The sequence below is a fragment of the Microbacterium sp. T32 genome (genome assembly GCF_001619615.1).
GTDB lineage: Bacteria > Actinomycetota > Actinomycetes > Actinomycetales > Microbacteriaceae > Microbacterium.
Genome location: NZ_LQQP01000077.1, coordinates 1 through 114,421 on the forward strand (window position 1 = coordinate 1; position 114,421 = coordinate 114,421).

Annotated in this window: 109 protein-coding genes and 1 pseudogene (1 of these 110 cut by a window edge); 78 read left to right on the forward strand and 32 right to left on the reverse strand. The window is 70.7% G+C overall.

The annotated features are described in order from the left end of the window. Positions 1-247: 247 nt before the first annotated feature. The 3 genes from AVW09_RS16015 to AVW09_RS16025 form a co-directional block, all read right to left on the reverse strand. A complete protein-coding gene (locus AVW09_RS16015; protein WP_063258996.1) occupies positions 248-874 on the reverse strand; it encodes a TIGR02453 family protein in 627 nt (208 codons plus the stop codon). A gap of 455 nt (positions 875-1,329) precedes the next feature. Continuing rightward, complete coding sequence (locus AVW09_RS16020; RefSeq protein ID WP_063258997.1) at positions 1,330-2,457, reverse strand: Gfo/Idh/MocA family protein; 1,128 nt, start codon at positions 2,455-2,457, stop codon at positions 1,330-1,332. Next, on the reverse strand, positions 2,454-3,284 hold the full coding sequence (locus AVW09_RS16025) for a sugar phosphate isomerase/epimerase family protein (protein WP_063258998.1): 831 nt from the start codon (positions 3,282-3,284) through the stop codon (positions 2,454-2,456). The genes AVW09_RS16020 and AVW09_RS16025 overlap by 4 nt, the downstream gene beginning before the upstream one ends. Positions 3,285-3,391: 107 nt before the next feature. Between AVW09_RS16025 and AVW09_RS16030 the strand changes: the two genes are divergently transcribed. From AVW09_RS16030 to AVW09_RS16045, 4 genes are all read left to right on the forward strand, one after another. Then, entirely contained in the window at positions 3,392-4,000 is a 609-nt protein-coding gene (locus tag AVW09_RS16030; protein WP_231901867.1) for a TetR/AcrR family transcriptional regulator, read from the forward strand. A 403-nt stretch (positions 4,001-4,403) separates the two neighbouring features. Further along, positions 4,404-5,570 carry an acyltransferase family protein gene (locus AVW09_RS16035; RefSeq protein WP_063259000.1) on the forward strand — a complete coding sequence of 389 codons (1,167 nt, stop codon included), beginning with the start codon at positions 4,404-4,406 and terminating at the stop codon, positions 5,568-5,570. 46 nt (positions 5,571-5,616) lie between these two features. Beyond that, a complete protein-coding gene (locus tag AVW09_RS16040; RefSeq protein WP_063259001.1) occupies positions 5,617-6,552 on the forward strand; it encodes an SDR family oxidoreductase in 936 nt (311 codons plus the stop codon). 53 nt (positions 6,553-6,605) lie between these two features. Then, positions 6,606-8,093: an SDR family oxidoreductase gene (locus AVW09_RS16045; protein WP_063259002.1), complete on the forward strand. Its 1,488-nt coding sequence runs from the start codon at positions 6,606-6,608 to the stop codon at positions 8,091-8,093. A gap of 127 nt (positions 8,094-8,220) precedes the next feature. Here the strand turns inward: AVW09_RS16045 and AVW09_RS16050 are convergent, their stop codons facing one another. The 5 genes from AVW09_RS16050 to AVW09_RS16070 all read right to left on the reverse strand — a co-directional run bounded on the left by AVW09_RS16050 (position 8,221) and on the right by AVW09_RS16070 (position 12,072). After that, on the reverse strand, positions 8,221-8,571 hold the full coding sequence (locus AVW09_RS16050; RefSeq protein WP_063259003.1) for a hypothetical protein: 351 nt from the start codon (positions 8,569-8,571) through the stop codon (positions 8,221-8,223). A 337-nt stretch (positions 8,572-8,908) separates the two neighbouring features. Next, entirely contained in the window at positions 8,909-9,316 is a 408-nt protein-coding gene (locus tag AVW09_RS16055) for an NUDIX hydrolase (RefSeq protein WP_063259004.1), read from the reverse strand. A 130-nt stretch (positions 9,317-9,446) separates the two neighbouring features. Next, entirely contained in the window at positions 9,447-10,763 is a 1,317-nt protein-coding gene (locus AVW09_RS16060; protein WP_063259005.1) for an FtsX-like permease family protein, read from the reverse strand. Further along, a complete protein-coding gene (locus tag AVW09_RS16065) occupies positions 10,760-11,497 on the reverse strand; it encodes an ABC transporter ATP-binding protein (RefSeq protein WP_063259006.1) in 738 nt (245 codons plus the stop codon). Before AVW09_RS16065 ends, AVW09_RS16060 begins: the two co-directional genes overlap by 4 nt. A gap of 80 nt (positions 11,498-11,577) precedes the next feature. Further along, positions 11,578-12,072 carry a MarR family winged helix-turn-helix transcriptional regulator gene (locus AVW09_RS16070; protein WP_063259007.1) on the reverse strand — a complete coding sequence of 165 codons (495 nt, stop codon included), beginning with the start codon at positions 12,070-12,072 and terminating at the stop codon, positions 11,578-11,580. A gap of 82 nt (positions 12,073-12,154) precedes the next feature. Between AVW09_RS16070 and AVW09_RS16075 the strand changes: the two genes are divergently transcribed. Then, on the forward strand, positions 12,155-14,284 hold the full coding sequence (locus tag AVW09_RS16075) for an MMPL family transporter (protein WP_063259008.1): 2,130 nt from the start codon (positions 12,155-12,157) through the stop codon (positions 14,282-14,284). A gap of 51 nt (positions 14,285-14,335) precedes the next feature. Here AVW09_RS16075 and AVW09_RS16080 read toward each other — a convergent pair whose 3' ends face one another. Continuing rightward, positions 14,336-14,995: a response regulator gene (locus tag AVW09_RS16080; RefSeq protein WP_063259009.1), complete on the reverse strand. Its 660-nt coding sequence runs from the start codon at positions 14,993-14,995 to the stop codon at positions 14,336-14,338. A gap of 244 nt (positions 14,996-15,239) precedes the next feature. Here AVW09_RS16080 and AVW09_RS16085 point away from each other — a divergent pair, with 244 nt between their 5' ends. Next, the gene (locus tag AVW09_RS16085; protein ID WP_063259010.1) at positions 15,240-16,385 is read left to right on the forward strand and encodes a sensor histidine kinase; all 1,146 of its coding nucleotides are present in this window, start codon (positions 15,240-15,242) and stop codon (positions 16,383-16,385) included. A gap of 127 nt (positions 16,386-16,512) precedes the next feature. After that, the gene (locus AVW09_RS16090) at positions 16,513-16,995 is read left to right on the forward strand and encodes a hypothetical protein (protein WP_063259011.1); all 483 of its coding nucleotides are present in this window, start codon (positions 16,513-16,515) and stop codon (positions 16,993-16,995) included. 26 nt (positions 16,996-17,021) lie between these two features. Here the strand turns inward: AVW09_RS16090 and ppsA are convergent, their stop codons facing one another. Both ppsA and AVW09_RS16100 read right to left on the reverse strand, forming a co-directional pair. Next, a complete protein-coding gene (gene ppsA, locus AVW09_RS16095; protein ID WP_063259012.1) occupies positions 17,022-19,439 on the reverse strand; it encodes a phosphoenolpyruvate synthase in 2,418 nt (805 codons plus the stop codon). Continuing rightward, positions 19,436-20,302 (reverse strand): pyruvate, water dikinase regulatory protein, encoded by an 867-nt coding sequence (locus AVW09_RS16100; RefSeq protein ID WP_063259013.1) that lies wholly within the window; start codon positions 20,300-20,302, stop codon positions 19,436-19,438. The genes ppsA and AVW09_RS16100 overlap by 4 nt, the downstream gene beginning before the upstream one ends. 181 nt (positions 20,303-20,483) lie before the next feature. On the opposite strand from AVW09_RS16100, the gene AVW09_RS16105 reads away from it, so the two are divergent. Further along, a complete protein-coding gene (locus AVW09_RS16105) occupies positions 20,484-20,795 on the forward strand; it encodes a hypothetical protein (RefSeq protein WP_156496144.1) in 312 nt (103 codons plus the stop codon). A 9-nt stretch (positions 20,796-20,804) separates the two neighbouring features. Here AVW09_RS16105 and AVW09_RS16110 read toward each other — a convergent pair whose 3' ends face one another. Further along, positions 20,805-21,782, reverse strand: a complete 978-nt coding sequence (locus AVW09_RS16110; protein ID WP_063259015.1) for a serine/threonine-protein kinase — start codon at positions 21,780-21,782, stop codon at positions 20,805-20,807. A gap of 285 nt (positions 21,783-22,067) precedes the next feature. Between AVW09_RS16110 and AVW09_RS16115 the strand changes: the two genes are divergently transcribed. The 3 genes from AVW09_RS16115 to AVW09_RS16125 all read left to right on the forward strand — a co-directional run bounded on the left by AVW09_RS16115 (position 22,068) and on the right by AVW09_RS16125 (position 24,263). Beyond that, the gene (locus AVW09_RS16115; RefSeq protein ID WP_063259016.1) at positions 22,068-22,922 is read left to right on the forward strand and encodes a hypothetical protein; all 855 of its coding nucleotides are present in this window, start codon (positions 22,068-22,070) and stop codon (positions 22,920-22,922) included. A gap of 373 nt (positions 22,923-23,295) precedes the next feature. After that, entirely contained in the window at positions 23,296-23,931 is a 636-nt protein-coding gene (locus AVW09_RS16120) for an acyl-CoA synthetase (protein ID WP_082823044.1), read from the forward strand. Further along, the gene (locus AVW09_RS16125; protein ID WP_063259017.1) at positions 23,928-24,263 is read left to right on the forward strand and encodes a hypothetical protein; all 336 of its coding nucleotides are present in this window, start codon (positions 23,928-23,930) and stop codon (positions 24,261-24,263) included. Before AVW09_RS16120 ends, AVW09_RS16125 begins: the two co-directional genes overlap by 4 nt. A 21-nt stretch (positions 24,264-24,284) precedes the next feature. On the opposite strand, the gene AVW09_RS16130 is transcribed toward AVW09_RS16125, so the two are convergent. The 4 genes from AVW09_RS16130 to AVW09_RS16145 form a co-directional block, all read right to left on the reverse strand. Continuing rightward, positions 24,285-25,325, reverse strand: a complete 1,041-nt coding sequence (locus AVW09_RS16130; RefSeq protein ID WP_063259136.1) for a zinc-dependent alcohol dehydrogenase family protein — start codon at positions 25,323-25,325, stop codon at positions 24,285-24,287. Positions 25,326-25,489: 164 nt separating this feature from the next. Next, complete coding sequence (gene purB, locus AVW09_RS16135) at positions 25,490-26,869, reverse strand: adenylosuccinate lyase (RefSeq protein WP_063259018.1); 1,380 nt, start codon at positions 26,867-26,869, stop codon at positions 25,490-25,492. Between the two features lie 27 nt (positions 26,870-26,896). Beyond that, the gene (locus AVW09_RS16140; protein WP_063259019.1) at positions 26,897-27,403 is read right to left on the reverse strand and encodes a low molecular weight protein-tyrosine-phosphatase; all 507 of its coding nucleotides are present in this window, start codon (positions 27,401-27,403) and stop codon (positions 26,897-26,899) included. A 34-nt stretch (positions 27,404-27,437) separates the two neighbouring features. Beyond that, positions 27,438-27,842 carry a phage holin family protein gene (locus AVW09_RS16145; protein WP_063259020.1) on the reverse strand — a complete coding sequence of 135 codons (405 nt, stop codon included), beginning with the start codon at positions 27,840-27,842 and terminating at the stop codon, positions 27,438-27,440. Positions 27,843-27,901: 59 nt separating this feature from the next. Between AVW09_RS16145 and AVW09_RS16150 the strand changes: the two genes are divergently transcribed. The 8 genes from AVW09_RS16150 (at position 27,902) to AVW09_RS16185 (ending at position 36,141) form a co-directional block, all read left to right on the forward strand. Then, a complete protein-coding gene (locus AVW09_RS16150; RefSeq protein WP_063259021.1) occupies positions 27,902-28,978 on the forward strand; it encodes a histidinol-phosphate transaminase in 1,077 nt (358 codons plus the stop codon). A 7-nt stretch (positions 28,979-28,985) separates the two neighbouring features. After that, entirely contained in the window at positions 28,986-30,440 is a 1,455-nt protein-coding gene (locus tag AVW09_RS16155) for a glycoside hydrolase family 43 protein (protein WP_063259022.1), read from the forward strand. Between the two features lie 96 nt (positions 30,441-30,536). Continuing rightward, entirely contained in the window at positions 30,537-31,667 is a 1,131-nt protein-coding gene (locus AVW09_RS16160; protein WP_063259023.1) for a thiamine pyrophosphate-dependent enzyme, read from the forward strand. Further along, the gene (locus AVW09_RS16165) at positions 31,664-32,641 is read left to right on the forward strand and encodes an alpha-ketoacid dehydrogenase subunit beta (protein WP_063259024.1); all 978 of its coding nucleotides are present in this window, start codon (positions 31,664-31,666) and stop codon (positions 32,639-32,641) included. The genes AVW09_RS16160 and AVW09_RS16165 overlap by 4 nt, the downstream gene beginning before the upstream one ends. Before the next feature lie 68 nt (positions 32,642-32,709). After that, the gene (locus AVW09_RS16170; RefSeq protein WP_063259025.1) at positions 32,710-34,023 is read left to right on the forward strand and encodes a dihydrolipoamide acetyltransferase family protein; all 1,314 of its coding nucleotides are present in this window, start codon (positions 32,710-32,712) and stop codon (positions 34,021-34,023) included. Positions 34,024-34,198: 175 nt separating this feature from the next. After that, the gene (locus AVW09_RS17800) at positions 34,199-34,879 is read left to right on the forward strand and encodes a hypothetical protein (protein WP_156496145.1); all 681 of its coding nucleotides are present in this window, start codon (positions 34,199-34,201) and stop codon (positions 34,877-34,879) included. Beyond that, a complete protein-coding gene (locus AVW09_RS16180) occupies positions 34,861-35,289 on the forward strand; it encodes a hypothetical protein (RefSeq protein ID WP_156496146.1) in 429 nt (142 codons plus the stop codon). The genes AVW09_RS17800 and AVW09_RS16180 overlap by 19 nt, the downstream gene beginning before the upstream one ends. Positions 35,290-35,520: 231 nt before the next feature. Next, entirely contained in the window at positions 35,521-36,141 is a 621-nt protein-coding gene (locus tag AVW09_RS16185; protein ID WP_063259028.1) for a hypothetical protein, read from the forward strand. Between the two features lie 60 nt (positions 36,142-36,201). Here AVW09_RS16185 and AVW09_RS16190 read toward each other — a convergent pair whose 3' ends face one another. Then, positions 36,202-37,212 (reverse strand): LacI family DNA-binding transcriptional regulator, encoded by a 1,011-nt coding sequence (locus AVW09_RS16190; RefSeq protein WP_082823046.1) that lies wholly within the window; start codon positions 37,210-37,212, stop codon positions 36,202-36,204. Between the two features lie 155 nt (positions 37,213-37,367). On the opposite strand from AVW09_RS16190, the gene AVW09_RS16195 reads away from it, so the two are divergent. From AVW09_RS16195 to AVW09_RS16205, 3 genes are all read left to right on the forward strand, one after another. Then, positions 37,368-38,834, forward strand: coding sequence for an APC family permease (locus AVW09_RS16195; RefSeq protein ID WP_063259030.1), 1,467 nt, complete (start codon positions 37,368-37,370; stop codon positions 38,832-38,834). After that, the gene (locus AVW09_RS16200) at positions 38,831-40,465 is read left to right on the forward strand and encodes an amidohydrolase (protein WP_063259031.1); all 1,635 of its coding nucleotides are present in this window, start codon (positions 38,831-38,833) and stop codon (positions 40,463-40,465) included. The genes AVW09_RS16195 and AVW09_RS16200 overlap by 4 nt, the downstream gene beginning before the upstream one ends. 102 nt (positions 40,466-40,567) lie before the next feature. After that, positions 40,568-42,001, forward strand: a complete 1,434-nt coding sequence (locus AVW09_RS16205; RefSeq protein ID WP_231901868.1) for an SIR2 family protein — start codon at positions 40,568-40,570, stop codon at positions 41,999-42,001. Between the two features lie 270 nt (positions 42,002-42,271). On the opposite strand, the gene AVW09_RS16210 is transcribed toward AVW09_RS16205, so the two are convergent. Further along, a complete protein-coding gene (locus tag AVW09_RS16210) occupies positions 42,272-43,714 on the reverse strand; it encodes an MFS transporter (RefSeq protein ID WP_063259032.1) in 1,443 nt (480 codons plus the stop codon). A gap of 80 nt (positions 43,715-43,794) precedes the next feature. Here AVW09_RS16210 and AVW09_RS16215 point away from each other — a divergent pair, with 80 nt between their 5' ends. The 14 genes from AVW09_RS16215 to AVW09_RS16280 all read left to right on the forward strand — a co-directional run bounded on the left by AVW09_RS16215 (position 43,795) and on the right by AVW09_RS16280 (position 55,463). Continuing rightward, positions 43,795-44,775, forward strand: a complete 981-nt coding sequence (locus tag AVW09_RS16215) for a metal ABC transporter solute-binding protein, Zn/Mn family (RefSeq protein WP_063259033.1) — start codon at positions 43,795-43,797, stop codon at positions 44,773-44,775. Beyond that, entirely contained in the window at positions 44,772-45,584 is an 813-nt protein-coding gene (locus tag AVW09_RS16220) for a metal ABC transporter ATP-binding protein (protein ID WP_063259034.1), read from the forward strand. Before AVW09_RS16215 ends, AVW09_RS16220 begins: the two co-directional genes overlap by 4 nt. Further along, positions 45,581-46,441, forward strand: coding sequence for a metal ABC transporter permease (locus tag AVW09_RS16225; protein ID WP_063259035.1), 861 nt, complete (start codon positions 45,581-45,583; stop codon positions 46,439-46,441). Before AVW09_RS16220 ends, AVW09_RS16225 begins: the two co-directional genes overlap by 4 nt. Positions 46,442-46,483: 42 nt before the next feature. Further along, a complete protein-coding gene (locus AVW09_RS16230; protein WP_063259036.1) occupies positions 46,484-46,897 on the forward strand; it encodes a Fur family transcriptional regulator in 414 nt (137 codons plus the stop codon). Beyond that, positions 46,878-47,912, forward strand: a complete 1,035-nt coding sequence (locus tag AVW09_RS16235) for a permease (RefSeq protein WP_063259037.1) — start codon at positions 46,878-46,880, stop codon at positions 47,910-47,912. The genes AVW09_RS16230 and AVW09_RS16235 overlap by 20 nt, the downstream gene beginning before the upstream one ends. Beyond that, the gene (locus tag AVW09_RS16240; RefSeq protein WP_082823047.1) at positions 47,905-48,762 is read left to right on the forward strand and encodes a TIGR03943 family putative permease subunit; all 858 of its coding nucleotides are present in this window, start codon (positions 47,905-47,907) and stop codon (positions 48,760-48,762) included. The genes AVW09_RS16235 and AVW09_RS16240 overlap by 8 nt, the downstream gene beginning before the upstream one ends. Beyond that, positions 48,752-50,158: a hypothetical protein gene (locus AVW09_RS16245; protein WP_063259038.1), complete on the forward strand. Its 1,407-nt coding sequence runs from the start codon at positions 48,752-48,754 to the stop codon at positions 50,156-50,158. Before AVW09_RS16240 ends, AVW09_RS16245 begins: the two co-directional genes overlap by 11 nt. Continuing rightward, positions 50,155-50,826 carry a DNA-3-methyladenine glycosylase gene (locus AVW09_RS16250; protein WP_063259039.1) on the forward strand — a complete coding sequence of 224 codons (672 nt, stop codon included), beginning with the start codon at positions 50,155-50,157 and terminating at the stop codon, positions 50,824-50,826. The genes AVW09_RS16245 and AVW09_RS16250 overlap by 4 nt, the downstream gene beginning before the upstream one ends. A gap of 327 nt (positions 50,827-51,153) precedes the next feature. Next, positions 51,154-51,390: a 50S ribosomal protein L28 gene (gene rpmB / locus AVW09_RS16255; RefSeq protein WP_013584774.1), complete on the forward strand. Its 237-nt coding sequence runs from the start codon at positions 51,154-51,156 to the stop codon at positions 51,388-51,390. Then, positions 51,390-51,560, forward strand: a complete 171-nt coding sequence (gene rpmG / locus AVW09_RS16260) for a 50S ribosomal protein L33 (RefSeq protein ID WP_022878197.1) — start codon at positions 51,390-51,392, stop codon at positions 51,558-51,560. Before rpmB ends, rpmG begins: the two co-directional genes overlap by 1 nt. A 4-nt stretch (positions 51,561-51,564) precedes the next feature. After that, positions 51,565-51,870 carry a 30S ribosomal protein S14 gene (gene rpsN, locus AVW09_RS16265; RefSeq protein ID WP_063259040.1) on the forward strand — a complete coding sequence of 102 codons (306 nt, stop codon included), beginning with the start codon at positions 51,565-51,567 and terminating at the stop codon, positions 51,868-51,870. Positions 51,871-52,003: 133 nt separating this feature from the next. Beyond that, positions 52,004-52,876 carry a hypothetical protein gene (locus tag AVW09_RS16270; protein ID WP_063259041.1) on the forward strand — a complete coding sequence of 291 codons (873 nt, stop codon included), beginning with the start codon at positions 52,004-52,006 and terminating at the stop codon, positions 52,874-52,876. 206 nt (positions 52,877-53,082) lie between these two features. Then, positions 53,083-53,370: an HU family DNA-binding protein gene (locus tag AVW09_RS16275; protein ID WP_022878194.1), complete on the forward strand. Its 288-nt coding sequence runs from the start codon at positions 53,083-53,085 to the stop codon at positions 53,368-53,370. 95 nt (positions 53,371-53,465) lie between these two features. Then, positions 53,466-55,463 carry a cytochrome c oxidase assembly protein gene (locus AVW09_RS16280; RefSeq protein WP_063259042.1) on the forward strand — a complete coding sequence of 666 codons (1,998 nt, stop codon included), beginning with the start codon at positions 53,466-53,468 and terminating at the stop codon, positions 55,461-55,463. A 32-nt stretch (positions 55,464-55,495) separates the two neighbouring features. On the opposite strand, the gene AVW09_RS16285 is transcribed toward AVW09_RS16280, so the two are convergent. Next, positions 55,496-56,578, reverse strand: coding sequence for a hypothetical protein (locus AVW09_RS16285; RefSeq protein ID WP_063259043.1), 1,083 nt, complete (start codon positions 56,576-56,578; stop codon positions 55,496-55,498). Between the two features lie 105 nt (positions 56,579-56,683). Between AVW09_RS16285 and AVW09_RS16290 the strand changes: the two genes are divergently transcribed. The 4 genes from AVW09_RS16290 to AVW09_RS16305 all read left to right on the forward strand — a co-directional run bounded on the left by AVW09_RS16290 (position 56,684) and on the right by AVW09_RS16305 (position 63,374). Beyond that, a complete protein-coding gene (locus tag AVW09_RS16290) occupies positions 56,684-57,808 on the forward strand; it encodes a serine hydrolase domain-containing protein (protein WP_063259044.1) in 1,125 nt (374 codons plus the stop codon). 216 nt (positions 57,809-58,024) lie between these two features. Continuing rightward, positions 58,025-60,361, forward strand: a complete 2,337-nt coding sequence (locus AVW09_RS16295) for a glycosyltransferase family 2 protein (RefSeq protein WP_082823048.1) — start codon at positions 58,025-58,027, stop codon at positions 60,359-60,361. Beyond that, entirely contained in the window at positions 60,358-61,935 is a 1,578-nt protein-coding gene (locus AVW09_RS16300) for a chitinase (RefSeq protein WP_063259045.1), read from the forward strand. The genes AVW09_RS16295 and AVW09_RS16300 overlap by 4 nt, the downstream gene beginning before the upstream one ends. A gap of 65 nt (positions 61,936-62,000) precedes the next feature. Then, a complete protein-coding gene (locus AVW09_RS16305) occupies positions 62,001-63,374 on the forward strand; it encodes an ATP-dependent DNA helicase (RefSeq protein ID WP_063259046.1) in 1,374 nt (457 codons plus the stop codon). A 9-nt stretch (positions 63,375-63,383) separates the two neighbouring features. On the opposite strand, the gene AVW09_RS16310 is transcribed toward AVW09_RS16305, so the two are convergent. Continuing rightward, positions 63,384-64,037, reverse strand: a complete 654-nt coding sequence (locus AVW09_RS16310; RefSeq protein WP_063259047.1) for a biliverdin-producing heme oxygenase — start codon at positions 64,035-64,037, stop codon at positions 63,384-63,386. A gap of 183 nt (positions 64,038-64,220) precedes the next feature. On the opposite strand from AVW09_RS16310, the gene AVW09_RS16315 reads away from it, so the two are divergent. The 4 genes from AVW09_RS16315 (at position 64,221) to AVW09_RS16330 (ending at position 69,060) form a co-directional block, all read left to right on the forward strand. Next, positions 64,221-65,489, forward strand: coding sequence for a serine hydrolase domain-containing protein (locus tag AVW09_RS16315; RefSeq protein WP_063259138.1), 1,269 nt, complete (start codon positions 64,221-64,223; stop codon positions 65,487-65,489). A 31-nt stretch (positions 65,490-65,520) separates the two neighbouring features. Next, positions 65,521-66,390 carry an EamA family transporter gene (locus AVW09_RS16320; protein ID WP_063259048.1) on the forward strand — a complete coding sequence of 290 codons (870 nt, stop codon included), beginning with the start codon at positions 65,521-65,523 and terminating at the stop codon, positions 66,388-66,390. Between the two features lie 72 nt (positions 66,391-66,462). Continuing rightward, complete coding sequence (corA, locus tag AVW09_RS16325) at positions 66,463-67,461, forward strand: magnesium/cobalt transporter CorA (protein ID WP_063259049.1); 999 nt, start codon at positions 66,463-66,465, stop codon at positions 67,459-67,461. A 147-nt stretch (positions 67,462-67,608) separates the two neighbouring features. Next, on the forward strand, positions 67,609-69,060 hold the full coding sequence (locus AVW09_RS16330) for an amino acid permease (RefSeq protein ID WP_063259139.1): 1,452 nt from the start codon (positions 67,609-67,611) through the stop codon (positions 69,058-69,060). A gap of 81 nt (positions 69,061-69,141) precedes the next feature. Here AVW09_RS16330 and AVW09_RS16335 read toward each other — a convergent pair whose 3' ends face one another. Then, positions 69,142-70,317, reverse strand: a complete 1,176-nt coding sequence (locus AVW09_RS16335; protein ID WP_063259050.1) for a 4-hydroxybenzoate 3-monooxygenase — start codon at positions 70,315-70,317, stop codon at positions 69,142-69,144. A gap of 178 nt (positions 70,318-70,495) precedes the next feature. After that, entirely contained in the window at positions 70,496-71,248 is a 753-nt protein-coding gene (locus AVW09_RS16340) for an IclR family transcriptional regulator (RefSeq protein WP_063259051.1), read from the reverse strand. A gap of 91 nt (positions 71,249-71,339) precedes the next feature. Between AVW09_RS16340 and pcaH the strand changes: the two genes are divergently transcribed. The 8 genes from pcaH (at position 71,340) to AVW09_RS16380 (ending at position 79,217) form a co-directional block, all read left to right on the forward strand. Continuing rightward, positions 71,340-72,152 (forward strand): protocatechuate 3,4-dioxygenase subunit beta, encoded by an 813-nt coding sequence (gene pcaH / locus AVW09_RS16345; RefSeq protein WP_063259052.1) that lies wholly within the window; start codon positions 71,340-71,342, stop codon positions 72,150-72,152. Beyond that, complete coding sequence (gene pcaG / locus AVW09_RS16350) at positions 72,149-72,697, forward strand: protocatechuate 3,4-dioxygenase subunit alpha (protein ID WP_197462677.1); 549 nt, start codon at positions 72,149-72,151, stop codon at positions 72,695-72,697. The genes pcaH and pcaG overlap by 4 nt, the downstream gene beginning before the upstream one ends. Next, positions 72,687-74,012 carry a lyase family protein gene (locus tag AVW09_RS16355; RefSeq protein WP_063259053.1) on the forward strand — a complete coding sequence of 442 codons (1,326 nt, stop codon included), beginning with the start codon at positions 72,687-72,689 and terminating at the stop codon, positions 74,010-74,012. Before pcaG ends, AVW09_RS16355 begins: the two co-directional genes overlap by 11 nt. Next, positions 74,009-74,776 (forward strand): alpha/beta fold hydrolase, encoded by a 768-nt coding sequence (locus AVW09_RS16360; RefSeq protein ID WP_063259054.1) that lies wholly within the window; start codon positions 74,009-74,011, stop codon positions 74,774-74,776. The genes AVW09_RS16355 and AVW09_RS16360 overlap by 4 nt, the downstream gene beginning before the upstream one ends. Then, positions 74,776-75,156 carry a 4-carboxymuconolactone decarboxylase gene (gene pcaC, locus AVW09_RS16365; protein ID WP_063259055.1) on the forward strand — a complete coding sequence of 127 codons (381 nt, stop codon included), beginning with the start codon at positions 74,776-74,778 and terminating at the stop codon, positions 75,154-75,156. The genes AVW09_RS16360 and pcaC overlap by 1 nt, the downstream gene beginning before the upstream one ends. 100 nt (positions 75,157-75,256) lie before the next feature. Continuing rightward, the gene (locus AVW09_RS16370) at positions 75,257-76,558 is read left to right on the forward strand and encodes a C-glycoside deglycosidase beta subunit domain-containing protein (RefSeq protein ID WP_063259056.1); all 1,302 of its coding nucleotides are present in this window, start codon (positions 75,257-75,259) and stop codon (positions 76,556-76,558) included. Between the two features lie 10 nt (positions 76,559-76,568). After that, positions 76,569-78,044 carry a C-glycoside deglycosidase beta subunit domain-containing protein gene (locus AVW09_RS16375; RefSeq protein ID WP_063259057.1) on the forward strand — a complete coding sequence of 492 codons (1,476 nt, stop codon included), beginning with the start codon at positions 76,569-76,571 and terminating at the stop codon, positions 78,042-78,044. Positions 78,045-78,164: 120 nt separating this feature from the next. Next, the gene (locus AVW09_RS16380) at positions 78,165-79,217 is read left to right on the forward strand and encodes a Fic family protein (RefSeq protein WP_063259058.1); all 1,053 of its coding nucleotides are present in this window, start codon (positions 78,165-78,167) and stop codon (positions 79,215-79,217) included. Between the two features lie 35 nt (positions 79,218-79,252). Here AVW09_RS16380 and AVW09_RS16385 read toward each other — a convergent pair whose 3' ends face one another. The 4 genes from AVW09_RS16385 to AVW09_RS16400 form a co-directional block, all read right to left on the reverse strand. Then, a complete protein-coding gene (locus tag AVW09_RS16385; protein WP_063259059.1) occupies positions 79,253-79,885 on the reverse strand; it encodes a TetR/AcrR family transcriptional regulator in 633 nt (210 codons plus the stop codon). Between the two features lie 14 nt (positions 79,886-79,899). Then, the gene (locus AVW09_RS16390) at positions 79,900-81,336 is read right to left on the reverse strand and encodes a GH39 family glycosyl hydrolase (RefSeq protein ID WP_063259060.1); all 1,437 of its coding nucleotides are present in this window, start codon (positions 81,334-81,336) and stop codon (positions 79,900-79,902) included. A 20-nt stretch (positions 81,337-81,356) separates the two neighbouring features. After that, a complete protein-coding gene (locus tag AVW09_RS16395; protein WP_063259061.1) occupies positions 81,357-82,520 on the reverse strand; it encodes an FAD-dependent monooxygenase in 1,164 nt (387 codons plus the stop codon). A 179-nt stretch (positions 82,521-82,699) separates the two neighbouring features. Continuing rightward, complete coding sequence (locus tag AVW09_RS16400; protein WP_063259141.1) at positions 82,700-83,638, reverse strand: LysR family transcriptional regulator; 939 nt, start codon at positions 83,636-83,638, stop codon at positions 82,700-82,702. A gap of 225 nt (positions 83,639-83,863) precedes the next feature. Between AVW09_RS16400 and AVW09_RS16405 the strand changes: the two genes are divergently transcribed. The 15 genes from AVW09_RS16405 to AVW09_RS16475 all read left to right on the forward strand — a co-directional run bounded on the left by AVW09_RS16405 (position 83,864) and on the right by AVW09_RS16475 (position 97,803). After that, on the forward strand, positions 83,864-85,156 hold the full coding sequence (locus tag AVW09_RS16405) for an extracellular solute-binding protein (RefSeq protein WP_063259062.1): 1,293 nt from the start codon (positions 83,864-83,866) through the stop codon (positions 85,154-85,156). 74 nt (positions 85,157-85,230) lie between these two features. Then, on the forward strand, positions 85,231-86,199 hold the full coding sequence (locus AVW09_RS16410; RefSeq protein ID WP_063259063.1) for a carbohydrate ABC transporter permease: 969 nt from the start codon (positions 85,231-85,233) through the stop codon (positions 86,197-86,199). 1 nt (position 86,200) lies between these two features. After that, positions 86,201-87,037, forward strand: coding sequence for a carbohydrate ABC transporter permease (locus AVW09_RS16415; protein WP_063259064.1), 837 nt, complete (start codon positions 86,201-86,203; stop codon positions 87,035-87,037). A gap of 71 nt (positions 87,038-87,108) precedes the next feature. Further along, positions 87,109-87,903 carry a TIM barrel protein gene (locus AVW09_RS16420; RefSeq protein ID WP_063259065.1) on the forward strand — a complete coding sequence of 265 codons (795 nt, stop codon included), beginning with the start codon at positions 87,109-87,111 and terminating at the stop codon, positions 87,901-87,903. After that, the gene (locus AVW09_RS16425) at positions 87,900-89,414 is read left to right on the forward strand and encodes a GMC oxidoreductase (RefSeq protein WP_063259066.1); all 1,515 of its coding nucleotides are present in this window, start codon (positions 87,900-87,902) and stop codon (positions 89,412-89,414) included. Before AVW09_RS16420 ends, AVW09_RS16425 begins: the two co-directional genes overlap by 4 nt. Before the next feature lie 89 nt (positions 89,415-89,503). Further along, the gene (locus AVW09_RS16430; protein ID WP_063259067.1) at positions 89,504-89,911 is read left to right on the forward strand and encodes a C-glycoside deglycosidase beta subunit domain-containing protein; all 408 of its coding nucleotides are present in this window, start codon (positions 89,504-89,506) and stop codon (positions 89,909-89,911) included. After that, positions 89,908-91,011 carry a sugar phosphate isomerase/epimerase family protein gene (locus tag AVW09_RS16435; RefSeq protein ID WP_063259068.1) on the forward strand — a complete coding sequence of 368 codons (1,104 nt, stop codon included), beginning with the start codon at positions 89,908-89,910 and terminating at the stop codon, positions 91,009-91,011. The genes AVW09_RS16430 and AVW09_RS16435 overlap by 4 nt, the downstream gene beginning before the upstream one ends. Before the next feature lie 19 nt (positions 91,012-91,030). Further along, positions 91,031-92,065 carry a sugar phosphate isomerase/epimerase family protein gene (locus AVW09_RS16440; protein ID WP_063259069.1) on the forward strand — a complete coding sequence of 345 codons (1,035 nt, stop codon included), beginning with the start codon at positions 91,031-91,033 and terminating at the stop codon, positions 92,063-92,065. A gap of 26 nt (positions 92,066-92,091) precedes the next feature. Further along, positions 92,092-92,874: a nuclear transport factor 2 family protein gene (locus AVW09_RS16445; RefSeq protein WP_022877585.1), complete on the forward strand. Its 783-nt coding sequence runs from the start codon at positions 92,092-92,094 to the stop codon at positions 92,872-92,874. 8 nt (positions 92,875-92,882) lie between these two features. Continuing rightward, entirely contained in the window at positions 92,883-93,299 is a 417-nt protein-coding gene (locus AVW09_RS16450) for a C-glycoside deglycosidase beta subunit domain-containing protein (protein ID WP_022877584.1), read from the forward strand. Next, positions 93,296-94,480, forward strand: a complete 1,185-nt coding sequence (locus tag AVW09_RS16455) for a Gfo/Idh/MocA family protein (protein WP_063259070.1) — start codon at positions 93,296-93,298, stop codon at positions 94,478-94,480. The genes AVW09_RS16450 and AVW09_RS16455 overlap by 4 nt, the downstream gene beginning before the upstream one ends. 13 nt (positions 94,481-94,493) lie before the next feature. Further along, positions 94,494-95,498: a sugar phosphate isomerase/epimerase family protein gene (locus tag AVW09_RS16460; protein ID WP_063259071.1), complete on the forward strand. Its 1,005-nt coding sequence runs from the start codon at positions 94,494-94,496 to the stop codon at positions 95,496-95,498. A gap of 1 nt (position 95,499) precedes the next feature. After that, complete coding sequence (locus AVW09_RS16465; RefSeq protein WP_231901869.1) at positions 95,500-96,363, forward strand: ThuA domain-containing protein; 864 nt, start codon at positions 95,500-95,502, stop codon at positions 96,361-96,363. Then, positions 96,363-97,349: a Gfo/Idh/MocA family protein gene (locus AVW09_RS16470; RefSeq protein ID WP_063259072.1), complete on the forward strand. Its 987-nt coding sequence runs from the start codon at positions 96,363-96,365 to the stop codon at positions 97,347-97,349. Before AVW09_RS16465 ends, AVW09_RS16470 begins: the two co-directional genes overlap by 1 nt. Before the next feature lie 25 nt (positions 97,350-97,374). Next, positions 97,375-97,803 (forward strand): GNAT family N-acetyltransferase, encoded by a 429-nt coding sequence (locus AVW09_RS16475; protein WP_063259073.1) that lies wholly within the window; start codon positions 97,375-97,377, stop codon positions 97,801-97,803. A 126-nt stretch (positions 97,804-97,929) separates the two neighbouring features. Here the strand turns inward: AVW09_RS16475 and AVW09_RS16480 are convergent, their stop codons facing one another. The 6 genes from AVW09_RS16480 to AVW09_RS16505 all read right to left on the reverse strand — a co-directional run bounded on the left by AVW09_RS16480 (position 97,930) and on the right by AVW09_RS16505 (position 103,615). Then, positions 97,930-98,736, reverse strand: coding sequence for a DUF3800 domain-containing protein (locus tag AVW09_RS16480; RefSeq protein ID WP_156496148.1), 807 nt, complete (start codon positions 98,734-98,736; stop codon positions 97,930-97,932). A gap of 195 nt (positions 98,737-98,931) precedes the next feature. Beyond that, complete coding sequence (locus AVW09_RS16485) at positions 98,932-99,921, reverse strand: sugar phosphate isomerase/epimerase family protein (protein ID WP_063259075.1); 990 nt, start codon at positions 99,919-99,921, stop codon at positions 98,932-98,934. Next, a complete protein-coding gene (locus AVW09_RS16490) occupies positions 99,921-100,877 on the reverse strand; it encodes a sugar phosphate isomerase/epimerase family protein (RefSeq protein WP_063259076.1) in 957 nt (318 codons plus the stop codon). Before AVW09_RS16490 ends, AVW09_RS16485 begins: the two co-directional genes overlap by 1 nt. After that, positions 100,874-101,887, reverse strand: a complete 1,014-nt coding sequence (locus tag AVW09_RS16495) for a hypothetical protein (RefSeq protein WP_063259077.1) — start codon at positions 101,885-101,887, stop codon at positions 100,874-100,876. The genes AVW09_RS16490 and AVW09_RS16495 overlap by 4 nt, the downstream gene beginning before the upstream one ends. Beyond that, on the reverse strand, positions 101,884-102,297 hold the full coding sequence (locus AVW09_RS16500) for a hypothetical protein (RefSeq protein WP_063259078.1): 414 nt from the start codon (positions 102,295-102,297) through the stop codon (positions 101,884-101,886). Before AVW09_RS16500 ends, AVW09_RS16495 begins: the two co-directional genes overlap by 4 nt. A gap of 43 nt (positions 102,298-102,340) precedes the next feature. Beyond that, entirely contained in the window at positions 102,341-103,615 is a 1,275-nt protein-coding gene (locus AVW09_RS16505) for an ROK family protein (RefSeq protein ID WP_063259079.1), read from the reverse strand. 110 nt (positions 103,616-103,725) lie between these two features. Here AVW09_RS16505 and AVW09_RS16510 point away from each other — a divergent pair, with 110 nt between their 5' ends. From AVW09_RS16510 to AVW09_RS16555, 11 genes and pseudogenes are all read left to right on the forward strand, one after another. Then, positions 103,726-104,772, forward strand: a complete 1,047-nt coding sequence (locus AVW09_RS16510) for a Gfo/Idh/MocA family protein (protein WP_063259080.1) — start codon at positions 103,726-103,728, stop codon at positions 104,770-104,772. Further along, on the forward strand, positions 104,769-105,509 hold the full coding sequence (locus tag AVW09_RS16515) for a hypothetical protein (RefSeq protein ID WP_063259081.1): 741 nt from the start codon (positions 104,769-104,771) through the stop codon (positions 105,507-105,509). The genes AVW09_RS16510 and AVW09_RS16515 overlap by 4 nt, the downstream gene beginning before the upstream one ends. A gap of 105 nt (positions 105,510-105,614) precedes the next feature. Continuing rightward, on the forward strand, positions 105,615-106,631 hold the full coding sequence (locus tag AVW09_RS16520; RefSeq protein WP_063259082.1) for a VOC family protein: 1,017 nt from the start codon (positions 105,615-105,617) through the stop codon (positions 106,629-106,631). 34 nt (positions 106,632-106,665) lie between these two features. Beyond that, positions 106,666-107,625, forward strand: a complete 960-nt coding sequence (locus AVW09_RS16525; RefSeq protein ID WP_063259083.1) for a fumarylacetoacetate hydrolase family protein — start codon at positions 106,666-106,668, stop codon at positions 107,623-107,625. Then, positions 107,622-108,614, forward strand: a complete 993-nt coding sequence (locus AVW09_RS16530; protein ID WP_063259084.1) for a cyclase family protein — start codon at positions 107,622-107,624, stop codon at positions 108,612-108,614. Before AVW09_RS16525 ends, AVW09_RS16530 begins: the two co-directional genes overlap by 4 nt. Positions 108,615-108,652: 38 nt before the next feature. Then, on the forward strand, positions 108,653-109,786 hold the full coding sequence (locus AVW09_RS16535) for an FAD-dependent monooxygenase (protein ID WP_063259085.1): 1,134 nt from the start codon (positions 108,653-108,655) through the stop codon (positions 109,784-109,786). Continuing rightward, entirely contained in the window at positions 109,783-110,808 is a 1,026-nt protein-coding gene (locus AVW09_RS16540; protein ID WP_063259086.1) for an amidohydrolase family protein, read from the forward strand. Before AVW09_RS16535 ends, AVW09_RS16540 begins: the two co-directional genes overlap by 4 nt. Continuing rightward, entirely contained in the window at positions 110,805-111,797 is a 993-nt protein-coding gene (locus AVW09_RS16545; protein WP_063259087.1) for a fumarylacetoacetate hydrolase family protein, read from the forward strand. The genes AVW09_RS16540 and AVW09_RS16545 overlap by 4 nt, the downstream gene beginning before the upstream one ends. Continuing rightward, complete coding sequence (locus AVW09_RS16550) at positions 111,794-112,588, forward strand: SDR family NAD(P)-dependent oxidoreductase (protein ID WP_063259088.1); 795 nt, start codon at positions 111,794-111,796, stop codon at positions 112,586-112,588. The genes AVW09_RS16545 and AVW09_RS16550 overlap by 4 nt, the downstream gene beginning before the upstream one ends. 74 nt (positions 112,589-112,662) lie before the next feature. Further along, positions 112,663-112,896, forward strand: a pseudogene (locus AVW09_RS18485) (DUF4259 domain-containing protein); the annotation flags it as partial. A gap of 201 nt (positions 112,897-113,097) precedes the next feature. Next, positions 113,098-114,421, forward strand: partial view of an MFS transporter gene (locus AVW09_RS16555; protein ID WP_063259089.1) — the 5' portion only. Its footprint extends 176 nt past the window's final position; 1,324 of the gene's 1,500 nt are visible here — the first part of the coding sequence; its start codon is at positions 113,098-113,100; its stop codon lies beyond the right edge, outside the window.

Genomic DNA, 114,421 nt, shown 5'->3' on the forward strand with positions numbered 1-114,421 from the left:
ACCTACTCGTCAGGTGTTTCCCCGCCGAGAAACGCCGCGGGTGAAGTTTCCCGAGTCCGCCCCCGCGCCCCTTCCTTAGCCCGGCGAGACCTCGCTCAGGACGCCGCAAGCGCCCCCACGCGACCTCGCTCAGGGCGCCGCGAGCGCTCACGACCACGCGCCCTCGCTGAGGACGCCGCAAGCGCCCACGACCACGCGACCTCGCGCCCCAGCTGCCCGGTCCAGCCGCCCCCGATGCGTATCCGCCTCACGGCCAGGACTCGGCCTTGCCCACGTAAGTGCCACCCCACTCGATGAGCGGCGCGACTGCGGTCCGGGCGGCGCGGATCGTCTCCGGCTCCGCATCGACGGGGAGCGTCGTCAGTGCGGCGTAATGCTTCAGCCGGAGCAACTCGATGCGAGGGTGGTCGCGGTCGTATCCGCGCGGAGCAGTCTTCAGCGGCGGGCCCGCCATCTCGAAACCTTCGGCTTCGAGCCCATCGACGATCTCCTGCAACCGCGCCGCCGCCTGCGGGGCCGCATCGATGGCCGTGCGGCCTCGGGCGAGCTGATCGCGGCTCGGGTCATAGATTCCCCCGCCGACCTGTAGGTGCTCGGCCGTGAGGCTCAGATAGACACCGCCGACGGTGCCGGCCCACATGCTCGCGCTCGTCTTGTATGGCGACTTATCGGCGCTGAAACGCACGTCGCGGTTCGGTCGCATCACCCGCCCGGGCCCGTGAATGCTTTCCGCTTCGGCCAGCAGATCTTCGAGCGGCTGCCGGACGAGTTCTTCGTACTCGCGTCGGTGGGCGTCGAAGAACTGCTTGGTGTTGTCGTCGGCGAGGGCGCTCAAGAACTCGCTCGCGCCGACCGTGAACCCGGTGAACGTCATGGAGATCTCCGTTTCGCCTGCGCGCCAAACTAGCGACCGCGCGGGCCGCCCTCAACCATCCGCTATGCGACGCGAGGTATTCCCTCTGCGCGCTGTGCGCCGAGGCATCCGGCGTCCCGCAATGCCACTGCGTACGCCCCGCGATGCGGCGGGAGGAGATTCCGGGAGCGGAGGATGGATGCCGGACCTCATGCCCTCCGCTCCCCGGATCTCCTCCGCTCGCCCGGCGCGCCGGCATCCGCCCGCACTGTCGAGCCCCGCGGACGCCTCAGCTCCCCGCACCCCCGCGAGCACACGCGCCGCCCGTGCCCGCGCGCGCCCCCGAAAACACCCCCGCCCCGTGGCATCCACACGACACCACGGGGCGGAAGCGGCCGCGTACGGGCTGCAGCGCCCGCGCGAAGAGACGCCCCGAACGGACTGCGGCACCCGCGCGACCAGACGCCGCGGACGGACTACAGCGTCCGGGCGAAGGGGTCGAAGCCCTCCTCGAGCAGCGGCACGGGTGCCACGGTGCTGCCGATCTCGAGCGTCTGTCCCGAAGCCGACGACTCCTCGGCCGACAGCATCACATCGAGCACGTGGAAGCCGAGTTCGCCCGTGGCGACGTGCGGGCGGTCGGCGGCGATCGCGCGGGCCATGTCGAGCACGCCGAGTCCGCGACCGACGACGACGCCCTCGTTGGGGATCTCGATCCACTCCTGCTCGGTCTTCATGCCGTCGCGGAAGACGCCGAGTGGCTTAACGTACGCGATGCGACCCTCGAAGCGGTTCGGGTCGGCGAGCAGGATCGTGCCCTCGGACCCGTGGATCTCGACGACGCCGTGACGCTCGAGCGCGGAGTCGAAGCTCAGCAGGTGCGTGCCGTGTTGCCCCGCGGCGAACGACGTGAGCACCTGCACCGTCGACGGCACCTCGACCGGGAACGTCTCGCCGGCGCGCGGGCCGGTCTGGATCGTCCGCTCGAGACGCGGGCGCGAGCCGCGCGCGGTGACCGCCGCGATGGGACCGAGCAGGCTCACGAGCGCCGAGAAGTAGTACGGCCCCATGTCGAGCAGGGGTCCCGCGCCGCGGGCGAAGAGGAACGCGGGATCCGGATGCCACAGGTCGGGGCCCTGCGTCTGGAACGACGTCTGCACGAACAGCGGTTCGCCGATCACCCCGCCCTGGATCGCGCGCTTGGCGGTCTGAAAGGCGGGTCCGAGCAGCGTGTCGGGTGCCGAGCCGATGCGGACGCCCGCGGCATCCGCCTGTGCGAGGAGGGCGCGCGTCGCGTCGCGGTCGAGGCCGATGGGCTTCTCGGTCCACACGTGCTTGCCCGCGGCGATCGCGGCGGACGACACCTCGACGTGCACCTGCGGGATCGTGAGGTTCACGACGAGGTCGACGTCGGGGTTCGACAGCACGTCGTCGGGCGTTCCCGCGACGGCGACGCCGTGCTCGTCGGCCTTCGCGCGGGCGCGGTCGGGCAGCAGGTCGCCGACCGCGACGACGTTTACGTCGGGGAAGGACGTGAGGTTCTCGAGGTACGTCTGGCTGATGACGCCGGCGCCGATGACGCCGACTCCGAGGGGACGGGTCATGCGACGAACCCGCCGTCCTTCAGGAACGCCAGGCTCGCGGCGATGTCGGCGAACACGTCGCCGGGCGCGCGGTCGTACTCGATGACGGCGAACTGGATGCCGGTTCCCGCGCGCAGCGCTGCGGCGAGGGGCACGTCCGCGGTGCCGGCGTGACGCTGGTCGAGGCTCTCGGACGTGAAGTCGGCACTGCCGGGTCCCCACGGGTTGGTCCTCGGGACGACGCCGTCCTTCACATGCACCGCGGTGAGGCGGTCGCCGAGCTTCGCGACGAGCGCGGGAACGTCCTGGCCGCCGGTCAGCGCCCAGAAGAGGTCGAGCTCGAGCTGCACGCGCTCGTCGGTGAGCTCCACGAACCGCTCGTACGCCGTCTGACCGGCGAAGTCGGCCACGAACTCCTGCGCGTGGTTGTGGTAGCCGACGCTCAGGCCGAAGGTCGCGGCGACGTCCGCGGCGCGGTTGAGACGCTCGGCGATGTCGGCCACGCCCTCCTCGGTGAGCCAGCGGTCGGGCGAGACGAACGGGTCGATGACCGTCCGGATGCCGATCGTCGCGGCCGCCTCGAACACCACCTCGGGCGCGGGCGTGGGGATCGAGCCGTCCGGCGTCCACAGCTCATCGCTGAGCAGCGGGGCGTGGCCGGTGGGAGAGGCCAGGCCGCTGGCATCCAGGGCCGCCCGGATCTCCGCGGGACGGTCGACGAACGCGAACGCCTCGACGTTGCGGAGGCCGAGGGCGGCGAGCTTGTCGAGCGAACCCGACATGTCGGCCGAGAACTCGGATGCCAGCGTGTACAGCTGCACCGAGGCTTCGGGGAGGGAGGTGGTCATCGTCGTCCTTCTACTGATCGTCGTCGAGGGGCCGAAGGGGCCGTGCCGCCACTCTAACCTCCACGTGGAGGTTACGCTAGCCCCGACGGATGCGAGAAGGTGGGCGGATGAGCGAGGATGCCACGATCGGCCGACCCGGCCAGCGACGCCGCGGAGTCGAGCGACGGCAGGAGATCCTCGACCGCGCCATCGAGGTGTTCCGCCGCCGCGGTGCGGACGGCACGTCGCTGCGCCGCATCGCCGAGTCGATCGGTGTCTCGCACGCCGCGCTCCTGCACTACTTCGACTCGCGCGAGCAGCTGCTCGTCGCGGTGTACGACCACGCCGCCGCGAAGCAGGGCGAGGAGGAGGCCGCGCACCCCGCCGAGCCCGGCGTCGAGGGCATGATCGCCGCGGCGACCGCCAACGTCGAGGTACCGGGGTTCGTGCAGCTCTATTCCACGCTCGTCGCCGCCGCGCTCGAGGTCGACAGCGGCGTCGGCAAGGACTACTTCACGTCCCGTTTCGAGCGGCTGCGCGCCGAGCTCGGTGAGACGTTTCGCGCGCAGCAGGCCGAGGGCCGTATCCGCGATGACGTGTCGGCCGACCACCTCGCGGCGCTGCTCATCGCGGCATCCGATGGTCTGCAGATTCAGTGGCTGCTCGACGCGTCGGTCGGTCTGAGCGACACCTTGCGGACGTTCGGGATGCTGCTGCAGGCGCCGCGCGACCGCTGAACCGCGGCGGGCGGCGTTCGGTGTCCCGTTTTGTGCAGGTTTTGGGGGCTGTGGCTGCACGAAGTGGGACATGCGGGCGGGGGGTGGGGTGCGGCGTTGGGTGGGCGGCGTTCGGTGTCCCGTTTTGTGCAGGTTTTGGGGGCTGTGGCTGCACGAAGTGGGACATGCGGCCGTGGGGTGAGGTGCGGCGTTGGGCGGGCGGCGTTCGGTGTCCCGTTTTGTGCAGGTTTTGGGGGCTGTGGCTGCACGAAGTGGGACATGCGGCCACCCTGAGGAAGCCTGGATGCCATCGCCCCCGCCCCGCGTCAAGCCCCGGCCTTCCCAGGCTTCTCCACATCACGAACGGGTAACGTTCCGGCGTCGGAGCGGGCCCGCGCCTCCGATGTGAGCGTTCCGGGAGGCGATGACCATCAGTACGACCACGACGGCCCCCGACGTCGGCGTCCGCTCCTCGGCATCCGATCGCCCGCTCGCGGCCCGGCACCTGCCCTCGCTCACCGGCCTCCGCTGGCTCACGGCGATGCTCATCTTCGGCCACCACCTCATGGCCGTGGAGTACTTCGGCGGCCGCGCCGGCGACCTGTGGGGCTTCGTCTTCGAGGCCGGGAAGACCGGCGTGACCCTGTTCTTCATCCTCTCGGGGTTCGTGCTGGCGTGGGGGTACAAGCCCGCGCAGAGCGCCCGGTCCTTCTGGCTCCACCGCGCGGCGCGCATCTATCCGCTGCACGTCGTCGGCGTGATGCTGGCGCTCGCCGTGGCCGCGACCCTCGTGCCCGAGATCCAGTCCCCGGGGGTCCTGCCCATCGGTGCGAATCTGCTGCTGATCAGCGGATGGTTTCCGGACTGGTGGCAGGCCGGCAACCCCGCGAGCTGGTCGCTGGTGTGCGAGGCGTTCTTCTATCTCACCTTCCCGCTCGTGATCCGGATGGTCGCGGGACGGTCCGCGCGCGTGCTCTGGAGCGTCGCCGCCGCCGCGCTCGTACTCGTGGCCCTTGCCCCCGCGATCGCCGCAGGCTCGCCCGTGCCGATGTCGGCGGCATCCACTCCTCTCCTCCGCCTGCCGGAGTTCGTGCTCGGCGTCGTGCTCGCGCTGCTGATGAAGCAGACCGCGTGGCGGCCGGCGCCGCTGCGCTTCGCGGTGCCGCTCGCGGTGCTCGGATACGCGATGTCGGAGGCGCCGACGCTGCCAGGAACGGACGTCCACCCCGGCCTCGCCCTCACGGTCGGGGGCTTCGCGCTGCTCGTGGCGTCGCTCGCGTCGGCGGACGCGCACCGCTCCTCGACCTTCCTCGCGGGGCCCGCCTGGCAGGAACTCGGCCGCCTCTCGTTCGCGTTCTACCTCGTGCACCTGCTCGTGATCGCGTCGGTGTCGTCGGCGTGGCCCGACGGGCATCCGGAGCTGGACTGGCCGCGCGCGTTCGCGCTCGCCGCCCTCGCGTTCGCGATCTCGCTCGGCCTCGCGTGGGTGCTGCACCGCGGCGTCGAGATCCGGATGCAGCGCGTGCTGCTGCGCTTCGACCCGGATCGGCAACGATCGACCCTCGCTGCACGCGGTCGCCCGATCCACTGATCGTCAGGTCCTGGATGCCGCGGAGCCACCGCCGCACAGTGGGAACATGCCTCGAAAGATCACTCTCGACCTCCCGAACCTCACCGGAAAGCGCGCCCTCCTCACCGGCGGCAGCGACGGCATGGGTCTGCACATCGCCACGCGCCTCGCCGCGGCCGGCGCGGAACTCCTCCTCCCGGTCCGCAACCGCAGGAAGGGCGAGGCCGCCGTCGCCACCATCCGTGCCGCCGCCCCGAACGCGACCATCACCCTGCACGATCTCGACCTCTCGTCGCTCGCGTCGGTCGCCGACCTCGGCGAGACGCTGAACGCGGCGGGCGCCCCGATCCACCTGCTCATCAACAACGCCGGCGTCATGACTCCGCCCGACCGGCAGACCACGGCCGACGGCTTCGAACTGCAGTGGGGCACCAACCACCTCGGCCACGTCGCCCTGACCGCCCGGCTGCTGCCGCTGCTGCGGGCCGGCCGTGCCCGGGTCACCTCGCAGCTGAGCATCGCCGCGGCGGGCGGGAAGATCAACTGGGACGACCTCAACTGGGAGCGCTCGTACGACGGGATGAGGGCCTACCGCCAGTCGAAGATCGCCTTCGGGCTCTGGGCGCTGGAGCTGCAGAAGCGCAGTGTCGCGGCAGGCTGGGGGATCACGAGCAACGTCTCCCACCCGGGCGTCGCCCCGACGAACCTGCTCGCCGCCCGTCCCGAGATCGGGCGCGCGGAAGCCGTGTCCGGCCGGCGCAGCATCGAACGGATGACGCGGCTCGGGTTGACGGGCACCGTCGAGTCCGCGGGGCTGCCGGCGCTGATGGCGGCGACCATGGGGCAGCCGGGGAAGCTGTACGGCCCGACCGGGCTGGGCCGTGTCGGCGGCAAGCCCGGGGAGCAGTCGATCTTCCGGCCGCTGCGCAACGCCGAGGAAGGCGTGCGGGTGTTCGACACCTCCGCTCGCCTCGTCGGGGTGTCCTTCTCGCTGGTGGAGTAGCGCCGCGGACCCGCCCGCGACGGCCTCCCAGCCGGGCCTCGGTACACTCTCCCGTGCCCGAAACACTTCCGAGACCCGATCGCGAGGCCGGCCGCGTGGCATCCATCGATCCCCATGAGCTCGAGATCGCGCTGCGCGTGCTCGACGCGGCCTCCGCTCTCGACCCCGAGGACCCGGCCTACATCGCGCTGCGCCGCCAGACCGGGAAGCTCTACAAGGACGTCAAGCGGCAGTCGCGCAGGGAGAAGCGCCAGCGCATCGCCGACGCCGACAAGGCCGTGGTCGCTGCCACAGCGACCGGCGCGCCCGACCGCATCGACGACGAGACCCGCGGCATCCCGCTCGCGACGCGCGTCGAGACGCCGTACGCCGGCGAGCTCCTCAAAGCCCGCAACTGCTACATCTGCAAAGAGCTGTACACGCTCGTCGACGCGTTCTACCACCAGCTGTGCCCCTCGTGCGCGGCGCTGAGCCACGCCAAGCGCGACGCCCGCACGGACCTCACCGGCAAGCGCGCGCTGCTCACCGGCGGGCGCGCCAAGATCGGCATGTACATCGCGCTCCGGCTGCTGCGCGACGGCGCCCACACGACGATCACGACCCGCTTCCCGCGCGACGCCGTGCGCCGCTTCTCGTCGCTCCCCGACAGCGCGGACTGGCTGCACCGCCTCAAGATCGTCGGCATCGACCTGCGTGACCCCGCCCAGGTCATCGGGCTCGCCGAGTCGGTGGCATCCGATGGTCCGCTCGACATCCTCATCAACAACGCCGCGCAGACCGTGCGGCGCTCGCCGGGTGCGTACAAACCCCTGGTGGATGCCGAACTCTCGCCGCTCCCGGACGGGCCGCTGCCCGAGCTGGTCACCTTCGGCCACACCAACGACGCCCACCCGCTCGCGCTGGCGCAGTCGGTGTCGGCGCATCCGATCCTCGCGTCCGCCGCGCGCACGGCCGAGGAGCTCACCGCCGAGGCGATGGCCGCGGGGTCGTCGTCGCTCGAGCGACTGGCCGCGGGCACCGCGATCGACGCGGGCGGACTGGTCCCCGACGAGGACCGCATCAACAGCTGGACGCAGCACGTCGACCAGGTGGAGCCCCTCGAGATGCTCGAGGTGCAGCTGGCCAACATGACGGCGCCGTTCCTGCTCGTCAGTCGGCTGCGTCCCGCGATGGCGGCGTCGACGGCGCGGCGCAAGTACATCGTGAACGTCTCGGCGATGGAGGGCGTGTTCGGCCGCGGGTACAAGGGCCCCGGCCACCCGCACACCAACATGGCCAAGGCCGCGCTGAACATGCTCACGCGCACGAGCGCCCGCGAGATGTTCGAGTCCGACGGCATCCTGATGACCGCCGTCGACACCGGCTGGATCACCGACGAACGCCCGCATTACACGAAGGTGCGTCTGGCCGAAGAAGGCTTCCACGCCCCGCTCGACCTCGTCGACGGCGCCGCCCGCGTCTACGACCCGATCGTGCGCGGCGAGGCCGGCGAAGACCTCTTCGGCATCTTCCTGAAGGACTACCGCAAGAGCTCCTGGTGAGTGCGTGGGCGCTGCTCACGGGGGTCGCGGCGCCTGCCCGGTTGAGTGTCCAAGACACGCGGACGCTGCGCCGCGGCATCCGCGTGTTCTGGACACCGAACGTCGGGGTGGCGCCGTGTGCGCGAGCTCAGCGCGCGGGGCGGAGCCGCCCGGCGTCGACCGGGAAGGCGACGTCGTAGTACAGCTGTGGTGCGCCGACGGCGCCGAAGTCGTCTTTCTTGACCCGGATGCCACCGACCGACACCTCGGCGATCCGTACCCGCAACCACGAGCCGTCGTCGAGGCGGAGGTCGAAGAGGTCAGCGAGGTACGTGATGCCGAGCTCGTCGAGCGTCTCCTCGGCCGTCAGCCAGTCGACCGGCTCGGTTCGGCGGCGTCCGAGCAGGTCGATCGCGACGAAGTCCTCGCCCGCGGGCTCGATCCAGCCGAGCAGTTCTCCGTCGCCCGCGCGGCGGTGTTCGATCCAGTCCTCACGCACCCGGTCAGCGTACGCGGATGCCGGGTCCCGACGCGCGCCGCTCGCTGTCGTTGAGTGTCCAAGACACGCGGACGTGTCGCGGGGGCATCCGCGTGTTCTGGACATGGAACGTGGGGGCGGCGCGGACTCCTCGCTCAGTGTCCAAGACACGCCGCTAGGCGTGGTCGTCACGCGGCGTGTCCTGGTCGCTCGCCGGCGGGACGGCCGGTGCGCCCCTCACCGTGTTGAGTGTCCAAGACACGCGGACGTGTCGCCGCGGCATCCGCGTGTCTTGGACACCGAACGGGAGGGCGGCGCCGGAGCCCGCGGGGCGCCGCGCGCGGCGAGGCGGCGCCGGTCAGGCGGGCAGGAAGTACTCCCGCGCGAGCGGGGCGATCTCCAGACCGGATGCCGTGGCGGCGTTGACCCAGCGGAACTCGGCGATCTCGGCATCCGGGACCGGCTGCTGCTCGCCGATGTCGACGCGGAACACGTCAGCGACCACCGCGAAGCCGGGTTCGTTCGCCGCGGTGGCGGTGAAGGATCCGAGCGGCTCGAGAGCGTCGGGGTCGACGTCCAGCCCGACCTCCTCGGCGAGTTCGCGCGCCAGCGTCTCGGCGGGCGTCTCCCCCGCTTCGGGCTTGCCGCCGGGCTGCATGAACGCCGTCGTGCCGGCCTTCCGGACCAGGAGTAGACGCCCGTCCGCGTCGGTGATGACCGCCGCCGACACATAGATGAGGCGCGGGGTCGTGGCATCCGGGATCATCCCCGCACGGTAGCACCGGCGCGTTTCTCGCCCGTGTCGCGTCGGCCCGGCCGTTCGGTGTCCAGGACACGCGGACTCCGCGCGACGCGGTCCGCGTGTCGTGGACACTGAACCGAAACACGGGCCCGCCCTACAGCGTGCCCCGACGGATGCCGGTCACGATCGGCCGAGTGGATGCCAAGGCGGCGGCGACCAGCGCGAAGCCGACGACGAAGGTGCCCACGACCGTCGCGATCGACGCCGGCGCGACGACGACGCTCGCACTCACGATCGGGAGAGCCAGGACCGCACCCAGGGCCGCGCCGCCGAGCGACGCCCACCGCAGCGGCACCATGACCGTCAGTCGGCGGGCGCGGCGCAGTTCGGCATCCGGGATGCCGAGGCGGTCCAGGCCCACGATCAGTTCGCGGTCCTCGAGGGCGGCGGACGCCTGCGTCACCGCGACCGCGCAGGAGAGGAGCACGAACGCGATCGCGAGCGTCACGAGCACGCCGGTGCGGATGTCGGCGAGCATCGGATTCGTGCCGCCGGACAGATCGACCAGGGCCAGGCCGCTCCCCGCCACGACGGCGATGAAGGACACGAGCGCCATGCCCGACACCCGGCGCCACGCGGGTCCGGGATGGGCGGCGAGCTCGCGGCCGGCGATGAGGCGCGCGGCCGTCGGGGCGGTGCGGGCCATCGCGCGTCCGCGGGCGGCGACGATCGGCGCGCCGATGAGGTTCAGCAGGGCCATGCCGGCCGCGAACAGGCCGATGAGCACGGCGTTGATCGCCGCGGAGCGCAGCGCGCCGACGTTCGAGACGGCCCCCACGACGAGCAGGATCAGGATGCCGCCGACCACCAGCATCCACCAACGCTTCGGGGGCACGGCACTGCGCGTGCGGACGCCCAGGGGAGTGACGGTGACGCGCCGGAGCCCGGCGGCGGAGCTGACCGCCGCGACGGCGACCACGGACGCGGTCACCCCGGCCACGAGCAGCGGGGAGGCGGCCACGGCCGCGATTCCGACCGGGCCGCCGAAGAACGGCAGCAGCCCGACCGCCGGGAGGAGCACCAGGTACAGCACGACCCCGGCCGCGGCCCCGACGGCTGCGGTGAGTGTGGCTTCGAGAACGGTCAGAGCCCAGATCTCGCGTGTGCTCGCGCCGAGGAGGCGCAGCGTCGCGAGCCGGTCGTTGCGGCGGCGGCTCGACAGGCGGGCCGCGGCGGCGCCGAGGGTGGCGAGCGGGACCGCCAGCAGCACGAGGGCGAGCATCGCGAGCGTGCCGTAGAGGCCGCCGCCTGCGACCGCGCGCGGGTCGACAAGGAACATCGCCGCGCCGCCGGCGACGACGAGCAGCAGGGCCGTCGTCACCGCGAACGCGACGACGGGCAGCACGATCGCGGCGCGGCCCTGGCGGCTCGGTCGCGCCAGCATCCGCGCGAGGGGGAGCACGGCGCTCATCGTGCGTCCTCGCGTGCGGCGACGGCCCCGGCGGATACGGCGCTGTCGTCGACAATCCGCCCATCGCGCAGACGCACGATCCGCGAGCACCGGTGCGCGACCTCGGCGTCGTGCGTGACCATGACGAGCGTGCGGCCCTGCCCGACCGTCGCGCCGAGCAGCGCCGCGAGCACGTCCCCCGAGGTCGCCGAGTCCAACGCCCCGGTCGGCTCGTCCGCGAACACCACGGGAGCCCCCGTCACCTGGGCGCGGGCGATCGCGACGCGCTGCGCCTGCCCGCCCGACAGCTGCCCGATCCGACGCTGCTCGAGGCCGGCGAGGCCGAGCATCGCGAGCCACGCGGCCGCGTGCCGCTCGGCGTCCTGTCTCCGCTGTCCCTGGAGCAGCAGGGGCAGCGCGGCGTTCTCCACCGCCGTGAGTTCGGGGAGCAGCAGGTGCTCCTGGAACACGAAACCGAGCGCGGTGCGGCGGACGCGGGCGCGCTCGCCCTCGTCGAGGCCGACGAGCTCGATGGGCTCGGCGCCCGGCGCGCTCAGGACGACCGAGCCGGTGTCGGGAGCGAGGATCGCGGCAAGACAGTGCAGCAGCGTCGTCTTGCCCGAGCCGGACGCGCCCATCACGGCGACCGACTCGCCGCCGCGAATGGTCAGCGAGACGTCGTCGAGCGCGCGCAGATCGCCGTAGGTCTTGACGAGACCGGATGCCGTGAGGACGGGAGGGGTGGGTGCGGACATGCCTCCATCCCACCGGGGCATGGCATCCGGGTCGTCCGTCCGCGGGTGTATCCGCGTCCGTCGCGGGGATGATCCCGCGGCTACCGCGGCCGCGCCGTGCCGTCGTCCGGCGGCATCGCGTACGACGCCACGACCCGCTCGAGGTATCGCGTGATCACGGCCTGTTCGTCGTCGGTGAAGTCGTCGAGCACGGCATCGACTCCCGCGATCATCGGCGCGAGGCGACTCATCGCGCGCTGCACCGACGCCTCGGTCGGCACGACGAGCAGGCTGCGCCGGTCGGTGGGGTGGGGCGCCCGCGTGACGTGGCCGAGCGCGACGAGGCGGTCGATGGCCGCGGTCGTGGCGGCGGTCGTGAGATCGAGGCGGCGCGAGAGTTCGCCGGGCGAGAGGGGACCCGACATCACCAGGTGCCCCATGGCGTCCAGGCCCGTGGGGTTCACCGAGAGCTCGTGCTGCAGCGCCTTCTCGAACTCCGCGCCCGCGGTGAACAGTGCGCGCACGAGCGCGGTCGCGGGTCTGACCGGGGGAACGCCGGCCGCGACAGGGGGAGTGGAAGATTCCGTCGCTTCCATGACTGGCATCCTACGTCGACTTTGCGCTACCTTTCTCGTATCTAGATTTTCTAGATACTTCATCACCTAGCGAAAGACGACGATGAACGGCTTCCTGCGCTTCCTCACCTCGGCCCGCACCTCGTGGATCGTGCTCGTCGTGGCCTTCGCGGGGGTCGCCGCGCTGTTCGCCCTCGGTTCGGGCGGTGATTCGCAGACCGCGCCGGGCTCGGGGCTCCCCGACTCGGCCGAGTCCGTCCAGGTCCAGAAGATCCTCGACACCTTCCCGGATGCCGACACCACCTCGGCCCTGCTCGTGTTCGCATCCGAGGACGGGAAGGCCTTGCCCGCCGACACCGTCGCCGCGATCCAGAAGAAGGCGTTCGGCGATCTCGTGAAGCTCACGCCCGACGGCTTCATCCCGCCGGCGCAGGTGTCGGAGGACGGCACGGTCGCGCTGCTCGTCGTGCCGCTCCCGCCCGAGAGCGACGTCGCCGCGCAGGCCGACCGCGCCGCCGAGATCCGCACCCTCGCCGCCGATGGACTGGGCGGCGTCCGCACCTACCTCACCGGCCCCGAGGGCTTCGAGGTCGATATCGCCGCGGTGTTCGACGGCGCGGACTTCACGCTGCTCCTCACCACCGTCATCGTCGTCGCCGTCCTCCTGCTCATCACGTACCGCAGCCCGTGGCTGTGGCTCGTGCCGCTCGCGGTGATCGGCACCGCCGACGCTTCCGCCGGGATCGTGGCACGCCGTGTCGCCGCGCTCGCCGGAGTGGAATTGGATGCCTCGGTCACCGGCATCCTGTCCGTGCTGGTGTTCGGCGCGGGAACGAACTACGCCCTGTTGCTGATCGCGCGCTACCGAGACGAGCTGCGCCTGGCCGAGGACCGGCGCGAGGCCATGCGCCGGGCGGTGCGCGGAGCGGGACCGGCGATCATCGCGAGCGGGTCGACGGTCGCCCTGGCCCTCGCGACGCTGCTGCTCGGTGAACTGTCCGGCAACCGCGCGCTCGGACTCGCGTGCGCGGTCGGGGTCATCGTCGCGATGGCGTTCGCGCTCCTCGTTCTGCCCGCCGCACTCGTGCTGTTCGGCCGGTGGCTGTTCTGGCCGTACGTCCCGCGCTTCGGCTCGCCCGACGCGATCTCGCGCAGCCCGTGGGGCAAGCTCGGCCGCGGAGTCTCGAAGCGTCCCGTCGTCGTCGCGCTGACCGGCGCCGTCGTGCTCGGCGCCCTCGCGAGCGGACTGTTCTTCGTGCAGACCGGGCTCTCGCAGAACGACCGGTTCCTGCAGAAGCCCGATGCCGTGAAGGGACAGGAGGTGCTCGCCGAGGCGTTCTCCGCGGGCGCGACGTCGCCCGCGACGGTCATGGCCCCGAACGACGACGCCCAGGCGGTCGTCGACGCCGCCGGGAAGATCGAGGGCGTCGACTCCGCTCGCGTCGTCGAGGAGACGAGCGACTGGACCCGCATCGACGTCACGCTGAACGCGTCGGCCGAGACGCCGGAGGCGTTCGCCACGATCGAGCGGATGCGATCGGACTTCGACTCGATCGGCTCGGGTCGCACGCTCGTGGGCGGACTCGACGCGCAGGCCCTCGACGTCTCCGCCGCGCAGCAGCACCATCAGAACCTGATCATCCCGCTGATCCTGGTGCTCGTGTTCATCGTGCTCGTGATCCTGCTGCGTGCGCTGCTGGCCCCGGTGCTTCTGCTGCTGGCCGTCGTCGCGAGCTTCTTCTCCGCGGTCGGCGCGGCGTGGTGGCTGTTCCAGACTCCGTTGTTCGGCTTCCCCGCGATCGACACGAACGTGCTGCTGTTCAGCTTCCTGTTCCTCGTCGCCCTGGGCGTGGACTACAGCATCTTCCTCGTCACGCGCGCGCAGGAGGAGAGCCGTACCCTCGGCACGACGAACGGCATGATCCGCGCGCTCGCGGCTACCGGCGCGGTCATCACCAGCGCCGGCATCCTGCTGGCGGCCGTGTTCGCCGTGCTGGGCGTGCTGCCGTTGATCACGCTCACGCAGATCGGCGTCATCGTCTGCATCGGTGTGCTGATCGACACGCTCCTCGTCCGGACGGTGATCGTGCCGGCCATGGCCTTCATCGCCGGCGACCGGTTCTGGTGGCCGCGCCGCCCGCCGGTGACGGATGCCGAGGCCGCCGCGGCCGCGACCGAGCCCGAGGCGCCGCTCACCCGCGCCGAGCGGCGCAAGCGCGAAACGGTCCCGTAAGCCCTCCGGGCCGGGGGACGCCCCCAGATACCTCCCGGCCCGGAGCCCCCGTCAGGTGAAGGCGATGAGCCCTGCCCGGGCGGCGGCGACGATGATCTGCACGCGATCCCGAACGCCCCACTTGGTCATGATGCGGCCGAGGTAGGCCTTCACCGTGCCCTCGGACACAATGAGTTCGGCAGCGATCTCGGCGTTGGACATGCCGCGCGCGAGGCACCGCAGGATGTCGCCCTCGCGGTCGGTCAACGGCTCCAGGGCGGGCGCGCCGGCCGGCGTCGGACGCTCGCGCTCGCGGACGTGGTCGATCAGCAACGCCGCGATCCGCGGCGACAGCGACGTCGTGCCCTCGTGGACCCGGCGGACGCCGGCGACGATCTCCTCGGCGGGTGAGTCCTTCAGCAGGTAGCCGGAAGCGCCGGCGTGCAGCATCGGCAGGACGGTGTCCACCGTGTCGAAGGTCGTCACGGCGAGCACGCGCACGTCCGGCCAGCGCTCGGCGATCTGCGCGGTCGCGTCGATGCCGTCCATCCGCGGCATGCGCACGTCCATGAGGACGACGTCGGGGCGATGACGACCGACCTGGTCGAGCGCGTCGCGCCCGTCGCCGGCCTCGGCGACCACGGCGGTGCCCTCCTCGCGGGTGAGGAAGTGGGCGAGAGCCGACCTCACCAGCGGGTCGTCGTCGACGAGGAGCACGCGGATCTCGGCCATGTCGCGAGCCTACCCAGCACCCTGCCTGGACCTTCGGCCAGTGATGTGGTCGAAGGTCCACTGCGGCCGCGCACGGCGGGCGGAGATCCTCTCAGCGGGGCTACGACCGGGAACACGAGGAGAACCGCATGATGATGATTCGGTCCGGGATCTGGACTGCTCTCTGCCGTTTGCTTGGCCTCTGTTCCTGACGCGTGCCCCCGGGTTTCGGGTACCACGGGGGCACGCGAGTCAGAATGGGGCGGTGTCCAACGGCCCGCACGTGACCGCGCTACGGGATCGCTCGTGGCTGCGGGCGACGACTCCCCTGACGCGCGTCGAGAAGACGGCGTTCGTCGTCCTCCTGCTGGCCGCCGTCGCGCTGAGTGTGATCTCGACGGTCACCGACCAGAGGAGCGACGGGACCGGTGGGCTGTTCGAGCTCGTCGTCACCGCGCTGTTCGCGCTGTACCTCTGGTCGGCGGCTGCCGGGACGGCGTCGCTCGGCGCGGCACTGGTCCTGTCGTTCCCAGCCGGCCTCTCGCACCAGACGTTCCTCGCCTTCGCGATCGCGGCTCTGTGCGTGGTCCGGCTCGGCACAGGGGCTCTGGTCCTGGGTTACTCGGCCACGCTGACCGTTGCCGCCGTCGTGGTCGCCCGGCAACCGGCATCCGGACCATCGATGGCGATCGGCTTCGTCGTGGTGGCGATCGTGCTCGGCGGCATCGGGCTGCTCCTGCGCGCGGCGCAGGCCCGCGGTGAACGTCTCGACGAGCAGCTGGAGCGCTCCCGCGAGCGCGAGCAGGCCGCGGCTGCGCTGGAGCGTCGCCGCCTCGCGGGCGACCTGCACGACGGGATCGCCCACGACCTCACGGTGATCGCCCTGCACGCGCAGCTCCTGGACGATCCCGACGATGCGGTGCGGCAGACCGCTCAGGCGACGATCGGCGTCACGGCGCGCAACGCGCTCGGCGATCTCCGCTATCTCATCGAGATCGCCGCCGACGAGGATTCCCCGACGCCCGGGTTCGCCTCCGACCCCGCGGCCGCGGTCCGCGAGGCCGCGGACACGCTCACCGCCGCCGGGTATCACGTCGATGTCCAGGCCGCGCCGCTGCCCCGTGCACCTCGCCGTGTCGGTGTCGTCTTCGCCCGCGTGCTGCGCGAATCCCTGACGAACGTGCTGAAGCATGCCGCCCCCGGCACGGTGGTGCTGATCGTGCGTGCGGACGAGACCCATGCCGAGCTGACCGTCCGCAACGCCCTCCCCGCGGTGCGCCGGGAGGACATCCCCTCCGCGGGAACGGGCGTCGCCCGCATGGCCGGTCTCGTGCGCGAGGTGGGCGGCGAGCTGCGCGCCGGCCGCGAGGCCGAGGACTGGGTCGTGGTGGCGCGGGTGCCGCTGGCCTGACCTCCCGATGGGGGATTCGCGATACGAAGGTTGGCGGGAGGTCGAGTCGGGTGTGGCCGGAGGAGCATTCCGCCGCACGCAGATCCCGCCGTAGCGTCGCGATCCTGCGTCGACGAAAGGACCCCTCATGCGCACCCTCGCCCGACGACCCCTCACCCCGGCGTCGCGAGCCCTGCTGTTCGTCGGCCCCGCGTTCCTCCTTCTGCTCGGGGTCGTGCACGTCGACACCCCCTCCGGAGCGACCGTGGCGTTGCTGGCCGTCGTCGCTCTGCTGGTCGTGACGTTCTGTTCGGGAGTGTGCCTCCGGGCGGGGGAGCGCGGGGTGTCCGTGTCGGTGGTCCCGTTCTGGGGTCGCCGCCTCCGATGGGATCAGCTCGCGCGCGTGGACGTGCAGGAGGTGCGTGCCCTCGAGGACTTCGGTGGATGGGGCGTCACGCGCAGTCATCGCGGTCCCGGCATCCTCGTCAGCATGGGCGAGTCGCGCACCGTCCGGTTGACCACCACCGACGGCCGCAGCTACTTCGTCGGACTCGGCGACCAGGCCGTGGCCGCGGTGGACGCGCTCCGGGCGTTCGCGCCTCCCTCCGCCGAGGTCCACTTCACGGTGTGAGCGGACCCCGGCGGAGGAGCCTGCCGTCACAGCCGCGACAGGTGCGCCTGCGCGAGGATCTCGGCCTTGGGCCGCTCGTCCGCGGCGAGCGTGAGCCACGTCTCCACCACCGTGTCGGGGTTCAGGGACAGCGAGTGGATGCCACGGGCCACGAGCCACTGCGCGAAGTCCGGGTGGTCGCTGGGCCCCTGTCCGCAGATGCCGACGTACTTCCCCTGTCGCTGACATGCGTCGATCGCGAGGCCGAGGAGGTGCTGCACCGCCGGGTCGCGCTCGTCGAACGCGGAGGCCATGAGCGCCGAGTCGCGGTCGAGGCCGAGCGTCAGCTGCGTCATGTCGTTCGAGCCGATCGAGAAGCCGTCGAAGTGCTCGAGGAACCGCTCCGCGAGGATCGCATTGGCCGGCAGCTCGCACATCATCACGACCTTCAGGCCGTTCTGGCCGCGGCGCAGGCCGTTCGCGGCGAGCAGTTCGAGCACGGCGGCGGCCTCGGCGACGGTCCGCACAAACGGCACCATGATCTGCACGTTCGTCAGGCCCATGTCGTCACGGACCCGCCGCAGCGCCTCGCACTCCATGTCGAAGCACGCGCGGAACTCGGGCGAGACGTACCGTGCGGCACCGCGGTAGCCGAGCATCGGGTTCTCCTCGTGCGGCTCGTACAGAGGGCCGCCGAGCAGGTTCGCGTACTCGTTGGACTTGAAGTCCGACAGTCGCACGATCACGGGCTCCGGCGCGAAGGCCGCCGCGATCATCGACACGCCCTCGGCCACGCGCTGGATGAAGAACTCCTCGGCCGAGGGGTAGGCGGCGATGCGCGCGCGGATGTCGTCGGCGAGCTCGCCGTCGAGTCGGTCGAGCTCGAGGAGCGCCCGCGGGTGGATCCCGATCTGCCGGTTGATGATGAACTCCAGCCGGGCGAGCCCGACCCCGGCATTCGGCAGGCGCGAGAACGCGAACGCCTGGTCGGGCGTACCGACGTTCATCATCATCTTGACGGGGGCCTCCGGCATCCGGTCGAGCTCCGTGACCTCCTCGGCGAAGTCCAGGATGCCGTCGAACACGACGCCGTCGTCCCCCTCGGCGCACGAGACCGTGACCTCCTGACCGTCCTTCAGGGCGTGGGTGGCGACACCGGTGCCGACGACGGCGGGGATGCCGAGCTCGCGGGCGATGATCGCGGCGTGGCACGTGCGGCCGCCGCGGTCGGTGACGATCGCCGAGGCGCGCTTCATGATCGGCTCCCAGTCGGGGTCGGTCATGTCGGCCACGAGCACGTCGCCGGGTGCGAAGTCCGCCATCTGCTCGATCGAGCTCAGCACGCGGACGCGCCCCGCGCCGATGCGCTGCCCGATCGCGCGACCCTCGACGAGGACCGCGCTGCGCTCGGCCAGGACGAAGCGGCTCAGGACGTTCGCCGACCGACGCGACACGACCGTCTCGGGCCGGGCCTGCAGCACGTACAGGTGCCCGTCGACGCCGTCCTTGCCCCACTCGATGTCCATCGGGCGGCCGTAGTGCTCCTCGATGACGAGCGCGATCCGGCCGAGCTCCTCGACCTCCGCGTCGGTGATCGAGAAGCGGCCGCGGTCGTCGGCATCCACCTCGACGAAGGCCGTGCTGCCGTCGACGTGACGTCCGTCGGTGTACCGCATCGCGATCGCCTTCTCGCCGACCGAACGCTTGAGGATCGCGGGACGACCGGCGCGCAGAGCGGGCTTGTACGTGTAGAACTCATCGGGGTTCACGGCGCCCTGCACGACGGCCTCGCCGAGGCCGTACGAGCTGGTGACGAACACCGCGTCGTCGAATCCGGACTCGGTGTCGAGCGTGAACATGACGCCCGAGGCGCCGACGTCGGAGCGCACCATCCGCTGGACACCGGCCGACAGGGCGACCTCGTGGTGGTCGAAGCCGTGGTGCGCGCGGTACGCGATGGCACGGTCGTTGTAGAGCGACGCGAAGACGCGGCGGATCGCCCGCAGGATGTTCTCGATCCCGCCGATGTTGAGGAACGTCTCCTGCTGCCCCGCGAACGAGGCGTCCGGAAGATCCTCCGCCGTCGCGCTCGACCGCACGGCCCACGTCACCGCCTCGGGGTCCGTCTCGTTCGCGACGAGTGCGGCGTATGCGGCGCGGATGTCGGCCTCGAGGTCGGCGGGGAAGGGCTGCTCCTCGATCCACGCGCGCACGCGGCCGCCGAGCTGGCTGAGGGCGGCGACGTCCTCGACGTCCACGCCCCGCACGGCGTCGGCGATGCGGGCGTCGAGACCGTCCTCGGCGAGGAAGCGGCGGAAGGCGTCGGACGTGGTCGCGAACCCCGGAGGGACCCGGATGCCGGCGGATGCCAGGTGCGACACCATCTCGCCGAGTGAAGCGTTCTTGCCGCCGACATGGGCGAGGTCGCTCATGCCGATCTCGTCGAAGCGCAGGATGTTGGTCATGGGGTGGGCCCTTCTCGGGGTCGGTCCCGCAGGTTCATGGACTGCAGGATCACGGCGGACATCTCCTCGACGCTCCGGGTCGCGGAGCTGAGGAACGGGATGTGGGTGCGGCGGTACAGGTCTTCGGCCCGGCGGATCTCGAGGGTGCACTGCGCGAGGCTCGCGTACGTCGAGTGCGGACGGCGTTCGTGCCGCACCTGACTGAGGCGCAGCGCGGTGGTGGTGAGGCCGAAGCAGCGGTCGGCGTGCGGCGCGACGATGCGCGGCAGCCCGTCGGTGGGGAAGTCGTCGTCGGTCAGCGGGTAGTTCGCCACCAGCAGCCCGTAGTGCAGGGCGAGATACATCGTCGTGGGCGTCTTCCCGCAGCGCGACGGCGCGACGATGATCACGTCGGCGTTCGCGAGGTCGCGCCCGCTCTGCCCGTCGTCGTGCTCGATCGCGAACTCGACCGCCCGCATGCGGCGGAAGTACTGCTCGAGGTCGCCGAGTCCGTGGTACTGCCCCGCGCGGGTCTCGGCCGTCGCGCCGAGCTCGGCCTCGAGCTCCGTGAGATGACCGGCGAGGAGGTCGATGACGACCGCGCCCGCCCCGGTCAGACGGGCTCGGATGCCGGCATCCTTGAGCGTCGCGAAGACGATCGGGGACCCGCCGCCCGCCGCCGCGCGGCGGAGATCGGCCTGGAGGGAGGCGACGGCCTTCTCGTCGACGAAGGGGATCGTGCGCCGCTCGAAGCGGGTGCCCGGAAAGTTCGCGAGCAGCGCGTTGCCGAGCGTCTCGGCGGTGATGCCGGTGCTGTCCGACACGAAGAACACCGGGCGCGTGACTGTCTCGGACACGGCGGTAGCGTCGAAAGGACCGGGCATGCGACGACGCTAGGGGCGATTCCCGAGATCTTTGCGACCAATATGACCGAAAGAACCCACGATCTTACGTCCGTGGTAACCGCGCCGGCGTGCGAAGACCGTTCTTCCCCTCCCGTTCACTCGCTGCCGACGGAACGGACACGTCCGCCCGACACTGTGGAGCGCCGAGAGGTGGTTCGAGATGCCGGTGGCGTTCCTGATCGCGTGGGCTCTCACGACGGCGGCCGCTCCGCCGCCCGCGCCGGAGCCCGCGCCCGGCGTTGAGGTCATCGTGGTCGAGGTGCCGGCGAGTTCGCGGCAGACCCCGACGCCGACCCCGACTCCCACGCCCGTGTCGACGCCCGTGGCATCCGTGTCGCCCCCTCCGGGAGCGCAGGGTCAGCTCCCCGCGACGGGGTGGGATGCCATCACCCTGGCGATCGCATCGGCCCTCGGTGTCGCGGCGCTCGCCGTTGGCGTCGCGATCCGGCGTGCGCGACGGCGTCGGGCGTGAGTCGCGCGCTCAGCGGTAGTGCGTGACCCAGGCCCAGATCGGGGGACGGCGGCGCCGCGCGGCGGTCTCGCGCGCCTGGTGCACCGCACGGAGGGCGGCGACGGGCTCCGCGCCGGCGGCGGTCTCGTCCGGGTCGTCGGCCTCCGCGGATCCGGCCTCGGGCGTCGGCGCAGACCCCTCGGCGAGCTCGATCGCGAGCTCGGCGACATCGACCGCGGTGGGCCTGGCATCCGGATCCGGGTCGGTCATGGCGGTGAGCAGGAGCTCCCAGCCGTAGCCGAACCGCGTCGGGATCTCGGGGTCGTAGCCGAGGGGCGCGAGGAGGATTTCCTGCACGGCCCCACCGCCGAGGGGACGTTCCGCGGTCAGCGCCTCCATGGCGAGCTGGCCGAGCGCGTAGATGTCCGAGGCGGCGTGGGGCTCCTCCCCGCGGAGCCGTTCGGGCGGGAGGTACTCGCGGTCGTCGACCGGCGTGTCGGCGAGGCGCTCGCCGAGGAGGTGCGTCACACCGAAGTCCGCGAGGACGCCGCGAAAAGGGCGGCCCGCGTTCCGTAAGGGCCGGAGGAGGACGTTCTCGGCCGTGAGGTGACGGTGGACGATCCCCAGGTCGTGGATGGCGGCGAGTCCGAGCGCGACGTCCCGCAGGATGGCCGCGGCCAGCGCGGGAGCGAGGGGTCCGCGCTGCTCGAGGTGCCGCCGCAGGGTCGGGCCGTGGATGAACTCCATCACGAGGTAGCCCTCCCCGCCGTGGCCGACGTGCGCGTCGTAGATCGTCACCAGCGCGGGATGGTCGAGCGCGGTGAGCATCCGCGCTCCCGCAAGACGGCGGCGCGAGTCGGGGGCCGCCGCGGGGTCCACCTCGAAGACCTTCACAGCGACGTCGCGCGCGAGGATCTCGTCCCGCGCGCGGAAGAGACGGCCGCCGCCTTCCGGCAGCCTCTCGATCAGTCGGTAGCGCCGTGTGAAGACGTCGCCCAGCGAGGGCATGGGCGCTGGGGTATCGCGCATCCGGCCGTCCTCTCGCGTCCACGACCGGGCTCGGGTGCCCGGCTCGTGCGGGCCGCGAGGACGGGAATCCGCCCGTCGCGGTGCGCTCGACGTTACCCACCGAGGTTCCTGCCCTCCGCCCGATGACAAGTGGCGCCCTCGCGGTCCATAATGTTGGCCCGCAGTTTCCCGCGTTCCCACGCGTGAGTCGCCAAAGATCGTCGCCTCCCCGGGCCGGGAGGCGACAAATCCTGGCGACTCGCGCGTCAGTCGATCCAGAGCACGATGCCGCGCTGGCCCGTCAGCACGGAGGCTACGCCGGCTCGGACCGCCGCGGCCGCCCGCTCGGGCGTGAAGCTCGACCTCCGCCTCGCCGCCGAGGCGCCGGTCGGCGTCGGCAAGTGGATCGTCGTCCCGCAGCACCACGTCTCGGTGCCCGCCGGTCAGACCGTCGAGGTCCCCTTCACGGTCGACATCCCGTCCGACGCGACTCCGGGCGACTACGCCGGCGGCGTCGTGACCTCGCTCACCGTCGCCGATCAGACCGCGAACGTCAACGTCGACCGTCGCCTCGGCATCCGTACCGGCATCCGGGTCGGGGGCGACCTCGCGCCGGCTCTGTCGCTCGACGGGGTGAGCGTCGACTGGGACGGCGGCCTGGTGCCGCTCCTCTTCGGCGACGCGACGGTGCACTACAGCCTGCACAACACCGGCAACGTCTCGCTCTCGGCCGACGACACCGACGCCGTCGCCGGCCCGCTCGGCTGGGGCGAGGTCCAGGCCGCGCCCGGCGAGGCGGCTCCCGTGCTGCTCCCCGGCGAGTCGTGGCAGCGCGACGTGCGCGTGCCCGCGGTGGCCGCGACGGGTCTGGTGTGGGCGTCGGTCACCGCCATTCCGACCGTGACGGATGCCTCGGGCTCGACGACCGACCTCGACACTGTGACCGCCTCGGCGATGGGCTGGGCCGTGCCGTGGCCGATCCTCGTCGTGGTGCTGCTCATCGTGCTGGTTGCCGTGTTCGGCCCGCGCTGGCTGCGCACGCGCCGCCGCCGCCGACAGGAGGCCGAGGACGCCCGTGTCGCCGAGGCCGTCGCGCGCACCCTCGCCGAGAAGGAAGACGTCGCGACCCCCGCGGGCTAAGGCTGCGCGGGCTGCGGTCGCGCGGTCTGCGGTCGGTCGGTGATTCACGCAACCTCAGTCGACAGCCGGCGTTCCGGGCTGAGGTTGCGCGGATCGCCGAGGTTGCGCGGATCGCTGAGGATGTGCGGCGTCGCCGCCGGTAGGCGATCTGCACAACCTCAGTCGGCATCCAGCCCTTCGGGCTGAAGTTGCGCAGATCGCTGAAGTTGCGCAGATCCATGAGGTTGTGCGGATCGCCGAGGATGTGCGCCGTCGCTGCCGGGATCGCCGTGGTGGCGCCGCCCGCGATATCTCGACGTCGGTGCACCCGGAGGGTGCTCAGCCGCCGGGGAATAGACTGGATGCCATCGACTCCGCCTCTCCGGGACCCTCCGTGACCACTGCTCCCTCCGCGCGCTCCTTCGACGTGCGCCACGTCCAACTGGCGCGCGCGCTCTTCGCCGCCCTCGCGGCGGTCATGGTCACGTTCTCGTCGGACCACTCCGCGGTCGTCGGGTCGAGCGTCTTCAGTGGTTTCGCGCTCGCGACCGCTCTGGTGTTCGTCCTGTCCGCGTGGCTGGTGTACCCGAGCGGGCAGCGCGCCACGCCGCTGGTCCTCGCGGTCGTCACCGGGATCGCCGGTCTCGCGGCGAGCATCGGCGCCTGGCGGACGACGGGGTTCTTCTTCGTCCTGGTCATCGTGTGGGCGGTGGTCTCGGGTGCCGTGGAGATCATCGGCGCCGTGCGCGATCGCCGCGCCGGGCGCTCGGCATCCCTCGCCCGAGATGGACTCACGATCGGCGTGCTCACGCTGATCCTCGCCGTGGGGTTCCTGCTGACGAGCCCGGGCTTCTCGTACGACTACTCGATCGAGGGCGCCGGGACCTTCACGCTCACCGGAATCACCATCGCCGTGGGGATCTTCGGCGGATACGCCGCCATCGTGGCGGTCTATCTGGCGATCGCCGGGTTCTCGCCCCGCCGCCCCGAACCGGTTCCGGCCGCCTCGGCCGAGGAGGCCGCATCATGAACGACAAGCCCACTCGCCGCGACCTCATGAAGCCCGTTCAGCTGCTGGGGCTGGCCTTCATCGCCGCCGTCTTCGCGGGCGGTGTGACGGCGGTCTCGCTGGGCGTCTTCCAGACCCTCCCCGCCGACGAGGTCCAGCGCGCGCTCATCATCGGCCTCATCGTCGCCGGCGTCACCTTCATCGTCGTGCTCGTGAGCCTCGCGCTGCTGCTGCTCGCCGTCGATCCCGCCCAGGTCACGAAGCAGGTCGACCGACCGCTGCTCGTGCCGCAGGAGGACGAACCGCCCGCGGCTCCCGAGGCGCAGGACGGCCCCGAGGCCCCTCGCGCCTGAGGCTCCGCCCGGCCGCCCTCGTCAGGCGCGCCGCGGGTCGATCATCGTCATGCCCGCGGGAGCTGCGGTATCCATGCGCGGCAGCATCTCGGCGGCTTCGTCGAGCCCGACGATCCGCTCGACGAGGTCCTGCGGGCGCAGCACCCCGCGGGCGATGAGGTCGAGCATCTCGGGGTAGTCCGCGGCCGCCATGCCGTGGCTGCCGAGGAGATCGAGCTCCCACGCGATCGCGCGCGCCATCGGCATCGGCGTCATCCCGTCGTCGGTGGGGAGCAGACCGATCTGCACGTGCCGACCGCGCCGGCGCAGGCTCAGCACGGCGTCGCGCGCCGTCTGCGCGCTGCCGACCGCGTCGATCGAGACGTGGCTTCCGCCGTCGGTGAGGGCGGAGACGGATGCCGGGACATCGGCGCCGTCGGCGAGGATCGTGTGCTCCGCGCCGAGACGTCGGGCCACGTCGAGCGCCGCGGGCGTCCGGTCGACGGCGATCACGCGGGCGCCCAGGGCGGCGCCGATCATCACGGCGCTCAACCCCACGCCCCCGGCCCCCACGACCGTGACCCACTCGCCGGCACGCACGCGCGCGCGGCCGGTGAGGGCGCGATAGGCGGTGGCGAAGCGGCATCCGAGGGCCGCCGCCGCCTCGAAGGACACCCCGTCCGGAATCGCGACGAGGTTGGTGTCGGCCGCCCGCACGACGACGCGCTCGGCGAACGATCCCCACTGCGTGAAGCCGGGCTGCTCCTGGCGCGGGCACACCTGCGCGTTGCCGCCGCGGCACCACTCGCAGTCGCCGCAGCCCATGACGAAGGGCACCGTCACACGGTCGCCGACGCTCCAGTCGTGGACGCCCGCGCCCATCTCGGCGATGACGCCCGCGAGCTCGTGCCCGGGAACGTGGGGGAGCGCGACGTCGTCATGACCGACCCACGCGTGCCAGTCGCTCTTGCACAGCCCGGTCGCGTGCACCTCGACGACGACTCCGCCCGCGGGTGCCGTCGGCGCGGGCACCTCCCGGACCTCGAGGGGTTCGGCCAGGGCGTCCATGATCATCGCGCGCACGGCATCCATTCTCCCGGCACGCAGCCCGCCCGCCCGCCGCGCGCTACGGTGCCCGCCCGCCGCCGCCCGCCGCGCGTCGCCCCGCACTCCTCGCGAGAAACGCGATCGACGCCGTGAAACGCCCCGTCGCGGCGTCTCCTGCGGCGAATCGCGTTGATCGCGCCCTACAGCGCGTCGACGACCCGCGACGCGAGCCCGGCGTACGTGGCCGGAGTCAGGGCGAGGAGGCGTTCCTTCGCGGCATCCCCGATGTCGAGGCCGCGGACGAACTCGGCGAGCTCCGCGGCGCCGACCCGGCGTCCGCGCGTGAGGTCCTTCAGCAGCGCGTACGGGTCGGTGATCTGCGACCGACCTGCGGCGATCTCGGCCCGCACGACGGTCTGGATCGCCTCGGCCAGCACCTCCCAGTTCGCGTCGAGGTCGGCGAGCAGCACGTCCTCGGCGAGCGAGATCTCGGTGAGGCCGCGCTGCAGGTTGTCGAGCGCGAGCAGCGAGTGGCCGAACGCGACGCCGATGTTGCGCTGCGTCGTGGAGTCGGTGAGGTCGCGCTGCAGGCGGCTCGTCACGAGAGTGGATGCCAGGGTGGCGAACAGTCCGCCGGCGATCTCGAGGTTCGCCTCGGCGTTCTCGAACCGGATCGGGTTGATCTTGTGCGGCATCGTCGACGAGCCGGTCGCGCCCGCGACGGGGATCTGCGTGAAGTACCCGAGCGAGATGTACGTCCAGATGTCGGTGGCGAGGTTGTGCAGGATGCCGCCCGCGTGCCGCGCGCGGTCGTACAGCTCGACCTGCCAGTCGTGCGACTCGATCTGCGTCGTGACCGGGTTGAAACCGAGCCCCAGCGACTCGATGAACTCGCGCGTTAGCGCGGGCCAGTCGACGTCGGGCTCGGCGGCGACGTGCGCCGACCAGGTTCCGGTCGCCCCCGAGAACTTCGCGAGGTACTCCCCGGCATCCAGCTGACGGATGACGCGCTCCAGACGCCACGCGAAGACGCCGATCTCCTTGCCCATCGTGGTGGGCGTCGCGGGCTGGCCGTGCGTGCGCGAGAGCATCGCGGCATCCCGGTGCTCGACCGCGAGTTCGGCGAGGGCGGCCGTGACGGCGCGGAGCTTCGGCAGCCACACGCGCTGCACCGCGCGCTGCACGGTGAGGGCGTAGGCGGTGGAGTTGATGTCCTCGCTCGTGCACGCGAAGTGCGTGAGCTCGGCGAGGGCGGTGAGCCCCAGGCTGTCGAGACGGTCGCGCACGAGGTACTCGACGGCCTTGACGTCGTGGCGGGTGACCGCCTCCTTCTCCTTGAGCCAGGCGATCTCGTCGGCGCCGAACTCCTCGTAGAGGGCGCGGAGACGGGCGCGGTCCGCGTCCGAGACGGGCGACGTGCCGAACAGCGACCGGTCGGTGAGGGCCAGGAGCCACTCGACCTCGACCTCGACGCGGGCGCGGTTCAGGCCCGCCTCCGACAGGTAGTCGCCGATCTCCGAGACGGTGGCGAAGTAGCGTCCGTCGAGCGGGCTGAGGGGCTGCGGGGGCAGAGCGGACACGGGTCTCCCGGGGGTCGCGCGAAAGGGTCAGCCCGCGGAACGAATGGCGGGCTCGAGCTGCCGGAACAGGGCTCGGCTGGCGCGTTCGATCATACCGAGCACCTCGTCGAACATCGGGGGGCCGGCGTAGTAGGGGTCGGGGACGTCGAGGGTCTCGGCATCCGGGACGAAGGACTGCAGCAGCGCGATCTTGTCGGCGTCGTCCTCGTCGCGCGCCCACCCGCGCAGCACACGCTCGTGGCTGCGGTCGAGTGCGACCACCAGGTCGTTGTGCGTGAAGTCGGCGAACGTGAACTGTCGCGCACGATGCGTCGAGCCGTCGTAGCCGAGACGCTCGAGGGCCGCGAGAGTCCGGTGGTCGGCGCGCTCACCGACGTGCCAGTCGCCCGTGCCCGCCGAGGTCGAGACGACGCGCGACCCCAGGCCCGCGTCGACGGCGATACGACGGAAGACCACGTCGGCCATCGGTGATCGGCAGATGTTGCCGCTGCAGACGAAGACGACGCGGAAGGGCGCGTCGGCACTCGCGGTCATCCCTCCATCATGGCCGGGACGAGCCGCGAGCGCATCAGCGGCGTGAGCGTTCGTCCCGGCGAGGGCGCAGCATGCCGCCGAGCACGGCGTTGATGATCGCGATGAGGAGCGCCGCGACGACGGTGAGCCAGAACTCGCCGGTGCGCAGGCCCCAGTCCCAGTTGGACGTGATCACGGCCGTGAGCCACAGCAGGAAGCCGTTGATGACGAGCGAGATGAGCCCGAGCGTGAGGATGTAGAGCGGGATGGCGACGATCTTCACGATCGTGCCGACGATGGTGTTGACCAGGGCGAAGATCAGCCCGACCAGCAGCAGCGTGAGCAGCACCTGGAACCACTCGCCGGGGGCGAACGGGATGAGCGTCACCTGCAGGGCCGGCAGCAGGGTGACGATCCAGATGGCGAAGGCATTGACGGCCACGCGGACGACGAAGCGCATGCCCCCATCGTGGCACGGGGGTCCGACACGCGCACGGGTGTCCTCGTTAGGCTCGTCCCGTGAGCGAAGAGCCGGTCCTCCCCCGTATCCGTCCCGAGATCGCCGCCCTGCCGGCCTACCGCCAGGGGCGTCAGGCCAGCCCGGACGCGTTCAAGCTGTCGAGCAACGAGAACCCGTTCGATCCGCTGCCCGGCGTCCTCGACGCGGTCCGCGCGTCGACGGCGATCAACCGATACCCGGATGCCACGGCCGCCCGGCTGCGCGAGCGCCTCGGTGCCCGCTACGGGGTGTCGGCGGATGACATCCACATCGGCGCCGGGAGCGTCTCGCTGCTCGCGCAGCTGCTTCTGGCCACGGCCGGTCCGGGTGACGAGGTCGTCTACGCGTGGCGGTCCTTCGAGGCGTACCCGTCGCTCGTGGCGGTGTCGGGGGCGACGAGCGTGCAGGTGCCGTTGACGGCCGACGCCCGTCACGACCTCCCCGCGATGGCCGCCGCGGTCACCGACCGCACGCGCCTGATCATCGTGTGCAGCCCGAACAACCCCACGGGTCCCACCGTCGGCTTCGACGAGTTCACGGCCTTCGTCGACGCCGTGCCCGCCGACGTCCTCATCGTGCTCGACGAGGCGTACGCCGAGTTCGTGACCGACCCGGATGCCGTCGAGGGCCACCGCGTCCGCGCGCTGCTCGCGCGCCCCAACATCGTCATGCTCCGGACGTTCTCGAAGGCCTACGGCCTCGCGGGCCTGCGCGTCGGCTACGCGATCGGCCACACGCGGGTGCTCGACGCCGCGCGCAGCACCGCGATCCCCCTGTCCGTCACGGCGGCGGCCGAGGAGGCGGCGCTGGCGAGCCTGGATGCCGAGTCCGAACTGCTGCACCGCGTCGCGGTCCTCGCCGCTCGGCGTGACGCTCTGGTGACGCGCCTGCGCGAGACCGGGTGGGACGTCCCCGACGCCCAGGGCAACTTCGTGTGGCTGCCCGCGGGCGAACGGACGCTCGAGGTCGCCGCCGCGTTCGAGGAGGCCGGCCTCATCGTGCGCCCGTTCGCGGGCGATGGCATCCGGATCTCGATCGGCGAGGAGGAGTCGCTCGACCGCATCGTCGAGATCGCCGCCTCGGTCGCCCCGCGCTGAGGCCACGATGACTCGGGATGCCGCCGCGACCCCGGTCATCCCGGGATTCTTCCCCGACCCGTCGGTGTGCCGTGTGGGCGAGGACTACTACCTGGTGAACTCGTCGTTCGAGTACGCGCCCGGCATCCCGATCTGGCACAGCCGCGACCTGCGGACGTGGACGCAGCTCGGCAACGTCCTGACGCGCGACAGCCAGTTCGCCGCGGGGGCGTCGGCGGCGAGCCGCGGGATCTACGCGCCCACGATCCGGCACCGCGACGGCACGTTCTTCGTCGTCGGCACCGACGTCGAGCGCGGTGGGGAGCAGTTCGTCGTGACGGCGACCGACCCCGCGGGGCCGTGGTCGGATCCGATCGTGCTCCCGGGCCTCGGCGGCATCGACCCCGACCTCACGTGGGACGACGACGGCACCTGCTTCCTCACGTACTGCGCGCTGGATGAGGCGCTGCGGCCCGAGGGAGGGACGCTGCCCGTGATCGCGCAGGTGCGCGTGGACCTCGACTGTGGCACCCGGCTCGAGGAGCCGCGGGTGATCTGGCGCGGGTCGGGCCTCGCGCACCCCGAGGGGCCGCACCTCTACCGCCGCGGGGAGTGGTGGTACCTGCTCACTGCCGAGGGCGGCACGGAACGCGGACACGCGGTGTGCGTCGCGCGCTCGTGGGCGATCGACGGCCCGTTCGAGCTCGCGCCTTCCTCCCCGCTGTTCAGCCGCCGCAGCACCGGCTTCCCCGTGCAGAACACCGGGCACGCCGATCTCGTCGAGCGCCCCGACGGGGAGTGGGCGATGGTCTACCTCGGCGTGCGGCCGCGCGGGTTCACGCCCGGGTTCCACGTCGTCGGACGCGAGACGTTCCTCGCCCGCGTCGCGTGGGTCGATGACTGGCCCGTGGTGCACACCGACGACGTTCTCCCCGCCCGCCCTGATACGGCGTTCACCGACGACTTCGCGACCGCGGACCTGCACCCGCGGTGGGTGTCGCCCCACGGGCCGCTGCCCGGACCGCATCCTGCCGGTGGCCTGGCCCTGGGTTCGCATGAGTTCGCCGTCCGCGTCCGCGACCTGCGGTGGCGGTTCGAGGCGCGTGTGGATGCCTCCGCCGCCGTGGCTCTGCGGGTCCGGCTCGACGATCGCCACTGGTACGAGATCGCCCTCGACGCCGGCGCGGCCGAGGTGCGCGCGCGCATCGGTCCGCTCGAGGCATCCGTGGGTTCCGCTCCCGCGACCGGCGACGTTGTGGCGCTCCTCGTCGAGGCGGTGGATGCCACCCACGACGGCCCCGACGACCTGCGGTTCGGCCTGCTCGACGCGGACGGCGAGCGGTGGATCGCGGCCCTCGACGGCCGCTACCTCTCCACCGAGGTCGCCGGCGGCTTCACCGGGCGCGTGCTCGGCCTGCGGGCGCTCGGGTCGACGCCCGCCCGGGTCGTGAGCGTGCGCTATCTGCCGCTCGGCGACGAGTGACTGCCGCCGCCGCTTGTCGGAAACCCATGCCGAAACGCGGCATCCGTTGTGCACCTCATGCGGTACAGGGCATGACGCGACCGTTAGCGTGGGTACATGACCCCGCTCGACGACCCGGCTCTCGTGCGCGTTCTGGCGGCCGACGGCACCCTCGCGCCCACTCCTGAGGCCGAGCGCTATCTGCCCCTGATCGAGGCCCTCACCGACGCGGAACTCGAGACGTTCTACCGCGACATGGTCTCGATCCGCGCTTTCGACGTGCAAGCGACCAACCTGCAGCGCCAGGGGCAGCTCGCCCTGTGGCCACCGTCCTTCGGGCAGGAGGCCGCGCAGGTCGGCTCGGCCCGCGCCGCCCGGCCGCAGGACCACATCTTCCCCTCGTACCGCGAACACGTGGTCACCCGCATCCGCGGTGTCGACCCGATCGACATCATCCGGCTCATGCGCGGGCTCACGCACGGCGGGTGGGACCCGTCCGACCCCAAGAACGGCAACACCCACATCTACACGCTGGTGCTCGGCGCGCAGACGCTGCACGCCACGGGCCTCGGCATGGGGCTCGTGTTCGACGGAAAGTGCGGCACCGGAGACCCCGAGCGCGACGAGGCCGTGATCGTGTACTACGGCGACGGTGCGTCCAGCCAGGGCGACGTGCACGAGTCGATGGTGTTCGCCGCGAGCTTCCAGACGCCCGAGGTGTTCTTCCTGCAGAACAACCAGTGGGCCATCTCCGTCCCGGTCGCCACTCAGTCGCGCACCCCGCTCTACAAGCGGGCGGCGGGGTATGGCATCCCGAGTGTCCAGGTCGACGGCAACGACGTCCTCGCGAGCTACGCGGTGTCGAAGCTCGCGCTCGACGAGGCCCGCGCGGGCGGCGGCCCCCGCGCGATCGAGGCGATGACCTACCGCCGCGGCGCGCACACCACCAGCGACGACCCGACGAAGTACCGCACCTCCGCCGAGGAGGAGGCGTGGGCGCACCGTGACCCGATCGCGCGCCTCCGCACGTTCCTCGAGGCGCGCGGTGCGTCGCAGCAGTTCTTCGACGACGCGGATGCCGAGGGCCGGGCGCTCGCCGACGACGTGCGCGTGCGGACGAACGAGCTCGGCGGGCTCCCGCGGGCGCACATGTTCGACAGCGTCTACGCCGAAGCCCACGCGCTGATCGCCGAGGAGCAGCGCTGGCTCGACGACTACGAGGCCGCGATGGAAGGGGGAGCGGAATGACCGAGAACCTCCCGATCAGCCGCGCCCTCAACGCGGGCCTCCGTCGCGCGCTCGAGACGAACGACCGCGTCCTGCTCATGGGCGAGGACATCGGTCCGCTCGGCGGCGTCTTCCGCGTCACCGAGGGCCTGCAGAAGGACTTCGGCCCCCGCCGTGTCATCGACTCGCCGCTCGCGGAGTCGGGCATCGTCGGCACCGCGATCGGTCTCGCGATGGGCGGCTTCCGTCCCGTGCTCGAGATCCAGTTCGACGGGTTCGTCTTCCCCGCGTTCGACCAGATCACGTCGCAGCTCGCCAAGCTCACGAACCGGCACGAGGGTGCGCTGCAGATGCCCGTCGTCATCCGCATCCCGTACGGCGGGCACATCGGCGCGATCGAGCACCACCAGGAGAGCCCCGAGGCGTACTTCACGCACACGCCGGGCCTGCGGGTCGTGAGCCCCTCGACGGCGAACGACGCGTACTGGATGATCCAGCAGGCGATCGACTCGCCCGACCCCGTGATCTTCTTCGAGCCCAAGGCGAAGTACTGGCAGAAGGGCGAGGTCGACACCGACGCCCCCGCGCTGCCACTCCACGCGAGCCGGATCGTCCGCCGCGGCACCGACGTCACGCTCGTCGGCCACGGCGCGATGGTCACGACGCTGCTGCAGGCCGCGGCGCTCGCCGAGAGCGAGGGCACGAGCTGCGAGGTCGTCGACCTGCGCTCGCTGTCGCCGGTCGACTACGGTCCGCTGCTGGACTCGGTGCGCCGCACCGGCCGCATGGTCTACGCGCAGGAGGCCCCGGGCTTCACCTCGCTCGGCTCCGAGATCGCCGCGACCGTCACCGAGCGGGCGTTCTTCGCGCTCGAGGCGCCGGTCTTGCGCGTGTCGGGCTTCGACGTGCCGTTCCCGCCCGCGAAGCTCGAGGGCACCTACCTCCCCGACGCCGACCGCATCCTCGAGGCCGTCGACCGCTCGCTGGCCTACTGAACCCTTCCCTCCCGCATTCCGTTGCGGCGATGCCGGTGCAATGCTGGCTCCCGAGCAAAGGACACACCGTGACCGAGCAGACTTTCGTCCTCCCCGACGTCGGTGAAGGACTCACCGAGGCCGAGATCGTCCAGTGGCGCGTCGCCCCCGGCGACACCGTCGCCGTGAACGACGTGATCGTCGAGATCGAGACGGCGAAGTCGCTCGTCGAGCTGCCGTCGCCGTTCGCTGGCACGGTCGGCGAGCTCCTGGCATCCGAGGGGGCGACGGTCGAGGTCGGTGCGCCGATCATCACGATCGGATCGGCGGATGCCACGCCCCCCGCGCCCGCGCAGCCGACCACGGTTCCCGAGCCCAGCGACCCCGGCGGAGCGGTCCTCGTCGGCTACGGCACCGGCGGCGCCGTGTCGTCGCGGCGGCGGAAGCCCGCCGAGCGTCCGGTCAAGGCATCCGTGGGGGTCGTCGCGAAGCCCCCGATCCGCAAGCTCGCGCGCGACCTCGGCGTCGACCTCGCGGCCGTGACGCCGAGCGGACCCGCCGGCGAGGTCACGCGGCAGGACGTCGTGAAGCACGCCGAGCAGGCGAGCGTCTTCCGCAACATCGAGACGCCCGAGTGGGGCACCGTGCGCGAGGAGACGATCCCGGTCGCCGCTCCCGTCGCGCCCGCGCCGGTCGACGACGCGCGCGAGGAGTCGATTCCGGTCCGCGGCGTCCGAAAGGCCACGGCCAACGCGATGACGTCGAGCGCGTACTCGGCCCCGCACGTCTCGGTGTGGGTCGACGTCGACGCATCGCGGACGATGGAACTCGTCAAGCGCCTCAAGGCGTCGCCGGACTTCGCCGACGTGAAGATCTCGCCGCTGCTCATCATGGCGCGCGCCGTGATCTGGGCCTTGCGCCGCACCCCGATGATCAACGCGACGTGGGTCGACGGCGACGACGGCGCACAGATCCGCATGCGTCACTACGTCAACCTCGGTATCGCCGCCGCGACCCCGCGCGGCCTGCTGGTGCCGAACATCAAGGACGCGCAGGCGATGAACACACGCGAGCTCGCCAAGGCGCTCGAGAGCCTCACCCTGACCGCCCGCGACGGCAAGACGAGCCCGGCCGACCAGACCGGCGGCACGTTCACCATCACCAACATCGGCGTGTTCGGAGTGGATGCCGGCACCCCGATCATCAACCCCGGCGAGGCCGGCATCATCGCGCTGGGGGCCATCCGGCAGAAGCCGTGGGTCGTCGACGGCGAGGTGCGCCCCCGCTGGGTGACCACGGTGTCGGGCTCGTTCGACCACCGCGTGGTCGATGGCGACGGCATCTCGCGGTTCATCGCGGACGTGGCATCCGTTCTGGAAGAGCCGGCGCTGCTGCTCGACTGATGCGATCCGCAGACGACGAGCTGCAGAACGCGTCGCACACGCACCTCGGGCCGATCGGTCCGACGAAGCGCGCGGAGCGCTCGCCGGGAGCGTGAAGAGGCGGCCCGCGACACCGGGCGATTTTCTCAACCCGCTGTTTGTGCCAGAATATCTCTGACTCGGGAGGTTATCTGTCATGAGTGATCTCACCACGGCTGAGCTCGCCACGCGCCTGGCGATCACGCCGCGACACGCTGTCGACCTCCTCGCGCGTGGGGACATCGAAGGGCGACGCCTGTCGACCGGAGTCTGGTTGGCTGATCTCAATTCGGTTCTTCGGTACGAGTCCGCTGCGCGGCGCGGAAAGGGGCGGACGCTCGACAGCGCAACAGCGTGGGGACTGCTCTGGGAGCTCTCCGGGCTGCGGGCAGGGTGGCTGGCGCCACGCACCAGGGCGCGCGTTCGGGCACGCCTTCGTGATGCGGATGTCGAGGACCTGGCGCGCGCGGTATCGGGGCGGACGCGCCCTCACCGATTCCGCGCGGCGAACGCGCCCAAGGCGATGGGCGACCTCATCGCGACCGGTGCTGCGGTCGCCGGCCGCCTCGGCGTGGGCCTGATGGATGACACCCGCCGGGTATCCGGCTACGTGCGTGGCGGCGACGTGTCCGCCTACGCCGAGGCTCACTTCATGGCGGCTTCGACGAGCGGCCACGATCTGATCTACGAGAACACTCTCCCCATCGCCTATGACGGCGACGCAATGCCCGGGGCGGTCATCGCGGCGGATCTGGCCACCAGCGTCGACACCCGCGAACGAAGTGGAGGGCTCCGTGCGATCGCCGATCTGAGGGCGGCATGGCTGGACGCTCAGTAGTCGTCGACATGGGAGACGACGGTTTCCTGCCCGCCTGGCGCACTGCGGGCGAACAGGCCATTCGCCGTCGAGACACCTACACGCTCAACTTCCACGCCGTCGGTTCGGTCGTTCTCGGTGTTCCCGACGAACTGGGGGCACTCGTCGCCAAGGGGGCCGCCTATCTCGTAGATCAGCGTGACCGCGGTCGGCACCTGGATGACGCGGCCGTTCTGCTCGCGTGCATCGCCGACGCCTCGGACCTGGCATACGACACGATGTCTCCGAACGACCGTCGGCGGGTGCGCGCCGTGCTCGAGCATGTCGGTGATGAGCGTCACGCCAGCTGGGCGAATCTCGACCTCGACGATCGCGAACGCGGGCAGATGAACGCGGTACTCATCCGCACGGCGATCGCGTCGTCGCTCTGAGGGCCGGGGTGCGATCCGCGGGAGCCCGGACGTCCCTGCACTGTGGCGGATGGGCATTGCCAGGGTTCTGCCAGGGTTCCCCGCGATCGCTGCCAGGGTGCGGATCGCGTCGGGTGGACGGCGCCGCAGATCGGCATCCCTCCGGATTCTCACCCATCCGATTCCGGGGCCTCTTCGGATGACCCATCGTGCGGCGGAAGCGCCGTAGACGGAAACGGAAAGGGAAACCTGATGCGTACGTACAACACGAAGACCCGAATCGGCATGATCGCTGCGGCCGGCACCGGAGCTGCGGCTCTCGCCGTCGCCGGATTCGCTCTGCCGGCCTCGGCAGACGACAACGTCACCTCGACGGATGCCTCGACCACGGCGACGCAGTTCGTGGACGCGTCCGACCCGTTCTACACGTGGGTCAGTGGCCTCATCGAGAGCGGCGACTTCACCGCCAGCCCGCAGACCGCGGTGGGCGACATCGCGAACATCGGCCCGCTCGTGCAGGGCCCGCTCGTCAGCGACTCGCTCAACGGTGACGTGGCCTCGGGCAACCAGACCCCGGTGGTCTCGGGCAACGACACGACCGCGCCGATCGGCTCGGGTAACGACACCACCGCACCCATCGGCTCGGGTAACGACCTGGGCTCGGGCAACGACGTGACCGCTCCGATCGACGCCCCGGTCGGTTCGGGCAACGACACGGGCGTCTCCACCGGTGACGCCGGCGTCTCGACGGGCGACAACGGCGCCTCGGTCGGCGACATCTCCGGCTCCGTGAACGACGTCGTCGGCGGTGTCACGTCCGGCGTGGACGACGTGGTCGACGGCGCGCTCGACCTCGGCGGCATCCTGCGCTGATCCGCAGCGTCTCCAGCGGCGTCACCCTCCGGGGTGGCGCCGCTGTCGTATGCGAACCGTTCAGGCCTCTGCGGCCACGGGCCGCAACGAGGCGCGCTCGTGGAACTCCAGGGCGAGTGTCTGCACCCGTTCGTCCTGGCCCAGGCCGCCGTCGAGCTCGGCGAGGAGCATCCGGCCGGTGAGCATTCCGGCCTCGCGCGGCCGGAGGTCCACGGCGGCGATCGGCGGAAGCACGACGGGCATCGCGGCGCTGTCGACGTGCGACACCAGCTGGACCCGATCGGGGACGGCGACGCCGAGGTCGTGGAGGGCCGTGAGCACTCCGACGGCGATGCCGTCGACCGCGCAGACGATGGCATCCACGTCCTCGTTCGTCGAGAGCACGCGGGCGATGAGCGTGTGGATGCCGGCGGCGGTCGGCACCTCGGCGAGTGTGATGACCTCGAGCCGGACGGACGCGTCACGCGCCCAGGCCGCTGCGCCCGCGCGGGCCGCGTCGACCCAGGACTGTGCGATGTCGGGAGCGAGGAGGACGATCGAGGACGCGCCTGCGCGGTGCAGGCGGTCGAGCGATTCCCGCATCGCCGCCGCTTGATCGGTGACCACGGAGCCGGTGGGTGCCGGCATCCCGTCCGGGACGAGCTCGGAGGTGATCACGGGCTTGCCGGACTCGAGGATCGCCCGGGCGAGCGGGTCGCCGGCGACGACGTCGGACATCACGAACCCGTCGACGTGCAGGCGGTCCACGCTATCGGGGCGCAGGCTGTGCGGGATGAGCGAGAGCGACACCTCGTCCTCGCCGAGGGCTTCGGAGAGGCCGAACGTGAAGTTCATGTAGTAATCCATGAACCGCACCTGCGGGGGGAGCCAGAGGCCGACGGATCCCGCGCGTGACTTACGGAAGTTGCTGGCGGCCGTGTGGGGCGAGAACGACAGCGACGCGGCCGCCTCGCGGACGCGTGTGCGCGTGGCCTCGGAGACGCGGCCACGGCCGGCGAGCGCGCGGGATGCCGTGCCCAGGGAGACCTGGGCCAGATCGGCCACTTGCTGCAGGGTTGCGCGCTGTTTCATCCGTCCCCTTTCTTCCGGTCGAGTTTACGGAGAGGTTTCGGTAAGCGAACAATCAATGCGCAATCGATTGCGCATTGCGGAATTCTCGATCATGATCTACTTCGACCAGACCGCCTCGACGATGAGGCGGGTTCACTCTTCCGAGAGGCCCGACTGTGACCGAGCAGCTCCTCCGCACCACCGACCACCCCCGGACCGACGGGCTGCGTCCCGCGGCCCTCGGCACGTGGGGCGTGGTCTTCCTCGTCGTCTCGGCCGCCGCGCCGCTCAGCGTGCTCGCCGGCATCGGTCCGCTCGCCGTGCTGATCGGTGGCCCGTCGGCGCCGCTCGTCTACGCGATCGCCGGCGTCGTGCTCGCCGTCTTCGCGATCGGGTTCCTGTTCACGGCCCGCCACCTCAAGCCCATGGGCGGCTTCTACACCTACGTGACGGCCGGGCTCGGCCGGGTCGCGGGGCTCAGCGCGGGGCTGCTCGCCTGGGTCTCCTACAACCTGCTGCAGATCGGGCTGTGGGGCCTGTTCGGCACGATGGCGCACGGCATGCTCGCTGCGGTCTTCGGCCTCGACGTGCCGTGGTGGGCCGCGTCGCTCGTCGGCGTGGTGCTCGTGTTCGGGCTCGCGGCCCTCGGCGTCGACGTGGGCGCCAAGGTGCTCGGCGTGCTGCTCGTGCTCGAGACGGTGATGCTCGTCATCCTGGCCAGCTCGATCGTGCTGCAGCGCGGCGGTCAGTTCGACCTCGGCACCCTCGCCCCCGAGAACGTCTTCACGCCGAACATGCTGGCGATCCTCGGCTTCGGCTTCGCCGCCTTCATGGGCTTCGAGTCCACGGTGCTCTACCGCGCCGAGGCCCGGTCGCCCGAGCGGACGATCCCGCGCGCCACCTACATCGCCGTGGCGTTCCTCGCGATCTTCTACGCCGCGACGCTCTGGATCGTCATCCAGGCGTTCGGCAGTGCCGACGTCGCCGGGGTCATCGCCGCCGACCCGTCCTCCTTCTTCTTCGTCGCCACGGGTCAGTACGTCGGCCCGTGGGGTGTGACGGTGATGTTCGTCCTGATCGTGACGAGCATCTTCGCCGGACAGCTCGCCTTCCACAACGCGATCAACCGCTACAGCTTCGCGCTGTCGCGCGATGGCGTCCTTCCGTCCTTCTTCTCGCGGACGAACCGTCGCGGGGCGCCGTGGCTCGCGGGACTCCTGCAGTCGATCCTCGGCGCCGTCGTGGTGGCGGGCTTCGCGATCGCGGGGCTCGACCCGCTCACGAAGCTCGTCATCCTGGTGAACTCCCCGGGCGTCTACGGCGTGATCGCCCTGCAGCTGCTCGCCTCGATCGCCGTCGTCGCGTTCATCGTCCGCAACCGCACGCTGCCGCGGCGCTGGTACGTGCTCCCGGCGGCGATCCTGTCGATCGTCCTGATGGCGGTGCTGTTCGTCGTCCTCGTGATCACGGTCGACTACCTGACCAGTGCGGGTCCCGTGATCGACGCGCTCATCCTCGCAGTCACGCCCACGGTGCTCGCCATCGGCGTGGTTGTCGCGCTGGTGCTGCGCAGCCGCGGGTCCGAGCGCTTCGACGCCATCGGCGGCAACGTCCGCACGTCGGCGCAGGAGATCATCCGATGACGGCCGACCTCGTGGTGTTCGGCGGCCGCGTCGTCACGATGGTCGACGACGACACCGCCCCGCGGGGCGTGGCGATCGTGGGCGACCGCGTCCTCGACTACGGCTCCCGCGAGCGGCTGGAGCGCTGGATCGGTCCCGCGACGCGCGTGATCGACGTCGGTGACGCCACGATCCTCCCGGGGTTCGTCGACTGCCACATCCACCCGGTGTTCGGCATCGGGCTGACCCGGGGTGCGGATCTGACCGGATGCCGCTCCCTCCACGACCTGCGAGAGGCCCTCGAGGTCGAACGCGCTCGCCTCGGCGACGACGAGTGGCTGCTCGGCTGGGGACTGCAGCCCGCCGCTTTCGAAGGAGGCGAGGTGGTCAACGACATCCTCGACGAGGTCGCCGGCGACCGCCCGGCGTTCCTCCGCTACTTCGACGCCCACGGCGCGCTCGCCTCGACGTCGGCACTGCACCGCGCCGGTGTCCGCGGCGACGAGACCTTCTCCGACTCGTCCCGGGTGGTCGTCGATGGGACCGGACGGCTCACCGGCGCGCTGTTGGAAGCGCAGGCGATCGCCCTCGTCGAGGGCGCGATTCCGCCCCTGGACTTCGCGCAGCGGGCCGAGCGGCTGTACGAGATCCTCCTCCACATGGCCGAGGCGGGCTTCACGTCCGGCCAGGTGCAGGACCTCGCTCCGGATGCCATCCCCCTCCTCGAGGCGATCGAGGCCGAGCGCGACCTCCCGATCCGGCTGCGGATGTCGCCGTGGTTCGAGCCCGGCACCGACCTCGCCGACGTCCGCCGGCTCATCGATCTGCAGGGCCGGAGCGGCCGAGACTGGACCGTCCGAGGCGTGAAGACCATGATCGACGGCACCATCGACAACGGCACCGCGTGGCTGCACCGCCCCGACGCGTTCGGCCAGTCGACCTCGTCGCTCTGGCTCCGCCCCGACGAGTACCCGGTCGCCCTCGCCGCTCTCGATGCCGCGGGCGTCCCGACCACGACCCACGCCATCGGCGACGCGGGCGTCGCGTTCGTCGCCCGCGCGATCGCCGCCATACCCGAGCGGCACGCGACGCATCGCGTCGAGCACATCGAGGTCCTCACCGACGACGTGCTCGAGGTCTTCCGCGCCGGCGGCGTGACGGCGAGCATGCAGCCGACCCACTGCACGCACTTCCTGCGGTCGGATCAGACCGACAACTGGTCGGTGCGGCTCGGCCCCGAGCGCACCGCCCTCGCCTTCCGGACGCGGGACATCGTGGATGCCGGCGTGCCCCTCGCCCTCGGATCGGACTGGCCGGTCGCCCCCAGCGACGCCCCCGGCATCCTCGCCGACGCCCAGGTGCGGCGACGGCACGACGATCCGGACGCGGGTCCGGTCGGCGCGGACCAGGGACTCACCCCGCTCGAGGCGCTGCGCGGCTTCACGACCGACGCCTACCGGACGATCGGCGAGGACGGCGGCACGCTCGAGGTCGGCGCGCTCGCCGACCTCACGGTCCTGAGCGTCGACCCGCTCACCGCCGACCCCGCCGCGCTCGGGGCGGCGGAGGTGCTGCTCACCGTGGTCGGCGGGCGGGTGGTCGTCGGCGCGACACGGGAGTCGATGCCGTCGTCGGCCGCCGGGGCCGGTTGAGTCAGCTTGAGTCGCCGCGTGGGGGAACAGGGGTCCTCCGCGCTTTTGCACAGATCGCCACCATCCGGGCGGCTCGGCCCCGTGGTGCGGCATCCTGATCCCATGAGCGCGCCTGACCTGTCCACGGAGCTGATGTCGCAGTTTCGGAAGACCGGCGCGGAGAAGCACACGACGTTTCTCCTGGGGGCGGGCGCCTCGACGAGTTCCGGTCTTCCCGGCTGGGATGAGCTCGTCACGCGGCTCCTCATTGGGAGCGGAGCGGTGTCGACCGGCGGAGCGGCGGAACTCCTTCTCGACCGGCAGGATCCGCTCATCGTCGTCGAGGCGGCCAAGGCCGGATTCTTGCCCGATCAGTGGGACAAGAAGATCCGCGGGGCTCTGTACTCCGGCGTCACGTCCCTCTCCGCTTCAGCTCTGCACCTGGCGGTTGCTGCCCACGCTCTCCAGGGCGACGTGCGGGACACCAGCCTGGCTACTCTCAACTTCGACACTCTCCTGGAGGAGGCCCTTCGCGAAGGATCGCGATCCGCCGTTCTGAGCATCAGCAATACCTCCGACCGGCCCCGTGGCTACTCCGTTCATCACTTGCACGGTGTCGTCGATCCCGCGGGGTCATCCGACGTCATCCTTACGCTGACAGACTTTCTGGACGTGCTCGCCGCCGACGATGCCTGGCAGAGGAGCTACATGAGGGAGGCCCTTTCGCGAGGCGCCGTGATCATCGCCGGAACGTCCTACCGCGACCCGGATGTGCGTCAATGGCTCCATGCGGCAGGCAAGGATGCGCCGGAAGGACACGCGGCGCTCGTCCTCCTCGCACGGCAGGGATTCTCGGTGTCCCGGGATGAGTTCGCCGAGATGGAGAACGCCCTCATTCGGCAGTGGCGCGCCGTCGGGTTGACGCCGATCCTCTTGCAGGATCACGCGGATGCTGCACAGGTCATCCGTGAACTCCGCTACGTCAATCGGCCTGACTACGTCGCCCCGCAGGCGCGGGCAGAGCAGATTTGGCGCGCTCATCGCGAGCGGTTCGGTGAGCTTCAAGAGATGTATGTGGACGCACTGCGAGCAGATTCACGACGCCTGCGCTCGGCGCTCGACGTCGATCAGCTGAATCTCACCCTGTGGCTCGCCAATGGCGCGGGGACCCTGGTTCGGTGGGCATCGGGGGATCGCATCCACCTCGACCATGACGGGCTCAGAGAGATCGAGATCGGGTTCGACAGTCCTTGGATCGCGGGCCAGGCACTGGGCGCTGACAGCGTCCTCATCCAAGATCTCGATGCATCGCACAAGGGGCCGTGGAAATCGGTCCTCGCCACTCCCGTCACCGTGGAGTATCCGGGCCATCCGCCGATGGCAGTGGCGGCGTTGACCGTCGGTCTTCCGGACGCGGCACACAGGTTCGAGTCGTCCACCGTCATGTGGCAGGACGAGGTCAGCAGCCTGGTGAATGAGTGGGGCGAGCGTATCGAGACCGCCCTGATCGAGACGAACCGCAGTAGCATCGGGGAAAGGGAAGGTGAGACGGCGTGACAACCCACGGCAACTCGTTTCAAAGCCTCGGCAACGGCGTGTATCGCGTCGGCGGGCTCAAGCGTGATGCGATCACGGGCCGATTTCTTACCGGATCCGGGGCGGTTCCGCCCCGCGCGACCGTGTCCGAACGGGCCGGGGAGACCCGGCGTCACGTGCAGTCGCCGCGATAAGACACGGCGGCACCCTTCGCGCTCGGGCGGTCAGTCACGGCCTGGTCGGCAGGTCTGAGCAATGAGCTGCGAGCCGCGGGGCTCGCGTGGCGCCGCCCTACTCCGGGAGGGCCGGATGCCGCTCGCCCGACGCGGCACGCGTCGGAATGAGGAGCGCCAGAACCAGTGCGACGATCGCCGCGCCCAGCCCGAGTGCGAACGACACGTCGAAGGCTTCGGTCGTGGGCACGCGCGTCTCGCCCTCGCCCGTCGACAGGGTCGCGAGGACCACGCCGACGACGGCGGCCGACGTGCTGGTGCCCAGGGATCGCGCGAGGGCGTTGAGGCCGTTCGAGGCGCCGGTCTCGCTGGGCGGGACGGAGCGCATGATGAGCATCGGCATCGCCGCGTAGCCGAACCCGATGCCGAAGCCGATGAGGATGTTCGCCACGACGAAGTGCCACACCTCGGTCGAGAACAGCAGGCTGAACCCGTACGCGAGGATCAGCGACACCGAGCCGGCGACCAGCAGCACGCGGGGGCCGATCGTGCGGGCGAGCGCACCCGACAGCGGCGACAGCACCATCATGACCAGGCCCGACGGCATGACGACGAGGCTCGCGGCGAGCAACGACAGCCCCAGACCCACGCCCGTGGCGGTGGGCAGCTCGAGGATCTGCGGGTGCGAGACGTTCGAGGTGAACAGCGCGAAGCCCATCGCGACCGATGCGAGGTTGGTCAGCAGCACCGGACGTCGCGCGGCGACCCGCAGATCGAGCAGCGGCTCGTCGATACGGAGTTCGTACCAGCCCCACACGAGCAGGATCAGGATGCCACCGGCCGCCAGGCCGAGCGTGAGGGGGGAGGCCCATCCCCAGGAGTTGCCGCGCGAGACGGCGAGCAGCACGCCGATCAGACCGACGGCGAGTCCGGCCGCGCCGATGTAGTCGAAACGACCGGCGGTGCGGAGCACACTCACCGGCACGACCACGAGGATCAGCACGAAGACGATGGCATCCAGGCCCGCGGCGATCCAGAACAGCCAGTGCCAGTCGGTGCTCTCGGCGACGAGGGCGCTGATGGGAAGACCGACCGCGCCGCCGACGCCGAGGGTGGCGCTCATGAGGGCGACCGCGCTGTCGACCCGATTCTCGTGGAGCACGTCGCGCATGATCGAGATCCCGAGGGGAACGACGCCGACCACGGCACCCTGCAGGGCGCGACCCACGATCAACCCGATGATCCCCGGGGAGAGGGCGGCGATCACCGACCCGGCGATCATCACGGCGAGCAGCGCCAGCACGATGCGGCGCTTGCCGTACATGTCGCCGAGGCGTCCCGCGATCGGGGTGATGACGGCTGCCGCGAGGAGCGTAGAGGTGACGACCCAAGCGGTGTCATCCCTCGAGGCGTTCAGGAGCTCGGGCAGCTTCGCCTGGATGGGCACGACGAGCGTGAACATGAAGGACGAGCACAGCCCTGCGATGGCGAGGACGGCGACGACGGCGCCGTTCGGGGTGCTCCGGGACAGTCTTCTTCGCGCGTTCTCGTCCCGTGACATCGCTCCCAGGCTAGCCGTCTCCCGTGCGGGTGGCGCCGCCGATTTGAGAACGGTTATCACTACCGTTTACAGTGGATGCCATGACCCGACGCCTACTCGCCCCCCTCGTCCTCGGCGCGGCCTCCGTGCTCGCCCTCGCCGGTTGCGCCGGCGGCACGCCCTCCGCCAGTGGCTTGACCGACGCCGGTGGAAAGGTCACGGTCGTGGCATCCACGGATGTCTACGGCTCGATCGCGCAGGACATCGGCGGTGACTTCGTGAACGTGACGTCGATCATCACGTCGCCGACGCAGGATCCCCACGAGTACGAGGCGAGCGCGCAGGACCAGCCCACCCTCAAGGGTGCGCAGCTCGTCATCGAGAACGGTGCCGGCTACGACGCGTTCATGGAGTCGCTCCTCGAGGCGAGCGGATCGACGGCCGAGGTGCTGACGGCGGTCGAGTACAACAGCACGTACCCCGGCGGCGGCGCGCACGACGACGCGAGCGCGTCGCCCAGTGCGGACGACACCGACCACGGTCACGAACACGTCGAGGGCTTCAACGAGCACGTCTGGTACGACCCGAACACGGTCGACGACCTCGCGAAGGCCATCGCCGAGCACCTGGGGAAGCTCGCCCCCGACCACGCGGCCGACTTCACCGCCAACGCCGACGCGTTCGTGCAGAAGGTCGCGGGCCTGAAGGACTCGCTCGGGCAGATCGAGGCGAAGGATGCCGGCGCGAAGGTGTTCGTGACCGAGCCCGTGCCCGTGTACCTCATCGAGGCTGCCGGCCTGGTGAACGCGACGCCGAACGAGTTCAGCGAGTCCGTCGAGGAGGGTCAGGACGTGCCGCCCGCGACCCTCCTGGAGTCGCTGCAGCTGCTCGACTCGGGGCAGATCAAGGTCATGATCGTGAACCCGCAGACGGCCGGCGCGGAGACCACGCAGGTCACCGACGAGGCCAAGGCCAAGAACATTCCGGTGCTCGAGTTCACCGAGACGCTCCCCGAGGGCCAGACTTACCTCTCGTGGATGCAGAGCAACATCACCGCGCTGTCGAACGCGCTGGCGGCGTGACCGACGCCGCACCCCTGCGCATCCGCGGAGCCGCGCTCGAACGCGGTGGACGCGAGCTGTGGTCCGGGCTCGACCTCGAGGTCGAGCCCGGCGAGCTCGTCGCGGTCCTGGGCCCGAGCGGTTCGGGCAAGACGACGCTGCTGCGCGCGATCCTCGGCCTCGAGCGGCTGAGCGCCGGCACGATCGAGGCGCTCGGCGCCCCGGTGCGTCGGGCCGGCAACCGCCGCATCGGCTACGTGCCGCAGCAGCGGCCGCTGCCCCGCGAAACCCCGCTGCGCGGGCGCGACATCGTCGGCCTCGGCGTCGACGGGCACCGGTTCGGACTGCCGTTCTCGCGCCGTAAGGACCGCGCCCGCATCGACGGACTGCTCGAGGAGGTCGGCGCGACGGCGTTCGCCGACCGCCCGGTCGGTCTGCTCTCCGGCGGGGAGCAGCAGCGGCTCCGGGTGGGGCAGGCGCTCGCCGACGACCCCCGCCTGCTGCTGTGCGACGAGCCGCTGACGAGCCTCGACCTCGCGAATCAGCAGGCGGTCGTGCGGCTCATCGACCGGCACCGCCGCGAGCGCGACGCCGCCGTGCTGCTGGTCACGCACGACATCAACCCGGTGCTCGCGCACGTGAACCGGATCCTCTACATCGCGCATGGCCGATTCACGCTCGGAACCCCCGACGAGGTGCTCACGTCCGAGACGCTGAGCGACCTGTACGGCGCTCCGGTGTTCGTGACCCGCGCGGGCGGGCGCCTGGTCGTGGTCGGAGCCCCCGACGCCGACGAGAGCCACCACCACCACGACGAGGACGACGCATGAACTGGGCGGACGTGGGCGACGCGCTCTTCGGCGGCGTGAGCCAGTACGGCGCGATCCTCGACCTCGTGCAGAACTCCGTCTACGCGGGCGCCGTGCTCGGGCTCGTGGGCGGACTCATCGGCGTCTTCGTGATGCAGCGCGACATGGCCTTCGCGGTGCACGGCATCAGCGAGCTGTCCTTCGCGGGCGCCGCGGTCGCGCTTCTCATCGGGGCCGACGTCGTCTCGGGGTCCATCGTCGGGTCGCTCATCGCGGCAGCGATCATCGGGCTGCTCGGGGCGCGCGCCCGCGACCGCAACTCGATCATCGGCGTGCTCATGCCGTTCGGCCTCGGGGTCGGCATCCTGTGCCTGTCCCTCTACAACGGGCGCAGCGCCACCCGGTTCAGCCTGCTGACCGGGCAGATCGTGTCGGTGCAGAGCGGACAGCTCGGCTGGCTCGTCGTGATCGGTCTCATCGTGCTCGTGGGGCTGCTGATGATCTGGCGCCCCCTGCGCTTCGACTCCCTCGACCCGCAGTCCGCCGCGGCGCGCGGCGTCCCCACGACGGCGGTGTCGCTGGGCTTCATGCTGCTGCTCGGACTCATCGTGGCCGTCGCGGTGCACATCATCGGCGCGCTGCTCGTGATGGCGCTGCTGGTGACGCCGGCCGCGGCGGCGATGCGGGTGGCATCCGGTCCGCTGTCGGTGCCGCTGCTCGCGGCGCTGTTCGGGTTCGTATCGGCGGTGGGCGGCGTGCTGCTGGCCGTCGCCGGGACGCTCCCGGTGAGCCCGTACATCACCACGATCTCGTTCGTGATCTACCTCGTCTGCCGCTTCGTCGGGGCGCGCCGCGACCGCACCACCCGCGCGCTGTAGCCGCCCAGCCGATTCACCACTCGCCTCGGTAGAATCGGCCGCATGGTCCAGCGCAACACGTGGCAGCGCGAACGCGTGCGCGAAGCTCTCGCCGGTGCCGGCGGCTTCGTCAGCGCGCAGGCGCTGCACGCGACCCTGCGCGACGAGAACACCGGCATCGGACTGGCCACCGTTTACCGCGCGCTCGCCGGCCTCGCGGCCCAGGGCGATGCCGATTCGCTGCAGAGCCCCGAGGGCGAGAACCTGTTCCGCGCCTGCGAGACCCGCGGCCACCACCACCACCTGATCTGCCGTTCGTGCGGCGTCGCCGTCGAGATCGAGGCCGACGCCGTCGAGGAGTGGGCGCAGCGCACCGCCGCGCAGCACGGCTTCTCGCAGGCCGAGCACGTCGTCGACATCTTCGGCGTCTGCGCCGACTGCGCGCGGGCGCGCGCTCGTGAGCGTGGCGACGACTAATCGCACGGTCGCGTCGGCCCCTCCGCGTTCCGGCGTCACGCGTACCCTCGTCGGCCTCGGCGTGGGTGTCCTCGTCGTCGTCGCGCTGTTCCTCATCGACGCGTTCGCGCCGACGTTCTTCGCGGCGCCTCTCCCCACCCGTGCGCAGGACGGGCTGACCCTCGCCCTCAGCGTCCTGATCGAGTCGCTGCCGTTCGTCGTCCTGGGCGTGCTGCTCTCGATCATCGTGCAGGTGTGGGTTCCGCCCGGGGCGATCGAACGATGGATGCCGCGGGCCCCGTGGGCGCGCCGGGCGGTGCTGTCGCTCCTGGGCATGCTCATCCCGGTGTGCGAGTGCGGCAACGTGCCCTTCGCGCGCGGTCTGCTCATGCGCGGTTTCGGAGTGTCGGACACCCTGACGTTCCTCGTCGCCGCGCCGATCGTGAACCCCATCGTCATCATCAGCACGAACGCCGCGTTCGGGCTGAGCGACGGCATCCTCGTGGGTCGCCTCGTCGGAGGTTTCCTCATCGCGAACCTCATCGGCTGGCTCTACAGCCGGCATCCGGATCCCGACAAGCTCCTCACCGAACGCTTCCTCGAGACGTGCGAGATCGTCGTGCAGGAGCGCGGCGGACGCGGGCGCCGCTCGCTCGCGCAGTTCGTCGTCGAGCTGCGGTCGGTCATGCCGGCGCTCATCATCGGCTCGCTCATCGCGGGTGCGGTGCAGGTGCTGATTCCGCGGAGTGCGCTGCTGGCGATCGGGTCCGACCCGGCGCTGTCGATCGCGGCGATGATGATCCTCGCGGTCGTCGTGTCGCTGTGCTCCAACGTCGACGCGTTCTTCGCGCTGTCCTTCGCCTCGACCTTCACGCCGGGCTCGATCGTGGCGTTCCTCGTCGTCGGGCCGGTCGTCGACCTGAAGATGTACGCGCTGCTGCGCACGACCTTCACCACCCGCGTGCTCGTGGGGCTGACGATCGTGGTCGTGCTGTCGGCCTTCGCGCTCGGAACGGTGGTGAACCTCCTTGTCTAGAACGGGTGCCCTGGCCACGCGGTGGCTCGGCGTCGGCCTCGCCGCGTGCCTCGCGGTCACGACGATCGCGCTGTGGCTCACCGGCCGCCTCGCGCTGTACGTCAACCCCGACTCGGCATGGTTCGCCATCGAGATGGCGGTGGTCGCCCTCGTCGGTTCCATCGCGACGTTCGCGCTGCCGCTCGGCGCCGAGGCGGATCACGGTCACGACCACGAGCACGGGCACGCCCCGGCACCCGCGACGGCCCGTCGCGAGGCCTTCGCGCGCGCCGACCACGCCCACGCCGACGCGTCCGACGCCCATGACCACGATGCGCACGAGCATCTCGCCGCCCGCCCGCGCCTGACGCCGGCCGGTATCGCCGCGTTCAGCGGCGGTCTCCTCGCCTCGGGCGCGGTGGTCGCGGTGCTGCTGACCCCGCCGGCCGCGCTGTCGGCCGAGCTCGCCGTCTCGCGCGACGTCGGCGCCCCGCCGCTGTTCGTCGGTGCCGACGTGATCACGCTCGCGGCCTCCGGCGACACCTCGAAATTCGGCATCGGCGACTGGTCGGCGGTCTTCGCGCACGCCACGAACCCCGAGACCTTCGACGGCAAGCCGGTCACGCTCACCGGGTTCATCACGCCCGGGCAGGACGGCGCGACGTTCGACCTCACGCGCCTGGTCATCACGCACTGCGTCATCGACGCGCAGACGGCGCGGTTGCCGATCAGCGCGAACGTCTCCGCGCCGGCGACCGGGCAGTGGGTCACCGTCACCGGCACCGTCCGTTCGAGCGGAGACGGCGCGCTCGAGGTGCGCGCCGACCAGGTCGCGCCCATCGACCAGCCGACGGACCCGTATGAGTACTGACTCCCGCCGCGTCCGCGCCCGTCGGCGCCGCGGTCGCGGGTATCTCCTCGCCTTCGGGGCCGTGGTGGCGGCGCTCGTCCTGATCGGCGGCGTCGGCGGTGTCGTCGCAGTCGCGCAGGGCCCCCGGGTCACGGACGTGCAGGTCGATCCGAGCGCTGCGGTCGCGGCATCCGGTGCCCGGGTCATCCTCACCACGACGCAGTCCCTCGCGAAGATCGACCCGTCGCAGGTCGAGGTGCAACCGGCGACACCGTTCACGGTCGACACATCGGGACGGAGCGTCGGCATCCGCTTCACCCTCCCGCTGCGCGACGACTCCGACTACAGCGTGACCGTGCACGACGTCCGCGGGCTCGGCGCCGGTCCCGCGGCGACGTTGACGGAGACCTTCCGCACCCCGCCGCTGCAGGCGTTCCTGTTGCAGCGCGGCACGTCCTCCGGCGACACGATCTTCCACACCGATCTCCACGGCGACGCGGGGTTGCCGGTGTTCACCCATCCGCACATCGAGGATTTCCGCGCGACCGCGAACCACCTCGTGATCTCGGTGCGCGAGGACGACCGCGCGCGCGTCATCATCACCGACCTCGACGGCATGAACCCGCGCGACATCCCGCTGCCGGGTCCGGGTTTCGTGTCGAACCTGCAGTCCGCCGACCGCGGGGAGCGCATCGGATTCACCTTCTCGGATGCCACCCTCGGCACGTCCGGCGGACGCGAGAGCAAGCTCTTCACGGCGTCGGCCGCCGACGAGGCGCCGCCCGTCGAGGTCGGCCTCAACGGCGGGGACGTGCGCGTGGCGGATTGGCGGTTCGTGCCCGACACCGACAGCATGCTCGTGCTCACCTTCGACTTCCGGCTGTTGCTGACCGACGCGCAGGGCGGCAACGCCGCGCCGCTCGGCACCGCCCAGTCCATCGACGGCATCGCGCGCGGCTCGTCGATCGCGATCGTCGAGCGGCTCGAGGGCATCCGCGAGATCAACCTCACCGACGGCTCCGAGGAGCCGCTCGAGAATCCGATCGACCCGCCCGGGATGCCGGGGCGCGCGACGCCGGTGCCGGGAACGGGCACCGGAACGCTCCGCTCGTTCGCCGACATCGGGTCCGACGGCGCCTACCGTTCCACGACGATCGGTCACGTCGACCCGGACGGCGCGGTGCGTCCGCTGCTGAAGGTCCCCGGCACCGACACCGTGCTGCAGACGTGCGTCTCGCCGAGCGGGCGCTACGCGGCCGTGCTGGTCGCGCCGCAGGCGGTCGACAACCCGTTCGACCGGTACCAGCTGCCGCTCCCGGGGCGCCTCCAGACGCATCTCGTCGAGATCGACACCGGTCAGGAACTGTCCGCGCTGCAGGGCTTCGATCTGTCGTGGTGCCAGGTGCCGCCGGGATGACGCGACCCGCGACGCGCGACGACCTCGCGGCTCTGCCCGTCGAGATCGCGCCCCTGCTCCTCGGCGCGCACCTCGAGACCGTGGTCGCGGGGGAGCGCGTGGTCCTTCGTCTCACCGAGGTCGAGGCGTACCACGGGCTCGGCACCGGCGATCGTCCCGACCCGGGCTCGCACGCGCGCAGTGGCCCGACCGCGCGGAACGCCACCATGTGGGGCGAACCCGGTCACCTCTACGTGTACCTGAGCCATGGCATCCATTCCTGCGTCAACGTCGTGTGCGGTCCGGACGGCGTCGCCGGCGGTGTGCTGCTGCGCGGCGGAGAGGTGATCGAGGGCGCCGACGTGGCCGAACGCCGGCGGCGCGAGCGCGGGGGCGTCGTCCGTGCGGCCCGCGACCTCGCGCGCGGTCCCGGACGACTGGGGGATGCCGTGGGCCTCCGGCATCCGCTCCACGACGGGATCGACGCGGTGACGGGCGCCGAACGCGCGGGCGCTCGCGCGCGGTTGTTCCTACCCGACGAGCCGACCGCGGCCACGACCGGCCCGCGCGTGGGCGTGGCCGGGATCGCGGGGACGGATGCCTTCCCGTGGCGGTTCTGGATCGACGGCGACCCGACGGTGTCCGCGTTCCGGTGGGGGCGGGGCGCAGCGGAGGCGGCGGCGGGCTGAGGCCTCTGGTCCCTGCGGTCGCCGGGTTTCGCCCACCGTAACCTCAGCGATTCGCGCAACCTCAGTGGCATCCAGGCCGAATCGACGGAGCTTGCGCGAATCGCTGAGCGGGGGCGAGGCTGCGGAGCGTGCGCGGACGGGCGGAGGCGGCGGCCCGTCAAGGCGACACGCCGCGCGTGCTAGACTGAACGCTTGTCTGCGCGCACTCCAGCACGCAGTACGTACCCCTTCTTCCGATCCCGGCCTCGTGCTGTGCCCGGAACGGGGTGCAGACAAGGGATCTTGGGTGGCACCGTCCGGTGTCACGGTACAGAAGGAGACATCACCATGGCCGCAGTGTGCCAGGTGACTGGAGCGGTTCCCGGCTTCGGTCACAACATCTCGCACTCGCACCGCCGGACGAAGCGCCGCTTCGACCCGAACGTGCAGAAGAAGACCTACTTCGTTCCGTCGCTGGGTCGCAACATCAAGCTCAACGTCTCGGCGAAGGGCATCAAGGTCATCGACGCGCGCGGTATCGAGGCCGTCGTCCGTGACCTGCAGGCGAAGGGCGTGAAGCTGTAATGGCGAAGAAGGCTCAGGACATCCGTCCGATCATCAAGCTGCGTTCGACCGCCGGCACGGGCTACACCTACGTGACGCGCAAGAACCGCCGCAACAACCCCGACCGCATCGTGCTCAAGAAGTACGACCCCGTGGTCCGCAAGCACGTCGACTTCCGAGAGGAGCGCTAAGCACATGGCTAAGAAGAGCAAGATCGCGCGCAACGAGCAGCGCAAGGTCGTCGTCGCGCGCTACGCCGCGAAGCGCGCCGAGCTGAAGAAGACCCTGGTCGACCCCAACGCGACCGATGAGGCCCGCGAGGCCGCCCGCGTGGGCCTGCAGAAGCTGCCCCGCAACGCGTCGCCCGCCCGCGTGCGCAGCCGCGACGTCATCGACGGCCGCCCCCGTGGCGTGCTGACGAAGTTCGGCGTCTCGCGCGTCCGCTTCCGCGACATGGCGCACCGTGGCGAGCTGCCCGGCGTGACCAAGTCGTCCTGGTAAGCACCCGCACCACCGCGAAGGGCGGGGGTCCCGAAAGGGGCTCCCGCCCTTCGTCGTTTCCCGGCCATTCCTTTCGCTAGTATTCCCGCGAAGGCGGCGGGGCACCGACCTTCCCGGTTGCAGAGGAGCAGGCGTGCGGAAGACGGTGCGGCGAATCGTCGCGTGGGGAATCGGGATCGGTCTCGCGGCCGTGATCGGCGTTGCAGGAGCGGCCGGTGCGGCGGACGTCCCACTCTCCTCCGGCGACGGCGCGGTGTGGATGGTGCCGCCCGCCGCGAGCGTCGGCCAGCAGGTGCAGATCATCGGGCTCGGGTTCACCCCCGACGCCGACGTCTATGTCACGACGTCCGCGAGTCCGGACCCCACCCTGATCGGTCGGAGCGCGAGCGACGGCACCTTCACCCTGCCCTTCACTGTGCCCGACCTGACGCCGGGTCAGCATCAGCTCGATGCGACGGCGGGGTCGGTGCAGGGCGGACTGGAGTTCATGGTGCTCGCGCCGGGAGAGGAGCCGCCGTCGTCCGAGAACGCCTTCGTCCAGGTGACGCCGAACCCCGTCGCTCCGGGGCAGCGGGTCGTCGTGTCCGCCGAGGCATTCCCTCCGGACGTGGCCGCCGGGCTCCGCGTCATGTCCGATCCCGTCGAGTACCAGTCCCTGGGGACGACCAACGACAGCGGCAGGATCCTGGCGCCCTGGACGGTCCCCGATCTTCGACCGGGGACATATCGGGTCTTCGTCTATGCCGGCAACACGGTCGCGTTGACGGAGCTCACCGTTGCGGAGGCTGCCGAAGAGCCGGAGCCTGCGCCGTCGTCCACCGAGGGGAGCTCGCCGGGACCGCAGGCTTCTGAGTCGTCGTCGCCGACCTTCACCCCGACGGCCGCGCCGCAGCTCGCCGCGAGCGGCACCCGCGACGTCGGCGGTGTCGTGCCGTGGGGTGTGGCGGCCCTGGTGGCGGCCGCGGCGGTCGGCGTTCATCGGCTCCGATCCCGCGCGAAGGGGTGACGAGGGTCCTCTCGCGCGCCTCACAGACCCCACGCGCCCCATCCGACTCGCGACACGCCGCCCTCCCGCGGGCGAAATCCGTCAAAATCCGCGGAATTCCGCGGTTCGGTTGATACTGTCGAGGCGGTCTCCCGACCACCGAGGAGAATCCCTCCTCGTCCGATGTAACGAGAGGCGACACCACCGTCGCCTGGAGGACAAACCACATGGCCGACAAGTCCATCACCAAGACCGAGCTCGTCGCGAGCATCGCCAGCGCGACCGGACAGAGCCAGTCCGCCGTGTCGAGCGTGCTCGACTCCCTCTTCTCCACCGTCTCCGAGGCTGTCGCCAAGGGCAGCAAGGTCTCGATCCCCGGCTGGATCGCGTTCGAGCAGGTCGCCACGTCGGCCCGCACCGGCCGCAACCCCCAGACGGGCGAGGAGATCTCGATCCCCGCGGGCAAGCGCGTCAAGGTCACCGCCGGCTCGAAGCTGAAGGCCGCCGTCAAGTAAGACGACGTAGACCTGTCGAGAGGGGGGATGCCGGTCGGCATCCCCCCTCTTGTCTTCCCGGCCGCGCGTGGTGGGGCACGACGTAGGCTTGGGGGGTGAATCCCCGAGCCCTGCGCGTGGCCGGACCCGTCATCCTCGTCGTGGTCTCGGTGATCTGCGTCGTCGCGGGTCTCGCCTACGGCGGCGGTGCCGCACCGTCGCTCCTCGCCGACCCCGGTCCGTTCGTCCGCTGGGGTCTGCCGATCTCGACGCTGGTGGTCAACCTCTCGGCGGCGGCCATGGTCGGCTCGCTCGTCCTCGCGCTGTTCGCGCTGCCGGCGGGGGAGCGACCGTTCGAGATCGCGTTGGACACGGCATCCATCGGTGCGGCCGTGTTCACCGTCGCCTCGGCGGCGACCGGATTCCTGACGTTCCTCAACGTCATCAACGCCACCCCGACCCTCGACCCGCTCTTCGGGCAGCAGCTGGGGCGGTTCCTCGTCGAGACCGAGATCGGTCCGGCCTGGCTCATCACCACGATCGCGGGTGCCGTGCTCACGGTGCTCACCTTCGCGGTGCGCTCGTGGCTCCCGACGCTCCTCGTCGCGATCCTCGCGCTCGCCGCCCTCATCCCGATGGGGACGCAGGGCCACGCGGGCACCGAGGCGAGCCACACCGCCGCGGTCACCTCGCTCGTGCTGCACATCCTCGCGGCGGCCGTCTGGCTCGGTGGCCTCATCCTGCTCGTGGTCGTGCGCCCGGCGATGACCCGTCCGCAGCTGCAGACCGCGATGCTGCGGTACTCTTCGATCGCGCTGGTGGCTTTCGTCGTCGTCGCGATCTCGGGCACGGTGCGGGCCTCGATCGGCCTGGTCGGGTGGCAGAACCTCCTCTCGCCGTACGGCATCCTGGTGCTCGTCAAGGTCACGGCGCTCGTCGCGATGGGGATCCTCGGCGCCTGGTACCGCCGGCGTCTCATCGGTCGCATGGGTGACGCCGAGGGCTCCCGCCGGTTCTGGGGCGTCGTGCTGCTCGAGCTGGTGTTCATGGGCGTCGCGAGCGGCGTCGCGGTCGCCCTCGCGCGCACGCCCCCGCCCGCCGCCGACCTCCCGCTCATCGGCACCACGCCCGCCGAGGTGCTGACCGGGGCGCCGGTGCCGCCGGAGTTCACGATCGACCGCTGGTTCACGGCGTGGGACATCGACCTGCTGTGGGCGTTCGTCGCCGGCTTCGGGCTGTTCTTCTACCTCGCGGGCGTGTGGCGCCTGCGCCGACGCGGTGACGCGTGGCCGATCCACCGCACGGTGCTGTGGTCGCTGGGCATGCTCGCGGTGTTCTGGGTCACCTCGGGTCCGCTGAACGTGTACCAGGACTACCTCTTCAGCGTGCACATGATCGAGCACATGCTGCTGTCGATGGCGATCCCGCTGATGCTGGTCGCGGGTGCTCCGGTGACGCTCGCGGCGCGCGCGATCCGCAAGCGCGACGACGGGTCGCGCGGCGGGCGCGAGTGGATCCTCTGGGCCGTGCACAACCCGGTCGCGAAGGTCCTCACGAACCCGTTCGTCGCGGCCGGCCTGTTCATCGTGTCCCTCTGGGCGTTCTACTACACCGACCTGTTCCGCTGGTCGCTGTACGACCACGTCGGCCATATCTGGATGGTCGCGCACTTCCTCATCACGGGGTACCTCTTCGTCCTGAGCCTCATCGGGATCGACCCGGTGCCCTTCCGGCTGCCCTACCCGGGGCGGCTCCTCATCCTGATCGCCGTCATGGCGATGCACGCGTTCTTCGGCATCGCGATCATGATGAACTCCGGCCTCATGGCGGCCGAGTGGTTCGGATCCATGGGTCGCACGTGGGGCGCCACCCCGCTGCAGGACCAGTACACGGGTGGCGGTGTCGCGTGGAGCGTCGGCGAGATCCCGACGCTGATCCTCGCGATCACCGTCGCGATCCAGTGGAGTCGCAGCGACGAGCGGCAGCAGCGCCGCCGCGACCGCCACGTCGACCGGGTGGGCGACGTCGAGCTCGACGCCTACAACGCCGAGCTGCAGCGGCTGGCCGAGCGCGACGCCCGCGCCGCCGAGCGCGAGGCCGCGAAGGGTCGCTGAGCCCGAACACCCGGCCGGGTGCGGCACCCGCCTCAGTCGAGGCTGCCGCCGATGGAGATGGATGCCGACCCGTCGGGCTGCACCGAGATCTCGCCGTTGACGGTGAAGGGGACGTCCTCCTCCACCGTGCGCACCGACCCGTCGAAGATCGAGCGGACGTCGACCTCGATGTGCGCCACAGCCCGGGTGGACGGGATGCGCCAGCCCGCGCCGTCCGGCACGACGGAGACCGTGGGCTGCTCGACGATCGACCACGTCGGGGCGTCGTCGATGCGGTTGCGCACGGTGAAGCCGAACGGGCAGCCGGTGGGCTGCAACACCTTCTGCTGCGCGCACGCGCTGAGGAAGTCCGAGACGCGCTGCTGCACGACCGACACGAACTGCTCCGTGGGCTGCGCCTGCACCTCGACGGGCACGTCGGTCAGAGGTGAGTCGGCGAGGATCGCGACGCCCGGCGTCGTCGACATCGGGGTGTCCACGGCGACGGAGTAAAGCCCCGGGGAGAACACCAGCAGGGGGACGGGCGCGGAGGGATCGGCATCCCCTCCGTCCATCGACACCTGCCGCTTGTCGATCTCGAAGCCGTTGACCGAGAACTGCATCGAGCCGCCCACGGTGAGCGCGACGACCGCGAGCGGGCTGACGTCGAAGCGCCAGTGCGGCACGACGCCGATCCAGCCGTCCTGGCGAACGGCGAACGTCGTCTTCCCGTCGTAGGCGCCCGCGCGGTAGGCCACGGTCACCCGGGTGACGTCGCCGTCGGCGACCTCGTCGATCACGCGGGCGTCGGTGATGGTCTGCAGCGCGTCCGGGCGGAGGAGGGCATCGGATGCCGACGTGGGCAGGCCCGCGCTCTCGAGTTCGGCCGAGTCGACCGCGACGCCGGGAACCGTGAGGGCTTCGGCCGCGCGACGGTCGTGCAGCAGGTCGAGGTAGTGGAGGACGAACGCCCGCGGGCTGTACAGCTCGCGGTAGGCGGCGGCCGCACCGGCCCCGAGCGCCGCCAGGAGGAGGACGCCCACGATCGCCAAGATCGTGAGGTCGCGGGCGAGTCGTCGCGGGCGCGCGACGGCGACATCCTCGGATGTCGTCGGTGCCCCCGCCGCGCTGTTCACGGTGTCAGTCTAAGAAAGCCACCTGCGCGCGAACGGAATGCGTCGCGCCCGATAGGTTTTCGAGATGTCGGCCACGGGGGCGGCGGGGGCTTCGAGGAGGATGCCGTGAGTTCTGTCCAGGGTCGGGTCCGCCCCGATCTCGAGCCCGTCCGCGAGCGTTTCGCGGAGTGGTCCGCGGCCGATCCGGACTGGGGTGCGCAACTGTGCCTGGTCGTCGGTGACGAGGTCGTCGTCGACCTGGTCTGCGGACCCGGAGCGGATGCCATCACCGGCGTCTACTCCGTGAGTAAGGGCGTCGCCGCAACCGTCATCGCGCTGCTCCTCGGCGAGGGGATGCTCGAGCTCGACCGCGCCGTCGCGCACTACTGGCCCGAGTTCGCCGCGGCGGCAAAGGGCGAGATCACGGTCCGCCAGCTCCTGTCGCACCAGGCCGGGCTCTCGGCGACGGACGACGGCATCCGTCCCGAGGACGCCCTCGACTCCCGCGCGGGGGCAGAGCGTCTCGCGCGCCAGCGGCCGCTGTGGCGACCGGGTGCGGGGTTCGGCTACCACGGCATCACGATCGGCATCCTGATGGAGGAGCTCGTGCGCCGCGTCGCCGGGGCGGAGCTGCAGGAGGTCTTCGAGTCGCGGATCCGCGCGCCCCGCGACATCGACTTCTTCCTCGGTCTGCCCGATGATCAGACCGCCCGGTACGTCGACCCGCGGCCACCGCTGCTCACCGAGACGGTCGATCCCGGTCCGCGCGACAACCTCTTCGCCGCGTCGTTCGGCCCCCTCGGTCGCGCGAGCGACGCCATCCTGACCGGGTTCGGGCCGCATTCCCCGGAGGTCCGCCGGCGGGGGACCGCGGCGGCGGGGGGTGTCGGCTCGGCCCGCGGTCTCGCGCGGCTGTACGCGGCGACGCTCGGGAACGTCGATGGACCCATCGCGCCGCGGGAGACATTCGCGGAGATGTCGCAGGTGCAGGTGCGCGGGCACGACATGGTCCTCGACATCCCGCTGAGCTTCGGGATCGTCTTCATGAAGCCGCACATCGACATGCCGTTCGCGAGCTTCCGCGCCTTCGGGCACGACGGGGCGGGTGGTGCGATGGCCTTCGCCGACCCGGTGCACGACCTGGCGTTCGGTTACATCCCGACGCGGATGACGGTTCCCGGCGGTGTCGACGCCCGCGCGATCGAGCTGTCGCGCCTCGCGCGCGTGATCCTCGGCGCGACGCGGGCGTAGGCGCGCGCGGGGCCCCGGCCCCGGGAAAGCGCAAGATGAGCGCAAGATCGGCGCAAGATACGCGTAGTTCTTGCCCGAGATGACCCTGGATGCTCGCGCGTGCGCGGGATCGGGGTGCAAGGTGAGTGACGACTGCGTCCAGCAGGAGCGGCGGGGTGGGGGCACCTCGGGCCGAATCCGACGCCGCACCCGAATGCGGCGGTCCCGGGGGGAATCATGTCTCACACACACCGTCGGTCGCGGCAGCGCGTGGGAGCGCTCCCACACTCCCGTCGACGCCAGTGGGGATCCGAGCGCACGCGCGTCCCCCTGCCCACCGTGCACACGCCCCCGTCCGCGGCCACCCTGGTCTGGGCACGCGTCGCGATCATCGTCACCGTCGTCGCGTGGGCCGCCTACATCCTGACGACCATCGTGCGGCAGCTCAGGGTGTATGGGCCGGACGACTACCTCCTCACGGTGGAGGCGTGGATATATGCCGCCGTCGTCACATTCCTCACGCTGTCGGCGCTCATGTATCTCGTTGCGCGGGAAGGAGCGCTCGGCCGGTTCCGCCGGCACCGGCGCGCGGCGCGCGCGGAACTCGATCAGCACTTCCTCACCGGGCACGGCGACGGCCTCACCGTCCTCGTCCCGTCCTACGCGGAAGAGCCGTCGGTCATCCGGAAGACCCTGTGGTCGGCGGCGCTGCAGGAGTACCCCGACCTGCGGGTCGTTCTGCTCCTCGACGATCCGCCCTCGCCGACCGACCCCGCCGACCGTGCACGCCTGGCCGCCACCCGGGCCCTGGCCGTCGGCATCCACGCGGATCTGGAAGGCCCCCGGTCGCTGTTCTCCGAGTCGCTCCTCACGTTCGAGCACGAGCTGCTGACGACGGGGCGCGCGGGACAGGATGCCGTCCGACGCGTGCACGCCGCCTACGTCGAGGCTGTGCGGTGGCTGCGCGACATGGCGGACACCGAGCCGCACGAGGATCACGTCGACACGTTCTTCATCGACCAGGTGATCCGCGGGCTGGCCGACGACCTGGAACTCACCGCCCGCGCGCTGGATGCCGCGCTGATCGCCGAACGGACACCGGAACCGGAGCGTCTCCTCGGGCTCCACCGCCGGCTCGTCCGCATCTTCACCGCCGATATGGCGGTCTTCGAGCGCAAGGCGTACGCGTCCCTGTCGCACGAACCGAACAAGGCGATGAACCTGAACGCCTACATCGGACTCATGGGCGGGCGCTACCGAGCGGAACGCACGCCGCAGGGGGTCCACCTCCGGCTCGTCTCGGGTGCCGCCGAGGCGGATCTCGTGGTCCCCAACGCCGAGTATCTGCTCACGCTCGACGCCGATTCGCTGCTGCTGCGCGACTACTGCCTGCGCCTCGTGCACTTCCTCGAACAACCGGGCAACGAGCGCGTCGCGGTCACGCAGACGCCGTACTCGTCGTTCCGCGGTGCCCCGACCCGCATCGAGCGACTGGCCGGGGCGACGACCGACCTCCAGCACATCCTCCACCAGGGGATGACCGCCCACGGCGCCACGTTCTGGGTGGGGGCCAACGCCGTCATCCGGATGGAGGCCCTCGACGACATCCTCGAGATCGAGTCCACCTCGGGCTTCGAGGTCCGCCGTTATGTGCAGGACCGCACGGTCATCGAAGACACCGAGTCCAGCATCGACCTCACCCAGCGCGGGTGGACGCTCGTCAACTACCCCGAGCGCCTGAGCTACAGCGCGACGCCACCGGACTTCGGCTCGCTCGTCGTGCAGCGACGCCGCTGGGCGAACGGCGGGCTGCTGATCCTGCCGAAGTTCCTCGCCCAGGTGCGGGCGCGGCGTCGGACCGACAGTCCCGTGCGCCTCGCCGAGTGGCTGCTGCGCGTGAACTACATGGCATCGCTCGCCTGGGCCAGCGTGGGACTCGTGTTCCTGCTCGCGTTCCCGTTCGACAGCGCGCTGCTCAGCCCGCTCGTGGTCCTCGCCGCGCTGCCCTACTTCCTGTCGCAGGCGGCCGATCTGCGCACCACCGGATATCGGCGGCGCGACATCTTCCGCATCTACGGCTTCAACCTCATCCTGCTGCCGGTGAACCTCGCCGGCGTGCTGAAGTCGGTCGAGCAGGCCCTCACCGGGCGGAAGATCCCGTTCGCGCGCACGCCGAAAGTGCGCGATCGCACCGCGACGCAGCTGCTGTACGTGGTCAGCCCCTGGGCGATCCTCGTCTTCTCGATCGTCACCGCGTGGTGGAACGCCTCCGCCCACAACTGGGGCACGGCCGCGTTCGCCGGGTTCAACTCGGTCTGCGCGGCCTGGGCCATCGTCGAGAACATCGGGGTGCGCAACTCGATCGTCGACGTCTGGCTCGGGCTGACGAACTGGATGTGGGTGCCGGTCGCGTCGGGCGGGGCCGGCACGGCCCCGGCGGGGGAGGACTTCGACTGGGAGGCGGCGCTCTACCACGGCTATCCGGCGGTCGGCGATCGGGCCACCGCACGGACGACTCCGCCCCGCCCCGATGCCTCCGCGTTTCCGACGCCGATCGATTCCGGCATCCGATGAACTCTCGCGTCAGCTACGTCTCCCCGCCCGCCCCGGGACCGCACGACGGCAAGCGCCTCTCGCCCTGGCGCGTGCTCGCGGGTCTCGCGATCGTCGCGCTCGTCGTCGCCGGCGGCGTCGTCGGGTACCGGTTCTTCGCGACGGGCCAGGCCCGCGCCGAGGACCCGGCCCCGTGGTTCGCCGGGTACGTCGACGTCACCGCGACCCCGGCTTACGACTTCGAGACCCCGCGCCAGGAGGAGACGGGGAACGTCGTGCTGTCGTTCGTGGTCGCCGCTGCGCCAGACGACTGCGTGCCGTCGTGGGGAGCGGCGTACTCCCCGGATGCCGCGGCCGACGACCTCGACCTCGATCGCCGCATCGCCCGGCTTCGGCAGCGCGGTGGTGACGTCATCGTCTCGTTCGGTGGCGCGGCGAATACGGAACTGGCCTCGGCGTGCACGGACGTCGACGCCCTCCGGCAGGCGTACGCCGGGGTCGTCGACCGGTACGCCGTCGCGAGCATCGATCTCGACGTCGAGAACGACGACCTGACCGACCGCGTCGCCGGGCTCCGGCGTGCGCTCGCCGTGGCCGCCCTGCAGAAGGAGCGGGAGGAGAGCGGTCAGCCCCTCGCGGTATGGCTCACCCTGCCCGTGGCCGAGACCGGCCTGACGGACGACGGGCGCGCGGCGGTGGCGCAGATGCTCGACGCCGGGGTCGACCTCGCCGGCGTGAACGCGATGACCATGGACTACGGCACCGACCTGGGCGGGCGGAGCATGGCGGTCATCTCCGAGAATGCGCTCACGGCCGTGCACGACCAGCTGGTCGACGCGTACGCCCACGCCGACACCCCGATCGCCGACGCGACCGCGTGGGCGAAGGTCGGCGCGACGCCGATGATCGGCCAGAACGACGTGGCGCAGGAGGTGTTCGGCCTCGACGACGCGCGGCAGCTGAACGCGTTCGCGCTCGCACAGCACCTCGGCCGGGTTTCGATGTGGTCGCTCAACCGCGACCGCACGTGCGGCGAGAACTACGCGGACGTGCGCCTCGTCTCGGACGCGTGCAGCGGGGTCGACCAGGGGGACACCACCTTCGCCGCGACGCTCGGCGCGGGCTTCACGGCATCCGTCGAGCCGGCGTCCACGGCGCCGACGCCCCTCCCGCCGGCGCCGACGGACGATCCGAGCCGCAGCCCGTACCCGGTGTGGGCGTCGGGGAGTACCTACCTCGCGGGGACGAAGGTGGTCTGGCACGGCACGGTGTACCGGGCGAAGTGGTGGACGCGCGGGGCCGAGCCCGACGATCCCACGGTGGCCGCGAGCGACTCGCCGTGGACGATCGTCGGACCCGTACTCGCCGGCGAGACCCCGCTCCCGCAGCCGACGCTCCCCGCGAGCCTCCTCCCGACGTGGAACGGCACCGACGTCTACACCGGCGGCGCGTGCGTCGAACTCGACGGCTCGGCGTACCAGGCGCGGTGGTGGACGCAGGGCGACAGTCCCGCTGCGGCATCCATCGATCCGGGGACGTCCCCGTGGATGCCGCTGACCCCCGACCGCGTGATCGGGGGCCAGGCGGGCTGCTGAGTCACCGAACCCACAGGCGCCAGGCCTTTCGGCGCCCGGCATCCCGCGCGAACTACCATGAACCGGTGACCACGCCACCCCTCTCGGCCGAGCAGCAGGCGCTGTTCCGGCTCATCGAGGACACGCGCGAGCACGTGTTCGTCACCGGCCGCGCGGGCACGGGCAAGTCGACGCTGCTGCAGCACTTGGCGTGGAACACGAAGAAGCAGATCGCCGTGTGCGCCCCCACGGGCGTCGCCGCGCTCAACGTCGAGGGGCAGACGATCCACTCGCTGTTCCGGCTGCCGATCGGGCTCATCGCGAACGGCGAGATCGACCAGAACGACGCGACCCGCAAGCTCCTCAACGCGATCGACACGCTCGTCATCGACGAGATCTCGATGGTGAACGCCGACCTGATGGATGCCATCGACCGCTCGCTCCGCCAGGCCCGCGGCCGCCGCGCCGAGCCGTTCGGCGGCACCCAGATCGTCATGTTCGGCGACCCGTACCAGCTCGCCCCGGTGCCCCCGCGCGGCGATGAGGCACGCTACATCCGCGACCACTACCGCTCGTTCTGGTTCTTCGACGCGAAGGTGTGGTCGGGCGAGACATCGGGCGACGGCCTCATCGACATCGGCCGACACGGGGCGGACCTGCACGTCAATGAGCTCGTCGAGATCCACCGGCAGTCGGACCCCGGCTTCAAGACGCTGCTCAACGCCGTGCGGTACGGGCGCGTCACGGCCGAGATGGCCGGGATCCTCAACACCGCCGGCGCTCGCACCCCACCGCATCCGGCCGACGGCGAGCACCCGATCATCACGCTCGCGACGCGGAACGACCGCGTGAACGAGATCAATCGCCGACACCTCGACGAACTGGTCGGCCGCACGCAGACCGCGAATGCCGAGATCTCGGGTGACTTCGGCCGCGGCGAGGCGAACTACCCCGCCGAGCTCGCGCTGACGCTCAAGATCGGCGCGCAGGTGATGTTCCTCCGCAACGACTCCGCCCAGTTCGGCGAGGGTCCGCGGTGGGTCAACGGCACGATCGGCACCGTCACCCGCATCGCGGGCGACAGCGTGCGCGTCGAGGTCGACGGCACCGAGCATGACGTCGAGCCGGCCGTGTGGGAGCGCTATCGCTACGCCTATGACCCCGGCACGAAGAACCTCTCGCGGGAGATCGTCGCCGAGTTCACCCAGTTCCCGTTGCGCCTGGCGTGGGCCGTGACGATCCACAAGTCGCAGGGCAAGACGTACGACCGCGCGGTCGTCGACCTCGGCGCCGGAGCCTTCGCGCCGGGCCAGACCTACGTCGCGCTGAGCCGGCTGACCTCGCTCGACGGTCTGTATCTCTCGCGGCCGCTGCGCCCCAGCGACATCCGCGTCGACGAGGACGTCCGGCGCTTCATGAAGCAGGCGTGGCTCGGTCGGCAGCAGGCCGCGCAGGCCTGAGGCGCGTGCTCAGGCGACCCGTGCCGCCTTCGCGCGGGCCAGGTCGGCGCAGAGCTCGGTGGTGAACCGGTAGGCGACGAGCACTTCGTCGATGACACGGGCCTTCTCGTCGTCGTCCCAGGGCGCGGCATCCAGCTGTTCCCGGTAGACGCGCTTGAACGCCGACGGATCGGCGATGTCCGTGAAGAGGTAGAGGCCGATGCCGTTCGTCTCGAACCCGAACCGGCGCTGCAGCACCCGGCCGATCGACGGGCCGCCCGAGAGATCGCCGAGATAGCGCGTGTAGTGGTGCGCGACGAACCCGCCCGGCCACTGGGATGCCAAGTGGCGGATGCGCGACACGTACGCCTGGGTCGTGGGGAGCGGGGCGATCCGCTCGCGCCACTCGGGGCCGATGAGGAACTCGAGGTCGGCCGCGATCGCGGGCAGTCGCGTGAGCTTGTCGCTGAGGAACACCGACACCACGGGGTGGTCGCGCAGGAGAGCGGTGCCGGCCTCCAGGGCCTCGTAGATGAACCAGTGCTGCACCACGTGCGCGATGTAATCGTCGCGCGTGCCGGTGCCCGTGATGAGGTCGACCATGAAGTCGGTGCATTCGGACGGCGCGTGGGCCGCGCTCGACCGCTCCCGCAGGGCGGCGGAGAACGAAGCGACGGCGTTCATGCGGACATCATACGCAACGGGTTAGGCAAACCTAAGTCTCATGACGCATCTCGCGAGGCCGATCCCCGGTCAACCGTGATGCAGACGTGACTCCGCCGGGATGGAAGCGGACGCGCCGATTGTTCAGCGTGTGTTTGAATTCTTCGAGCGCTGCTTCGTCGCGCGCGGAATCGTGGGGTGGACATGCGGGCTTGGCGCCGATCTGCGGCCGTGGTGGTCGCGGGAGCCAGCATCATCGCCCTCACCCTGTCCGGGTGCACGCCCGAGTCGACGGCATCCATCAAGGTTCCCGAGCAGGTGCAGGCGGAGCTTCCGGGCGACACCGCCACCCAGTTGCAGGATGCCGTGACCTCGGCGATGGCGATCACCGGTTCGACCGGCGCGATCGCGGGCGTGTGGGCGCCGTGGAGCGGCACGTGGGTCGCGGGCCTCGGCACGCAGGGGCCGGGCGGCGCGGAGGTCACCGCCGACATGGGCTTCCGGGCGGCGGACGTGACGCGCTCGATGACGTGCGATGTCGTCTACGAACTCGCGGCCGACAAGACGTGGTCGCTGGACGACCCCATCACGAAGTGGGTCAGCGGTCTGCCCGGCTTCGACGACATCACGCTGCGCCAACTCTGCGACGGGACCTCCGGTCTGGGCGCGTACGGCGACATCCTCCAGGGCCAGGTGCTGAGCAACCCCGACCGCGCGTGGAACGACCGCGAGCTCATGGCGTACGGCATCGCCAGCCCGCGCCGCAACGCCCCGGGTGCGGCCTACGCCGGGTCCGACACGAACTACCTGGTCGCCGGCCTGGCCGTCGAGCGCGCGACGGGCGAGACCCTGTCCGACGTCCTCGCGCAGCGCGTGGCCGGACCGCTCGGCTTGAGCGGGACGTCGCTGCCCGGCCCCACCGCCGCGGCGCCCTCGGCCAATGCCCTCAACGGGTACTGGTCGCAGAAGAACGGCGACGCCTGGAACTGCACCGATCCGGGCGACTACACGGTGACGTCGGCAAGCTTCGGGGCCGGCGCATCCGGTGCCGTCACCGACATCGCCGATCTCGGTCGGTACGCGCAGGCTCTGGCGACGGGCGCGCTGCTGCCCGACGGCAACGACCGCTTCGCGAACCCCGTGCCCGTGAGTGCGGACGCCCCGACCTGGTTCACGGCAGCGGGCGGCGCCTACCAGGCCGGATCGCTCATCGGCCAGTTCGGCTCCGCGCCCGGCTACATCGTCGGCGCGTTCGCCGACCCGTCCACCGGCATGTCGGTCGCCGTCGTCCTCAACAACTCCGGCGCGAACGAGATGGCGGGCGCGTGGCTCGCCTGGGAGCTGGCCGCGATCGCGTCCAAGGCGCCCGCCGCGAACGGACGCACCACCCCCGAGGCCGGTCTGCCGTGGACTGCGCAGCAGATGCGCGACAACCTCAACACGATCGCCATCTGCCCGCCCGCCGCCCAGTGATTCCGCGCGTGACCCGTCGCGCGGTCGCGCCGTGACCGCGCGCGCCGGTCGCGGGACCGCCGCGGCCCTGGTGCTGGTCGGACTCGCGTGCCAGGAGGTCGGCGCCTCGTTCGCCGTCCTTCTCTTCCCGCGAACCGGGCCGCTGGGCATCGTGATGCTGCGCCTGGTCTTCTCGGCGCTGCTCCTCCTCGCGATCGCGCGACCCCGACTGCGCGGGCACAGCGCGGGCGCGTGGCGCTCGGTCGTGTGGTTCGGCGTGGTGCTGGCATCCATGAACGGGCTGTTCTACCTGGCGCTGAACCGCCTGCCGCTCGGCGTCACCGTGACGATCGAGGTGCTCGGGCCGCTGACGCTCTCGATCCTCACCGCGACGGGGATCGCGCGGTGGCTGTGGGCCGGTCTCGCGCTCGCGGGCGTGGTCGCACTCGGCGCCGGCGGATGGGATCGGCTCGACGCGCTCGGGGTCGTCTTCGCGCTCGGCGCCGCGGCGAGCTGGGCGCTGTACATCCTCGCGTCCGCGCGTGTCGGACGGGAGTTCCCGCGGCTCGACGGCCTTGCGCTCGCGATGAGCGTCGGGGCCGTGATCGCGCTGCCGTTCGGCATCGCGCAGGCGCAGGGTGCGCTGCTGCGGCCCGACGTCCTCGCGCTCGGTGCCGCGGTGGCCGTGCTGTCGTCGACGATCCCGTACGCCCTCGAGCTCATCGCGCTGCGCCGCCTACCCGCGTCGGCGTTCGCGATCATGATGAGCCTCGGCCCGGCGACCGCGTCGCTCGCCGGGTTCCTGCTGCTCGGACAGCACCTCTCGTGGCTCGAGATCGCGGGCATCGGCCTCGTGATCGCGGCGAGCATCGGTGCGGTGACCGCGGCCGGGCGGCGACCGGTGAGCGAACCGATCGTCTGACACGGGATGCCACCTCCCGGCGCCCCGCGCCAGCGGCATCCCATGTCCATCTTCGAGGGGTAGAACGGACGCATGCCCATCATCGACAGCGCCGTGTACGTGGACGGTCACCGGATCGAGAACCCGTCCAGCCTCGACCAAACGTTCGAGTACATGGAGGCCCACGGCGGCATGGCCTGGATCGGACTCCTTCGGCCGTCGCCCGAGGAACTCGAACGCGTCGCGAAGGAGTTCTCGCTGCACCCGCTCGCCGTCGAGGACGCGCTCACCGGACACCAGCGGTCCAAGCTCGAGCGCTACGGAGGCAATCTCTTCGCCGTGCTGCGGCCCGCGCGCTACATCGACGAGACCGAGACCGTCGAGTTCGGTGAACTGCACGTCTTCGTGGGTGCCGACTACATCGTGACCGTTCGTCAGGCGGACGTGCCGGACCTGTCCCAGGTGCGGCGGCGTCTCGAGGGGCAGCCCGACCTGCTCGCCCGGGGGCCGGAGGCGGTGCTGTATGCGATCCTCGACGAGGTCGTCGACCAGTACGATCCCGTGGCCGCCGGTCTCCACAACGACGTCGACGAGATCGAAGACGCCCTCTTCGGCACCGGCGACGCCGAGCTGACGCAGCGCATCTACGAACTCGCGCGCGAGGTCATCCACTTCCAGCGTGCGACCGAACCGCTGCGCGACATGCTGCAGGCGCTCCTGCGGGGCGCCGAGAAGTACGGGGTGGATCTCGAGCTGCAGCGGTCGCTTCGCGACGTGCTCGACCACGTGCTGCGGCAGTGCGACAAGCTCGGGTCCCTCCGCGCGATCCTCGACAACGCGTTGACCGTGAACGCGACCCTCGTCACGCACCGGCAGACCGAGACCTCGCTCGAGCAGAACGAGCAGGTGAAGAAGATCTCCGGATGGGCGGCGATCCTGTTCGGGCCGTCGCTGATCGGCGCGATCTACGGCATGAACTTCAAGTACATGCCGGAGTTGAACTGGACGTTCGGGTACCCGATGGCGCTCGTGCTGATGGCCGCGACGTCATTCGGGCTCTGGATCACGTTCAAGCGCAAGCACTGGCTGTGAGGCGCGGGAGGCCGGCTTTTCGGCGCGCTTCACGGGCGCGGGAGCGGGGATGCCAATGATGGAGGGGTGACTGACACCACTCCTTCGGGCTCCGGTTCGGGCTCCGTCTCCGGCGATGGCGCCGGCGCCGGGACTCCCGCCGAGCCGATCACGACCGCGTCCGTGCACCTCGAGGACGAGGGGTACCACAAGCGATTGAGTTCGCGGCAGGTCCAGATGATCGCGATCGGCGGTGCCATCGGCACCGGCCTCTTCCTCGGGGCGGGCGGCCGTCTCGCGCAGGCGGGCCCGGCGATCGTGCTGTCGTACGCGGTGTGCGGCCTGTTCGCGTTCTTCATCCTGCGGGCGCTCGGCGAGCTGGTGCTGCACCGGCCGACCTCGGGCTCGTTCGTCTCGTACGCGCGCGAGTTCTTCGGGGAGAAGGCGGCGTTCGTCTCGGGCTGGTTCTACTGGATCAACTGGGCGACGACGACGATGGTCGACATCACCGCGGCCGCGCTGTACATGAACTTCTTCGGCAAGTACGTGCCGTGGATCGGCGCCGTCCCGCAGTGGGTGTGGGCGCTCGCCGCTCTCGTCACGGTGCTCGCGGTGAACCTCGTGTCCGTGAAGGTCTTCGGGGAGCTGGAGTTCTGGTTCGCGCTCATCAAGGTCACGGCGCTCGTGGCGTTCCTGCTCGTGGGCATCTACTTCGTGATCTTCGGCACGCCCACCGGGGCACCCGTCGGGTTCTCGCTCATCGCCGACAACGGCGGCTTCTTCCCCAACGGCATCCTGCCCGCGATCATCCTCATGCAGGGTGTGGTGTTCGCGTACGCCTCGATCGAGCTGATCGGCACGGCCGCCGGTGAGACGAAGAACCCCGAGAAGGTGATGCCGCGCGCGATCAACTCGGTCATCATCCGCGTCGCGGTGTTCTACGTCGGGTCGGTGCTGCTGCTGTCGCTGCTGCTGCCGTTCACCGCGTACTCCAAGGACGAGAGCCCGTTCGTCACGTTCTTCGCGTCGATCGGGGTGCCCGGTGTCGACGTCATCATGAACCTCGTCGTGCTCACGGCGGCGCTGTCGTCGCTGAACGCGGGCCTGTACTCCACCGGCCGGATCCTCCGCGCGATGGCCGTCGCCGGGTCGGCGCCGAAGTTCGCGGCGCGCATGAACAAGGCGGGCGTGCCGTACGGCGGCATCGCGATCACGGCGTTCGTCGCGCTGTTCGGCGTCGTCATCAACTTCGTGGCGCCCAGCGACGCGTTCGAGACGGTGCTGAACGTCGCGGCCGTCGGCATCCTGGTGACCTGGGCGACGATCATGCTGTGCCAGATGCGCCTGAAGAAGCTCGCCGACCGCGGAGAGCTGGTGCGGCCGTCGTTCCGCCTCTTCTGGGCGCCGTACACCGGGTACCTGACGCTGGCGTTCCTGCTCGTGGTGCTCGTGCTCGTGTTCGTCGACTCGCCCGCAACCGCGCTCGTGGCGCTGGTCGCGAGCGTCCTCATCGCGATCGGGTGGTTCGCGCGCCGCAAGCGCATCGCCGAACTCGCCGAGGAGCGCGACGGCTACACGGGCACGGTCCCGGTGGTCCCGTCCCCGTTCTCGAAGGAGTAGGCGCCGGTTCGGTTCGCGTGAGGGGTCAATATCTGTCGCCTCGGGTGCTCCCGAGCGACAGATATTGACCCCTCACGCGCCTTACAGCGGCCAGCCCGTGTACGCCTCCGCAAGGTACGCGCGTCCGTGCTCGGACTCCACCACCGAGCGCAGCTCGCCGAGCTGACGGCGGCGGTCGAAGTCGGTGGCATCCGGAGTCACGTGCAGGAGGCTCGTCATCCACCACGAGAAGTGCTGCGCCTTCCAGATGCGGTGCAGCGCTCGCTCGGGGTACGTCTCGAGCGGGCGCGCGTCGCCCTCGGAGAGCAGCGCGTTCAGCGCGTCGGCGAGGAGGCGCACGTCGGCGACCGCGAGGTTCATGCCCTTCGCGCCGGTGGGCGGGACGGTGTGGGCCGCGTCCCCGACGAGCGCGACCCGGCCGCGGAGCAGTTCGTGGGCGACGAAGCTGCGGAAGCGCAGGACGTCGCGCTGGAAGATCGGCCCCTCCTTCAGCGTCGTGCCGGGCACACGCTTCTGGAGCTCGTCCCACAGCTGCGCCTCGGAGTACGCCGCGGTGTCGGTTTCGGGGTCGCACTGGAAGTACATCCGCTGCACGGTCGCCGACCGCTGGCTGATCAGCGCGAAGCCGTCGGAGGAGTTGCTGTAGATCAACTCCTCCGAGCTCGGCGGCGCTTCGCACAGGATGCCGAACCACGCGAACGGGTACTCGCGGAAGTATCCGCCCGTGCTCGATCCCGTCACCGCGGCGCGGGCGACGCTGCGCGACCCGTCGGATCCGACGACGAACTCGGCCTCGATCTCGAACGGCTGTCCCTCGGCGTCCCGGGCGATCACGCGGGGGCGGTCGGTCTCGGCATCCACGACGCTCTCCGCCGTGACGCCGAACCGCAGGTCCTGCCCGGCGGCGAGGCGCGCGGCGATGAGGTCCTTCAGCACCTCGTGCTGCGGGTACAGCCACACGGAACGGCCGACGAGCGACGGGAAGTCGATGCGGTGACCCTCGCCGGCGAAGCGCAGCTCGATGCCGTCGTGGCGGTGCCCGACGGTCCGGACACGCGACGCGTCGCCGAGCGTGTCGAGCAGTTCGACCGTGCCCTGCTCCAGGATGCCGGCGCGGATCGTGCTCTCGATCTCGTCGCGCGAGCGCTGATCGATGACGACGGACGGGATGCCGCTGGCATCGAGCAGGTGCGAGAGCAGCAGCCCCGCGGGGCCGGCGCCGACGATCGCGACACGGGTGCGGACGGTGGTGGTCATGGCGTCTCCTTCGACGGGTACCCGCCCGATGCTCGCCCGCATGCCGCCGCGCCGCTGCCGGATTCCCAATGAACGGGCAGCCGTCCTCTCGCGTGAGGGGTCAAGATCTGTCGCTTCGGCGCTCCGCAGGCGACAGATATTGACCCCTCACGCGCGGGGGAGAGGGGGGCGCGGGGGGCTAACGCCGGTAGCCCAGGGCGCGCTCGGTGTCGCGCGCGGCGCGGTGCAGCTCGCCGAGGGCGAACTGCGTCTCGGCGTCGCGTGGGAGAACGACCGACAGCGCGGCGATCACCGCGCCCGTCTCGTCACGCACGGGGACGGCCACCCCCGTGGACACCTCGTCGACATAGCCCGGGGCGATGACGTGGCCGAGTGTCCGGATCTCGGCGAGGGTGCGGCGCAGGGTCGCGGGGTCGACGATCGTGGACGGCGTCACCGGCGTGAGCGGTCCCCCGAGCACGCGCTCCTGCAGGTCGCGCGGACCGAAGGCGAGCAGCACGAGCCCCGACGAGGACGCGTGCAGCGGCAGCCGTCCCGCGACGCGCGTGATGTTCGCCCCCGAGTCCGGCGCGCTCAGCCGCTCGAGGAACAGCGCCTCGTCCTGCTCGAGGATCGCGAGCTGCGTGTGCTCCCGCACGCGCACCTGGACCCGCTCCATGAACGGCAGCGCCGCCTGCCGCAGACGCAGCGCGTGTGACGAGCGCGTCGCCAGCTCCCACAACCGCATGCCGACGCGCACCCGGCGCTCCTCGTCGCGCTCGAGGAGTCCGGCATCCACGAGTTCGTTCACGATCCGGTGCGCGGACGAGCTCGGCAGGCCCGCCCGGCGGCCGATCTCGGCGGTCGTCTGCGCGGTGCGCGTGGGCGTGAAGGTCTCCAGGATGCGCACCAGGCGATCGGTCACCGAGTCGCCCGAGGGGGAGTTGGCCATGGACTCAGGATGCCACGACTCCCATTCAGCGGGAACGCGCTGGCGCACGACTCGGGGCATGCCGGAACATGGATCGGTCGAAGGAGACCCGATGTCCCGCACCCCCGCCGCTGCCCCCGAATCGCTCCTCGCCGCCCCCGACCAGGCGACGCAGGACGAGATCACCCGCGAGATCCAGGCCGCGCACGCCGCGCTCGAGGCCCGCGAGGCCGCGGGCGAGCAGCTCCCCGCGACCGCGTACGACTTCCCCGCGTACCGGTCGAGCGTGCTCCGCCACCCCACGAAGAACCCGAAGCTCGTCGACCCCGAGACCATCGAGCTGTTCTCGCCCGCGTTCGGGCAGCGCGACGTCGCCGCGATCGAGTCGGACCTCACGCTGCAGCACGCCGGCGAGCCGCTCGGTGAGCGCATGACCGTGCGGGGGCGCCTGCTCGACTCGTGGGGGCGGCCGCTCGCGAATCAGCTCATCGAGATCTGGCAGGCCAACTCGGCGGGCCGCTACATCCACCAGCGCGACCAGCACCCCGCTCCGCTCGATCCGAATTTCACCGGTGCCGGCCGTGCGATCACGAACGACGCGGGCGAGTACGCCTTCACGACGATCAAGCCCGGCCCCTACCCGTGGAAGAACCACCGCAACGCCTGGCGTCCGGCGCACATCCACTTCTCGGTGTTCGGCACGTCGTTCACGCAGCGCCTCGTGACGCAGATGTACTTCCCCGGCGACCCGCTGTTCGCGCTCGACCCGATCTACAACAGCATCCACCGGCAGAAGGACCGCGACGCCCTCGTCGGCGTCTACGACCACGACCTCACCTCCCCCGAGTGGGCCACCGGCTACCGGTTCGACATCGTCGTCGACGGCCCCGACCAGACGTACTTCGAGCAGGAGGGCGACGCATGATCCCCCCGAAGACCCACCGCCCGACGCCCGGCCAGACGGTCGGCCCGTTCTTCGCCTACGGGCTGGAGTTCCCGAAGCAGCACGAGGTCGCGTCCCCGCACTCGCCCGGCGCGATCGTGCTCGGTGGCACCGTATACGACGGTGCGGGAGCCCCGATCCCGGATGCGCTGGTCGAGATCTTCGCGGCGGATGCCGACGGCTCGGTGTCCCGTGCGCGCGGCGCGTTCCGCCGCGACGACCACACGTTCACCGGATTCGGGCGCGCCTTCACGAACGACGAGGGGCACTACGAGTTCTGGACGCGCGAGCCCGGTGGTACGGCGGCCTTCTTCGCGGCGATCGTGTTCGCGCGCGGCCTTCCGAACAAGCTGCACACGCGCATCTACGTCCCCGGCGACGACGCCGCGTTCGCCGCCGACCCGCTGCTGTCCTCGCTCGACGCGGACGAGCGCGCTAGCCTCGTGGCGACGCGTACGCCCGACGGACACCTCCACCACGACATCCGGCTGCAGGGCGAGAAGGAGACGGTCTTCCTTGCCTTCTGACCCCCTCGACGCCGGGCTCCTCTCGCCGGCGACCGTCGGTCACGACATCCTCGTCTCGGATCGGGCGTACCTGGATGCGCTCGTCCGCGCGGAGTGCGCGCTCGTCACGGCCTACGCCGATCGGGGCGTCGCGCCCCGCGAGATCGCGGTCGCCGTGGATCACTCGTTCGGCCTGGACCAGAAGGACGGCTCGCCGTCGCTCGGCATCGACCTCGGCGCGCTCGCGGCCGCGTCGGTGGCCGGCGGCAACCCGGTGATCCCGCTCGTCGGCGAGCTGAAGGGCCGCGTGCCCGCCGCGTGCCGCCCCTGGATCCACCGCGGCGCGACGAGCCAGGACATCCTCGACACCGCGACGATGATCGTCGCGCGCGCCGCGGTCGCGCAGATCGTCGCGTCCCTCACGCACACCGGACAGTGGCTGCGGGCGCTCGCCGAGACGCACGCCGACACCGTCGCCGCGGCCCGCACGCTCACGCAGCACGCCGTCCCCACGACGGTCGGTGCGCGCGCGGCGGCGTGGGAGCGTGGCATCCATCGCTCGCGGGTGCGGCTGGAGGCGCTGGTGTTCCCCGCGCAGCTCGGCGGAGCGGCCGGAACCCTGGCGTCGTTCGTCGAGATCACGGGATCGGTGGATGCCGCTGCCGCCCTGCCCGCGGCGTACGCCGAGGCTGCGGGGCTCGACGTGCCCGACGCGCCGTGGCACGTCACGCGGTGGCCGGTGACCGAGCTGGGCGACGCGCTCGTGCAGGCGATCGACGCGCTCGGCGCGTTCGCGGCCGACGTCGCGACCCTCAGCCGCACCGAGATCGGCGAGGTCGCCGAGGGCACCGGCGGCGGATCCTCGGCCATGCCGCAGAAGCAGAATCCGGCCGAAGCCGTGCTCCTCCGCTCCGCCGCGCTGCGCGCGCCGCAGCTGGCCGCGACGCTGCACCTGGCATCCGCTCTCGCCGTCGACGAGCGCCCCGACGGAGCCTGGCACGCCGAGTGGCCGACGCTGCGCGAGCTGCTGCGCCTCGCGCTGGGCGCGTCGTGGCACGCGTCGTCGCTCGCGGCGCACCTGCGCATCGACACGGATGCCGTGGCCCGGAACCTCGCGCTCACCGGCGGCCGCATCGTCAGCGAGCGCCTGCGCGGGGTGCTCGTGCCGCTGATCGGGGCGGACCGTTTCGCGGCGCTCGTCGGCGGCGACGGCGACCTCGGGGAGGCGCTGCGCGCGCTGCCCGAGACCCGCGACCTCGATCTCGACGCGCTGCTCGACCCGGCCGGCTACGTCGGCCTCGCGCCGCGCCTGGCCCGCACGGGGGACGCCCGATGATCGCGCTCACCGCCCCCGTCGGCCCCGCCGACGCGCCCCTCGTCGTTCTGGGGCCGTCGCTCGGCACATCGACGATCCTGTGGGAGGACGTCGTGCCGCTGTTGGCCGACGACTACCGCGTCGCGGCGTGGGACCTCCCGGGCCACGGCGCGGGTCCGGTGGCGACAGGAGCGTTCACCGTCGCCGACCTCGCCGATGCGGTCGCCGCCGCCGTCCCCGACGAGACGTTCCTCTACGCCGGCGTCTCGCTCGGCGGCGCGACAGGCCTCGAGCTGGCGCTGCGCCACGGCCCCCGGCTGCGCGCCGCCGCGATCGTGGCATCCGGAGCCCTGCTCGGTGAACCGCAGGGGTGGATCGACCGGGCCGCACAGGCGCGGACGCAGAGCACCTCGAGCCTCATCATCGGTTCGGCGCAGCGCTGGTTCGCCCCCGACTCGATGGCCCGGCGCCCCGAGCTCAGCGGCCGCCTGCTGCACGTCCTGCAGGACGCCGACGACGAGAGCTACGCCCGCTGCTGCGAGGCGCTCGCCGCGTACGACGTGCGGTCGTCGCTCGGTGAGATCAAGGTGCCGGTGCTCGCGGCGTGGGGGCAGTTCGACGCCGTCGCGCCCGAGGAGAAGGCCGTCGAGATCGCTTCGGGTGTGGCCGACGGCCGCGCGGTGCGCATCGACGACGCGGGTCACCTGCCGCCCGCGGAGCAGCCGGAGGCCGTGGCATCCGTCCTCCGATCCTTCTTCGCCACCGTCTCGGGAGACGATGCCTGATGGCCACCGACCAGGAACGCTACGACCAGGGCATGGTGGTGCGCCGCGAGGTGCTGTCGGACGCGCACGTCGACCGCGCGACCGCCGCCGCGACCGAGCTCACCGCCGACTGGCAGGACTTCATCACGCGCGTGGCGTGGGGCGACGTGTGGTCGCGGCCGGGTCTGGATCGTCGCTCGCGCTCCGTCGCGGTGCTGTCGTCGCTCATCGCCCACGGCCACCACGAGGAGCTCGCGATGCACCTGCGCGCGGCGATCCGCAACGGCCTGACCATCGATGAGATCCGCGAGGTCATCCTGCAGTCCGCGATCTACTCCGGAGTCCCCGCCGCGAACACGGCGTTCCGCATCGCGTCCGAGGTGTTCCGCACGGACGCGTGACCCCTCACGCGGGCTGATGCGGGGGATCAGCAACGCTTATGTCGGAATCGGGCATAAGCGGGGTAGCGTCGAGAGCGAACCCCAGAGAGAGTGAGCGACGATGCTTCTCGAAAGAGACCTCATCCAGTCCGTCGGATTCCGCAACGTCCGCGAGGGCGGCGAGATCACCGGCTTCCAGTTCCGCGTCCGCATGCCGTCGTACCGCGGCATGGCCGCCTCCCTCATCGACGGAATCGGCGTGAGCATCCCCGGGCTCGTCGACGTCGCCCCCGACGTGCCGCTGTGGACGCTGCAGGGGAAGCAGTACACGCTCGCCGAGCTGTGGGACGGCGACGGCGTGCGCTGGCCGCTCGAGGACGCGGCGATCGTGACCGTGCCGCTCCCGGGCGGTCTGCCCGACGGTGTGCACGAGCTGTCGATCGAGCTGCGGCTGCGCATGTCGTACATCCCGCAGGAGCACCAGCCGAGCACCTACCGCGTGACCAAGCACGTCACCCTTGCGCCCGAGGCATCCGGTGCTCCCTTCCAATACGGCGTCTCGCTCTACAGCTACATGAGTGACTTCGGCACGGTCATGGACCTCGAGACCGCGATGGCCTCGATCGCCGACATCGGCGCGACGGGCCTCGAGATCCTCGGCGAGGCGCACATCCCGAACTACCCGAACCCCTCCGACGAGTGGGTCGAGCAGTGGTTCGCGCTGCTGCAGAAGTACGGCCTCGAGCCGACGAACTACGGCTCCTGGATCGACACGCGCCTGCACTCCAGCGGCCCGAACGCCCGCGACATGACCGCTGAAGAGGGCGCCGCCGTCCTGCAGCGCGACCTGCGCCTCGCGAAGCGCCTCGGTTTCCGGTTCGTGCGGCCGAAGATCGGCGTCGTCTCCAGCGACCTCGTCCCGCACCCGATCTGGACCGAGGCCGTCGAGGCCTCGCTGCCGCTGGCGGAAGAGCTCGACGTCATCATCTGCCCCGAGATCCATTCGCCGACGCCGATCAAGCACGAGGTGGTCGAGGACTACATCGCCCTCATCCGCCGCACCGGCACGAAGCACTTCCGGCTGCTGCTGGACACCGGGATCTTCCAGGACCGCCCGATTCCGCTCAAGCCCGGCGAGCTGCCCGGCCAGCGCCCGGCGTTCCTCGACGGCATCCATGTCGACCCCAACGACGTGTTCGACGTCATCGACAACGTGGTGTTCATCCAGGCGAAGTTCCACGACATCGACGAAGAGCTCGACGACAAGCAGATCCCGTGGGAGCCGGTGCTCCGCGCGCTGAAGGACGCCGGGTACACCGGCTACCTCTCGAGCGAGTACGAGGGCGAGCGCGAGCCGTGGCGCTCGATCGAGCAGGTGCGCCGCCAGCACTCGCTCATCCGCCAGATCGCCGACCGGCTCTGAGGCGGCCGCCGTGCCGAACGGACTGATCCACGACGACAGCCTCCGTCCCCACCCGGACGGGCTCGCGCTGCGCCTGACGATCCCCTGGTACCGCAGCCTGTGGCTGTCGTCGGTCACGTCGCTCGACCTCTCCGTCGACGGGGAGCGAGTGGATGCCGACGACCTCCGGTTCGAGCTCGGCGACCGCACGTACCGCCTCGACGACCTGCCGGAGCAGAGCGAGACGCTGTGGTTCCTGCAGCAGCACCCGCTGCTCGTGGCGCGGCGCGCCGAGCCCGTCGCCCTCGGCGAGACGCACGACGTCGTGCTGCACGGCGAGCTGCGGCTGCCCTACATGCAGATCGCGCCCGGGGTCGACGGCGGACCCGGGATGTACGTGCCGAACGTGGTGCACGACGTGAAGACTCTGACGGTCGTCGACGCGGATGCCGCGCCCCCGGCGCTCGTGCACGAAGTGGCGCCGCCGCCGCCCGCCGTCGACGGCGACCCGTTCCAGCTCGGGCTCACGCTCTACTCCGCCAGCGCGGAGTTCCGCGCCGGGTGGTACGACTTCGACGGGCTGCTCGACCGGGTGGCGGAGCTCGGGATCGGGCCCGGCATCGAGATCGTGGCATCCCAGATGGTGCCGACGTATCCGGTCGTCGGCGACGACTTCGTGCGCACGTGGCGCGCGGCGTTCGACCGGCACGGGTTCGTCGCGAGCTCGTTCGGGGCGAACCTCGACATGGGCCGCCGCCGCGATCGCGACATGACGCCGGACGAGGAGCTCGCCTTCTCGACCCTCATGTTCGAGGGCGCGAAGAAGCTCGGGTTCCCGCTCGTGCGCATCCAGTCGGCCAAGCCCGATCTCCTGCGCCGGCTGCTGCCGATCGCGGAGGAGCTCGAGCTGAAGCTCGCGTACGAGATCCATGCGCCGATGGGCCCGAACGCCGAGCCGATCCTGCGCGTGCGCGAGACGTACGCCGAGCTCGACTCGCCGCTGCTGGGCTTCGTCGCCGACTTCTCCTCGACCATGCACGCGATGTCGCCGACCCTGCTGCGCGCCGTCCGCCGCGCGGGGCTCGACGACGAGGCGGTCGCGCGTCTCCAGGAGATCTGGGCGACGGATGCCACCATGCAGGCGCGTCAGCAGGAGTTCCTCGGCTACCTCCGCGGCCGGGACTTCGACCCGGGGCGCCTCGGATCGTTCGCGCACCTCGCCTTCAACATGCACGGCCGCGTCGACCCGCGCGAGTGGGCCGACATCATGCCGCAGATCCTGCACGTGCACGCGAAGTTCTACGACATCGACGACGACGGCGAGGAGCCGGCGATCGACTACCCCGAGCTCGTGCGCGTCTTCGTCGAGGGCGGCTACCGGGGCTTCTGGTCGAGCGAGTGGGAGGGCCACGCGTTCGCCGAACTCGGCGAGGTCGACCCGCTGCTGCTCGTCCGCCGCCAGCACGACCTCATCCGCGCGTCGATGCGGGCGGTGCCGGCACTCTGACCGTTCCCACAGCCCTGTGGGCTGCGTCGTCCCCGTCGCGCGGCGGCGCGAACCTCAAGAATCTACTAAATGTCCTAATGTGATGTCTTAATTAGCAAGTTTAGTAGATTGAGGAGCAGGATGAGATCGTTCATCGACCTCGATCGCTTCATCGGATCCGTGCCCTTCGACGTCGTAGCCTCGCTCCGAGCGGTCGACACCGGACGAGGGAGTGAAGCGCTCTTTCGGGACAAGCTCCCTGCTCTCCTCACCTCCCTCGCGGAGCGTGCGCGCGTGGCCAGCATCGAAGCGTCCTCCGCGATAGAAGGCGTGGTGGTGGCGGACCGAGCGAGAGCGGACGCCATTCTCGGCGGTGAAGTCACCGGTTTGCGTGACCGCAGCGAGCAGGAGCTCGCCGGCTACCGAGAAGCGCTCGACTACCTGTACCAGGAGCCCTGGCGGCCGCTGAACATCGGCCTCCTCCTGCACCTCCACCGGCTGTTGTTCCGGTACACGGACATGCCGGGCGGTGTGCTCAAGACCACGGAGAACCTCGTCGTCGACCGCCACGCGGACGGCAGCACGACCACTCGTTTCACCCCCGTCGCGCCGACCGAAACACCGGCCTACCTCGAAGAGCTGATCGCGCGGTATAGAGGCGCGATCGACGCCGACCGGCATCATCCGATACTGCTCGTCGGCCTGTTCGTTCTCGATCTGCTCACCATCCACCCGTTCGGAGATGGCAACGGGCGCATCACGAGAGCCCTCACGAACGCTCTCCTCCAGGATGCGGGCTACGACGTGACGCGTTACGTCTCGCTCGAGGACCGCATCGCCCGGAGCGCCGATGCTTATTACGCCGGCCTGTTGGCCTCGACCCGCGGCTGGCACACCGGTGATCACGACCCGTGGCCATGGCTGCGCTACTTCGTCATCGTCGTTCGCGACTCCTACGAACAGTTTGCCGCGATCACCGCCGCGAACCGTTCGACGGGGAGCAAGCAGGACCGCGTCCGCGACTACGTCACCAACCATGCCGCCCCGACCTTCCGCATGGCGGACATCCGCGCCGCCTTGCCGGGCGTCAGCGATCAGACGATCCGTCTCGCTCTCGACCAGCTCCGAGTCGCGGGGATCGTGCAATCGGACGGAGCCGGGCGCTCTGCCACCTGGACTCGAATCGGCGGGTAACCCGTCGAGCTGCACTGTGCGGGGCGCTGCTCCCGTCAGTCCGCCGACACCGTGAGGTACACCGTGCGGGCGAGGCGGTCGAGGAGGTCGGACCAGGCATAGGTGTCGTGCGGGCTCGCCGTCGCTGTCACGCCGAGTCCGAGATAGCGCACGCACAGGCTGTAGAAGATCTCGAAGGCCCAGTGCGCCCGCTCCGGTGACAGCTCGACGCCGTGCTCCTCGGCGGCCCCGAGCAGCGCGTCGATGAAGACACCCTGCCCGGCATCACCCGACACGCGCCCGCGCTCGAGGATCTCGGCATCCTCCACGCCCAGGAGGAAGAACGGCGACAGCAGGTCGCGGTTCTCGCGCAGGATCCCCGCGTAGGCGGTCACGATCGCGGACGTCGCCGCCGCGAAGCTCGCCGCGCCCACGCCGGCCGCGCCGACGCGCTCCGCGGTCTCGACGTCGAGGCGGTCGAACTCCTCGCTCTGGATGAGCCTCAGCAGCCCTGCCTTGCTGGACACCCGGCCGTAGATCGATCCGATGGACACCTCCGCCCGCGCGCTCACCTCCGCGAGCGAGAACTGACCGGTCCCGCGCTCGTGCAGGAGCTCCAGGACCGCGGCGCGCACCTTCGCGAAGGAGTCGCGGCTGCGCTGCTGCTTGGGCTCGGATACGCCGCGCACGGGAGCTCCTGTCCTCAGGCCGTCAGTTCCACGAGCATCGCGGACTGCGGCGGCAGGGGGATGTCCAGCTGGAGGGTGCCCGTCTCGGACACCGTCACCGGCCGCGGGCCGTGGGCCACGCCGTCCAGCGACGTCACGGTCGCGTGCAGGGTGGCATCCGTCCAGGGAAGGTTGCGGACCTCGATGCGCACGGAGTCCACGCCCGCGGATGCCAGCTCGGGACGCTGCGGGGGGAGGGTCAGCCCCAACTCGATCCGCTGTTCGCCGATCGGGATGCGGAACGTGAAGCGGTCCTCCTCGCGCGGGGCGAGCGCGCTGTCGGGGGCGACGTAGTTCGCCACCAGGATCCGCACGGTGTCGCCGTCGCGGCCGGCGGCCACCGCGAGACCCGACTCGTCTCCGCCCGAGACGGCGAGACGCCGGCCGGTGAGGGCGCGTCCGGCGAGGGCGAGCGCGTGAGAACGCTCATCCGGATTGCCGTCGACGTCGCCGACCCCGCCCGGATCGACGAAGCCGTAGTGCGGGTCGCGGCCGCTGTCGGCGCGGAAGAAGAAGGCGTGGTCGATCACCGTGTCCTGCAGGTAGATCGACGTCGCGGCCTGGAACGCGCCCTTCTCGGCGGCCGGTGCGGAGCTGCTCGGAACCGCGAGGTAGTTCCAGTACGAGAGCGTCAGGTCGGTGTCGGTGAACCCGTGACGGTCGAGGACCTCCCGCAGCTGCTGGGACACGAAGCGGTAGTCCAGCGGATCGCGGCTGCCGTCGGTGAACCACAGGAACGAGAAGAAGTGGAGGGGGAGGTCGTTGGCGCGCACGAACTCCAGGAAGCCCTCGCGGTAGGGCGCGTCGGCTTCGAGCGCGAAGGCGAGCGAGGGGCCGCCGACCGTCAGGGTGGCATCCACTCGGAGAACCGCCTCGCAGAACGCGCGGTACATGGCGTAGAACTCCTCGGGCCGCCCCGCGAAGTGCAAGGGTCCGAAGTCGGGCTGATCGCCGAACTCGTAGATGCGGATGGGCTTCGCGGGCCCGCCGGCCCACCCCTGCGAGTAGTGGCGGACGATGTGCTCGACGACCCGCCCGTAGAGCTCGACGTCCTCGGCCGGGAGCTTGTTCTTCGGGATGGAGCTGGCCACCGTGAACAGGACCTCGGCGCCGATCGCGTGCACGGCGTCCACCCACCGGTCGGTCGCGGCGAAGTTGTAGCTCGCCGGGTCGTCGGGGTCGGCGCTCCAGTCCGGGAACAGGCTCGTCGGGTTGTCGCGCGTGTCCAGGCGCGAGACCCAGTCGAACGACCGGACGACCGTCACCCCGGCCTCGCGCCACAGGGGAGTCATATCGGGGAAGTCGGGGTGTCCCTCGACGGGGCCGGGGACGCCGCCGACGCCGTTCAGCGGGCGGAAGGTGCTCTCGCGGGCGGCATCCACGACAAGGGTGCGGGTGGGCGTGTGCGACACGGTCTTCTCCTCCGAGGGTCTCAGTAGGGCATCCGCAGGAGGCGGTTCGCGTACTCGTTGGCGATCGGCTCGTCGTGGCGGAGGTGCTCGATGCGCGCGCGGTACGTCTCCTCGGTGACGGAGTCGAACTCCTCGAGCATCGACTCGATCGACCGCTCGTGCACCGCGCGCACCCGCGGAAGGCGGCGCTTCATGAAGTTCAGCTGCGCGTCGAGCAGCGACTGGTCCTTCGCGAGCTCCTGCGCGAGCACGACGCCGTCCTCGATGCTCATCGCCGCCCCCGACCCGAGGTACGGGGTCATGGTGTGCGCCGCGTCGCCGAGGATCATCACGCGGCCGCGGAACCACGGGTACGGCACCCACACGGTCGAATACGGCGTGTAGGCCACGTTCTCGGCGTGGCGGACGTCCTCGAGCGCGTCGGACAGGAACTCCGACCCGCGGGTCAGGGCGGCCGCGCGGTCGTGCATGATCTCGGCCATCTTGCTCGCGTCGTAGCGCGGGCGCCCCTCCTCGGCCACGGTGAGCACCATGTACATGAGGTCTTCGGACAGGGGCGTGAGCATGATCTTGCCGCCATAGCCCTGGCAGATGATCGGCTGCATGATCTTGCGGCGGTTGGGAAGTCCCGCGCGCCACGCCACCCCGCCGACCGGGCGGGGAGCGTACTTCTCACCGAAGTACTCGCGACGGATCTGCGAGTGGAGCCCGTCGAAGCCGAGCACGAGGTCGTAGTCGGCGCGGTCGCCCGAGCTGAACGTGACCGTGGCTGTGTCGGCATCCTGTGCGATGTCCGCGACGGTGGTGCTCATCCGGAAGGTGCACCCGTTGGCGAGGGCGTGCTTCGCCGCGAGCTCGAGGAAAGCGATGCGGGACATCGTCACGCAGCCGGGGAGTCCTTCGTCCTGCGTCCCGTAGCTCATGGTGCTCAGGAGGTTGCCGTCGGCGTCGTAGTTGTCGATGCCCGGCGCGGGGTGGCCGATCTCGAGGACGTCCTCCAGGAGCCCGATGTCGCGCACCGCCCGCAGACCGTTGATCCGCAGGCCGAACCCGACGCCGGCCACGCTGATCTCGGGCTTGTCGTCGATGACGTCGACCTGCGCGCCGATCCGGGCGAGGGCCGAGGCCGTGCTCAGGCCTCCGATCCCGGCGCCGACGATCAGGATCCTCAACGGGTGTGCCATGGCGTGCTCCTCTCTGAGCAGACATCGGGCGTCGATGCGGTGCTCGCGGGGAACGCGATTTACCGAATCAGGACGATGGTTCGGATTTCGAGAGTAGCCACGGGCTGCCGGGAACGGCGACCGATGCGGGCGGTGGCTTCCCGATGCGGTCCATCACCGTCCCTGATGCGCCACCGGTGTCACTGCGGCGTGTGCCCCGCGGCGATGAGCCGGCCGGCCTCGGCGAAGAGTCCTCGCATCCACTCGTGCTCGGGATCCCGGGTGTGCGATGGATGCCACCACAACGCGCTCACCAGGGGCGTCGCCACGAACGGGAGCGGGACGACACGGATGCCGCCGATACGCAGGAGGTGCGGCGCGAGGGCGGACTGCACGAGGCCGACGCGGCGAGTGCCGCTGACGAAGTGTCCGACCGAGAGGAAGCTCTCCAGGACCACCTCGATGTGCGGTTCCACGCCGAGCTGCTGGATCTGGCGCGCCGCGGAGGTGAACGCGGAGCGGGACTGGAACGTGAGCACCCAGGGCAGGTCAGAGAGGTTCTTCATGGTCAGTTCCGCGCCGACCTCGGTGTTGTCTTCGGAGACCACCGCGTACCAGTCGTCCTGCCACAGGTCGAGGTAGGGCAGCTCCGACACCGGGCCGTGGGGGATCACCATCGCGTCCGCCGAGCGCAGCCGCGTCGCGGCGTCCTCCACGATGCCGGGGTTGTGCAGCATGTAGCGGAAGCGCACACCGGGCGCGCGCTCGGCGGCGAGGCGCGACACGATCGTGCCGACGGTGACGAAGCCGTAGTCCGAACCGTAGATCGAGAACTCGCGCGTCGATTCCGCCGGCGACCAGGACGCCTGGCTCTCGAACACGCGCCGCGCGGCTTCGAGCGCCGTCGTCGTGTGATCGGTCAGGCGCACGGCGAACGGGGTGAGTTCGTACGTGTTGCCGCGCCGGGCGAGGATCTGGTCGTTGAAGTGGACCCGCAGCCGCGCGAGCGAGGCGCTGAGCGCCGGTTGGCTCAGGTGGAGGCGGTCGGCTGCCCGCGTGACACTGCGCTCGGTCAACAGGGCGTCGAGCGCGATGAGCAGATTGAGGTCGAGTCGCGACAGCGTCGCATGATCGGTCACCACGATGTGATCCTTCGCTCGGATATGCGTCCGGCCAGTGTATCCACCGTGTCTATGCGCCGCACGTGTGTCATCGCGGGGATGGATGCCGACCCTCCCGGCGGGTCTTATGCGCTTCATCCGCAAGACTTATGTGCTTTTTCGGCGCATCCAATCGATACTGAGGAACACAGCACAGGCGCTCCACCGAAGGGGCCGCCGACAACGTCGTCAGAAAGGCTGGCCATGACTCAACCCCGCCGTCGCGTCACGCGGCTCGTAAGTCTCCTCGCCCTCCCCGCCACCGCGGCCCTGGTCCTCGCCGGATGCTCCGGCTCCGGCGGTGGCGACGCCGGCTCGGGCGACGGGAAGTCGTTCACGTTCACGTTCGCGACCTCCAACGACCTCGAGAGCCCCTACCAGACGCTCGCCAACGAATACCAGCAGTCGCACGAGGGTGTGACGATCACCACCAACCCCACGCCGAACGACAAGTACGGCGAGACCATCCGGACGCAGCTGCAGGCCGGCAACGCCTCGGACGTCATCCAGACGACGCCCGGCTCCGGCGACGCGCGCAGCATCCTCCCCCTCGCCCAGGCCGGCTTCCTCGAGCCGCTCGGCGATACCGCGAAGAACCTCATCATCCCGGGCAGCGAGTCGGTCTACACCGTCGACGGCAAGATCTACGGCCAGCCCCTCGACTTCACCATCGGCGCCATCGTCGCGAGCCTCGGCACCGCCAAGATGAAGGGCCTCACCGACTTCCCGACCACGATGAGCGAGTTCACCGCGGCGTGCTCCTCGATGCAGGGCCAGGGCGCCTCGCTCCTCGCCCTCGCCGGTGCCGCCGGTCCCAACGTGGGTCTCACCATCCAGGGCATCTCGGCGACCCGCGTCTACTCGGCCACGCCCGACTGGAACCAGCAGCGCGCCGACGGCAAGGTCACCTTCGCCGGGAGCCAGGGCTGGAAGGACACCCTCCAGACCTTCATCGACCTGAAGGACGCCGGCTGCTTCCAGCCCGGTGCCGAGGGTGGGGGCTTCGACGCCATCACGAACGGCCTCGCGCAGGGCACCTCGGTCGGCAGCTTCATCCCGTCGGGTGCCGCGGTCGAGATCTCCAAGGCCGCGCCGCCGCAGGCCGAGTTCGCCGTCGAGCCCTTCCCCGCCAAGAGCGGCAAGCCGATGGTCCTCGGCAGCTCGAACTACACGCTGTCGATCAACGCCAAGGCCAAGAACAAGCAGGCCGCGGAGGACTTCCTCACCTGGATGGCCCAGCCCGAGCAGCAGCAGCGCTACTACGAGCTCTCGGGTGAGCTGCCCGTCTCGGCCTTCGACAAGCTGGACCTCAGCGGGACCATCTACGCGCCGGTGGCCGACCTGCTGAAGAACAAGCAGTACACCCCGCTGCCGAACAACATCTGGCCTAACCCCTCGGTCTACGAGGCGCTGCAGACCGGCGGTCAGGGACTCCTCACCGGTCAGACGACCATCGACCAGGTGCTCCAGAGCATGGATGCCGCCTGGGGTAACTGACCTCCTCCGCCGCCCGGGACCCGTGCGGACCCGGGCGGCGGAGCCGCACCCTTCCCCACGGAGACGAGGACGTCATGAGCACAACCCTTCGACCGAGCGAGGCGGCTCGGACCGAGACCGAACGCGTGGTGCTGCCGCGCCGCGGACGGCGCCGCGCGCCGGCTCCGCGACGGCCCGGACTGCTGAAGTTCGGCCACTGGTGGTGGGCCCTCCCCGGCATCGTCTTCGTCATCGGCATCCACTACGTCGCCACGAGCGTCGGCGGCTTCTTCGCCTTCACGAACTGGACCGGCATCGGCGCCTTCCAGCTGATCGGTCTGGACAACTTCGTCAAGATCTTCCAGGACCCCACCAAGCTCGGCGCCCTGGGGAACACGCTGTTCCTCGCCTTCGGCTCGGTGATCCTCAGCAACATCCTGGGGCTGGCTTTCGCACTCGGCCTGAACCGCGGTCTCAAGTCCCGCTACGTTCTGCGGACCCTCTTCTTCATGCCGGTGGTGCTCAGCCCCCTGGCGACTTCCTACATCTGGAAGTTCATCTTCGACTACAACGGTCCGCTCAACATCGCGCTGCGCGGGCTCGGACTCGGCAACGTCGCCCGCGCGTGGATCGCCGACCCCACCTGGGCGATCTGGACCATCCTGATCGTGCTGGTGTGGCAGAACATCGGCTTCGCGATGGTCATCTACATGGCGGGTCTGGCCGCGGTGCCGGTCGAGATCGAGGAAGCCGCCGCCATCGACGGAGCGAACCTCTGGCAGCGGTTCTGGCACGTGACCCTGCCGTCCATCCGCCCCGCGGTCGCGATCGCCACGACGCTGGGCCTCGTCAACGGTCTGCGCGTCTTCGACCAGATCATGGCCCTGACCGGCGGCGGCCCTGCCGCGGCCACCGAGACCCTGGCGACGCAGGTGTACAAGCAGTCGTTCGCCCTCGGCAACTTCGGCTACGGCGCGGCCCTCGCGCTGCTGCTGACCCTCATCATCCTGGTCTTCGCGGTCGTGCAGCAGCGTGTGACCGCCGGTCGCTCCGAGGAGTCCTGACATGTTCCGCTACACCAAGCTCACGGCGCTCCGCGAATTCGGCTTCTGGCTCCTCGCGCTGGTCTTCCTCCTGCCGTTCTACTTCCTCATCACCACGGCGCTGAAGTCCGACCGCGAGGTCATCACGTCGTCGACCCTGGCGCCCCCGGCGGCCCCCGACTTCGGCAACTTCCTCAAGGTGCTCACGGCCACCGGCAATTCCAACGTCGTGATGGGCCTCGTCAACAGCATCGTGATCACCGCCGGCAGCATCGTCCTGCTGGTGCTGCTCGGGTCGTTGACCGGCTACGTGATCGCCCGCAGCACCCGCCGGTGGAGCCGCGCCGTCTACTACCTGTTCCTCATCGCGATCGTGCTGCCCACGCAGCTCGGCACCGTGCCGCTGTACATCGGAGCCCGCTCGCTCGGCCTCACCGGCTCGGCCTGGGGCATGATCATCCTCTACACCGGGATGCTGCTGCCGCTGTCGATCTTCCTGTACGCCGGCTTCTTCCGCGGGCTCGGCACCGAGTACGAAGAGGCGGCCACCATCGACGGGGCGAGCCGCACGCAGATCTTCTTCCGGATCGTCCTGCCGTTGATGTCGCCGGCCACCGGCACGGTCGCGATCCTCGCGGGACTCATCGTGTGGAACGACTTCTTCACGTCGCTGATCTTCCTCGGCGGCTCCGCCAATCAGACCCTCCCGGTCGCCATGTACTACTACATCGGCTCGCTGGTGTCCGCCTGGAACAAGATCTTCGCGATCGTCATCGTCTCGATGATCCCGATCCTCGCCTTCTACCTCTTCGCACAGAAGCGCTTCATCCAGGGCTTCGCCGGCGGCCTCAAGGGCTAGGGCGCACCCCGATGGATGCCAGGACCCCTGGCATCCCTCGGTCGTCGCGCCCGCACAACGAAAGGACCTCCATGTACCAGCTCGCTCCGAACATCGAACTGCTCTTCACCGAGGCCGGTGACTACCACGACCGCGTGCGCGCGGCCGCCGCCGCCGGCTTCGACGCCGTCGAGATGTGGGGACCCACCGGCATCGACGCACCCGCGACGCCCAAGGACCTCCCGGCCCTCAAGGTCGCGCTGGAGGAGACCGGTACGCAGCTCACGGCGCAGCTGGCCGAGCCGCGCACGCAGTTCATGATCCCGCCGTGGGACCACTCGGAGTTCTACCGCAAGCTCGACGAGGGCGTCGCGATCGCGCAGGACCTCGGCTGCCCGCGCATCGTCGTCGGCAGCGGCACGGGCTTCGGTGGTTGGAAGCGCCAGGTGCAGCTGGACAAGCTGATCGAGATCTACCGGAAGGCGATCGCGCAGATCGACGGCTCGGGCGTGACGCTCGTGCTCGAACCCGTGAACGTCCGCGTGGACCACCCGGGCTCGCTGCTCGACCGGACGTCGGAGGCCGTCTACGTCGCGCGCGGCGTCGACTCTCCGCAATTCGGTGTGCTGTACGACATCTACCACTCGGCCGTCGAGGGTGAGGACATGGAGGCCGAGCTCGCGAACGCGGGCGACCTCATCGGATACGTGCAGCTCGCCGACGCCCCCGGCCGTGGGGAACCGGGGACGGGCGACCTCGACTGGGCCGAGCGCTTCCGCCTCCTGCGCGCGAGCGGCTACGACGGGCCTATCGGCCTGGAGTACTACCCGACCACCGAGTCCGCGGCATCCGTCGCCCACATCGTCGAGCTGGGGCGGACGGCATGAGCACGCGCGAGTACCCGGAATCGGTCGACGTCGCGATCGTCGGCAGCGGTCCGACGGGCGCCGCGTACGCCCGCGTGCTCTCGGAACGGGCACCCGGCCTCACCATCGCGATGTTCGAGGTGGGCCCGACCGTGTCCGACCCGCCCGGCGCGCACGTGAAGAACATCGCCGACCCCGCCGAGCGCACGCGCGCTCAGGGCGCGTCCGAGGGACCGGGGGAGCGGGGCACGAAGGTCGCCAGCCCCGGTGCCGCAAAGGCCGGAGTGCGCGGGGCGCGTCCCGGAACGTTCCTGCTCGAGGACGGCTACGTCTTCGAAGGGGAGGACGGTCTGCCGGTCGCGGCGATGTCGAGCAACGTCGGCGGCATGGCCGCCCACTGGACCGGCGCGTGCCCGTGGCCCAACGAGAGCGAGCGCATCGCGTTCCTTCCCGACATGGACGAGCTCCTCGTCGAAGCGGAGCGTCTGCTCGGCGTCACGCGAAACGCCTTCGACTCCGCCCCGTTCGGGGAGATCGTGCGCGAGCGCCTGGCGGCCGCGGTCGACGCCGGCCGCACCGAGGCGACGAAGGTGCAGCGGATGCCGCTCGCCGTGCACCGGCGCGATGACGGCCGCCTGGTGTGGTCGGGATCGGACGTCGTCCTGGGGGACGCCACGCGGGCGAACCCGGGATTCGCGCTCCTCGACGAGTCGCTCGTGACCTCGGTGGTGCTCGCCGACGGGCACGCCGCCGGCGTCGTCGTGCGCGACCTCCGGTCGGGCGAGGAGCACGAGATCGCCGCGCGGGCGGTCGTCGTCGCCGCCGACGCGCTGCGCACCCCGCAGCTGTTGTGGGCGTCGGGCATCCGCCCGGCCGCGCTCGGCCGCTACCTCAACGACCAGTCCCAGGTCGTCTACGCCTCCCGCCTTCGCGACGTCGTCGCGCTCGGGGACGACTCCCCGACGACCGGGCTCGCCGAGTACAGCGGCGTCAGCTGGGTGCCGTTCACCGACGCCGTGCCGTTCCACGGGCAGATCATGCAGCTCGACGCCTCGCCGATCGCGCTCGCCGAGGACGACCCGGTCGTGCCGGGCTCGATCGTCGGTCTCGGCCTGTTCTGCGCGAAGGACCTGCGGGCCGACGACCGCGTCGAGTTCGACGACGCGCACCGCGACGGATACGGGATGCCGGCTCCCCGCATCCACTACGTCCTCACCGACCGCGACCACGAGGTGATCGAGCGGGCCCGCGCGGAGATCACGCGTCTGGCCGAGGCGATCGGCGATCCGGTCGGCGACCGTCCCTTCACCCTGCCGCTCGGTTCGTCGCTGCACTACCAGGGCACCACGCGCATGGGGACCGAGGACGACGGGACGAGCGTGTGCGACGTCGACAGCCAGGTCTGGGGCGTCCCGGGTCTGTTCGTCGCCGGTAACGGCGTCATCCCCACCGCGACGGCGTGCAATCCCACGGTGACGTCCGTGGCGCTGGCGGTCCGCGGGGCCCGCGCGATCGCGGCATCCCTTGCCTGATTCCTTGCTTATGCAGGAAATCGACATTAGACTGTAGAAATCAAGACAAAGAGGTCTGCGGCTTCGGCCGCACCGACGAGGAGGTCGCGGTGATCCCGGATCGCATCATCGAACAGGGCACGCTGAGTGCCCGTGACGGACGGGCGGCGGTCGAAGTGCGCCTGCCCTGGTACCGCGCGCTCCCGGCATCCTGCATCTCCGCCGCCAAGCTCACGATCGACGGGATCGAGGCGCCGGCCGAGACCCTGCGCTGGGAGATGAACGGCGAGGAGTTCACGTTCGCCGAGATGAAGACGAACACGCAGGAGTGGTGGTTCCCCACCGACTCGGCGGTTCTCTCGGGTGACCTGGCGGTGGATGCCGGTGAGCACGAGGTCCGCGTCGATCTGACGCTCTACATCCCCTACATCATCATCGCCGACGACGAGGTGCTCCACATCGAGGAGCACGACACCAAGACGATGGCGGTCCGTCAGGCCGAGGAGGCTCTCGCATGACCGCGCAGAAGGGCACGCCCATCCAGGGCGTCACGCTGTACAGCTTCACCCGCGCGTTCCACGGGCGCGAGTACGACCTCGACCAGCTCATCCGCAAGACAGCGGCCGAGGGATTCGGCCCGGGCCTCGAGATCATCGGGTTCTCCAGCTTCCGTGGGTTCCCCGAGATCGACGACCACTTCGCCGGACGCTTCTCCGACCTGATCGACGAGGTCGATCTCGTCCGCACGTCGCTCGCGGTCAACGCCGACATCGGTCTGCGTCCCGACCAGCTGATGGACCAGGACGAGCTCATCGCCTATATGCGCCGGCAGATCGCGGCGGCCGCGAAGCTCGGCTTCCCGATCGCCCGTGTGCAGATCTCGCTCACGCCGGACTCGATGGAGGCTCTCGCGCCCATCGCCGAGGAGTACGGCGTCACGCTCGCCCTCGAGGTGCACGCCGACCAGTACGCCTCGCACCCGCGGATCCTCGCGCTCCGCGACCGCTACGAGCGGGTCGGGTCGCCGTTCCTCGGCTTCACGATGGACTGGGGCGCCACCGTCATCGGCTTCGCGCCCTCGCTCCTCGAGGCGTACCGCCGCCGCGGCGCGTCGGAGGAGTTGCTCGCCGCCGTCGTCGCCCTGTGGGACGAGTACTACGAGCAGGGCCCGCCCGCCGACCAGGCCGACCACGGCCAGCGCTTCGGCCGCTTCATCGGCCTTTCGCACCAGTACGGCCGCCCCGACCTCGGGATCGATCTCGGCATCAACGGCACCGGCCTCTTCGGCCCGGCGCGGGTCGACGACTGGCTCGAGATCATGCCCTGGGTCCGGCACGTGCACGGCAAGTTCTTCGGCATCGACGAGAACGGCCAGGAGCCCTCGGTGCCCGTCGCCGACCTCATCACGCTGCTCGTCGACAACGGCTACAGCGGCGCCGTCTCGAGCGAGTACGAGGGCTGGCACTGGAACCACTGGCAGAGCCCGTTCGAGATCATCCGCGCCGAGCAGGCGATCCAGCGCACCGCCGCCGACGCCGCCGGCTCCCGGATGATCACGGATGCCGCCGAAGCTCGGCGCGCCATCGACGCCCACCTGTCGCACGCCGTGCGCGCCTGACCCCCGAAAGGACACCGCCATGACGGACGGCATCGCCGGGACCGGCATCCAGCTCGGGACCACCCTCTACTCGATGACGAGCGAGTTCGCCGCGGGGCTGTACACGCCGGAGACGCTGATCCGCGAGGTGCACGACCAGGGCATCGGCCCGGGCGTGGAGTTCAACTTCGCGCAGCTGCTGCGGTCGTACCCCGACGTGGACGACGACTTCGTGAAGCTGTGGTTCGACTCGCTGGAGAAGTACGGCCTCGAGGCCAGCGCGGTCGGCACCAACCTCGACATGGGGCGCCGCAAGGACCGCGACATGACGCCCGACGAGGAGCACGACTTCTTCGCGCGCCAGCTGAAGTCGGCGCACACGCTCGGCTTCACCAGGGTCGTCATCCGCTCAGCCGGCAAGGAACTGCTCCGCCGCCTGCTGCCCCTCGCCGAGAAGTACGACCAGAAGCTCGGCTACGAGATCCACGCGCCCTCCGGCCCCAACGACCCGAAGGTGCTCGAGATCCGCGAGGTGTACGAGGAGCTCGGCAGCGACCGCCTCGGGTTCACCGCCGACTTCTCCTCGACCATGCACTCCCTCTCCCCGACGCTGCTGCGCACGCTCGGCCAGATGGGCATGGACGAGAAGCACTTCCCGGTCATGGACGAGATCTGGCACGAGCCGACCCCCATGCACGTGCGCAATCAGAAGTTCGAGGACTACCTGTCGGGCGAGGGCGTGGACCCGCTGCGCTTCGGGCCGTTCACGCGCCTCGCGTTCAACATGCACGGGCTGGTGCCGCCGGAGGAGTGGCTCGACATCATGCCGCAGATCTTCCATGTCCACGCGAAGTTCTACGACATCGGGGCCGACGGCCAGGAGCCCGCCATGGACATTCCGCGCATCGTGAAGCAGTTCGTCGAGGGCGGATACCGGGGCTACCTCTCCAGCGAGTGGGAGGGCCACGCCTTCAGCGACCTCGGCGAGAGCGACCCGATCGACCTCGTCAAGAAGCAGCACGCCCTCATGCGCACCGCCATCGAAGAAACCGTCGCCGCGCGCCAGCCGGCCTGACATCCACCACCCACGAAGGAGTACCCGTGTCGAACACCACCACCGAGGCATCCATCTCGGACCTCGTCGCCGAGATCGCGCGCCTGCGCGAGCAGGTCGAGGCCGCCCAGTCCCTGGCGCAGCGCGCCGAGGACCGCGGACAGGTCGAGAACCTGTTCAACCGCTACATGTTCCTGCACAACGCGTTCGAGGACGAACAGATCATCCCCATGTGGGTCAAGGAGGGAACCGAGGGGATCCGCGCCCGATACACCAACGCCGGTCAGTACACGACCTGGCAGAGCGTGACCGACTACCACCGCGGCCGTCCCCACCCCGAGGGCAAGCTCATCCTCCACACCACCAACACCCCCGTGATCGAGGTCGCCGCCGACGGGAAGACGGCCAAGGGCGTCTGGCTCATGGCCGGCACCGAGTCGGGCCTGACCGACCCCAAGGTCGCCGAGGAGTTCCCCGACATGTACTCGCCCGACGAGGTGCTCGGCAAGAAGGTCTGGGCGCACTGGGTGTGGTGCAAGTACGCCATCGACTTCCTCAAGCAGGACGGCGAGTGGAAGTTCTGGAAGTTCCGCTGCTACGAGCTCGCCCGCGCCCCCTTCGAGGAGAACTGGGTCAGCTTCGGCCTGAAGAACCAGGGCGCGTTCGACCTCGACCTCATGTACTTCGGCGACGACGGCAAGCCCGTCTTCATGCCCCCGGCCGACGAGCCGGTGCCGTCGAAGAACCACCCGTACAGCCCCGAGACGACGCAGAAGCTCGAGCCCGTGCCCCCGGTCGCGCACGAGCACTTCGTCGACACCTTCGCCTAGGAGTCCCCGTGGCCACCCACAACTCGCTCTTCGCCGAGAAGGACGTCCGTCGTACCGACGACGGGCTCGCCGTCTCGGTGCAGCTGCCGTGGTACCGGAGTCTCTGGCTCTCGGCCGTCGACGGCGTCGCCGCGTCGGTGAACGGTGTCGCGGTCCCGACCGAGGACCTCCGGTTCTCGCTCGAGGGCCGCGAGTACCGCGTCGAGGAGCTGCCGGAGCAGTCCGACACCCTGTGGTTCGTCGCCGACCGCCCCGACGTGCTGATCCACCTCGACACGCCGCCCGCGGCGGGCGAGAAGATCACCGTCGAGGTGGTCCTGACGATGCGTCTGCTCTACATGCAGATCATGCCGGGCGTCGACGGCGGACCCGGTCGCTACGTCACGAACCGCGTGCCGGTCGAGCGCGAGTTGGTGCTGGCATGACGACTCCTCTCCGCGTCGCGATGATCGGCTACGGCTTCATGGGCGCGGCGCATTCGGTGGGGTGGCGGCAGGCGCCGCGCGTGTTCGATCTGGCGTGCCCGGTCGAGATGACGGTGGTCGTCGGACGGAACGCGGATGCCGTGGCATCCGCCGCCGCGAAATGGGGCTGGGCGGAATCGGCCACCGATTGGCGCGAGGTCATCGCCCGTGACGACATCGACATCGTCGACATCGTCACGCCGGGCGACTCGCACGCCGAAATCGCGATCGCAGCGCTGGAGGCCGGTAAGCACGTGTTGTGTGAGAAGCCGTTGGCGAACACGGTGGCTGAGGCTGAGGCGATGGCCGAGGCGGCGGAGCGGGCGGCGGCGCGTGGCGTCCGGTCGATGGTGGGGTTCACGTACCGTCGGGTGCCGGCGGTGACGTTGCTGCGCGACATGATCGCGGAGGGGGCCGTGGGGGCGGTGCAGCAGGTGCGGGCGGCGTACCGGCAGGACTGGCTCGTCGACCCGCAGATGCCGCTCGCGTGGCGGTTGCAGAAGGAGCACGCCGGGTCGGGGGCGTTGGGGGACATCGGCGCGCACATCATCGACATGACCCAGTTCGTCACGGGTCTCGGCGTCGACAGCGTCACCGGGACGCTCGAGACGATCGTGAAGCAGCGTCCGCTGCAGGCCGCAGGTTCCGGGCTGTCGGGTTCGGCCGGGGAGGGCGTCGGCGACGTCACGGTGGATGATGCCGCGATCTTCACCGGGCGGTTGTCGAACGGGGCGTTGGCGTCGTTCGAGGCGACCCGGTTCGCGACGGGCCGGAAGAACGCCCTGACGATCGAGGTGTCGGGTGACCGTGGGGCGTTGGCGTTCGATCTGGAGGACCTGAACAGTCTGCGGTTCTACGACCGCACCGCGGCGGAGGGGCGGCAGGGGTTCACCCAGATCCTCGTCACCGAACCCGTCCACCCGTACGTCGCCGCGTGGTGGCCGGCCGGGCACATGCTCGGCTACGAGCACGGCTTCACCCACCAGGTCGTCGACCTCGTCGCCGCTATCGACGCCGGGACCGACCCGCACCCCTCGTTCGCCGAGGGCCTCAGCGTCCAGCGGGTCCTCGACGCCGTCGAGCGCAGCAGTGCTGCGGACGCGGCGTGGACGGCCGTGGCATCCCCCGTTCCGGTTTCTTGAAAGGTCTTTCGTCATGGCACGCCCGATCACCCTGTTCACCGGCCAGTGGGCCGACCTGCCCTTCGAAGAGGTCGCGCGTCTCGCGGGCGAGTGGGGGTACGACGGCCTGGAGATCGCCTGCTGGGGCGACCACATCGACGTCTCCCGCTGGGACGACGCCGCCTACGTCCAATCCCGCCTCGACATTTTGGAGCGCAACGGCCTGAAGGTCTGGACCATCGCGAACCACCTCGTCGGCCAGGCCGTGTGCGACGACCCCATCGACGAGCGGCACCACGACATCGTGCCCGCCCGGGTGTGGGGAGACGGGGATGCCGAGGGCGTCCGGCAGCGCGCCGCGGAAGACCTCAAGAACACGGCCCGGTTCGCCGCGAAACTCGGAGTTTCGACGGTGACCGGGTTCACGGGGTCGAGTATCTGGAAGTACGTCGCGATGTTCCCGCCGGCCTCGGAGGCGATGATCGAGGCCGGGTACCGCGATTTCGCCGACCGGTGGAACCCGATCCTCGACGTGTTCGAGGAGGTCGGGGTGCGCTTCGCGCTCGAGGTGCACCCGTCCGAGATCGCGTACGACTACTGGACCGCGAAGAGAACCCTCGAAGCGATCGGGTATCGGAAGAGCTTCGGGTTCAACTTCGACCCCTCGCACTTCGTCTGGCAGCAGCTCGACTCCGTCGCGTTCGTCCTCGATTTCGCGGAACACATTCTCCATGTGCACTGCAAGGAATCGATCACGAACCTCGACGGCCGCAACGGGGTGCTCGGGTCGCACCTGTCGTGGGACAACCCGCGCCGCGGGTGGACGTTCGTGTCCACCGGGCACGGCGCCGTGCCCTGGGAGCCGCTGTTCCGCGCGCTGAACGCGATCGGCTACGACGGCCCCACCAGCGTGGAGTGGGAAGACGCCGGCATGGACCGTCTCGTCGGCGGCCCCGAAGCCCTCGCCTTCGTCCGCAAACTCGCCGAGATCACCCCACCCCACCAACTCTTCGACGCCGCCTTCGCACGCAAAGACTGACGTGCTGAACGTTCTGATCCTCTCGGGGCACATGACCACCGAGCACGACAACGCCCACCGTAGCTTCCGCCTGCACAATCAGTGGATCACCACGCTCCTGGAGGACACCGGGCGCTTCAAAGTCCGCGTCGTCGAGGACCCCCGCGGGCTGCCGGCGAGCGTCATCGACAAGTACGACGTGCTGATCGTCGTGTTCGAGGGCCGCGACGGCTACCACGACATCGCGACCGGGTTCGGAGCGGAGACGGATGCCGCGATCCTGCGCTTCGTGCACGACGAGGGCAAGGGCATCGTGTGGTTCCACGGCTCCGCCGCCCAGGAGGACCGCTGGGGCTACCCCGAGGAATACAACGTCATGCGCGGAGCCAAGCTCAGCGCGTGGGAGACGGGACTGCGCCCGCGTCCGTGGGGCGAGGCGCTGCTGCGGACCGCCGAGCCCCGGCATCCGATCACCGAGGGCATCAACGACACGTGGACCGTCACCGGTGACGACATCCTCGTCGGCGTGCAGATGTACGAGGGCGCCCAGGTGCTGCTCACGACGTTCGACGATCTCGAGGCGTACGAGAAGGCGCGCGTGTGGCCGATGTCGCACTACCCCGTCGACATCCCGCCGGAGGGCATCGCGGCGCTGCCGGGGATCAACACCGACCAGCCGCTCGCGTGGATCAACGAGTACGGCGCGGGCCGGTCGTTCACGATCACGATCGGGCACGACATCGACACGTTCCGGCGCATCGAGTTCATCCGGATGTTCCCGCGCGGTGTCGAGTGGGCCGCGACCGGCGAGGTGACGCTCACGGGCCCCGACCGCCGCGGCGACCGCCGCATCAACCCGTGGCCGTATTACAACGGCGAGGGGTGATGCTCGGCGTCGGGATTCTGGGGGCGGGCGGCATCGCCGAACGCGCGATGGTCGAACCGTCGCGGACGGTCGACAGCGTCGAGGTCGTGGCCATCGGAGCGCGCGATCCGGAGCGGGCCCGAGCCTTCGCCGACCGCCTCGCTCTCCCCGCGTGGGGCGACTACGACGCGGTGCTCTCCGACCCGCGGATCGACCTCGTGTACCTCGCGCTGCCGCCGATCGTCCACGCGCAGTGGGCGGCGCGGGCGCTCGAGGCCGGGAAGCACGTCCTGTGCGAGAAGCCCCTGTCCGCGAACGGCACGACCGCCGCAGCGATCGCGGATACGGCGGATGCCACCGGCCGACGCGCGTTCGTCGGCTTCCACTACCGCCTGCATCCGTTCATCGCGGACCTCCTCTCCACGATCGCGTCGGGGATTCTCGGTGACGTGGCGCGGGTCGAGGTGGACTTCAGCATCCCGCACTTCGTCGTGAAGCCCGGCAACATCCGCCTCGACGGCGACCTGGCCGGCGGAGCCGTGATGGACGTCGGCTGCTACGCGGTCGATCTGCTCCGGGCGGCGTGGGGTGAGCCCGAGGTGGTCTCGGCGTCGGCGCGGACGTACGACGCCGACCCCCGCATCGACCTCCAGGCCGACGCCGAACTGCGGTTGCCCGGTGGCATCCCGGCCGCGGTTCGGGCGTCGTTCCTCGGCGACGACACCGGCGCGATGGAGGTGCGGGCCCTCGGGAGCGCCGCGTCGCTGCGGGCGACGAGCGTCATCGTGCCGCAGTGGGGAGCGACGCTCACCGTGACATCGTCTGACGGCGAGGTGCTCCGCTCGGTCGCGGCGGAGCCGGGGGAGAACAGTTACGCGCGGCAGCTCGAGCACTTGCGCGACGTGCTCGCCGACGGCTCGCCGAGCGTCCTCGACGCCCGCGACGGCGCGGGGACGATGCGGATGGTCGACGCGATCTATCGGGCGGCGGGACTTCAGCCGCGCTGACGGGCGCGGCGGTATCGTCGGGACGATGAGCCCTTCCCCCGCCGTCGAGACCGCCACCCTGGCTGACATTGACGCGCTGCTGGCGTTCTGGGCGATCGCGGGCGAGAACGACGCGCGGCCGAGCGACTCGGCTCCCGTGGTTGAGGCGCTGCTGTGCCGTGACCCCGAGGCCGTGCTCGTCGTGCGGTCGGAGGGCCGGATCGTCGGTACCGTCATCGCGGGCTGGGACGGGTGGCGCGCCCACCTCTATCGCCTCGCCGTGCACCCCGATCACCGCCGCCAGGGCCTCGCCCGAGTCCTCCTCGACGCAGCCGAGGACCGTCTTCGCGCGCTCGGCGCCGGGCGCTTCGACGCGATGGTGCTCGAGGGCAACGACCTCGGCGCGTCCGCGTGGGCGGCTCGCGGGTATGCGCCGCAGCCCGAGTGGCGACGGTGGGTGCATTCCGCGCGTTGACGCCGGGGCGTCCGCGCCGAGAGAACAGGGTATGCCGCGGTGATCCACTGATTTCTCGTTGACCGTCCTGTGCCCCGTCCGGTGGCTGCCATGCATTCGGCCGTCTTGAGCCCGCTTAGTCGGCGGTCACGGAACGAACTTCTTCGCGGCGAGCGTCTTGAAGTAACCGCGTCGAAGCGAGCGTTCCGCATTGTCGCTCTTCGTCGAGAAGAAATCGCGCTCCGACGACGAGAGCCCTACCGACGCGATCTTGGCTTCGAGCAGCGTGAGAGTGCAGCACAGGTCGGCGGCCTGAAAGAGGCTGTAATCGGCTGGTGCAACTTTCCTCACCTCGGCAGAGCCGAGCAGCGCGCTGAGCACGCTGTTCACCAGATTCGTGATCTCCCTTTGTCCGTTGTCGTAGTAGACGACGACACGTTCCCACGAAGAGAAGTAGTCGTAGTTCTCACGGACGAACGTGCCCAGGTCTCGTGACATCGCGGTGATCAAGCGGTCGGAGGTATCGAGATCGCGTTTTGAGAACACCCACGACAGATGCTGGACGCGACAGTGCCGCACGAAGTCGACGAGTACGCGAAAGAGTGCCCGTCGCTCGCCGAGCTCCATCCAGCGATAGTCCTGCTCTCGGCGTATGAGAGGACCGGTGTGGATGGCGTGATCGCGGGGAAGCCCCCGATCCGTGAGAGCGTCGTGGATCTTGTCGAGGTGAGCCCCGATGTCAGCGTCTTGGTCGTGGAATACGAGACTCAGGACGTAGAACGGTGAATGCTTCTCGTACGGGCCGAAGTCCCCCGACTCATCGATGAAGATGCTGAGTTCGCGCAAAGCGCCTCCGGAAATGACTTCAGGCGGACATCGTCCGCCTGAAGTGTGACGAGGGATGTCCCCGTCTAGAGGGTGGACCAGGGCCTCGCGGCCAGCCCAGGCGTCCATTGTAGCGTTCCTCGCGCGCGTACGGCGAGGAGGAAGCGAGCCCTGCGGCGCACCTCAGCAAGGGGGCGGCGCAGGCGAGAGCGCTGTGCTGGCAGCCCCGAGGACGGATTCGGATGAGAACAGGGGATCGCACCGGTGCAGGACGCCTGCGTCTGACGGCATCCGGTTCGGGCGCGATCCCCTGTTCGGGCGGGGTCAGGCGGGGACGCGCGTCCCCTCGAGCAGCGGCTGCAGCACCTTCTGCACGTACCAGCCCGCCACCATCGTGCTCTCGGCGGGGTGGGGGCTCTGGTCGGACTCGACGACGATCCAGCCCCGGTAGCCGTGCTCGGCCAGCGCGCCCACGAAGCCCTCGAAGTCGACCAGCGCGCGCTCGTCGCTCGGCTCGTAGAACCAGCGCAGGATCTTGCGCGCGCCGCCCTCGGTGCGGATGAACTGCTCGGCGTGCGGCGTCGACGCCTCCGCGTCGTCCACCGTCTCGCGGGCGTCCTTCAGCTGCACGTGCACCACGCGGTCGGCGTACCGCCGGTACAGCGCGACGGGGTCGATCCCCGCGATCGCGTACTCGGCGGTGTCGATCGCGACGCCCACCGTTTCGGCATCCGTCGCCGCCAGCAGACGATGGATGCCATCGTCCAGGCGCAGCGCGGAGAGGAAGTCGACGTGCAGGCCGAGGGCGATGCCGTCCGCGGCGACCGCCGGGCCGACCGTGTTCCACAGGTCGGCCAGCACGCCGATCTGCTCGTCGGAGAGCGGCCCCGTCTGCCACGCCGACGGCGCAGCACGCACCACCAGCACACTGCCCCCGAGGCGGCGGAGGGCACCTGCGAACCACCGGGCGGTGCGCACGATCTGATCCACCGACGCCGGGTCCAGCGGGTCGGGCCCGCGCCCCATCTCGACCTCGAATCCGACGGACGGGTCGTAGACGTAGCTGCTCACGGCGTCGAGCGCGCACGCGGACAGCACGTCGCGGAATCCCTCGAGCGAGCCGTAGAGGTCGGCGATCTGCTGCGGCTTCCCGAGCGGCTCCCACGCGCCAAAGCTCACGGCGGTGAGCTCCACGCCCGAGAAGCCGCTGATCGACACGGTCTTGAACGCGCGCTCGTGCTCGCGCTTGCGCACGAACGAGTCGATGTTCGTGTCCCACTGGTTGACGGCGTAGGCCCAGCGCACGTCGCTCATCACGCCACCTTCTCGTTGTAGATGCCGTCCAGCACGTTCTTGGCGTACCAGCGCGAGATCGCGGTGCTCTCGGCGTAGTCGCCGCCGAGCTTGTCGGCCTTGTCGTGCTCGACGCTGATCCAGCCGGTGTACGCGTTGTCGCGCACCGAGCGCATCATCGCCTCGAAGTCGACGAGCCCTTCATCGGTGCCCATCTCGTAGAACCATTTCTCGGTCGTCTTCGCCGAGACCTCGGCATCCGGGAACATCCGATAGTCGTCGTTGACGTCCTTGTGGCGGGTGTCCTTGAAGTGGAAGCCCGTCACGCGCTCGTGGTGCTTCTCGTACACGGCGACCGGGTCGACGTCGGCGATGCAGTGCTGCGCGGTGTCGACGAAGAACTTCACGTAGCGCGGGTCGGCGTAGGAGTAGAAGCGGTCGATCTGGTCGCGCGTGCGGATGCCGGCGTAGAACTCGTGGTGGCAGGTGAGGTTGACGCCGTACTGCTGCGTGAGCTCGCCGACCTTTCCCCAGATATCGGCCGCGTGCTTGAGGCCGTCGTCGGGCACGCCGGCCTCGTCGAAGTACCGCGATCCGGGCATCACGATGATGTTGTCGAGCTGGATGCCGGACCACATGTCCAGCGTCCGCTGGAAGTCCTCGAGGATCGTGGCGTGCGTCGCGGGCACCTCGGGTGCGTAGCGATCGGGCGAGTAGTAGACGCCGTGGAACGTGTTGACGATCCGCTCGAGTCCCTGCTCCTGCACGAACTCCTGGTAGTTGGCCACCGACCCGTACTGCTCGAAGATCTGCCAGATCCGGAAGTCGAAGGTGTCGATCGCGTCGAACCCGACCGCCGCGACCTGCTGCAGGAAGCGCTTCATCGCGAGGCGCGACTGCCATTGGTCGTAGGGTCCGGCGGGTCCTTGGGCCCGCCAGTGGTCCATATAGCTCCACTTGATGGGTCGATCGGTCATGGCGTGCTCGCTTTCTGCAGCGTTTCGGAGGGGTGACGGTCGGAGAGGAGACCGGCGGCCAGCGAGAGATGACGCGAGGTCGTCTCCCACGGGTCGTCGTCGAGCCACTCCTGGCCGCCCCACTCGCTGCAGAGCGTGCCGGTGAAGCCCGTCGCGGCGAGGGCGGTGCCCACGTCGCGGATCGGGTCGGAAATTCGATCGTCGGCGTCGTCGAGATCCCAGAACTTCAGGTGGACCCCGCCGAGCAGGGGCAGGACGGATGCCACATCGGCGATGTCCGAGCGCCCGAAGCGGACGAGCAGGTTCATGTACAACGTGTCCACCGGCCCCGGGACGCGCCCCGACCGCAGGTGGTCGATGACGGCGCCGTGGGTCTCGGGCTCACGCCAGTGGTCGCGCAGGCGGGCCACGAGAGCCGGGTCCACGCCACCGCGAGAGAGGGCGTCGAGGTAGGACACGGGGAGCGCCGGCATGAGCATGCTGATGTCCAGCAGCAGCCGGACGCGCGGGCTGTCGATCGCCGCGATCCGCGCGTACGCCTCGGGTACCGCGGCGGGAGTCCCGTGCCCCTGTGCCTCCTCGTACAGCACGAGGTCGAGCTCCTCGAGCAGCGGCAGCGCGCGCTCGAGCAGCGCGCCCGCCTGGCCGAGCGGGAGACGCACGCCCTGCGCGCCGAGCGCGGCGGAGGTGCGCAGCTGCGGTTCGAGGAACGCCAGGCGCTCGTCGTCGGTGCGGCGGTGATGTCCGTCCCACTCGTCGATGCTCACGCCGACGATGCTCACGCGTCCGCCCGCGGCGTCGAGACGCTCCTGCAGGGCGCGGGCCTCGGCGAGCGTGGCCGCCGGGTAGCCGCGCCACAGCTGCCCGAGCTCCACCTCGATCGCGGAGGCGAGGCCGCGTTCGACGAGCGTCAGGGCGAGGTCGGGCGCCGTGCGCTCGGCGCGCACGACCTCGGGCGTGAGGTTGAACGCGCTCGCCGAGAGCGTCCAGCCCGCGGGCAGCGCGCTCACGCGAGGCTCCCGACGTCGCGCGAGACGCCCGTCGTCGAGGTCTCGGTGTCCAGCGCACGGGTGAAGAAGAAGGGAAGGGCGAGGGGCCCGTCGGGTCCGCCGTCGAGGTACGGCACCTCGAGACGGAACGACACCGACACCTCGTGGATGCCAGGGCTCGCGGCATCCGTCACGTGCAGGGCGACGCGGTCCTGTACGTGCCACCACCGGGTCTCGGCCTCGAGGGCGGCGGGATCGACGCGGCGGTCGCCGAGCTGGACCGTCGCGGGCAGGGGGCGACCGTCGATCCGCACCTCGGGCTCGACGAGACCGGCGAGGGGGAGTGAGCGGATCCACGGGAGGGAGAGCCGGAGGGCATACCCGTCGGGGAGGATGTGCAGCGCATCGTCGCGCAGCGCGGACAGGACCATAAGCCCTGAATCTACTGACTAATGTCGAAAAGGGGAAGAAGTCTTACGCGGGCTGCGCCTCGCCGCGGATCGCGGCGAGCGTCGGACGGCCTTCCGCGAACCACCGGGGGAACACCGCCTCGAACAGCTGCTCGCGGGCGAGATCGACGCCGCCGCGGAGTGGCTCCCGCGCGTCGTTGACGCTCGTCACGATCGCCAGATCGCGCGTGGCGAGCGGCAGGGAGAGTTCGTACACGCGGTGGCGCACCTCGGCGAGGAACAGCTCGCCGGCCGCCGCGACGGCCCCGCCGATGACGATGACGCTCGGGTTGAACATGTTCACGAGGGCGGCGACCGCCTCGCCGATCTGGCGCGCGGAGGCCTGGATGAGCGAGATCGCCAGCGCGTCGCCCCGTTCGGCGGCCTTCGAGATGTCCTCCGGAGCGAGCTCGGCGCCGGAGGCGATGATGTCGGCGAGGGCGCCCGCGCCTCCCGCCGCGACGGCGTCCTTCGCATCGCGCACCAGCGCCCAGCCGCCGGCCACGGCTTCGAGGCATCCGATCTTCCCGCACCGACACTGCTGCTGCGCGCCTGGGACCCGCACGTGCCCCATGTCGCCCGCCGCGCCGTTCGCGCCGCGGTGCAGGCGCCCGTGCGACACGAGGCCCGCACCGATGCCGGTGCCGACCTTGCAGTAGATGAGGTCGGGGTTGTCCTCCCGCCGACGTGCGCGCTCGCCGGCGGCCAGGATGTTGACGTCGTTGTCGACCCAGACCGGAGCCGAGTAGCGCTCCTCGAAGCGGGAGCGGACGTCGAAGTTGTTCCACCCGGGCATGATCGGCGGTGCCACCGGGCGGCCCGTCTCGAAGTCGACCGGTCCGGGGACGCCCACGACGACGGCCCAGACCGCGGGGTTGCCGTCGGCCTCGAGCAGGTCGTCGACCATCGCCGTCGCGACCGAGAGCGTCTCGTCGGGGCCCTTCGCGATGTCCCACACGCGGTGCGCCTCCACGCGGATCTCGCCGTCGAGATCGGTGACCCCCACGTGGATGTGCAGGCCGCCGAGGGCGCACACGACGATGCGTCCGCGCTCGGAGCGGAAGCGGAGAGTGCGCGGGGCGCGACCGCCGGAGGAGGGGGCGAACTCGGCGTCTTCGAGGAATCCCATCTCGACCGCGCGGTCGACCCGCTGCGTCACGACGCCGCGACCGAGTCCCGTGACGCGGCCGATCTCGGGACGCGTCACCGCCTCGCCGAGCCGGACCATGTTCACGATCCGCAGCAGGCTGGTGACCTCGTCGGTCTGAGCGCCGAAGCGAAGCGTGGAGACGTTGGCCATGCTCGATCTTCACACAAGCGACCCCTCTCGTTCCCGGTTTCGCGTCATCTATGGTTCATTAGTCTCGAACTTCAGCGTCATTCGTGCTGAAGTGGCCGCGAAGGAGCGACATGACCTGGGGTGTGGGCATCATCGGGGCGGGTCCCGGGGTGGCGGCGTTGCACGCCCCCACGCTCGCGCGGACCGCCGGCGACTTCCGGCTCGTGCACGTGAGCGATGGCGGCAGCGGGCGGGCCGTCGCGATCGCCGAGCGCTTCGGGGCGCGCTCGTCGAGCGGTGTCGACGCGTTGCTCGCCGACCCCGAGGTCGAGGTCGTCGCCGTCTGCAGTCCGCCCGAGCAGCACGCCGCGCACGTGCGCGCGAGCCTCGCGGCCGGACGCCGTGCCATCTTCTGCGAGAAGCCGCTGGCCACCACGATCGAGGACGCCGAGCAGATCGTCGCCGCGTGCGCCGACGCCGGCGCGCTGCTCGTGGTGGGCGCGAACCACCTGTTCGATCCCGCCTGGTCGCGCGCGACGCACCACCTCCACGCCACGCGCGACCGCGTCCGGTCGGTGTCGGTGACGCTCTCGCTCGCACCCAACGGGAGGTACCACGAGCTGGTCACGGGGGCGCCCCTCCCCGCGCCGCCGGGGCCCGCTCGTCCGCCGATCGATCCGGGCGACCGCGAGCTGAGCGCGCGCATCGTCCGGCAACTGGTCGTCGGGTTGGCCGTGCACGACCTGCCGCTCGTCCGCGACCTCGTCCCGGATGCCACCGAGGTCGTGTGGGCGCGACCCGTCGCCCCGATCGGATTCGATCTCGCGCTCCGCTCCCCCGACGCGGTCGTGCGCTTCACCGCCGTCATGGGTCCCGAGGGCGCGGACTCGCTGTGGCGGGTCAACGTCGCGACCGACGGCGCGCGTGTCGACGTCGAGTTCCCCCCGCCGTTCGTCCACGCCGGCAGCGCCCGGACGACGGTCCGCGACGGACGCGGCATCCAGACCGTGTATCCGATCGACCGGCGCGACGGTTACGACGCCGAATGGCGCGCGCTCGCCGCGCTGCTGCGCGGGGAGACGGCGATGGAGTACGACGAACTCCGCGCGGATGCCGCGTTCGTCCTCGCGGTCGCCGACGGGGCCGCCGCGGCGGTGCGGGACGGGGTGCTCTCATGAGCGCGCTGCCCGTGTGGACCGATCTCGCCGCTTACCGCGCCGCGGTCGCCGAGCTCGCCCCCCTCGTCCGGCTGGCGGATGCCGACGAGACCGATGTCCTGCGGGTCGTCGACGGCCGCGGAGCGTGGTGGGACCGTGTGGAACGGCTCACCGACGCGCTCGGGGTGGTGGTCGATGAGCCGCATCCCGCCCCCGCGTCCGCGCACGAGCGGCTCCGCGCGCTCGACGTCCCGGTGGTCGTCGCCCGTCGTCGGCTGCGCGCCGACGTCGTGGCATCCCTCGTGCCGACGCCCGCGGCGCACGTCGTCGTCGACGCGTGGGGAGCAGCGCCCGAGGCGGCGGTGCTGCTGCGCGATGCCGTCGGCTGGGGACGCGTGCTCGCCGGCGGTCCGCTGGACGTCGTCGCCCGCGACGCGACGCCGACCGCCGACCTCCTGGCTCTCGTGCGCGGGGCGGTGGGAGTGAGCGTCACGCGCGCCGCGGCCGGGTCGGGCGTCGGCGACGCGCTGACGGCGGTCGCGCTCGGTCCCCGGCGCCTGGAGGTCCGGATCGACTCCGCGGCCGCGACGATCCACGTCGAGACGGACGGTGTCGAGGGTCGGAGCATCGCCGCGCCGAAGCGCGAGGCGGCCGAGCGCGTCGCCCTGCGGCGGCTGCGGGATGCCGTGGACACCGGTGCTCGTGGGAGCGATCTCGCCGAGCTGGCTCACGACGACGGCATCCTCGAGCGGGGATAAGCCACGTCGATACTCGGCATCCACAGGATCGGCTTCCCTGATACCAACTTCGGTCGGATAGTGGAAGAAGAGTCGGAATGGCCCGATTCACCGAAAGGATCGAAGATGATCAAGCTTCTCTCGCACCTGTCCTTCGTTGCGATCACGACGCCCGATGTCGATGCCTCGGTGGACTTCTACGTCAACCAGGTGGGTCTGACCGAAGTCGCGCGCGAGGACGACCGTGTCTACCTGCGCTGCTGGGGCGACTACTACTCGTACTCCGTCGTCGTCGTCCGCGGCGACGAGCCCGCCCTCGAGACCATGGCCTGGCGCACGTCGTCGGCCGAGGCGCTCGAGGAGGCCGCGAAGCGCGTCGAGGCGACCGGCATCCAGGGCGAATGGTTCGACGGCCGTGGCATCGGCCGCGCCTACCGCTTCACCGGCCCGTTCGGCCACAACATGACGCTGCACTGGGACGTCGAGCGCCACCGCGCCGAGCCCCACACCGCGTCGATCTTCCCGGACCGTCCCGAGAAGCGCAGCTCGGTCGCCGGTGCTCCGCGCCAGCTCGACCACGTCACCGTCGCGACCTCGGACGTCGACGCGTTCGTCAAGTGGTACGTCGACACGCTCGGCTTCCGCTTCATGGCCCGCACGGTCCTGGATGAGGCGCCCATCTCGGTGTTCTCGGTGCTGACCACGAACGAGAAGTCGCACGACCTCGGCGTCGTCCTCGACGGCTCGACCCGCGCCGGTCGCGTCAACCACTACGCCTTCTGGGTCGACACGCGCGAAGAGCTGCTCATCGCCGCCGACACCCTCATGGAGAACGGCATCCCGATCGAGTACGGCCCCAACATCCACGGCATCGGGGAGCAGACGTTCCTCTACTACCGCGAGCCCTCGACGCTGCGCATCGAGCTGAACACCGGCGGCTACCGCAACTACGTCCCCGACTGGGAGGCGAACACCTGGAAGCCCTCGCTCGGCTCGAACAACATGTACCGCAACGGTGCCATGCCGATGTCGATGACCGAGTCGTTCCCGCCCGCCGACGGCCCCAGCGCCACGGAGGAGGGCGTGCCCGACGAGATCAAGGACGCGCTGCTCAACCCCTACGCGATCCAGGGCCGAGGCTGAACGACGATCCCGGTCGGGGAGAGTGAGCACCACCATGACCACCGCACCTTTCGCCCTCGCGCGTTTCCGGGACGGGGATGCCGTGCACGTCGGCCTCGTCGTCGGCGACCGCATCCGCGCGCTCGCCGCCGACGAGCTCGGCGGTGGCCTGAACGCGTTCCTCGCCGACCCCGACTGGGATCGCCTCGAAGCCCTCGCCGCCACCGAGGCCGAGACGCCGGGGGACTGGCATCCGCTCTCGGACGTCACCCTGACAGCCCCCGTCGAGCCCCGGCAGGTGCTGCAGACCGGCGCCAACTACCGCCAGCACGTCATCGAGCTGGTCGCGGCGGGCCTGACGCAGAACACTGAGCGTACGCCGGATGAGGCGCGTGCCTTCGCGGCCGACATGATGGACGAGCGCGCCCGCAGCGGTGAGCCGTACTTCTTCATCGGACTCCCCGCGTGCGTCGTCGGGGACGACGTGCCGCTCGTGCTGCCTGCTTCCAGCGAGGTGCACGACTGGGAGCTCGAGCTCGCCGTCGTGATCGGGCGCGAGGCGTTCCGCGTCTCGCGCGAGGAGGCGCTCGACCACGTCGCCGGCTACACGATCGTCAACGACATCACCACGCGCGACCTCGTGTTCCGCAAGGACATGAAGGAGATCGGCACCGACTGGTACCGGGCGAAGAACGCGCCCGGGTTCCTGCCGACCGGGCCCCTCCTCGTGCCCGCGCGGTTCGTGGACCCCGCGGACACCCCGGTGCGTCTCGAACTCAACGGACAGGTGATGCAGGATGCCAACACCTCCGATCTGCTCTTCGACGTGCCGGCGCTGATCTCGGCGGCATCCCAGACCCACCCGCTGCTCCCCGGCGACCTCCTGCTCACCGGCAGCCCCGCGGGCAACGGTCAGCACTGGAAGAGGTTCCTGCGCGACGGCGACGTGATGACCGGGACCATCGGCGCGCTCGGCACGCAGGTCGTACGGTGCGTCGCGGAGGGCGCGGCGTGAGCGCGCCGTCGGAGAACCCGGCGGACCTCGACCGGCAGAACCCCGAGGCGGAGATCGCCGCGCGCGCCGAAGCGCACCGGAACTGGGGACGCTGGGGCGAGGACGACGTGCTCGGCACGCTCAACTTCATCGACGCTGCGAAGCGTCGTGAGGCCGCGGCGCTCGTGCGGGAGGGGCGATCGATCTCCCTCTCGCAGCGCTTCGACACCGACGGGCCGCAGAAGGGCTGGCGCCGCCGCACCAACCCCGTGCACACGATGACCGACACGGGAACGGATGCCGAGCGCGGCACACAGGGCTTCCCGCACGGCATCGGCGGCGCCGACGACGTCATCGCGATGCCCCTGCAGTGCTCGACCCAGTGGGACGGCCTCGGGCACATCTTCGACCACGGCTTCGCGTGGAACGGGCGCCGTGCGGGCGACGTCGTCACGAGCGACGGCGACCTCGTCACCGGCATCGAGCACGCCGCCGACGTCATCGTGTCGCGCGGCGTGCTCCTCGACGTCGGGCGCCACCTCGCGCCCGAGACCGGCGAACTCGCCGACGGCTACGCCATCACCGCCGCCGACCTCGACGCGTGCGCGTCGGCCGAGGGCGTGAGCGTCGGGCGCGGCGACATCGTGCTCGTCCGCACCGGGCAGTTCGCGCGCGTGCGCCGCGACGGCTGGGGCGACTACGCCGGCGGCCCCGCGCCGGGGCTGTCGCTCACGACCGCCGGGTGGCTGCACCGCACCGAGATCGCCGCCATCGCCACCGACACGTGGGGCTTCGAGGTGCGCCCGAACGAGTTCGACGTGCCGGCGTTCCAGCCGCTCCACCAGGTCGTGATCCCCAACCTCGGCCTCACGATCGGCGAGATGTGGAATCTCGAGGCGCTCGCCGAGGCGTGCGCCTCCGCGGGACGCTGGGAGTTCCTCCTCTCGGCACCGCCGCTCCCGATCACCGGCGCCGTCGGGTCGCCGGTGAATCCGGTCGCCCTGCTGTAAACCTGATCCCCCCGTCGTAAGAACAGAGAGGTTCTGACATGACCGCCGTCCAACGAGTCGCCATCGCCGGTGCCGGCGTCGCCGGCCTGGCATCCGCCATCTTCCTCGCGAGGGCCGGGGTCGAGGTCGACCTGTACGACGCCCAGCCCGCTCTCCCCACGCGCGGATCGGGGATCACGCTGCAGGGCAACGCGCTGCGCGTCTTCGACGAGCTCGGCGTCTGGGGCGAGGTGGCCGCCGCCGGCAAGGCGTTCGAGGGGCTCAACCTCCGTGCCCCCGGCCCCGGCGCGACCGTGGTCGCCGCTCTTCCCGACCTCAAGACCGGCGGGCCCGACTACCCCTCGACGATGGGAATGTCGCGCCCGGATCTCGCCCGCATCCTCCTCGCGGCGGCCGAGGCGCACGGCGCCCGCGTGCATTTCGGACGACGCGTGACGGGCGTCGCGCAGACCGACGACGGCGTCACGGTCGAGGTCGACGGCGAGCCCGCGGGCACGTTCGACCTCCTCGTCGGAGCCGACGGCCTGCACTCGGCGGTGCGCGAGCTGATCGGCATCCACGTCTCTCCCGAGCAGACGGGCATGGGCATCTGGCGGACCTTCGTGTCGCTGCCGCCCGACGTCGACCGCAGCGAGCTGTACTACGGCGGGCCGATGTACATCGCCGGGTACACGCCCACCGGCGACGACACGATGTACGCGTTCCTTGTCGAGGCGGCCCAGGACCGCTCGCACGTGTCGCCCGAAGAGGCGCGGCGCATCATGGTCGAGCAGTCGCGCGCGTACGACGGTCCGTGGAACCACATCCGCGCCGACATCGAGGCGGGGGCGGATGCCAACTACACCTGGTTCACGCGACACCTCGTCGAGGCGCCGTGGAACCGCGGTCGCGTCGTCGTGATCGGCGACGCCGCGCACAGCTGCCCGCCGACGATCGCGCAGGGCGCCGCGCAGGGACTCGAGGACGCGGCGGTGCTCACCGAACTGCTCATCGGACGGGATGCCGTGGACCAGGCGCTGTGGGACGCGTTCCACGAGCGTCGCGTCGCCCGGGCGAAGGCCATCGTCGACGCGTCGGTGCAGCTCGGTCAGTGGCAGCTCGACGGCGTCCGCGACGCCGACATGGGCGGCCTGATGTTCGGCGTCGCGCAGCTCACGGCGGCCCGCGCATGAGCGCCGTCGCGGGGCACGGCGTCACGGACGTCCACGCCCACCTGCTCATGCCGGGGCTGCACGCCGAGGTGGAGCGGCGCGTGCCCGACGAGGTGCAGGCCGCGGCCGACCTCGAGCTGCGTCGCAATGGCCTGGCGAGCCTGCAGGCTTCGGGGCGCATGATCGGCGAGCGCTTCCCGCGCCTCACCTCCGTCGAGGCGCGCCTGGCCGCGATGGACGCCCAGGGCGTCGACCGGCAGTGGGTCAGCCCGTCGCCGAACCACTTCTACCCGTGGGCAGGCGAGGGTCTCGCGACGTGGACGACCGGCGAGGCCAACCGCCTGATCGCCGAGCACGTCGCGGCGGCGCCCGACCGTCTCGTCGGACTCGGCACCGTGCCGCTGCAGCACCCGCACCTCGTCGTCGACGCGCTCGACGACGCGGTGCTCGGACGCGGGCTCGCCGGCGTCGAGATCTCGTCGTTCGCGGGCGACGTCGAGCTCAGCGACGACCGTCTGGAGCCGTTCTGGGCGCGCGCCGCGGAGCTCCGGGCGGTGGTGTTCCTGCACCCCTTCGGCTGCTCGCTCGACGAGCGTCTCGACCGTTTCTACCTCTCCAACACGGTCGGCCAGCCGACGGAGAACGCCGTCGCGCTCTCGCACCTCATCTTCGCGGGCGTGCTGGATCGGCATCCGGGACTCCGCCTGATCGCGGCGCACGGCGGTGGATACCTGCCCACCGCGATCGGCCGCTCCGACCGCGCGTGGAAGGTGCGGCCCGAAGCGCACGGCTGCGCGCACGCGCCCTCGAGCTACCTCTCGAAGCTGTGGTTCGACACGGTGGTGCACGATGAGCGGGCGCTGCGCTGGCTCGTCGAGGTGGCCGGGGCCGACCGGGTGCTGCTGGGCAGCGACTTCCCGTTCGACATGGGGCTCGACGACCCGGTCGGGTTCGTCCGCGGCGCGGGGCTCGCCGAGGCCGACGCGACGGCGATCCTCGGGAGCAACGCCGAGGCGCTGCTGCGGACGCGGGTGCACGCGTGAGGATCGCGCGGTGGGTCGACGGGGCCGACATCGGCGAGGGGTTCGTCGACGGCGATTCGGTGATCCCGTTCCCCGACGGGCTGCGCGTGGCCGAGGTGCTCGCGCAGGGTCTCGCCGCCGCTTCGGCGCTCTTCGCACGGCGAGACGCCGCGGCGGGCCGGCCACTCGCCGACGTGCGGCTGCTCGCCCCGCTCGTGCCGGCTTCGATCCGTGACTTCGTCGCGTTCGAGGAGCACGTCGAGGGCGTGAGCGCGTCGGTCGACGGCAAGAGCGAGGTCGTGCCCGAGTGGTACGAAGCCCCGACCTTCTACTTCACCAACCCGCACACGGTCCGCGCGACCGGCGATGTCGTCGCGATCCCCGAGACGCAGCGCCTCGACGTCGAGTTGGAGCTCGCGGCGGTCATCGGCGGGGTACCGGGTTCGGACGGGGAGAACCTGGATGCCACGGACGCGGCGTCCCACATCTTCGGCTACACCGTGATGAACGACTGGTCCGCGCGTGATCTGCAGTCGCGGGAGATGAAGGTGCGGCTGGGTCCCGCCAAGGGCAAGGACTTCGCGATGACGCTCGGCCCGTGGATCGTCACGGCCGACGAGCTCGAGCCGTACCTCGACGCCGACGGCTTCCTCGCGGTGCGCGCCGAGCTGTTCGTCAACGGCGAGCTCATCGGCGCCGACCTCGTGTCGAACATGGGCTGGCCGTTCCCCGAGCTGGTCATGTACGCCGCGCGGAACTCCGTCGTGGTACCGGGCGATGTGCTCGGCTCCGGCACGGTCGGCAACGGCGGATGCCTCGGCGAGCTCTGGGGGCGCCGCGGCGCGCTAGACCCCCGGCCGCTCGAGCCCGGCGACGAGGTGCGCATGGTGATCGAGGGCGTCGGCGAGATCGTCAACGTCGTGGGGGAGCGCGTCACCGCCCCCGCGGTTCCGCGGGCGCGCGCACGTTCCCGGGCGCGCACTCGCGCGGGAGTGCCGGACCGGCCGTGACCGAGCTTCGTCTGCCGGGCATCGCCGGGAACCTGTTCGTGGTGACCGGCGCTGGCGGCGGGCAGGGGGCGGAGGAGGCGCTGCTGCTCGCCGAGCTCGGGGCGGACGTCGTCGCCGTCGACCGCGCCGACGAGGCGCCGGAGCTGAGCGATCGCGCCGAGGGTCTCCCGGGCCGGATCGAGTACCGGTGCGCCGACGTCGCGTCCGAGGAGGACTGGGACGCGTTGGCTGCGTCGCTCGAGGGTCGGCGCGTGCGGGGGCTCGTGAACAACGCCGGCGTCACGCACCGCGCGCGTATCGGCGAGCTCTCCCGCGACGACTGGGACCGTGTCTTCGCCGTCAACGTCACCGGTGCCCTGCTCGGCATCCAGGCCCTCCTTCCGTCGATGGATGCCGGGTCCTCCATCGTGAACATCGGCTCGGTCGCGGGACTCACGGGGCATTACACGGCCGCGTACACGGCGAGCAAGTGGGCGTTGCGGGGGCTCACCCACGCGTGCGTGACGGAGCTCGGACCGCGCGGCATCCGGGTGAATCTCGTGCACCCGGGCTTCATCCGCACCCCGATGACCGCGTCGGCACCGCCCGCGTTCGCCGAGGCGAACACCGCGATCATCCCGCTGCACCGGGTCGGTGAGGCGGTGGAGGTCGCCGATACCGTGGCGTTCCTCCTGTCGGATGCCGCGGCGTTCCTCACCGGGGCGGAGATCGGCGTCGACGGAGGACAGGCGCTCTCCGGCGCGGCGACCGTCCTCGCGAATGCCCTCCGGCTCGGCGGCGCGGACGCGTGAGGGGTCAATTTCTGTCGCCCCGGAGGCCGGGAGGCGACAGAAATTGACCCCTCACGCGCCGGGATGACACGGCGGCCGATTTCGCGTGGGAACTCGACGGACAGAAGCGATGGAACGTCGTGAGGAGTGCGCTCCGCGCGGCACTGCGGAGCAAGGACCCGCTCGACGTGGACACCGCCTGCATCGCGATCGCCGCCGCGGAGGTGGTCGCTCACGGCCTCGGACGCCCGACGCAGTCCGATGCGTACACGGAAAGCGTGGAGGAATTCGTCCGTCGGGCGCGGAGGCCTTCGGGGCGGCTCGCGACCGCCGCGGCGCGAGCCGCACCCGGGCCGGGGCGGTCGGCCGTGATCAGGCCGGGTCGACTGCTCCTTGCTAATGTTCAAAACCGACATAAGTCGGGTATGATGGTCGCGACGTCGGGGCTCCGCGAGCCCGTTCGCCCGGTGAGGGAGCCGGAGCGGCACATACGGTCGCGTCGATCGCCCGGTCGTACGGGCGCCCCACGTATGACTCTCTCCCCCGCTCGTATCCGCCTTCTCGTCGTCTCCCTTCTCGCGGTGTCGTTCATCGGCGCCCTCGACCACACCGTCGTCTCGACGTCACTCGCCACGATCGCCGGCGATCTCGGCGCGCTCGAGTACATGAGCTGGATCATGGTCGGCTACACGCTCGCCGCCACCGTGATGCTCCCCGTCCTCGGCAAGCTCGGCGACGTCGTCGGCCCGCGCAGCGTGTTCCTCGTCTCGCTCGGGCTGTTCCTCGTCGCCTCGCTCGCGTGCGGCTTCGCGCCCGACCTCGGGTGGCTGATCGCCGCCCGCGTCGTCCAGGGGCTGGGTTCCGCCGGCATCCAGCTCATGTCGCAGACGATCATCGCCCGCGTCACGAGCCCGCGACAGCGCCCGCGCTACATGGCGATCATCGGCACCGCCTTCCCCGTCGCGATCGTCGTCGGACCCGTCGTCGGCGGTCTCATCACCGACTTCTGGGGCTGGTCCTGGGTGTTCTGGATCAACATCCCGGTCGGTCTCGCCGCGTTCGCGCTCGCCGCGGTCGCGGTCCCGCGCCTCCCCGGCGGCGCCCACCCCCGCTTCGACATCCCGGGCTCGATCGTCTTCACCGGCACGCTCCTCGCGCTCGTCCTCGCGGTCACCTGGATCGGCGACGACACGCTGCGCCCCGCGGCACTGGCCTGCGCGGCGGCCGCGGTGATCGGCATCCTGGCCCTCATCGGCATCGAGCGGCGCGCGGCCGAACCGATCCTGCCGCCCCGGATCCTCCGCAACCGCACGATCCTGGCGTGCCTCGGGCTGTCGCTCATCGTTGGGTCGGGCCTTTTCGCGATCGTCGCGTTCGTGCCGACGTACATCCAGATGGCGTACCGCACGACCGCGACCCTGTCCGGCCTCGTGCCGATCGCGACCGTGCTCGGCATGCTCGTCAGCAACCTGCTCACCGGCTGGCTGGTCAGCCGCTCCGGTCGCTACCGCTTCTACCCCGTGTTCGGCACGGTGCTGGGCGCCGCGGGACTCGCGGTCATGGCCGCCCTGCCCGCGGGGCTGCCCCTGTGGGTGCCCATGGTCGTGATGGCGGTGGTCGGTATCGGCACCGGCTCGTTCACGAACCTCATCTTCGCCGTCGTGCAGAGCGCCGCCGCGCGCTCCGACCTCGGCGCCGTCACCGCCACCACGAACCTCGTGCGTCAGGTGGGGTCGGCCGTGGGCACGGCGATCGTCGGCGGTGTGGTCGGGTTCGGCGTCGCCGCGCATCTCCCGCCCGGACTGGATGCCGGCACCCTCACGCCGGCGGTGGTGCGGGCCGCGTCCGCGCAGG

Coding starts and splice junctions, on each gene's coding strand:
- AVW09_RS16015 (WP_063258996.1), bottom strand. CDS start 874: ATGACGTTCACCGGGTTCACGGTCGGCGCGAGCGAGTTCTTGAGCGCC.
- AVW09_RS16020 (WP_063258997.1), bottom strand. CDS start 2,457: ATGACCCGTCCCCTCGGAGTCGGCGTCATCGGCGCCGGCGTCATCAGC.
- AVW09_RS16025 (WP_063258998.1), bottom strand. CDS start 3,284: ATGACCACCTCCCTCCCCGAAGCCTCGGTGCAGCTGTACACGCTGGCA.
- AVW09_RS16030 (WP_231901867.1), top strand. CDS start 3,392: ATGAGCGAGGATGCCACGATCGGCCGACCCGGCCAGCGACGCCGCGGA.
- AVW09_RS16035 (WP_063259000.1), top strand. CDS start 4,404: ATGACCATCAGTACGACCACGACGGCCCCCGACGTCGGCGTCCGCTCC.
- AVW09_RS16040 (WP_063259001.1), top strand. CDS start 5,617: ATGCCTCGAAAGATCACTCTCGACCTCCCGAACCTCACCGGAAAGCGC.
- AVW09_RS16055 (WP_063259004.1), bottom strand. CDS start 9,316: ATGATCCCGGATGCCACGACCCCGCGCCTCATCTATGTGTCGGCGGCG.
- AVW09_RS16060 (WP_063259005.1), bottom strand. CDS start 10,763: ATGAGCGCCGTGCTCCCCCTCGCGCGGATGCTGGCGCGACCGAGCCGC.
- AVW09_RS16065 (WP_063259006.1), bottom strand. CDS start 11,497: ATGTCCGCACCCACCCCTCCCGTCCTCACGGCATCCGGTCTCGTCAAG.
- AVW09_RS16070 (WP_063259007.1), bottom strand. CDS start 12,072: ATGGAAGCGACGGAATCTTCCACTCCCCCTGTCGCGGCCGGCGTTCCC.
- AVW09_RS16075 (WP_063259008.1), top strand. CDS start 12,155: ATGAACGGCTTCCTGCGCTTCCTCACCTCGGCCCGCACCTCGTGGATC.
- AVW09_RS16080 (WP_063259009.1), bottom strand. CDS start 14,995: ATGGCCGAGATCCGCGTGCTCCTCGTCGACGACGACCCGCTGGTGAGG.
- AVW09_RS16090 (WP_063259011.1), top strand. CDS start 16,513: ATGCGCACCCTCGCCCGACGACCCCTCACCCCGGCGTCGCGAGCCCTG.
- ppsA (WP_063259012.1), bottom strand. CDS start 19,439: ATGACCAACATCCTGCGCTTCGACGAGATCGGCATGAGCGACCTCGCC.
- AVW09_RS16100 (WP_063259013.1), bottom strand. CDS start 20,302: ATGCCCGGTCCTTTCGACGCTACCGCCGTGTCCGAGACAGTCACGCGC.
- AVW09_RS16105 (WP_156496144.1), top strand. CDS start 20,484: ATGCCGGTGGCGTTCCTGATCGCGTGGGCTCTCACGACGGCGGCCGCT.
- AVW09_RS16110 (WP_063259015.1), bottom strand. CDS start 21,782: ATGCCCTCGCTGGGCGACGTCTTCACACGGCGCTACCGACTGATCGAG.
- AVW09_RS16115 (WP_063259016.1), top strand. CDS start 22,068: ATGCCGCGCTGGCCCGTCAGCACGGAGGCTACGCCGGCTCGGACCGCC.
- AVW09_RS16125 (WP_063259017.1), top strand. CDS start 23,928: ATGAACGACAAGCCCACTCGCCGCGACCTCATGAAGCCCGTTCAGCTG.
- AVW09_RS16140 (WP_063259019.1), bottom strand. CDS start 27,403: ATGACCGCGAGTGCCGACGCGCCCTTCCGCGTCGTCTTCGTCTGCAGC.
- AVW09_RS16145 (WP_063259020.1), bottom strand. CDS start 27,842: ATGCGCTTCGTCGTCCGCGTGGCCGTCAATGCCTTCGCCATCTGGATC.
- AVW09_RS16155 (WP_063259022.1), top strand. CDS start 28,986: ATGACTCGGGATGCCGCCGCGACCCCGGTCATCCCGGGATTCTTCCCC.
- AVW09_RS16160 (WP_063259023.1), top strand. CDS start 30,537: ATGACCCCGCTCGACGACCCGGCTCTCGTGCGCGTTCTGGCGGCCGAC.
- AVW09_RS16165 (WP_063259024.1), top strand. CDS start 31,664: ATGACCGAGAACCTCCCGATCAGCCGCGCCCTCAACGCGGGCCTCCGT.
- AVW09_RS17800 (WP_156496145.1), top strand. CDS start 34,199: ATGAGTGATCTCACCACGGCTGAGCTCGCCACGCGCCTGGCGATCACG.
- AVW09_RS16180 (WP_156496146.1), top strand. CDS start 34,861: ATGGCTGGACGCTCAGTAGTCGTCGACATGGGAGACGACGGTTTCCTG.
- AVW09_RS16185 (WP_063259028.1), top strand. CDS start 35,521: ATGCGTACGTACAACACGAAGACCCGAATCGGCATGATCGCTGCGGCC.
- AVW09_RS16190 (WP_082823046.1), bottom strand. CDS start 37,212: ATGAAACAGCGCGCAACCCTGCAGCAAGTGGCCGATCTGGCCCAGGTC.
- AVW09_RS16200 (WP_063259031.1), top strand. CDS start 38,831: ATGACGGCCGACCTCGTGGTGTTCGGCGGCCGCGTCGTCACGATGGTC.
- AVW09_RS16205 (WP_231901868.1), top strand. CDS start 40,568: ATGAGCGCGCCTGACCTGTCCACGGAGCTGATGTCGCAGTTTCGGAAG.
- AVW09_RS16210 (WP_063259032.1), bottom strand. CDS start 43,714: ATGTCACGGGACGAGAACGCGCGAAGAAGACTGTCCCGGAGCACCCCG.
- AVW09_RS16215 (WP_063259033.1), top strand. CDS start 43,795: ATGACCCGACGCCTACTCGCCCCCCTCGTCCTCGGCGCGGCCTCCGTG.
- AVW09_RS16225 (WP_063259035.1), top strand. CDS start 45,581: ATGAACTGGGCGGACGTGGGCGACGCGCTCTTCGGCGGCGTGAGCCAG.
- AVW09_RS16230 (WP_063259036.1), top strand. CDS start 46,484: ATGGTCCAGCGCAACACGTGGCAGCGCGAACGCGTGCGCGAAGCTCTC.
- AVW09_RS16245 (WP_063259038.1), top strand. CDS start 48,752: ATGAGTACTGACTCCCGCCGCGTCCGCGCCCGTCGGCGCCGCGGTCGC.
- AVW09_RS16250 (WP_063259039.1), top strand. CDS start 50,155: ATGACGCGACCCGCGACGCGCGACGACCTCGCGGCTCTGCCCGTCGAG.
- rpmB (WP_013584774.1), top strand. CDS start 51,154: ATGGCCGCAGTGTGCCAGGTGACTGGAGCGGTTCCCGGCTTCGGTCAC.
- rpmG (WP_022878197.1), top strand. CDS start 51,390: ATGGCGAAGAAGGCTCAGGACATCCGTCCGATCATCAAGCTGCGTTCG.
- rpsN (WP_063259040.1), top strand. CDS start 51,565: ATGGCTAAGAAGAGCAAGATCGCGCGCAACGAGCAGCGCAAGGTCGTC.
- AVW09_RS16275 (WP_022878194.1), top strand. CDS start 53,083: ATGGCCGACAAGTCCATCACCAAGACCGAGCTCGTCGCGAGCATCGCC.
- AVW09_RS16295 (WP_082823048.1), top strand. CDS start 58,025: ATGTCTCACACACACCGTCGGTCGCGGCAGCGCGTGGGAGCGCTCCCA.
- AVW09_RS16300 (WP_063259045.1), top strand. CDS start 60,358: ATGAACTCTCGCGTCAGCTACGTCTCCCCGCCCGCCCCGGGACCGCAC.
- AVW09_RS16310 (WP_063259047.1), bottom strand. CDS start 64,037: ATGAACGCCGTCGCTTCGTTCTCCGCCGCCCTGCGGGAGCGGTCGAGC.
- AVW09_RS16315 (WP_063259138.1), top strand. CDS start 64,221: ATGCGGGCTTGGCGCCGATCTGCGGCCGTGGTGGTCGCGGGAGCCAGC.
- corA (WP_063259049.1), top strand. CDS start 66,463: ATGCCCATCATCGACAGCGCCGTGTACGTGGACGGTCACCGGATCGAG.
- AVW09_RS16335 (WP_063259050.1), bottom strand. CDS start 70,317: ATGACCACCACCGTCCGCACCCGTGTCGCGATCGTCGGCGCCGGCCCC.
- AVW09_RS16340 (WP_063259051.1), bottom strand. CDS start 71,248: ATGGCCAACTCCCCCTCGGGCGACTCGGTGACCGATCGCCTGGTGCGC.
- pcaH (WP_063259052.1), top strand. CDS start 71,340: ATGTCCCGCACCCCCGCCGCTGCCCCCGAATCGCTCCTCGCCGCCCCC.
- pcaG (WP_197462677.1), top strand. CDS start 72,149: ATGATCCCCCCGAAGACCCACCGCCCGACGCCCGGCCAGACGGTCGGC.
- AVW09_RS16360 (WP_063259054.1), top strand. CDS start 74,009: ATGATCGCGCTCACCGCCCCCGTCGGCCCCGCCGACGCGCCCCTCGTC.
- pcaC (WP_063259055.1), top strand. CDS start 74,776: ATGGCCACCGACCAGGAACGCTACGACCAGGGCATGGTGGTGCGCCGC.
- AVW09_RS16370 (WP_063259056.1), top strand. CDS start 75,257: ATGCTTCTCGAAAGAGACCTCATCCAGTCCGTCGGATTCCGCAACGTC.
- AVW09_RS16380 (WP_063259058.1), top strand. CDS start 78,165: ATGAGATCGTTCATCGACCTCGATCGCTTCATCGGATCCGTGCCCTTC.
- AVW09_RS16395 (WP_063259061.1), bottom strand. CDS start 82,520: ATGGCACACCCGTTGAGGATCCTGATCGTCGGCGCCGGGATCGGAGGC.
- AVW09_RS16405 (WP_063259062.1), top strand. CDS start 83,864: ATGACTCAACCCCGCCGTCGCGTCACGCGGCTCGTAAGTCTCCTCGCC.
- AVW09_RS16410 (WP_063259063.1), top strand. CDS start 85,231: ATGAGCACAACCCTTCGACCGAGCGAGGCGGCTCGGACCGAGACCGAA.
- AVW09_RS16415 (WP_063259064.1), top strand. CDS start 86,201: ATGTTCCGCTACACCAAGCTCACGGCGCTCCGCGAATTCGGCTTCTGG.
- AVW09_RS16420 (WP_063259065.1), top strand. CDS start 87,109: ATGTACCAGCTCGCTCCGAACATCGAACTGCTCTTCACCGAGGCCGGT.
- AVW09_RS16425 (WP_063259066.1), top strand. CDS start 87,900: ATGAGCACGCGCGAGTACCCGGAATCGGTCGACGTCGCGATCGTCGGC.
- AVW09_RS16435 (WP_063259068.1), top strand. CDS start 89,908: ATGACCGCGCAGAAGGGCACGCCCATCCAGGGCGTCACGCTGTACAGC.
- AVW09_RS16440 (WP_063259069.1), top strand. CDS start 91,031: ATGACGGACGGCATCGCCGGGACCGGCATCCAGCTCGGGACCACCCTC.
- AVW09_RS16455 (WP_063259070.1), top strand. CDS start 93,296: ATGACGACTCCTCTCCGCGTCGCGATGATCGGCTACGGCTTCATGGGC.
- AVW09_RS16460 (WP_063259071.1), top strand. CDS start 94,494: ATGGCACGCCCGATCACCCTGTTCACCGGCCAGTGGGCCGACCTGCCC.
- AVW09_RS16470 (WP_063259072.1), top strand. CDS start 96,363: ATGCTCGGCGTCGGGATTCTGGGGGCGGGCGGCATCGCCGAACGCGCG.
- AVW09_RS16475 (WP_063259073.1), top strand. CDS start 97,375: ATGAGCCCTTCCCCCGCCGTCGAGACCGCCACCCTGGCTGACATTGAC.
- AVW09_RS16480 (WP_156496148.1), bottom strand. CDS start 98,736: ATGGACGCCTGGGCTGGCCGCGAGGCCCTGGTCCACCCTCTAGACGGG.
- AVW09_RS16485 (WP_063259075.1), bottom strand. CDS start 99,921: ATGAGCGACGTGCGCTGGGCCTACGCCGTCAACCAGTGGGACACGAAC.
- AVW09_RS16490 (WP_063259076.1), bottom strand. CDS start 100,877: ATGACCGATCGACCCATCAAGTGGAGCTATATGGACCACTGGCGGGCC.
- AVW09_RS16500 (WP_063259078.1), bottom strand. CDS start 102,297: ATGGTCCTGTCCGCGCTGCGCGACGATGCGCTGCACATCCTCCCCGAC.
- AVW09_RS16505 (WP_063259079.1), bottom strand. CDS start 103,615: ATGGCCAACGTCTCCACGCTTCGCTTCGGCGCTCAGACCGACGAGGTC.
- AVW09_RS16510 (WP_063259080.1), top strand. CDS start 103,726: ATGACCTGGGGTGTGGGCATCATCGGGGCGGGTCCCGGGGTGGCGGCG.
- AVW09_RS16515 (WP_063259081.1), top strand. CDS start 104,769: ATGAGCGCGCTGCCCGTGTGGACCGATCTCGCCGCTTACCGCGCCGCG.
- AVW09_RS16520 (WP_063259082.1), top strand. CDS start 105,615: ATGATCAAGCTTCTCTCGCACCTGTCCTTCGTTGCGATCACGACGCCC.
- AVW09_RS16525 (WP_063259083.1), top strand. CDS start 106,666: ATGACCACCGCACCTTTCGCCCTCGCGCGTTTCCGGGACGGGGATGCC.
- AVW09_RS16535 (WP_063259085.1), top strand. CDS start 108,653: ATGACCGCCGTCCAACGAGTCGCCATCGCCGGTGCCGGCGTCGCCGGC.
- AVW09_RS16540 (WP_063259086.1), top strand. CDS start 109,783: ATGAGCGCCGTCGCGGGGCACGGCGTCACGGACGTCCACGCCCACCTG.